Source organism: Vibrio gallicus, assembly GCF_024346875.1.
Classification (GTDB): Bacteria; Pseudomonadota; Gammaproteobacteria; order Enterobacterales; family Vibrionaceae; genus Vibrio; species Vibrio gallicus.
The window spans coordinates 575230-690572 of sequence record NZ_AP024872.1 but is presented as its reverse complement, the minus strand read 5'-3'; the positions used below and the strand labels follow the sequence as shown (position 1 = coordinate 690572).

General features: G+C 43.2%; 95 protein-coding genes, 4 pseudogenes and 2 CRISPR repeat arrays (2 of these 101 only partly in view). Of the genes and pseudogenes, 51 read left to right on the top strand and 48 right to left on the bottom strand.

What is annotated here, in order from left to right; all coding sequences use genetic code 11:
• Both OCU28_RS14795 and OCU28_RS14790 read right to left on the bottom strand, forming a co-directional pair.
• Window positions 1-398, bottom strand: partial view of a TRAP transporter large permease gene (locus tag OCU28_RS14795; RefSeq protein WP_261818280.1) — the 5' end (the start) only. Its footprint begins 904 nt before the window's first position; 398 of the gene's 1302 nt are visible here — the first part of the coding sequence; the start codon lies at window positions 396-398; its stop codon lies beyond the left edge, outside the window.
• 56 nt (window positions 399-454) lie between these two features.
• Window positions 455-973, bottom strand: coding sequence for a TRAP transporter small permease (locus OCU28_RS14790; protein ID WP_261817658.1), 519 nt, complete (start codon window positions 971-973; stop codon window positions 455-457).
• A 359-nt stretch (window positions 974-1332) separates the two neighbouring features.
• Between OCU28_RS14790 and OCU28_RS14785 the strand changes: the two genes are divergently transcribed.
• From OCU28_RS14785 to edd, 3 genes are all read left to right on the top strand, one after another.
• Window positions 1333-2334 (top strand): substrate-binding domain-containing protein, encoded by a 1002-nt coding sequence (locus OCU28_RS14785; protein ID WP_261817657.1) that lies wholly within the window; start codon window positions 1333-1335, stop codon window positions 2332-2334.
• A 343-nt stretch (window positions 2335-2677) separates the two neighbouring features.
• Complete coding sequence (locus OCU28_RS14780; protein ID WP_261817656.1) at window positions 2678-3199, top strand: gluconokinase; 522 nt, start codon at window positions 2678-2680, stop codon at window positions 3197-3199.
• A gap of 3 nt (window positions 3200-3202) precedes the next feature.
• Window positions 3203-4996, top strand: coding sequence for a phosphogluconate dehydratase (gene edd, locus OCU28_RS14775; RefSeq protein ID WP_261817655.1), 1794 nt, complete (start codon window positions 3203-3205; stop codon window positions 4994-4996).
• Window positions 4997-5083: 87 nt separating this feature from the next.
• On the opposite strand, the gene OCU28_RS14770 is transcribed toward edd, so the two are convergent.
• Entirely contained in the window at window positions 5084-5671 is a 588-nt protein-coding gene (locus tag OCU28_RS14770) for an acetate uptake transporter (RefSeq protein WP_261817654.1), read from the bottom strand.
• Between the two features lie 277 nt (window positions 5672-5948).
• A complete protein-coding gene (locus tag OCU28_RS14765; protein ID WP_261817653.1) occupies window positions 5949-7307 on the bottom strand; it encodes an APC family permease in 1359 nt (452 codons plus the stop codon).
• A gap of 509 nt (window positions 7308-7816) precedes the next feature.
• On the opposite strand from OCU28_RS14765, the gene dsrO reads away from it, so the two are divergent.
• The 5 genes from dsrO to OCU28_RS14740 all read left to right on the top strand — a co-directional run bounded on the left by dsrO (window position 7817) and on the right by OCU28_RS14740 (window position 13380).
• Complete coding sequence (dsrO, locus tag OCU28_RS14760) at window positions 7817-8596, top strand: sulfate reduction electron transfer complex DsrMKJOP subunit DsrO (protein WP_261817652.1); 780 nt, start codon at window positions 7817-7819, stop codon at window positions 8594-8596.
• Window positions 8589-9554, top strand: coding sequence for a hypothetical protein (locus OCU28_RS14755; RefSeq protein WP_261817651.1), 966 nt, complete (start codon window positions 8589-8591; stop codon window positions 9552-9554). Before dsrO ends, OCU28_RS14755 begins: the two co-directional genes overlap by 8 nt.
• Window positions 9555-9557: 3 nt before the next feature.
• Window positions 9558-12536: a molybdopterin-dependent oxidoreductase gene (locus OCU28_RS14750; RefSeq protein ID WP_261817650.1), complete on the top strand. Its 2979-nt coding sequence runs from the start codon at window positions 9558-9560 to the stop codon at window positions 12534-12536.
• A gap of 257 nt (window positions 12537-12793) precedes the next feature.
• Window positions 12794-13087, top strand: coding sequence for a hypothetical protein (locus OCU28_RS14745; RefSeq protein WP_261817649.1), 294 nt, complete (start codon window positions 12794-12796; stop codon window positions 13085-13087).
• Entirely contained in the window at window positions 13087-13380 is a 294-nt protein-coding gene (locus tag OCU28_RS14740) for a hypothetical protein (protein WP_261817648.1), read from the top strand. The genes OCU28_RS14745 and OCU28_RS14740 overlap by 1 nt, the downstream gene beginning before the upstream one ends.
• Window positions 13381-13598: 218 nt before the next feature.
• On the opposite strand, the gene OCU28_RS14735 is transcribed toward OCU28_RS14740, so the two are convergent.
• Complete coding sequence (locus OCU28_RS14735) at window positions 13599-13943, bottom strand: YajD family HNH nuclease (RefSeq protein ID WP_261817647.1); 345 nt, start codon at window positions 13941-13943, stop codon at window positions 13599-13601.
• A 383-nt stretch (window positions 13944-14326) separates the two neighbouring features.
• Between OCU28_RS14735 and OCU28_RS14730 the strand changes: the two genes are divergently transcribed.
• From OCU28_RS14730 to OCU28_RS14720, 3 genes are all read left to right on the top strand, one after another.
• Complete coding sequence (locus OCU28_RS14730; protein WP_261817646.1) at window positions 14327-15316, top strand: ABC transporter substrate-binding protein; 990 nt, start codon at window positions 14327-14329, stop codon at window positions 15314-15316.
• Window positions 15317-15392: 76 nt separating this feature from the next.
• On the top strand, window positions 15393-16292 hold the full coding sequence (locus OCU28_RS14725) for an ABC transporter permease (protein WP_261817645.1): 900 nt from the start codon (window positions 15393-15395) through the stop codon (window positions 16290-16292).
• Window positions 16285-17484 carry a quaternary amine ABC transporter ATP-binding protein gene (locus tag OCU28_RS14720; protein WP_261817644.1) on the top strand — a complete coding sequence of 400 codons (1200 nt, stop codon included), beginning with the start codon at window positions 16285-16287 and terminating at the stop codon, window positions 17482-17484. Before OCU28_RS14725 ends, OCU28_RS14720 begins: the two co-directional genes overlap by 8 nt.
• Before the next feature lie 88 nt (window positions 17485-17572).
• On the opposite strand, the gene OCU28_RS14715 is transcribed toward OCU28_RS14720, so the two are convergent.
• The 4 genes from OCU28_RS14715 to OCU28_RS14700 all read right to left on the bottom strand — a co-directional run bounded on the left by OCU28_RS14715 (window position 17573) and on the right by OCU28_RS14700 (window position 20653).
• On the bottom strand, window positions 17573-17698 hold the full coding sequence (locus OCU28_RS14715; protein ID WP_261817643.1) for a hypothetical protein: 126 nt from the start codon (window positions 17696-17698) through the stop codon (window positions 17573-17575).
• A 148-nt stretch (window positions 17699-17846) separates the two neighbouring features.
• Window positions 17847-18140 (bottom strand): hypothetical protein, encoded by a 294-nt coding sequence (locus OCU28_RS14710; protein ID WP_261817642.1) that lies wholly within the window; start codon window positions 18138-18140, stop codon window positions 17847-17849.
• Window positions 18141-18179: 39 nt separating this feature from the next.
• Window positions 18180-19364 (bottom strand): MFS transporter, encoded by a 1185-nt coding sequence (locus OCU28_RS14705; protein WP_261817641.1) that lies wholly within the window; start codon window positions 19362-19364, stop codon window positions 18180-18182.
• A gap of 101 nt (window positions 19365-19465) precedes the next feature.
• A complete protein-coding gene (locus tag OCU28_RS14700; protein WP_261817640.1) occupies window positions 19466-20653 on the bottom strand; it encodes an MFS transporter in 1188 nt (395 codons plus the stop codon).
• A 529-nt stretch (window positions 20654-21182) separates the two neighbouring features.
• Between OCU28_RS14700 and OCU28_RS14695 the strand changes: the two genes are divergently transcribed.
• From OCU28_RS14695 to OCU28_RS14675, 5 genes are all read left to right on the top strand, one after another.
• A complete protein-coding gene (locus OCU28_RS14695) occupies window positions 21183-23630 on the top strand; it encodes a DmsA/YnfE/YnfF family dimethyl sulfoxide reductase (RefSeq protein WP_261817639.1) in 2448 nt (815 codons plus the stop codon).
• The gene (locus OCU28_RS14690; protein WP_261817638.1) at window positions 23630-24259 is read left to right on the top strand and encodes a DMSO/selenate family reductase complex B subunit; all 630 of its coding nucleotides are present in this window, start codon (window positions 23630-23632) and stop codon (window positions 24257-24259) included. The genes OCU28_RS14695 and OCU28_RS14690 overlap by 1 nt, the downstream gene beginning before the upstream one ends.
• Window positions 24259-25104, top strand: a complete 846-nt coding sequence (locus OCU28_RS14685) for a dimethyl sulfoxide reductase anchor subunit family protein (protein ID WP_261817637.1) — start codon at window positions 24259-24261, stop codon at window positions 25102-25104. Before OCU28_RS14690 ends, OCU28_RS14685 begins: the two co-directional genes overlap by 1 nt.
• A gap of 77 nt (window positions 25105-25181) precedes the next feature.
• Window positions 25182-25763 (top strand): TorD/DmsD family molecular chaperone, encoded by a 582-nt coding sequence (locus OCU28_RS14680; RefSeq protein ID WP_261817636.1) that lies wholly within the window; start codon window positions 25182-25184, stop codon window positions 25761-25763.
• A gap of 34 nt (window positions 25764-25797) precedes the next feature.
• Window positions 25798-26271 carry a 4Fe-4S binding protein gene (locus OCU28_RS14675; protein WP_390623837.1) on the top strand — a complete coding sequence of 158 codons (474 nt, stop codon included), beginning with the start codon at window positions 25798-25800 and terminating at the stop codon, window positions 26269-26271.
• Window positions 26272-26281: 10 nt separating this feature from the next.
• Here OCU28_RS14675 and OCU28_RS14670 read toward each other — a convergent pair whose 3' ends face one another.
• Window positions 26282-26698, bottom strand: a complete 417-nt coding sequence (locus OCU28_RS14670) for a VOC family protein (protein WP_261817634.1) — start codon at window positions 26696-26698, stop codon at window positions 26282-26284.
• Between the two features lie 137 nt (window positions 26699-26835).
• On the opposite strand from OCU28_RS14670, the gene OCU28_RS14665 reads away from it, so the two are divergent.
• Both OCU28_RS14665 and OCU28_RS14660 read left to right on the top strand, forming a co-directional pair.
• Window positions 26836-27909 carry a threonine aldolase family protein gene (locus OCU28_RS14665; RefSeq protein ID WP_261817633.1) on the top strand — a complete coding sequence of 358 codons (1074 nt, stop codon included), beginning with the start codon at window positions 26836-26838 and terminating at the stop codon, window positions 27907-27909.
• Between the two features lie 9 nt (window positions 27910-27918).
• Window positions 27919-28398, top strand: coding sequence for an NYN domain-containing protein (locus tag OCU28_RS14660; protein ID WP_261817632.1), 480 nt, complete (start codon window positions 27919-27921; stop codon window positions 28396-28398).
• An 81-nt stretch (window positions 28399-28479) separates the two neighbouring features.
• Here the strand turns inward: OCU28_RS14660 and OCU28_RS14655 are convergent, their stop codons facing one another.
• Window positions 28480-29199: an SDR family oxidoreductase gene (locus OCU28_RS14655; protein WP_261817631.1), complete on the bottom strand. Its 720-nt coding sequence runs from the start codon at window positions 29197-29199 to the stop codon at window positions 28480-28482.
• 135 nt (window positions 29200-29334) lie between these two features.
• Here OCU28_RS14655 and OCU28_RS14650 point away from each other — a divergent pair, with 135 nt between their 5' ends.
• Window positions 29335-30240 (top strand): LysR family transcriptional regulator, encoded by a 906-nt coding sequence (locus OCU28_RS14650; RefSeq protein WP_261817630.1) that lies wholly within the window; start codon window positions 29335-29337, stop codon window positions 30238-30240.
• On the opposite strand, the gene OCU28_RS14645 is transcribed toward OCU28_RS14650, so the two are convergent.
• Both OCU28_RS14645 and OCU28_RS14640 read right to left on the bottom strand, forming a co-directional pair.
• Complete coding sequence (locus tag OCU28_RS14645) at window positions 30229-31257, bottom strand: acyltransferase (RefSeq protein ID WP_261817629.1); 1029 nt, start codon at window positions 31255-31257, stop codon at window positions 30229-30231. The genes OCU28_RS14650 and OCU28_RS14645 overlap by 12 nt on opposite strands.
• A 143-nt stretch (window positions 31258-31400) precedes the next feature.
• On the bottom strand, window positions 31401-32633 hold the full coding sequence (locus tag OCU28_RS14640) for an L-lactate MFS transporter (protein ID WP_261817628.1): 1233 nt from the start codon (window positions 32631-32633) through the stop codon (window positions 31401-31403).
• Window positions 32634-33134: 501 nt separating this feature from the next.
• Here OCU28_RS14640 and OCU28_RS14635 point away from each other — a divergent pair.
• The 3 genes from OCU28_RS14635 (at window position 33135) to OCU28_RS14625 (ending at window position 36392) form a co-directional block, all read left to right on the top strand.
• On the top strand, window positions 33135-33491 hold the full coding sequence (locus OCU28_RS14635) for an NADH:ubiquinone oxidoreductase (protein ID WP_261817627.1): 357 nt from the start codon (window positions 33135-33137) through the stop codon (window positions 33489-33491).
• Window positions 33492-33596: 105 nt separating this feature from the next.
• Entirely contained in the window at window positions 33597-35084 is a 1488-nt protein-coding gene (locus OCU28_RS14630; protein WP_261817626.1) for an NAD(P)H-hydrate dehydratase, read from the top strand.
• Window positions 35085-35348: 264 nt separating this feature from the next.
• Entirely contained in the window at window positions 35349-36392 is a 1044-nt protein-coding gene (locus tag OCU28_RS14625) for a GMP reductase (RefSeq protein WP_261817625.1), read from the top strand.
• Window positions 36393-36559: 167 nt separating this feature from the next.
• Here the strand turns inward: OCU28_RS14625 and OCU28_RS14620 are convergent, their stop codons facing one another.
• Together OCU28_RS14620 and OCU28_RS14615 are read right to left on the bottom strand one after the other, a co-directional pair.
• Window positions 36560-36739 (bottom strand): hypothetical protein, encoded by a 180-nt coding sequence (locus OCU28_RS14620; RefSeq protein ID WP_261817624.1) that lies wholly within the window; start codon window positions 36737-36739, stop codon window positions 36560-36562.
• A 90-nt stretch (window positions 36740-36829) separates the two neighbouring features.
• A pseudogene (locus OCU28_RS14615) lies at window positions 36830-37750 on the bottom strand (IS5 family transposase).
• Window positions 37751-38032: 282 nt separating this feature from the next.
• Here OCU28_RS14615 and OCU28_RS14610 point away from each other — a divergent pair.
• The 7 genes from OCU28_RS14610 to OCU28_RS14580 all read left to right on the top strand — a co-directional run bounded on the left by OCU28_RS14610 (window position 38033) and on the right by OCU28_RS14580 (window position 48810).
• Window positions 38033-38269 carry an HTH-like domain-containing protein gene (locus OCU28_RS14610; RefSeq protein WP_261817623.1) on the top strand — a complete coding sequence of 79 codons (237 nt, stop codon included), beginning with the start codon at window positions 38033-38035 and terminating at the stop codon, window positions 38267-38269.
• A gap of 8 nt (window positions 38270-38277) precedes the next feature.
• Window positions 38278-41547 (top strand): helicase-related protein, encoded by a 3270-nt coding sequence (locus OCU28_RS14605; RefSeq protein WP_261817622.1) that lies wholly within the window; start codon window positions 38278-38280, stop codon window positions 41545-41547.
• A gap of 14 nt (window positions 41548-41561) precedes the next feature.
• Window positions 41562-42326 (top strand): DUF4391 domain-containing protein, encoded by a 765-nt coding sequence (locus tag OCU28_RS14600; RefSeq protein WP_261817621.1) that lies wholly within the window; start codon window positions 41562-41564, stop codon window positions 42324-42326.
• Between the two features lie 93 nt (window positions 42327-42419).
• The gene (locus OCU28_RS14595; protein WP_261817620.1) at window positions 42420-44405 is read left to right on the top strand and encodes a site-specific DNA-methyltransferase; all 1986 of its coding nucleotides are present in this window, start codon (window positions 42420-42422) and stop codon (window positions 44403-44405) included.
• Between the two features lie 10 nt (window positions 44406-44415).
• A complete protein-coding gene (locus tag OCU28_RS14590; RefSeq protein WP_261817619.1) occupies window positions 44416-47604 on the top strand; it encodes a type III restriction-modification system endonuclease in 3189 nt (1062 codons plus the stop codon).
• Window positions 47605-47655: 51 nt separating this feature from the next.
• Window positions 47656-48096 carry a hypothetical protein gene (locus OCU28_RS14585; RefSeq protein WP_261817618.1) on the top strand — a complete coding sequence of 147 codons (441 nt, stop codon included), beginning with the start codon at window positions 47656-47658 and terminating at the stop codon, window positions 48094-48096.
• 276 nt (window positions 48097-48372) lie between these two features.
• On the top strand, window positions 48373-48810 hold the full coding sequence (locus tag OCU28_RS14580; protein WP_261817617.1) for a hypothetical protein: 438 nt from the start codon (window positions 48373-48375) through the stop codon (window positions 48808-48810).
• 3 nt (window positions 48811-48813) lie between these two features.
• Here OCU28_RS14580 and OCU28_RS14575 read toward each other — a convergent pair whose 3' ends face one another.
• Both OCU28_RS14575 and OCU28_RS14570 read right to left on the bottom strand, forming a co-directional pair.
• The gene (locus OCU28_RS14575; RefSeq protein ID WP_261817616.1) at window positions 48814-49722 is read right to left on the bottom strand and encodes a hypothetical protein; all 909 of its coding nucleotides are present in this window, start codon (window positions 49720-49722) and stop codon (window positions 48814-48816) included.
• 72 nt (window positions 49723-49794) lie between these two features.
• Window positions 49795-50493, bottom strand: a complete 699-nt coding sequence (locus OCU28_RS14570) for a DUF4403 family protein (protein WP_261817615.1) — start codon at window positions 50491-50493, stop codon at window positions 49795-49797.
• A 109-nt stretch (window positions 50494-50602) separates the two neighbouring features.
• On the opposite strand from OCU28_RS14570, the pseudogene OCU28_RS16170 reads away from it, so the two are divergent.
• From OCU28_RS16170 to OCU28_RS14530, 7 genes and pseudogenes are all read left to right on the top strand, one after another.
• A pseudogene (locus tag OCU28_RS16170) lies at window positions 50603-51717 on the top strand (transposase); the annotation flags it as partial.
• A gap of 73 nt (window positions 51718-51790) precedes the next feature.
• Complete coding sequence (gene tnpA / locus OCU28_RS14555) at window positions 51791-52090, top strand: IS66 family insertion sequence element accessory protein TnpA (protein ID WP_261816970.1); 300 nt, start codon at window positions 51791-51793, stop codon at window positions 52088-52090.
• The gene (gene tnpB, locus OCU28_RS14550; RefSeq protein ID WP_261816971.1) at window positions 52087-52431 is read left to right on the top strand and encodes an IS66 family insertion sequence element accessory protein TnpB; all 345 of its coding nucleotides are present in this window, start codon (window positions 52087-52089) and stop codon (window positions 52429-52431) included. Before tnpA ends, tnpB begins: the two co-directional genes overlap by 4 nt.
• Window positions 52432-52518: 87 nt before the next feature.
• Window positions 52519-54048 carry an IS66 family transposase gene (gene tnpC / locus OCU28_RS14545; protein WP_261817421.1) on the top strand — a complete coding sequence of 510 codons (1530 nt, stop codon included), beginning with the start codon at window positions 52519-52521 and terminating at the stop codon, window positions 54046-54048.
• A gap of 15 nt (window positions 54049-54063) precedes the next feature.
• Complete coding sequence (locus tag OCU28_RS14540; RefSeq protein ID WP_261817613.1) at window positions 54064-54435, top strand: integrase core domain-containing protein; 372 nt, start codon at window positions 54064-54066, stop codon at window positions 54433-54435.
• A gap of 10 nt (window positions 54436-54445) precedes the next feature.
• Window positions 54446-54829, top strand: a pseudogene (locus OCU28_RS14535) (class II aldolase/adducin family protein); the annotation flags it as partial.
• Window positions 54830-54961: 132 nt separating this feature from the next.
• A pseudogene (locus tag OCU28_RS14530) lies at window positions 54962-55111 on the top strand (transposase domain-containing protein); the annotation flags it as partial.
• A gap of 113 nt (window positions 55112-55224) precedes the next feature.
• Here OCU28_RS14530 and OCU28_RS14525 read toward each other — a convergent pair.
• Entirely contained in the window at window positions 55225-55761 is a 537-nt protein-coding gene (locus OCU28_RS14525; protein ID WP_261817612.1) for a DUF1440 domain-containing protein, read from the bottom strand.
• A gap of 637 nt (window positions 55762-56398) precedes the next feature.
• On the opposite strand from OCU28_RS14525, the gene OCU28_RS14520 reads away from it, so the two are divergent.
• Both OCU28_RS14520 and OCU28_RS14515 read left to right on the top strand, forming a co-directional pair.
• A complete protein-coding gene (locus tag OCU28_RS14520) occupies window positions 56399-57403 on the top strand; it encodes a S66 family peptidase (protein ID WP_261817611.1) in 1005 nt (334 codons plus the stop codon).
• A gap of 103 nt (window positions 57404-57506) precedes the next feature.
• On the top strand, window positions 57507-58025 hold the full coding sequence (locus OCU28_RS14515; protein ID WP_261818279.1) for a GNAT family N-acetyltransferase: 519 nt from the start codon (window positions 57507-57509) through the stop codon (window positions 58023-58025).
• A gap of 92 nt (window positions 58026-58117) precedes the next feature.
• Window positions 58118-58805: direct repeats of the CRISPR family, unit length 28 nt; unit sequence TTTCTAAGCTGCCTGTGCGGCAGTGAAG.
• Window positions 58806-58940: 135 nt separating this feature from the next.
• Here OCU28_RS14515 and cas6f read toward each other — a convergent pair.
• From cas6f to OCU28_RS14480, 7 genes are all read right to left on the bottom strand, one after another.
• Window positions 58941-59498 (bottom strand): type I-F CRISPR-associated endoribonuclease Cas6/Csy4, encoded by a 558-nt coding sequence (gene cas6f / locus OCU28_RS14510; RefSeq protein ID WP_261817610.1) that lies wholly within the window; start codon window positions 59496-59498, stop codon window positions 58941-58943.
• Window positions 59498-60484 carry a type I-F CRISPR-associated protein Csy3 gene (gene csy3, locus OCU28_RS14505; RefSeq protein ID WP_261817609.1) on the bottom strand — a complete coding sequence of 329 codons (987 nt, stop codon included), beginning with the start codon at window positions 60482-60484 and terminating at the stop codon, window positions 59498-59500. The genes cas6f and csy3 overlap by 1 nt, the downstream gene beginning before the upstream one ends.
• Window positions 60485-60501: 17 nt before the next feature.
• Complete coding sequence (csy2, locus tag OCU28_RS14500) at window positions 60502-61434, bottom strand: type I-F CRISPR-associated protein Csy2 (protein WP_261817608.1); 933 nt, start codon at window positions 61432-61434, stop codon at window positions 60502-60504.
• A complete protein-coding gene (gene csy1 / locus OCU28_RS14495; RefSeq protein WP_261817607.1) occupies window positions 61434-62717 on the bottom strand; it encodes a type I-F CRISPR-associated protein Csy1 in 1284 nt (427 codons plus the stop codon). Before csy1 ends, csy2 begins: the two co-directional genes overlap by 1 nt.
• Before the next feature lie 226 nt (window positions 62718-62943).
• Window positions 62944-66255, bottom strand: a complete 3312-nt coding sequence (gene cas3f, locus OCU28_RS14490) for a type I-F CRISPR-associated helicase Cas3f (protein WP_261817606.1) — start codon at window positions 66253-66255, stop codon at window positions 62944-62946.
• Window positions 66252-67223 carry a type I-F CRISPR-associated endonuclease Cas1f gene (cas1f, locus tag OCU28_RS14485; RefSeq protein WP_261817605.1) on the bottom strand — a complete coding sequence of 324 codons (972 nt, stop codon included), beginning with the start codon at window positions 67221-67223 and terminating at the stop codon, window positions 66252-66254. Before cas1f ends, cas3f begins: the two co-directional genes overlap by 4 nt.
• A gap of 365 nt (window positions 67224-67588) precedes the next feature.
• A CRISPR array of direct repeats spans window positions 67589-69476; the repeat unit is 28 nt; unit sequence TTTCTAAGCTGCCTGTGCGGCAGTGAAG.
• A 315-nt stretch (window positions 69477-69791) separates the two neighbouring features.
• Window positions 69792-70742: a LysR family transcriptional regulator gene (locus OCU28_RS14480; RefSeq protein WP_261817604.1), complete on the bottom strand. Its 951-nt coding sequence runs from the start codon at window positions 70740-70742 to the stop codon at window positions 69792-69794.
• A 98-nt stretch (window positions 70743-70840) separates the two neighbouring features.
• Here OCU28_RS14480 and OCU28_RS14475 point away from each other — a divergent pair, with 98 nt between their 5' ends.
• Window positions 70841-72187, top strand: coding sequence for an MATE family efflux transporter (locus OCU28_RS14475; RefSeq protein WP_261817603.1), 1347 nt, complete (start codon window positions 70841-70843; stop codon window positions 72185-72187).
• Window positions 72188-72276: 89 nt separating this feature from the next.
• Here OCU28_RS14475 and OCU28_RS14470 read toward each other — a convergent pair whose 3' ends face one another.
• On the bottom strand, window positions 72277-72870 hold the full coding sequence (locus OCU28_RS14470) for a TetR/AcrR family transcriptional regulator (protein WP_261817602.1): 594 nt from the start codon (window positions 72868-72870) through the stop codon (window positions 72277-72279).
• Window positions 72871-73207: 337 nt separating this feature from the next.
• Between OCU28_RS14470 and OCU28_RS14465 the strand changes: the two genes are divergently transcribed.
• The 4 genes from OCU28_RS14465 to OCU28_RS14450 all read left to right on the top strand — a co-directional run bounded on the left by OCU28_RS14465 (window position 73208) and on the right by OCU28_RS14450 (window position 78662).
• Entirely contained in the window at window positions 73208-74437 is a 1230-nt protein-coding gene (locus tag OCU28_RS14465) for a DUF3179 domain-containing protein (RefSeq protein WP_261817601.1), read from the top strand.
• A gap of 138 nt (window positions 74438-74575) precedes the next feature.
• Window positions 74576-75295: a sulfite exporter TauE/SafE family protein gene (locus OCU28_RS14460; RefSeq protein WP_261817600.1), complete on the top strand. Its 720-nt coding sequence runs from the start codon at window positions 74576-74578 to the stop codon at window positions 75293-75295.
• A gap of 105 nt (window positions 75296-75400) precedes the next feature.
• A complete protein-coding gene (locus tag OCU28_RS14455; protein WP_261817599.1) occupies window positions 75401-75661 on the top strand; it encodes a DUF5062 family protein in 261 nt (86 codons plus the stop codon).
• 1120 nt (window positions 75662-76781) lie between these two features.
• The gene (locus OCU28_RS14450) at window positions 76782-78662 is read left to right on the top strand and encodes a hypothetical protein (protein WP_261817598.1); all 1881 of its coding nucleotides are present in this window, start codon (window positions 76782-76784) and stop codon (window positions 78660-78662) included.
• 61 nt (window positions 78663-78723) lie between these two features.
• Here the strand turns inward: OCU28_RS14450 and OCU28_RS14445 are convergent, their stop codons facing one another.
• From OCU28_RS14445 to OCU28_RS14420, 6 genes are all read right to left on the bottom strand, one after another.
• Complete coding sequence (locus OCU28_RS14445) at window positions 78724-79917, bottom strand: ISL3 family transposase (protein ID WP_261817219.1); 1194 nt, start codon at window positions 79915-79917, stop codon at window positions 78724-78726.
• A gap of 171 nt (window positions 79918-80088) precedes the next feature.
• Entirely contained in the window at window positions 80089-82047 is a 1959-nt protein-coding gene (locus OCU28_RS14440) for an alpha-amylase family glycosyl hydrolase (protein ID WP_261817597.1), read from the bottom strand.
• 26 nt (window positions 82048-82073) lie between these two features.
• Window positions 82074-83213, bottom strand: coding sequence for an ABC transporter ATP-binding protein (locus tag OCU28_RS14435; protein WP_261817596.1), 1140 nt, complete (start codon window positions 83211-83213; stop codon window positions 82074-82076).
• Between the two features lie 102 nt (window positions 83214-83315).
• The gene (locus tag OCU28_RS14430; protein ID WP_261817595.1) at window positions 83316-83801 is read right to left on the bottom strand and encodes a glycosidase; all 486 of its coding nucleotides are present in this window, start codon (window positions 83799-83801) and stop codon (window positions 83316-83318) included.
• Between the two features lie 18 nt (window positions 83802-83819).
• On the bottom strand, window positions 83820-84845 hold the full coding sequence (gene lpxD / locus OCU28_RS14425) for a UDP-3-O-(3-hydroxymyristoyl)glucosamine N-acyltransferase (RefSeq protein WP_261817594.1): 1026 nt from the start codon (window positions 84843-84845) through the stop codon (window positions 83820-83822).
• A 28-nt stretch (window positions 84846-84873) separates the two neighbouring features.
• Window positions 84874-85911: a porin gene (locus OCU28_RS14420; protein WP_261817593.1), complete on the bottom strand. Its 1038-nt coding sequence runs from the start codon at window positions 85909-85911 to the stop codon at window positions 84874-84876.
• A 391-nt stretch (window positions 85912-86302) separates the two neighbouring features.
• Here OCU28_RS14420 and OCU28_RS14415 point away from each other — a divergent pair, with 391 nt between their 5' ends.
• The 6 genes from OCU28_RS14415 (at window position 86303) to OCU28_RS14390 (ending at window position 93212) form a co-directional block, all read left to right on the top strand.
• Window positions 86303-87529 carry a sugar ABC transporter substrate-binding protein gene (locus tag OCU28_RS14415; protein WP_261817592.1) on the top strand — a complete coding sequence of 409 codons (1227 nt, stop codon included), beginning with the start codon at window positions 86303-86305 and terminating at the stop codon, window positions 87527-87529.
• 3 nt (window positions 87530-87532) lie between these two features.
• The gene (locus OCU28_RS14410; protein ID WP_261817591.1) at window positions 87533-88819 is read left to right on the top strand and encodes a carbohydrate ABC transporter permease; all 1287 of its coding nucleotides are present in this window, start codon (window positions 87533-87535) and stop codon (window positions 88817-88819) included.
• Entirely contained in the window at window positions 88819-89652 is an 834-nt protein-coding gene (locus tag OCU28_RS14405) for a sugar ABC transporter permease (protein WP_261817590.1), read from the top strand. The genes OCU28_RS14410 and OCU28_RS14405 overlap by 1 nt, the downstream gene beginning before the upstream one ends.
• 16 nt (window positions 89653-89668) lie before the next feature.
• Entirely contained in the window at window positions 89669-91438 is a 1770-nt protein-coding gene (locus OCU28_RS14400; protein WP_261817589.1) for a glycoside hydrolase family 13 protein, read from the top strand.
• A 13-nt stretch (window positions 91439-91451) separates the two neighbouring features.
• Window positions 91452-92333 (top strand): ROK family protein, encoded by an 882-nt coding sequence (locus OCU28_RS14395; protein ID WP_261817588.1) that lies wholly within the window; start codon window positions 91452-91454, stop codon window positions 92331-92333.
• Window positions 92334-92408: 75 nt separating this feature from the next.
• Window positions 92409-93212, top strand: coding sequence for a TrmB family transcriptional regulator (locus tag OCU28_RS14390; protein WP_261818278.1), 804 nt, complete (start codon window positions 92409-92411; stop codon window positions 93210-93212).
• Window positions 93213-93467: 255 nt separating this feature from the next.
• Here OCU28_RS14390 and OCU28_RS14385 read toward each other — a convergent pair whose 3' ends face one another.
• The 8 genes from OCU28_RS14385 to OCU28_RS14350 form a co-directional block, all read right to left on the bottom strand.
• Window positions 93468-93872, bottom strand: coding sequence for a hypothetical protein (locus OCU28_RS14385; RefSeq protein WP_041156848.1), 405 nt, complete (start codon window positions 93870-93872; stop codon window positions 93468-93470).
• Complete coding sequence (locus tag OCU28_RS14380; RefSeq protein WP_261817587.1) at window positions 93865-95670, bottom strand: site-specific integrase; 1806 nt, start codon at window positions 95668-95670, stop codon at window positions 93865-93867. Before OCU28_RS14380 ends, OCU28_RS14385 begins: the two co-directional genes overlap by 8 nt.
• Window positions 95667-97319 carry a phage integrase SAM-like domain-containing protein gene (locus tag OCU28_RS14375; RefSeq protein ID WP_261817586.1) on the bottom strand — a complete coding sequence of 551 codons (1653 nt, stop codon included), beginning with the start codon at window positions 97317-97319 and terminating at the stop codon, window positions 95667-95669. The genes OCU28_RS14380 and OCU28_RS14375 overlap by 4 nt, the downstream gene beginning before the upstream one ends.
• Before the next feature lie 7 nt (window positions 97320-97326).
• Complete coding sequence (locus OCU28_RS14370) at window positions 97327-98460, bottom strand: tyrosine-type recombinase/integrase (RefSeq protein ID WP_261817585.1); 1134 nt, start codon at window positions 98458-98460, stop codon at window positions 97327-97329.
• A gap of 340 nt (window positions 98461-98800) precedes the next feature.
• The gene (locus OCU28_RS14365) at window positions 98801-99979 is read right to left on the bottom strand and encodes a toll/interleukin-1 receptor domain-containing protein (protein WP_261817584.1); all 1179 of its coding nucleotides are present in this window, start codon (window positions 99977-99979) and stop codon (window positions 98801-98803) included.
• Between the two features lie 63 nt (window positions 99980-100042).
• The gene (locus OCU28_RS14360; protein WP_261817583.1) at window positions 100043-101485 is read right to left on the bottom strand and encodes an SIR2 family protein; all 1443 of its coding nucleotides are present in this window, start codon (window positions 101483-101485) and stop codon (window positions 100043-100045) included.
• Between the two features lie 125 nt (window positions 101486-101610).
• Entirely contained in the window at window positions 101611-102096 is a 486-nt protein-coding gene (locus OCU28_RS14355) for a TIR domain-containing protein (RefSeq protein WP_261817582.1), read from the bottom strand.
• A gap of 232 nt (window positions 102097-102328) precedes the next feature.
• Complete coding sequence (locus tag OCU28_RS14350) at window positions 102329-103243, bottom strand: toll/interleukin-1 receptor domain-containing protein (protein ID WP_261817581.1); 915 nt, start codon at window positions 103241-103243, stop codon at window positions 102329-102331.
• A 696-nt stretch (window positions 103244-103939) separates the two neighbouring features.
• On the opposite strand from OCU28_RS14350, the gene ltrA reads away from it, so the two are divergent.
• On the top strand, window positions 103940-105412 hold the full coding sequence (gene ltrA / locus OCU28_RS14345) for a group II intron reverse transcriptase/maturase (RefSeq protein WP_261817580.1): 1473 nt from the start codon (window positions 103940-103942) through the stop codon (window positions 105410-105412).
• Between the two features lie 335 nt (window positions 105413-105747).
• On the opposite strand, the gene OCU28_RS14340 is transcribed toward ltrA, so the two are convergent.
• Window positions 105748-106047, bottom strand: coding sequence for a hypothetical protein (locus OCU28_RS14340; RefSeq protein ID WP_261817579.1), 300 nt, complete (start codon window positions 106045-106047; stop codon window positions 105748-105750).
• 277 nt (window positions 106048-106324) lie between these two features.
• Between OCU28_RS14340 and OCU28_RS14335 the strand changes: the two genes are divergently transcribed.
• Window positions 106325-106474: a hypothetical protein gene (locus tag OCU28_RS14335; RefSeq protein WP_261817578.1), complete on the top strand. Its 150-nt coding sequence runs from the start codon at window positions 106325-106327 to the stop codon at window positions 106472-106474.
• A gap of 202 nt (window positions 106475-106676) precedes the next feature.
• Here the strand turns inward: OCU28_RS14335 and OCU28_RS14330 are convergent, their stop codons facing one another.
• From OCU28_RS14330 to OCU28_RS14300, 7 genes are all read right to left on the bottom strand, one after another.
• On the bottom strand, window positions 106677-109139 hold the full coding sequence (locus OCU28_RS14330) for a DEAD/DEAH box helicase family protein (protein WP_261817577.1): 2463 nt from the start codon (window positions 109137-109139) through the stop codon (window positions 106677-106679).
• A 3-nt stretch (window positions 109140-109142) separates the two neighbouring features.
• Entirely contained in the window at window positions 109143-109733 is a 591-nt protein-coding gene (locus OCU28_RS14325) for a class I SAM-dependent methyltransferase (protein WP_261817576.1), read from the bottom strand.
• A 146-nt stretch (window positions 109734-109879) separates the two neighbouring features.
• A complete protein-coding gene (locus tag OCU28_RS14320) occupies window positions 109880-110143 on the bottom strand; it encodes a hypothetical protein (RefSeq protein WP_261817575.1) in 264 nt (87 codons plus the stop codon).
• 367 nt (window positions 110144-110510) lie between these two features.
• Window positions 110511-111548, bottom strand: coding sequence for an acyltransferase (locus tag OCU28_RS14315; RefSeq protein WP_261817574.1), 1038 nt, complete (start codon window positions 111546-111548; stop codon window positions 110511-110513).
• A 134-nt stretch (window positions 111549-111682) separates the two neighbouring features.
• Window positions 111683-113296: a BatD family protein gene (locus OCU28_RS14310; protein WP_261817573.1), complete on the bottom strand. Its 1614-nt coding sequence runs from the start codon at window positions 113294-113296 to the stop codon at window positions 111683-111685.
• Between the two features lie 5 nt (window positions 113297-113301).
• Complete coding sequence (locus tag OCU28_RS14305; RefSeq protein ID WP_261817572.1) at window positions 113302-115248, bottom strand: VWA domain-containing protein; 1947 nt, start codon at window positions 115246-115248, stop codon at window positions 113302-113304.
• Window positions 115238-115343, bottom strand: partial view of a vWA domain-containing protein gene (locus tag OCU28_RS14300; RefSeq protein ID WP_390623818.1) — the final stretch only. It continues 863 nt past the right edge of the window; only the last 106 of its 969 coding nucleotides appear in the window; the start codon falls outside the window, past its right edge; it ends in the stop codon at window positions 115238-115240. Before OCU28_RS14300 ends, OCU28_RS14305 begins: the two co-directional genes overlap by 11 nt.

The window sequence follows — 115343 nt, the reverse complement described above, 5'->3', positions numbered from 1 at the left end:
TCTTGCATCGGGCCCATTAAACCGCCAACCGCGGCAGCTGAAGCTGTTGCAGAGCCTGATAGTGAACCAAACATCATATTAGCAATTACGTTGACGTGACACAGAGCACCAGTCATACGTCCGCCAATTAACATAGCGAAATTAATTAACCGTTTTGCTATACCTCCTGAGTTCATTAAATTACCCGCAAATATAAAGAACGGAAGCGCTAGCAAACCAAAGTTATCAAGACCACCAAGTAGTTTTTGTGTTGTTAGTACCGCAGCTTTATCAATTGGAAAATTTAAGAATATGGTTAATAGTGACGAGAATCCTATAGCAAACGCAATAGGCAATCCTATTATTAGAAACACAAATAATGCTCCGAATAACACCAATACAGGCAATAGGTCGTACATAAAGTCTGGCATATTAGCCAGATAGTGTCCGGTAAAGATTAAGTCCATTAAAGTCATTATAGATTACCACTCTTTTTTACCATTTTGTGGAAAGACTGAATAATGTCATTCACTGAGCAAAGTGAAATTATCATTCCTGAAATAGGAGCGGATAAATAAACGTATCCCATTGGTAGGTTTGTTCCAAATAAGGATAAGCTTGGTGAGACTTGATTGAATTCTAAGGTTGTTTGAACGGTAGAAAATCCGCCATATATAAGAACAATTGAGCAGAAAATCAAAACTATTGAGCTGATTATTATCGATAGAATATGTTTTCTTTTCTCAGATAGTTTTTCGATTAGGACTTCAATAGCTAAGTGGCGCTTTAGAGCATAAACATATGCGCCACCTAAAATACCAACCCATTGCATTAGGTACCGGCTTAATTCATCGGTAAATGTTGAAGGAGAATTAATGACAAACCGAGTGAATACTTGCCATATAACTGCAGATACCATTATCCACATAATGAATATTAGTAGTTTCTCTAATACTTTTGTGATGAATATCACGGCATTATTGAAGACATCCATAAGAACCTCTAAGTTTAAGTAATGTTACCTTAAATGTTATCGGTAACGTATGGGGCGAGTTTATAATCTAGTAAGGAAATATAAAATGGGTATTGACTAAAAATGTGTGTCACTTCAAATAAAAACCACAACGTATGAATAAATATGCCTATGTTGATTTGGTGTAAATCATTGTTTTTATTCAACTTTGGTTTTTTATGGTATTTGGGTCGTGACTTTGAGTTTGTGAGGTTATTGAATATTTCTATTCATTGTTTCAACTACTAAGCTAACTGATTATATTGGATGTGATGGCTTATCTTTTTAAGTCGTAAATGTTATAGTAACAGTCATGATGTCCTGGATTAGGAAGTAACGGAATGGCGACAAGTAAAGGGCGACCTTCTCTTCAAGATATTGCTGACGAAGTTGGTGTGACGAAGATGACGGTAAGTAGGTGTTTGCGGAACCCAGCAACTGTATCTGAAGTAACAAGAGAAAAAATAGCAAAGGCTATTGAAAAGATTGGGTATATACAAAATCGGGCCCCGGCAATGCTTTCTAAAGCATCGAGTAGATCTATAGGTGTGTTAATACCTTCGTTATCAAATCAAGTGTTTTCTCATTTTGTACAAGGTATTGAAGCAGTTACGAACAAACGAGGTTACGAGGTATTACTATCACATTATGGATATAATGAAGAGATAGAAGAGAGAAAGATTGACACATTACTTTCGTATCATGTCGATGGAGTGATCCTAACAAGTACATCTCACTCTGAACGAACTTTGAAAATGCTTAAAACTGCTGGGATACCAGTTATTGAAGCAATGGAGTTGACTGACAATCCAATTGACATTGTTGTTGGATTAGATCATAAGGCTGCCGCGTATGCTGCTACCCAGAAAATGATTGATAGTGGTAAGAAGCGAATCGCCTATTTTGGTGCGAGACTCGACAATCGCACTAAGTATCGTATGGAAGGTTATGATATGGCAATTAATGATGCTGGTTATCAGAAATACCATTTTCTTACATCAAATCATTCAAGTTTCACTCTTGGTCGAGAGCTATTGGATCGAGCTATGTCTGAATATTCTGATTTTGATGGTGTTTTTTGTACCAATGATGATATTGCAATCGGGGTGATTTTAGCTGCTCGAGAAAAGGGGATTCTAATTCCCCAGCAGTTAGCTGTAATTGGTTACAACGCCCTTGATATTGGACAAGCAATTACACCCAGCCTTACCAGTGTTTATACTCCCAGGTACGAAATTGGCGAGAGGAGTGCTAAATTGTTACTTGACCGAATCGAAGGATTAACTATTGACAATCAAATGCACAATCTCGGGTTCACAATTACTCAGGGTGCAAGCTCGTAATTAGTTTGATTGAAACGTCATGATATTACAAACGGTAAGGTATGAACGTTGTTTTATTTCTTCCAACTAGGCTTGTTGCCCTCAACTAAGTTCGCTTTTTCCTAGCACCCTCTCATGTAAACTCCTTGGATATATGCTAGGAAAATTTATAGATAAATTATCAAGTACGTCATTGTTCCGTGAAACGTTTTTAGAATATTTACCACATCAAGGTGCATAACATTTGAGGTTATAACTAGATATATATTGTGATTTAAGTCACGATTATATAGGTTACGGGTAACATTGGCGTATTACGAAGTGCTAAGGTGTTTTCCAGATATTTTGTGTTAGGAAAAACGACATGGAAACAGATACTGCAGTTTTTATAATAATGGGTGTATCAAGTACTGGGAAATCTACAGTTGGAAGCATGCTGGCTACTCAAGGGGGGTTTAAGTTTATCGATGGTGATGACCTACATCCGAGGGAAAATGTCCTTAAAATGTCTGGTGGCGAGGCTCTCAATGATGAAGATCGTGCTCCATGGCTAGAGCGTATTCGTGATGCTGCTTTTAGTATGCAGATGAAAAATGAGAATGGTGTCATTGTATGTTCAGCCTTGAAGAAGGCATATCGCGATAAAATTCGGGAAGGGAATGACAATGTGGTATTCCTTCATTTGCATGCAAATAAAGAGATTATCGCGGAACGAATGGAAAACCGAGAAGGGCACTTTATGCCTACAGACTTGCTACACAATCAATTCGCAACTTTAGAAATCCCAACAATTGAAGAAGCGAAAACTCATCAGATTGACGTTGCAAATGACATTGAACAAGTTGTCTTGGATTGTATAACCGCAAGCCAACAGTATTTAGGTTAAGCTATGGATACTATCATCACCCAAGTTACTAGCAACATTGCTAAAAGGAGCATGGCAAGACGCCAAGCGTATTTGAAGCGTGTAGAAAAACAGCTTCAACAGGGGCCAAACCGTTCTTCATTAGCTTGTAGTAATCTTGCTCATACAGTGTCGGTTTGTGCCGCATCTAAAAAGGATACGGTTTTGGACCTTACCAAAATTAGTATGGGAATTATCACTGCATACAACGACATGTTGAGTGCTCATCAACCGTATGAACGTTACCCTGATATGATCCGTAACGAAATGAGTAAGCTCGGGCATAGTGCTATGGTTGCAGGTGCAGTTCCAGCAATGTGTGACGGTGTGACTCAAGGTCAAGATGGTATGGATATTTCCATGTACTCACGTGATCTGATTGCGCAAGCGACTGCTGTAGGATTGAGCCACAATACATTTGACTGTGTGGCATTACTTGGTATTTGCGATAAGATTGCCCCAGGACAGATTATGGGAGCTCTTTCATTTGGCCATCTGCCAGCTTGCTTTTTACCGTCAGGTCCTATGCCGACAGGTATTTCAAATGAAGAAAAAGTGAAAATTCGCCAACAACATGTTGCTGGTGAAGTTGATGACAAGGCACTATTAAATATGGAGTGTGGTGCTTATCATTCGCCAGGTACGTGTACATTCTTTGGTACTGCCAATACCAACCAACTGGTGTTTGAGGCTATGGGATTGATGTTGCCGGGTTCAGCGTTTGTACCTGTTACTAGTGAACTTCGCCATCAATTAAACTTGCTAGCGATTCAAAATATGGTTGCAGTCTCAGGTTCTTCGGCTTCATCTCGCCCACTAGCAAAAGTAGTGGATGAAAAAGCGATAGTGAATTCTTTGGTGGCATTGATTGCCTCTGGTGGCAGTACTAACCATACGATTCATATGATTGCAGTTGCCCGAGCCGCTGGCTTCATAGTAACGTGGGATGACTTCGATGCCCTATCTAATGTAGTACCACAATTAGCTAAGGTTTATCCAAACGGTCCTGCAGATATCAATTGTTTCCAACAAGCCGGTGGCGTACCTACATTAATGAAAATGCTTGCAGACCGCGACTTAATTCATATGGACGCAACGCCAATTTATGGCACTATGCAAGATTACTTATCAATTCCGCAGCTTGATGATGGTGATGTGATTTTCCAACCCGTAATCAATAGCAATGATCCTGAGGTTATTGCACCTAACGGTTGTGAATTTAACATTCGCGGCGGTTTGAAGGTTCTTTCAGGAAACCTTGGCCGTGGTGTCATGAAGGTAAGTGCGGTTGCGAAAGAAAACCAAGTGATTACTGCACCGGCAGTGGTATTTGATTCACAATATGATGTAACTCGTGCCTATGAAAACGGTGAATTATATAAAGATTCAGTGGTTGTGGTTCGTCATAATGGTCCTGCCGCAAATGGTATGCCAGAGCTCCATAAATTAATGCCAGTATTGGGAAATGTTATGAAGAGAGGATTTAAAACTGCGCTTTTAACAGATGGTCGCTTATCTGGAGCGTCGGGTAAGGTTCCGGCTTTGATTCACTTAACTCCTGAAGCTGAACATGGTGGACCAATATCTAAGATCCAAGATGGTGATATTATCACTATTAATGGTCTTACGGGAGAAGTTAGCGTCGATGCTGATTTAGATTGTCGTAAACAGTCTAATGTTGACCAAACGGATCTTCATTACGGATCGGGTCGTGAGTTGTTTAATATTTTTCGTCGTAACATATCTAGTGCAGAGATGGGGGCGACTATCTTAGATTGAAGATACTATTGGTGTACTAAGTAACCAAAAGCCCCTACTCAATAAAGTAGGGGCTTTTGGTTTCGAAACACAGTTGTGGAGCGCTTATTATGCGGCTGCAGTTTCTACTTTTGGATATTTGGCACTGCCTACAGGTAGGATTACTCGGCCATATTCTGCATTTAGAATTTGTGCAAAAGCAAAATACATTGCTGAAGCACCGCAGAAGATACCTTCGATACCAGCGATAAAACCGAGAGTGCTGTTCTCAGTAAATTCATGTGCCGCTAGTAAGAAGAATAGGATTGTTAGAGAAGCAAATACAACTTGCTTAGCAAATGGGTAACGTAGAGAGCCAATATATAGGAAACCAGTAAAGATACCCCAAAGAGCGAAGAAGCAACCCATGAAGCCAGCGGGGCTAGCTGGGAAACCCATCTTAGGCAATGCAATAAGGCCAACTACGGTTAGCCAGAAAAGACCATATGATGTAAAAGCAGTTGTACCGAACGTATCACCACGTTTAAAGCACATCATACCAACCAATACTTGACCTAGACCACCATAGAAGATGCCCATTGCTAGGATCATAGAATCAAGTGGAAATAGACCTGCGTTATGGATGTTAAGTAATACGGTAGTCATACCGAATCCCATTAGACCTAGTGGTGCTGGATTGGCTAATTGCTTAGACATTAGTCGCCCTTCAAAAAAGTTTATAAAAAGTAAGCGCGGAGTTTAATGAAGTTCATCACAAATAGGAAAAACTCTGAGTGGAATCTATGATTACCCAAATGAATGCATCGGGATGAATATCATTTAATTCAAATAGATGGGGAAATTTTGGGGTAGGGCGTATGTATTTAGAGAAGGTGGTGGGTTATTCATATAGCGCTTAAATAACTTTGCTTTGTATATAAAAAAGGCAAAGCTAGAGTCAGCTTTGCCTTAATATTAGGAGTCTCTGTTAAGCTTACTTACGTGGCTTAGAGGTTGCAAATACGACTAGACCAATTGCTGCGACAGCACTTGATAGAGCAAATGACGTCAGATGCCCAGGAATAAAGCCATATAAAGCATAAGCAGTACCTGCAATCGCTAGTAACACAAATAGTGGTAACGCAGGAACGCGAATTAGACGCTTGGCATCAGGTTGTGTTTTACGTAGGCGCAGTACCCCTAAGAACAGTAATGCGTAAATGATCCACATCAGTGCTACCGGTAGATCGCCATACAGGTCAAAGATATTGCTGCTGACTTTAGTTGCGGCCAGAGTAAACCCAACCACCATATAGAAAGCAACCAATACCAACATAGTCACACCAGAGCGAACCGGTAGGTTGGTTTTTTCAGATACGCTTAGCAGTGCAGTTGAGCCTTTAAAGTTGCGGCGTAGTGCCAGCGAATAAGGCATACGCATGCCAAGTAGCATCAAACCATTGAAGCCACCTAGTGCTGAAATAACAATAAATAGCAATAGTGCACTACTTAGTGTGTCACCGAATAATAGGTTTGCTACCTGAGACACACCCATTTCACCTGACGCGTAGGCAGTACCATCTGCAACTGATAATAAACCAGCAGTAAATAGAACGTACACCACACCGATGATAGCCAGTCCACCTACCATAGCCAGTGGTAGGTTGCGTTGTGGCTTTTTAATTTCATGGGCGATAGTTGTTACGTAGATCCAACCATCAAATGCAAATAATACAGGGATAAGTGCAGCAGCAATTGCAGCGCCAAAGCCAACATGAGTGACTGACTCAACGGCTTGAGCGGAGGCTGTAACGCCATCACCTTTATATAGTAAGCCAAAGATCGCGATACCCAGTAGCGGGATCAGCTTAATAATGGTTGCTGCACGTTGCAGGAAGCCACCTAATGATTCTGCTAGCAAGTTTGCTGCGGCAAAAACCACAAAATACAGCGCACATAAACCAGCAAGGACTGGTAAGGTCGTGTCTATTTGTAAGAATGCGCAGGTAAAAACGGCAGAGTAATATAGGATAACGGAAAGGATAAGCGGGATATAAAGTACCGTTTGTACCCATCCTACAAAAAAGCCAAAGCGCTCACCCCAAGCCGTTTCTGAAAAAGACATCAGACCGCCAGTTTTTGACCCCATTGATGCTATTTCAGAGATAACAACACCGGCGATGGTGGTTAGCAGTGCCGCCAATATCCAAGCTGCGATAGCATATGTGCCATTGCCGCCAGTTGCTTGAAGAACTGGACCCGCTTTAAAAAAGATACCAATGCCGACTACGATACCGACGACTAAAGAAACGGCTGTGCCCAACCCGTATTTAGGCTGTAGTTTTTCTTCCACTTTCTTTTCCTTTAAGTGTTTAATTTTAACCTAGTCATAGATTGCATATAGGCAGTTGAACTGGCATGGCAAATGTAGGTTAAACAAGTTACAGATGGCGGGCAGTATAATCGAAATAGCAGTGATTTGTATCAAAATATTACAGGCAAGGGAGAAGGGATAAAGGGAATCCTCCTCGCTTTAATATCTGCTTTGTTGTGCATGTAGTTTATCCTTCGCCATGATTGGTTTGATAAAAAGGAGCGTACTACAAAGGTTTGAAACACTTTATTTAATCCTAATATGGCGCTCTCCTTTCTATAGTTATCACCCTACTGTGAATAAGCGACAATATGTGTCTTTTGTCGCTTATTTATGGTTTTGGTTGTGATTTACGTAGTTGAAGTTGGGTGAAGTAACGTGGAATCTTATTTCTCAATCGTATTTCGACGATTACCGTTTTAGATCATTGAATAAAAACAGAATGAGGTTAAATTACTTTTCAGTGATCAAAGTCTCAGGAACAGAACATGACTGAAAAAAAATTAACGCGGCGACAGATCTTAAGAGGGTCTTTTGCGACAGCAGCAACAACCGTTGCCGTGTCGGCACTCGCTTCTACTCCAAAGCTTAGCAAAGATGTTAAGTCAGTGGATTCAAGTAAGCGCTGGGGAATGGTAGTAGACCTTAGACGCTGTGTTGGCTGTCAAGCCTGTACCGTGGCATGTAAGTTTGAAAACAATGCCCCTGTTGGTCAATTTAGAACCTGGGTTAGCGATGTTGAGGTTAAAACCTATCCTGAAACCAAACGTTCGTTTGTGCCAAGACTTTGCAACCATTGTGAACACCCAAGCTGTTTATCAGTATGTCCAACTGGCGCTACCTTTAAGCGTGAAGATGGCATTGTACTGGTAGATTCAGATAAATGCTGGGGTTGTGGCTCTTGTGTTACGGCTTGCCCTTATGGCGCACGCTTTATTAACTCTGAAACCAAAATCGCTGATAAATGTACTTTCTGTGCACACCGCTTAGAAGAAGGTCTATTACCAGCATGTGCTGAGACCTGTGTAGGTGGCGCGCGTGTATTCGGTGACCTTAACGACCCTCAAAGCAATGTAAGCAAACTAATTGCTGAACATGATGTATCCGTATTAAAACCAAGTGCTGGCACCAAACCAAGTGTGTTTTATATTGACTTAACCCATTCTGAAATTGCTGACGGTGAAGTTGCACCTAATACATGGCTACTAGACCTAGAAAATAGCAGCGATGACCTCGAGCTTGGCTTTAAGGGAGTTCAAAATGATTAATATCATCAATGTCTCAAATCAGATGCCATTTGGACTTCTATTTGTAAACTATTCACTGCTAGCAGGGCTTGCGGGCGGTTTAGGCGTAACTTGGGCTATCTGCAACCAGAAACCGACTAAAAATAGCCTACCACAGTTGGTTGCCATCGCTTTGGCGTTGTGTGCAACCTTCAATGTATTAGCTGAAGTACAGCAGCAAGGCCGTTTGATCTATGGCTTGACCTCTGGTTGGGAAAACTGGAATGGCTCAATCATCAAATATGGTGTGCCTGCGATCCCTACTTTTATGGGGTTATTACTCTTAACGGTATTTGCTCCTTATAGCGCCGTTGTCGAGAAGCTATATAACCCTCTGCGCGCTGCAATTGTGATTCTTGGTCTGTTCTTGCCTGCTTATTCAGGTATTTGGATGATGAACGAACATGGTGTTGCTCTGTGGAACTCGCCTTTAACGGTTATCTTGACTTCATTGACCGGCGTGAGTGCAGGGGCTGTGTTATACAACTGCCTTGATTTCAATGCAGATGCAACGCGTAACAATGTTCTACGCACACTATTGCTAACCAGCTTAGCGATGGTGCTACTTGCAAGCTGGTGGGCAAGTCACTTTGCGGGCACTGAAGTTCATCTATCTTCTATGCTGCTAGCGACTCATTTCTCTGGCCTTGAATTAAGCGTTGTGGCTGGCTTTATTGTTGCGTTAGCTCTGCTAACAGTTCGCAATACGAAACGCAGCACCATATTAGCCTTTGTTTTCTCAGCAATCGCTGCTTATTCAGTACGTTACTGCCTATTAGTTGGCGGTGAAGGTGTGAGCCGTAGTGGTGGTGGTTTATCAATATTTGTTCCTGATCTGCATGAGTTATTTTTCACAGGCGCTTCACTATTGCTAAGCGGTGGTCTATTTGCCGCGTTACTACTAATTGTTCCTGCAACACTGCAAAGATTCGAGGACTAAGAGATGGATAGACGTAAATTTCTAAAAGGTGCGGCAGGCGTTGGTATTGTTACTGGCGGTGCGGCGTACTCTGGTATCTTCGCGCGTGCGGTTACTATGAGTAAAAATGGTATTCCAGTTAACTACAAAACCTACGGCAATTCAGATAACGTAGAGTGGCGTTTAAATAATCTTGGTCAGCATGAGATTGCACCAGACTATTGTGTTAAGCATACCACTTGTTTGCAGTGCCATTCAGAATGTGGCCTGCGTGTAAAAGTGAACAATAAAAGCGACAAGATTGAGCGCATTATTGGTAACCCATATCACCCAAATACCTTAATTGAATACACCAATATTGAGACGCCAATCAGTGCAACAGCAGCCGCTGTTGGTACAGTATGTGCGCGTGGTAATGCTGGTATCGAAACCGTTTATGATGAATACCGTATTCATCAGCCACTAAAGCGTGCTGGTAAACGTGGTGAAGGTAAGTGGAAAACGATCTCTTGGGAACAGTTGATCGCAGAAACCGTACACGGCGGTAAGATCTTTGACGATACCACCGATGAACAGAATCATGGTTTAGATGTTCGTGGTTTTAAAGCGCTTTATGCTGGTCGCGATACGCTAATTGACCCAAAAAACCCAGAGTATGGCTTTAAGAGCAACCAGTTTGTACTGCAAGCGGGACGTATTGTTAAAAGTCGTAAAGACTTCCAAACACGTTTTTGTAACTCATTTGGTACGGTCAATAACTTCGAACACACTAACATTTGTGAGCTTTCTCACCATATTGCAACCGCTGAGGTTTATGCTGGTAAGAGTAATGCGAAAGCAGACATTACTGAGTCAGAATTTATGGTGTTCTTTGGTACTGCGCCGGGTGAAGCCAACTTCCCAATGCAGACCATGGGCAAATACAGCGCTGAAGCGCGCGTAAAAGGCGCACAGATCACGGTTGTCGATCCTGTATTGCCGCGTACCGTACAGACTTCTCCAAACACTCATTGGATCTGTCCAAACGTGGGTAGTGATGGTGCAATTGCAGCGGCGATTCTGCGTAGCCTTCTCGAAACACAAAGCCACAACCAGAGCTACCTATCTCATCCAACGTTTGACGCAGCTAAGCGCAATGGTGAGCTTTCTTATAGCAACGCTTCATACCTTATTGAAGTGGAAAGCGGTAAGTTTGCGAAGCACGGCGATAAATTCCTCGTTGCTGATCAGCACGGTAATATTGTTCCGTTTGATACCGTTGATAGCGCAAATATCGAATTTAAGGGCGAGTTACACGGCAAGCAAATGGTGACTTCATTTAGCATGCTGCGTGACTCTGTATTTAGCCAAACCATGGCTCAATACAGTGAGATGTCTGGCGTTCCTGTTGAAAAATTAGAATGGCTAGCCAAAGGCATTGCTAAAGCAGGTCGTAAATCTGCTGTAGAATTCTACCGTGGTATCGCACAGCACCCGAATGGTTATTACACTGGCTTCTTGATTAACCAGATCAACGTAATGATGGGTAACATGAACTGGACTGGTGGTTTGTCTGTTGGTGGCGGTGGTTATGACTACAATAGCGGCGCATACAACTTAACTGATATTCCAGGCCTAGCCTCTAAGCCACAAGGCTTACATATCTCACGTGAGAAAATGGCTTACGAAGACTCAAGCGAGTTTAAGCGTAAAGTGGCAGCAGGGCAGAACCCTTACCCAGCACCACGTCCATGGTTCCCAATTACCAAAGATGTGTTTAGTGAGATCATTCCATCGTTGATTGAAGGCTACCCATACAAAGCTGACATTCTAATGTGGCACATGTGTACGCCGTTATACTCAACGCCAGCGACGGGCCGTGATGAGATCATCGCTAAGATTTCTGATCCAAAACAAGTACCATTGCTACTTGCATCAGATATCGTAGTGGGTGATAGCTCAGCATATGCTGACTACATCATTCCTGATCTGACTTATCTTGAGCAGTTTGTTCACCATCCAATGATGGAAGCAACCATGGTTAAAGGTACTGCAGTACGTACTCCTGTGATTGAGCCAACGACAGCCAAAACCGCTAAAGGCTTCCATATGAGCTACGAGCAGTTCTTGATTGATGTGGCAATTGAACTGCAAATGCCTGGCTTTGGTGAAAAAGCGATCCCAGATAGCTTTGGTAAATTGTGGCCGCTAAATACAATGTCGGATTACTACATCAAAGGTATCGCCAACCTAGCGCATAACTTTGGTTCTGTGCCGGAAGTAACAGATGAAGAGTTGCGTATTACTGGGCTAGATACTTTCTACAGTAAACACAAAGATACCTTGAAGGCGAACGAGTGGCTGGACGTGTTGTTTGCCATTAGTCGTGGTGGTCTGTTTGACTCAGCTGATACGCGTCGTAAAGGCGATCAATTGACCCATCAATTCAATGGCTGCATCTCTCTATATTCAGAGAAAGTTGCGCAAACTTTTGATAGTATGACGGGCAAACGCTTTAAAGGACAGGCACATAATGCGCCTTCTGTCACTGCGCTTGATAAGCCAATCTCAGAGCTAGATAAAGGCTTTGATATGACTATCTTGACTCGCAAGTCAGCACTTCAGAGTCACTCTCGTCTCTCTGGTGCCAGCTCGATTCGTCAAATTACGCCAACTAACTACGCTGAAATCAATAAGCGTACTGGTGAAGCAAAAGGCCTAAAATCGGGTGACATGATCTGGATTGAGAGCGTTAACGGTAAGCGTAAGGCAGAAGTGAAGCTGCGTGAAGGTATTGCTGAAAATGCAATCAGCTTTATTGTAGGTTTTGGTCACAATGGCTACGGCGCATCTGATTACTTAGTTGATAACAAGCTGGTTAAAGGCAGTAAACAGCGTAAAGCTGGCTTCAACTTAAACCCAATTATGCGTACCGACCCTGATGTTGAAAATATGGGATTAATGGACAAAGTAGGTGGTTCTACTGTGTTTTATGATACTAAGGCTCGTATCGTAAAAGCTTAATTTCACAGTACTTTATATAGAATGAATAATGCTCGACGTAAGTCGGGCATTATTTTTATGTGCGGTAGTTATATCAACTATAATTTCTCTTATTAATGATATTTTATGAGTATTCACGCTATCAATTGTTTGCATATTAACTAATTAGTAACCTAAATGTAGGCGATATTTCTTTTAACTAACTCACATTGTTTGATGCTTAAATTTGGTAACTATGATTTCATTTGTATAATGGGTCTCCCTAATAGAGGCTTATTATGAAAACTATTAACCGTAAAACGTTAGTAGAAAGGAAGCTACGAAATATACTTAAACACAACCCAGATCTTAAGTTTCAGGTTGAACAACATAGTGCAGGAAGCCTTAAAGTCGTCATTTATGAAGGTTGGTGCGCACAAAGTACCCCTCTAATTTTATCTCGCTCAGATGTAATTTTTCTACTGTTTGAAGACCCTAAAACAGCGGATAAATTAATTGATTTTTGTCTGCATTTTGAGGCCCAAATTGAAGAGGGTGACTGGCCTATGGGACTTGCAGGAGGGACTGCATAGTGCCAATTGCCAGAGTAACGATGCTAGAAACTGCATTAGAAAATATGTTTGATCCTGCGTTTGGTCTTACATTTAGTGTCACAGATATCGGGGCGGGGAAAATAAAGGTAATTTTCAAGTATAGAGAATACAACTGCAGCCAACCTATGATTCTGATGCGAGACGAGGTACGGGCGTTTCTATATGCTGAAGAAGCAATTAGGGCGGATGTGTATAATGTGGGGATTCAATTTAAACTGCATTCACAAACCAGTCAAAATCGAGTACCTGCTGCAGAGCTAGAATTTATTTAGACCTATATAAGTTAAAAAGGCGATCGTAATGATCGCCTTTTTAGTTGCTTATCCCAACTGACGAGGTTCTTCGATAAGCCTAAATATAATAAGGTGTAACATGTATTGTTAATACATTTATATTGAATAATGAGATCCCATATTTTATAGGCTTAATTATCAACAGTTGCGTCACATGTCATTAATATATGTACAGCAATTAAATGTTCAGTTACTCGTTATTTTTTCATCATTTTTGCAAGGTCAGCAAATGGATTGTGAGTCGCTGACTGGTGATCATCAGCTCTCGCGGTGGCTTCAACACCATAGCGTTCATGATCAACATACTTTGAATGCTCATGATCATGGCAATATAAACATAGTAATTCCCAGTTACTGCCGTCTTCTGGGTTATTGGTATGGTCATGGTCAATATGGTGTACAGTAAGTTCGCGAAGGTTTGAATAAACAAACTCTCTTGCGCATTTTCCACAAACCCAAGGATAAAGCTTTAGGGCTTTATCTCTATATCCCTTTTCCAAGCGCGCATATGCTGAACTTGATCCGTTGTAGTCTGATGACATAGTGATTTACCGATAATGAAAGTTAATTAATGTTATCACACTCATCATTTACAAGGGGAGCATATCAGCAAAGCCTAGCGACTTTAGTTACGAAAATTTAGCGTATGTGGTTTGTAGAACATTCCCCGTTACCACAATCTAGATTAATAATGCGGTTATTCATCCGCATCACGTTTGGCGTAGTAACTTGGCTTATAATCGTGATCTATGTCTAACTAATTGAATCTAATTTGATTTATTCATAAATAAATCGAATAATTGTCGTTATGCAATCGGTTGATTGTGCGCAGGGGGACTATCTGGTCTCCCGAGGTCGTGTTTTGAACACGACCGCATTTTGGCGCATTGATTGCTAGATTGTGAATGTATAACAAGGACATATCATGAAATGGAAATTCGCGTCATTGACGCTAGTTACGGCTTTTTCTGCTCAGGTTTCTGCAAACGAATGTGGCACGGTAACTATTGCGGATATGAACTGGAACTCTGCCAGTGTTATTGCCAATGTAGATCGCTTTATTCTCGAACATGGCTATGGATGTGACGCTGAGCTTATCCCTGGCGACACTATGCCAACGGCTACCTCAATGATTGAAAAAGGCCAGCCAGATATCGCACCTGAACTGTGGACTAACTCAGTAAAAGAAGCGGTTGATGAGGGCGTGAAAGAAGGACGCCTTGCTTACGCCGGCAAAGCACTCGTTGATGGTGGTGAAGAAGGCTTTTGGGTTCCTGCCTATATGGTTAAACAGTATCCTGAACTTAAGACTATTGAAGGCGTGAAGAAACACGCTAAATTATTTGACCACCCAGAGGTTTCTGATGCCGCTGGATTCTATGGCTGTCCAGCAGGCTGGGGATGCCAGATCTCTGGTGGTAACTTATTTGAGGCTCTGAATCTTAAAGAAGCCGGCTTTGAACTTATTGATCCAGGCTCAAGCGCAGGGCTTTCAGGCTCTATTGCCAAAGCTTATGAGCGCAAGCAAGGTTGGTTCGGTTACTACTGGGCTCCTACTGCGGTTCTTGGTAAGTATGAAATGGTTAAGGTAGATTTTGGAAGTGGCGTGAACGAGGAAGAGTTCCTAAATTGTACCACTCAAGATTCATGTGAAAATCCGAAAGTAACCATGTATCCACCATCACCAGTTAACACTGTTGTTGTGACCAGCTTCTCAAATGATAATCCTGCTGCCATGGAATACCTCGGCAAGCGAGGCTTTAAAAACTCAGATATGAATAAGCTATTGGCTTGGATGGAAGACGAGCAAGCTGATTCTGAAGATGCTATGTACCACTTCTTTGAAACCTCTCCAGAAATTTGGAAGCAATGGGTTCCTGCGGATGTCGCGAAAAAAGTTGCAGCTAAGCTTTAATCTATCTTAAGGGCCAATAGGCCTAATAAATATATGGGTAACCTTAGGTTACCCATTGTCGTTAAAGGAATTAATGATGTCCGGTAGTAGTTGGTTAACCGAGTTTCCTGAGATGGACCGCAGCTCTTTGCGCGATATTCGTAAAACCCTAGATGGTGCCTATAAAGAGTTTTCTCGCGAGTATGGCGACCTAATAGAATCCCTTTTTGATCCCCTTCTTTCATTTTTAGTTTGGTTCGAAAGATTGTTACTCGCCACACCGTGGTGGATTGTTCTTATTGTTATTACTGCGCTGGTTTACGTAGCGAGTCGCTCGATTAAACTCACAGTTGCAGGCGTGGTAGCATTATTGCTAATTGGGTATTTTGGCATGTGGGAAGATACCATGCGTACCCTGAGTATTATTACAGTGTGTACCTTATTAGCCATTGTGCTTGGGATTCCGATAGGCATTGCGATGGCGCGCTCTAATCGTATCCAAAGCGTGGTTACGCCTATCTTAGATGTGATGCAAACCATGCCGGCCTTTGTCTACTTGATCCCTGTGGTTATGTTGCTTGGCATTGGCAAGATCCCAGGCTTAATTGCGGTGGTGATATACGCTATTCCGCCAGTGATTCGACTCACCAATCTAGGCATTCGCCTGGTGGATCGAGAAGTTATGGAAGCGGCAACCGCCTTTGGTGCTAGCGCGAAGCAACGTCTATTTGGAGTGCAATTACCCCTAGCTATGCCAACTATCATGGCGGGTATCAACCAAACCGTAATGATGGCGTTATCTATGGTCGTTATTGCCTCTATGATTGGGGTTAAGGGATTGGGACAGCCGGTATTGAAATCTATTACCAATCAATACTTTACCTTGGGCCTTCTCAATGGATTCGCCATTGTAGCATTAGCCATTTTAATTGACCGAGCCTCGCAAGCCTATGCGAAGAGAACTCAAGCGCACTTGGGAGATCTAAAGCATGACTAAAACACTGATAAAAATTGAAGGCCTATACAAGATCTTTGGACCTAAACCAGAATCTATTTTGCCGATGGTTAAACAAGGGGCAACGAAAGATGATGTGCTGGCTAAAACCGGCCACACCGTAGGCCTTAAGGATATTAACCTAGAGATAGGGCAAGGTGAAATCTTCGTCATCATGGGCCTCTCGGGTTCAGGAAAGTCGACCTTGATTCGCCACTTTAACCGCTTGATAGACCCAACGGCGGGGCGTATAGATGTGCAGGGTGAAGATGTGATGTCATTTTCAGCTAAAGATCTAGAAGCATTTCGACGCCATAAAATGTCGATGGTATTTCAGCGCTTTGGTTTATTCCCCCATCGCAAGGTGATTGACAATGTTGGCTATGGCCTTGAGGTGCAAGGGATAGAAAAGTCACAACGCCTAGCAAAAGCCAGTGAATGGCTTGAGACAGTTGGACTGCAAGGCTATCGCGACCAATATCCATCTCAATTATCTGGTGGTCAGCAGCAACGCGTCGGTTTGGCACGGGCATTGTGTACCGATGCTGAAATCTTACTGATGGACGAGGCTTTCTCGGCGTTAGATCCTTTGATTCGAAGCGAGATGCAAGATCAGTTAATCGAGCTTCAGGATAAGCTGCATAAGACAATCGTGTTTATTACCCATGATCTCGATGAAGCGCTTAGGATTGGAGACAAGATTGCGATCCTAAAAGATGGTGAGCTGGTACAGCAGGGGACACCTGACGATATCTTGCTAAATCCGGCAACGGATTATGTGGAAGCATTTGTTAAAGACGTAAATAGAGCTAGAGCGCTTACGGTAGAAACCGTGATGCAAAAACCTGCTTTACGTATTACCACGAACACCATCGACGAAGCACTTAAACAGATGCGCAGATCTAACTCTGAGTACGGCTATCACGTTACCGATGATGTCTACCAAGGCGTATTGACTGAAGAGACCTTACAAGAAGCCGCTGATGGTGATGAGTTTGAGTCTATTGAGCCATGTTTGTATGAGGAGGTTCCGACGGTATCTTCTGATGACGCAATTGAAACCGTACTTACTGATTCGATCTCATCTGATTACTCTTTACCAGTAATCAATGAAGATGGTGAATTAGAAGGGGCGCTAGAGAGGGAGAAGGTCGCGGATATCTTCTCTGAAAAAGAGAAAGAAACAACGCCTTAGGGTTAATTGCTATTTAGGTATAGAAGGTAAAAATTAGGCTATAAAAAGGAAAAAGCCGAAGACAATGTCTTCGGCTTTTTAAAATCTGCTATTTACCAGCAACCTGTGCAGTTTGTTGGCTTTGTGGCATATGGTTCATCTGATCGACTACATCGTAAGTAATAACGTAAGTAACCAATAAGATTAAAGGAATAAATCTCAACCAAGATTTCATTGTGAGTGCTCCTACAATTTAACTGCGATAAAGGTAGCATCGCTGTGGTTTATTCAACAGCTCTAATAGCGCAATGTTATGTCTCACTTTACGTTGTATAGGGTCACATCATCATAATATTTTTGTATATGATTGATTATATTAAGACTTATGTTGCAGGGGCTTGGTAGACAATACCATTGCGCCCAAGCCCACGTTTGACATTGGTACACAGTTTGCCAAAGCGTCGGATATCATCAAAATTTGGTGTGTGTCCTCTATCGAGATAGCTTTCCCAATAGCTGAGCTCAGTGTCTACCAATTCCATCAGCTTTTTAGGGCAACCGACACAATTGGTGCCATCTCCACATACAAAGGTTTCTTCCTCGTATAGTGGGAATTGTTGTTTGGCTTGGGCAATGATATTACGCATTGCGGTCGTTCTATCAGGCTTCTTTGTCATAGGTGGCACAGGTTACACAATAATCAATAGCATGTCACTTTAGTCAGGGTAGCGCTGTTTAAATGAATGAAGATTGAGTATCAGGTTGCCAATAAACAATAAGGCTATCGATGCAATTAATATCTGAGTGGGAGGCAGTTGCAGCTTAGCAGTTAAAGCGGGGGTGACGCCTGCAACAAATGCAGAGATTGAGCCTACCAGTGAGCTAGCCGTACCAGCCTTTGTTGAAACAATGGAAAAGGCATACACAAAGGTATGAATATAGGTAATTGATGCACAAAAGAAGCAGATAGCGGGAAATAGGATGAACATCCAGATCTGTGCACCGATAGTAATATAAAAAATCGCAAGTACGATACCACTGCCAATCCCTGCAATATAGACTCGATAGAGCCACTGCTTGGTCCACAGTTTGCGGTTTAAAAGCCAGCGATAAAACATCTGCCCTGTAAACCAACATAGCCCCATGAATAGACTGACATGGCCATAGAAATCCGCACTTTTATTAAAGCCATCTTGAAAAATATAAGTAGCGAATACGTTAAACGATGCAATGATGGCATAGGTCATTCCTGCGCCTATACAAAGTTTAATAAACTGATCTTTGGTCAATACATATGAGTAAGCGTCGACTAAAGAGCTCATATTAAAGTGAATTTTATTGCGCACTGTTTCAGATAAAAACAGTGTAATCCAGATTGCGATAACGCCACTTAACCCTGCCAAGGCAAAGAAAACCGCCTGCCACCCAAACCATGTTTGCAGATATCCACCAATAAAAGGCGCGATGATAGGCCCCATAGCCCATACCAAACCCATACTGGCGAAGTGTTTACTTAGTTCGTCGCCTTCAAATACATCCGCTAAGATTGCTCTAGCAATAACCCCAAAAAATCCGGCACAGATCCCCTGTACAACACGCAATACAATCAGCTGGTTTAAGCTTGTGACATAGGCACACAAAAAAAGGCTAATGCTAAACAATAACGCACTGGTACAACACAGCCATTTGCGGCCAACGACATCGGAAATATATCCAGAAACAATCTGAGTCATAGCGTAAGCCATTAAATATGACGATACGATAAGGCTCCCAGAATGGGCATTTTCACCAAAATGACGGGTGATCGCTGGCAGTGAAGGAACCATAATATCCACTGCAAACCCTAAAACAAGGGTAAGTGAAAATACGCAGATAAAGCAGTTGGTTTGGGTTTTATTCATTATTATGCGTCGATTGTATAGTGACCATCAGTATAGGTGACAATAGAAACAGTGGAATACAACAAAACCGCCCATCAATGATGGGCGGTTTTAGGCTGGTATTATGCCAGTGATTTCGTTTGAGTCACGCGGTTGTCAAGGTATCCGCTCCAGCGGGTTAGACCAAGAGCGATGATTACCACAACGGCTCCCACCCAAGGGGTATCCATTAATCCCATCTCAGGATTGGCTACGATAGCACCGCCACCCCAAGAACCTAATGCAATACCGACGTTGAAAGCAGCGATATTCATACCAGAGGCTACGTTGACTGAATTAGGAACGTGTTTCTCAGCAAGGTTTACCACATAAACTTGAAGACCAGGAACATTACCAAAGGCAAAGGCACCCCAAACCAAGATTGTTAGTACAGCCGTGATAGGGTTGAACGCAGCCACGTTGAATACCAATAGCGTAGCGGCAAGGCCAATAAAGATAATAGTTAACGCATTAACCGGGCCTTTTTTATCGGCTAGTTTGCCACCCCAGATATTACCAACTGCAACTGACGCGCCATATACAAGCATGATGATACCAATTGCGCTGTCTGCAAAACCGGTAATTTGTTGCAAGATTGGAGCTAGGAAAGTAAAGGCGGTAAACGTACCACCATAACCTAGAGCAGTAATTGCAAACACAAGTAGTAGGCGCGGTTCAGCTAATACTTTAACTTGTTCACTTAGCTTGGCAACAGGAGGCTGTTTTAGGTTACTTGGTATTAAGAAGAAGCTGCCAATCAATGCGATAACGCCAAGGATAGCTACTATCAAGAACGTGGTCTGCCAACCAAAAGTTTGCCCAACGTAAGTTCCTAGAGGTACACCTGTCACTAAAGCTACGGTAAGTCCGGTGAACATGATTGCTATGGCACTGGCTTCTTTTTCCTTGGCTACCAAGCTGGTGGCGATGGTGGCACCAATACTAAAGAAAACGCCATGGGCAAGGCCAGTCAAAATGCGCGCAATAATTAGCGTTTCATAGCTTGGTGCTTGCCATGCTAATACATTGCCTAATACAAACAGGCCCATCACAGAAAGCAGTACAGTTTTACGTTTCCAGTGGCCGGTTAGAGCAGTAAGTACCGGAGCGCCTACGGCAACGCCAAGGGCATAGAGGCTAACCAGTAGCCCAGCTGAAGGCAGTGAAACATTTAAGTCTGCTGCCATGGTTGGGATCAATCCGACAATAACAAATTCGGTTGTTCCAATTGCAAATGCGCTTAAGGTAAGCGCGAACAGTGCTAAAGGCATAATTAAGTTCTCGTGTTGTTCGTTTCGTTGGGCGCATTATTCATGAAAACCAATTTGTTAAAAACAGCGGTTATAGCAAATTACTTTTGTAATAATTGAAATAATTGAAGCGAAGAACCCTTAAGCCATGTAAAAGGCATGAATTAATACAGGTGCATTGGTGAATTCAGATAGAGAACCTGGATTAATCGAACAAACCAGAGGCCACCTGTTGGAGTTATAATCGTTGGGACTAAGAATCAGTTACATGGAGTGTATTAAAAACAACCACTTATATTGATTGGAAAGTTAGGTTGCATCACGTTCTAACAATTTCATGACATGGCAATGACCATTAACCTTAGTTTGTGTGAGGTTAATCACGGTTATATTTTGCCGTGATTAATCAACCACATTTTTGTGGAGCATTAATTCTTTAACAACCTTCTTTTGCCATTTTTTGTTTTAGGAATCATCGATTGTGATTCCGCTATTGATTGCAGAAGGTTTGTAAAAACTCACTTTAGACAATATAAGCTAGGGAACAACCATGAGTTCAGATGGTAAATTTACGATCAGTCGGCGCGATGCGTTAAAAGGGGGGACTGCGCTGGGGGCTTTGGCACTTGCAGGCAACGCTTTATCATTGCCATTCTCAACTAAAGCAGTGGCAAAAGAGACACCAGCAAAACCAGATGAAAAAATTGTGTGGTCAGCATGTACTGTAAACTGTGGCTCTCGTTGTCCATTACGTATGCATGTAGTTGATGGTGAGATAACTTGGGTTGAAACCGATAATACCGGTGATGACAAATTTAATGACTACCATCAGGTTCGCGCATGTTTACGCGGTCGCTCAATGCGTCGCCGTGTCTATTCCCCTGATCGTCTAAAGTACCCACTAAAGCGTGTTGGTAAGCGTGGTGAAGGTAAATTTAAGCGTATCACTTGGGATGAAGCCTTTGATGCGATTGGCGATAACTTACAACGCATCATCAAAGAGCACGGCAATGAAGCTGTTTACCTAAACTATGGCACTGGTACCCTTGGCGGGACAGTGACCAAAAGCTGGGCGCCTGGCAAGACTCTAATTGCACGTATGATGAATCTATGTGGTGGTTATCTGAATCACTATGGAGATTACTCCGCTGCAAACATCGAATGGATGTCGAAATACTTTTATGGTCAATGGGTTGATAACAACTCTATTGATGATATTCAAAATGCTGATCTGTGTTTGATGTTTGGTAATAACCCCGCTGAAACACGCATGTCGGGTGGTGGCCAAGTTCATAGCTATGTTGATGGTAAAAACATCAATCATACCCGTACTATCTGTATTGACCCTCGTTATACTGATACTGCGGCAGGTCGTGAAGATCAGTGGGTGCCAATTAAACATGGTACCGATGCAGCATTAGTTGCCGCGCTTGCACACGTATTGATTACTGAAGATAAGGTTGACCAACCTTTCCTCGATAAGTACTGCGTCGGTTACGACAGCAAAACCCTACCAAGCAGCGCACCTAACAACGGCAGCTACAAGGATTATATCTTAGGCTCAGGACCTGATGGTGTAGCCAAAACTCCGCAATGGGCACAGCCAATTACAGGTATTCCTGCTGATGTGATAATCAAGCTTGCGCGTGAAATTGGTGATGCTAAACGCATCTACATCAACCAAGGTTGGGGTATACAGCGTTCCGCTAACGGTGAACAGGCGTGTAAGGCAATCATGATGCTGTCGCTGTTACGTGGTCAAGTTGGTCTGCAAGGCGGTGGTACTGGCGCCCGTGAAGGGAATCACAGTTACCCATTTGTTCGTTTCCCGACACTGAGCAACCCAATTAAGGCATCTATTCCGATGTTCTTATGGACTGATGCTATTGTGCGTGGCACGGAAATGACCGATCTAACCGATGGCATTCAGGGTGTGAACAAGCTTGATACTAACATCAAGTTTATTTGGAACTATGCAGGAAACTGTATTATTAACCAGCACTCCGATATCAACCGTACTCACGAAATCCTACAAGATGAAAAAGCGTGTGAGATGATTGTGGTGATTGATAACCACATGACGGCATCAGCTAAGTATGCAGATATCGTTCTACCAGATTGCACCATGTCTGAACAATCTGATTTCTGTATGGATGGTGCTGCGGCATCAATGCCGTACTTCATCTTTGCTAGCCAAGCAATTGAGCCTCGCTTTGAATGTAAACCAATCTACGACATCATGTCTGGCGTTGCCAAGCGAATGGGCGTTTTGGATGAGTTTACCGAAGGGCGTACCCAAGAGCAGTGGTTACAGCATCTGTATGCACTGACTCAGCAGAGCAACCAAGATCCAAACCTTCCTAGCTATAAAGATATGCGTGTCCAAGGCATCTATAAGAAGCAATTTGATCGTCCGCACGTAGCATTTGAAGAGTTCCGTCGCGATCCTGTGGCGAATCCACTAGCATCACCATCAGGTAAAATCGAGATCTACTCTGAGCGTCTTGCCCATATCGCTCAGACTTGGGAACTGGATGAAGATGAGCACGTTACTGCTCTGCCAGAGTACCACTCGACCTTTAATGGTTGGGATTCAGAGGAGCGTAAGGAGTTTCCTTTACAGTTAACAGGCTTCCACTACAAGGCTCGTGCGCACTCAACCTATGCCAACGTTGATGTTTTAAAAGCCGCTGCACCACAAGAGTTGTGGATCAACCCTATGGATGCGCAAAAGCGTGGCCTTGAAAATGGCGACCTTGCGAATGTGCGTAGTAAACATGGTGAGTTGAATGTGCGCGTAAAAGTGACGCCACGCATTATGCCAGGAATGACAGGTCTCGGAGAGGGGGCATGGTATTCACCGAATAAGAAAGGTGTCGACCAAGCGGGCTCAATTAATGTATTGACCACTCAGCGTCCAAGCCCACTTGCAAAATCCAATCCAAGCCACACTAACCTTGTGGAAGTGACTCTAATTAAGAAAATGGGGGCGAAATAATGACTCCTGAAAAACAGTACGGTTTTTTCATCGATTCAAGTAAATGTACTGGCTGTAAAACCTGCCAGATGTCATGCAAAGACAACAAAGATCTAGGTATTGATCGTAATTTCCGTCGCGTATACGAATATGTAGGTGGTAACTGGTCTGAGCAAGATGGCGCTTATCGTCAGAATGTATTTGCTTACTACTTATCAATCTCTTGCAACCATTGCAGCCAACCAGCTTGTACTAAAGTTTGCCCATCAGGTGCGATGCATAAACGTAAAGAAGATGGCCTTGTGGTTGTTGATGAGTCGGTTTGCATTGGCTGTAAATCTTGTCATTTGGCGTGCCCGTATGGTGCGCCGCAATACAGCGAAGAAAAAGGTCATATGACCAAGTGTGACGGCTGTTTTGAGCGTGTTGGTGAAGGCCTTAATCCTGTATGTGTGGATAGCTGTCCACTGCGTGCGATTGAGTTTGGCCCAATAGATGAATTGCGTGAGAAGTACGGCACCAATGCTGATGTAGCACCGCTTCCTTCTTCAGCATTAACCCATCCTAACCTTATTGTGAAGCTGAATCCAAATGGTAAGCCAACTAACGATCAGAGCGGCTTTCTACAAAACCCAAGGGAGGTTAAGTAATGATCTATGAATTACCTTTAGTTGGGTTTACGGTACTGGCGCAAACAGCAGTAGGTGCGCAGATTGTACTAAGTCTTCAGCAGCTAAATAATAACCAACCCGCAACTCGTAATCTGCATATTGCTCGCTTTCTAGTGCTTGCGGTTATGGCGATTGGATTTATGTGTTCGACGACTCACCTAGGCTCACCATTACGAGCGTTCAACGCATTTAATCGTGTAGGTCCGTCGGCTCTTTCCAATGAGATCTTAACGGGTTCAAGCTTTCTAGCTATTGCAGGCTTGGCGTGGTTGAGTGCGCTATTGAACATCGGTGGCAGAGTAGTTCAAAAAGGACTTAGTCTGCTTTCGATTGTGGTGGGTGTGGTATTTATGTTCGCTATGGCGAAGGTTTATCTTATCCCAACTGTACCAGCATGGTTTACCAGCAACACCGTGATCCAGTTTTGGTTTACAGTAGCGACCCTAGGTTTATTATTTGCAGCAACTCTTGTCCAAGTATTTGGTCTTGGACAAGAGTGTGTCCTAAAAACGCTAGCCGTAATAGGGATTGCGTTCTTATCGCTCCATCTTGCAAGTGAATCATTGCAAGTGATGCTGTTTGGTAACATCGATACTGCGATCCATCATGGAATGACTCAGATAGCCGTGCTATCTGGCTATGTTACTGTGCATGTCCTATTGATGGCGCTGGCGTTGCTATTGTGGTTAGTGTCAGCGTTTGTGATTGAGGGCAAGTCTTCTCGTTCACTGCTGATGTGTATTACCTTGGTGGTACTACTGGTGGCTGAACTTGCAGGGCGTAATGTGTTTTACGGTATGCACTTTACCGCTGGTTTATACTAACGGTTGACGGGTAATAATAGAGTGGGGTTATTTCCCACTCTATTTTTTGATATTTGCCGCTTTAAGGTAATGTATATATGAATCAATTAGATAACGGCGATCTTAGCGTATTGGCTAAGCTATTCGGTGCGTTGTTTTACTATCCGCCGAAGGACTACGCAGCGGCAAACTTGAGTGAATTGCTAAGCAGTGTAGATACCTCGCTTCCTCAGCTTAATGTAATGCTTGAGAGCTTTACCACGGCTAATGAACAAGAACTTCAGCTAGAACATGACCGTCTATTCTCAGGCATTGGTGAGATGCCAGCAGCACCGTGGGGCTCAGTCTATCTGGATAAGGAGCAAGTTGTTTTTGGTACATCGACCATCAATTATCGTGATTTTTTAACTCGTTGCGGATTTGAGTTGCAGTCACAGCAAAAAGAGCCAGAAGATCAGGTGGGCTTAATGCTGATGGTACTTGGCATGTTGATCGAGTCGCAGCAAGATGAACTAGCAACTGAGTTACTAGAGGTGCATCTAATGACTTGGTTTAACAACTTTAATCAACGCTTTAAAATTGAAGCAAAGATGAAGCCATATTTGCTGTTGTCAGATCTAAGTGACGTTTTGTTGCAAACACTTTGCCAGCAGTACCAGATCGTTAGTACGAACAAGTAGGTTTAGTTACGTGTCAGATCTTGAGCAGATAGATATGGGTAAGCGAAAAATGTTTACCTTTGGTGGTAGCCCAGTTCCACAACCACAAAAGACAGTACCGAAAGCTCCTAGGCCACCTTATGCGTTAGAAGAGTCGATGTTTGCACGTTTATGTGACGGTTGTGGAGATTGTGTCAGCGCTTGTCCAAGCCAAATTATTGAATTGGTCAATGGCGTTGCAACTTTAGATATCAGCTATTCTGCCTGTGACTTGTGTGGCAAGTGTCAATCTGCTTGCCACACCCTCGCTCTCGCCAATTCTTCACCTAGAACAGGATTGATTGCCACTATTTCTAACAGCTGTGACAACCTGTATGGCTATTGCGCTAATTGTGAAGAGAGTTGTGATTTTGGTGCATTGCAATGGCACGATGATCTTAAACCGAATATCAATGCCGATAAATGTATCGGTTGCGGGCAATGTGCGCAAAGTTGTTATACCAGTATGATAAGTTTTGCTTTGCGGTAATTGAGCACTATTATGAATTTGCTGAGCTACTGAGTTGTAGCAAATCCCACTTATTGCCGCACAAATCTTCAAATACTGCCACAATGCCATATTCTTCGGTGCGTGGCTGTTCATGGAAAATCACCCCATTTTCTAACATAGAATGATAGTCTCGCCAAAAATCATTGGTCTGTAAAAATAAGAAAACCCGTCCGCCGCTTTGATTGCCAACGGCTTGTTTCTGTTGGGCATTGCTTGCTTGAGCAAGCAACAGGTTGGTGCCATTTGAGTTGGGCGGGGAGACCTGAACCCAGCGTTTACCGCCACCTAAATCTGTATCTTCAACCAGTGAAAACGACAGCTTTTGAGTATAAAATGCGATGGCGTCATCGTAGTCTTCCACAACTAGCGCTATGTTGCCTATGCTTTGTTGGATTGAATGGGGCATTTATTAACCTCAGATTGATGAATTTCGGTTACTTTAATAACAAAGTAAGCTTAACTAGGTTTTTGAATAGTGACATCTATTTACTAAAGTAAAAAGGCGATGTAGTTTGATGGAATCTCTAGGTCAAGGAAAGCGCAATGAGCAATAAATTAAGACAGCAATGTGAGTTTGTTATCCCGGGTAACAAAGACCAAACGCCAGCAGAGCACTTTGCTGAGATGGCAAAGTGGTGTGAGCAAAATCAGGTAGCCTATGATGTGTATGGCGAAGGACAAGTCGTGCAAGACCTAGAGCAAAAGGTGGCCGACCTTTTAGATTATGAAGCCGGCTTGTTTGTGATGACTGGGACTATGACTCAGACCACTGCATTACAACTTGTTGCACGACAAAAGCGAAACCCTTTAGTCGCAATGCATTCCTCAAGCCATGTCTATCTGCGTGAACGTCAAGGCTATCAATTGCAGCAGCGTTTTAATGTATTACCCCTGGGCAATGCCTACCAGCCGTGGAAGGTTGAAGATTTACAGGCGTGGCCTGATGAAATCGCAGCCGCACTGTATGAGCTTCCAATGCGAGAAATCGGTGGCCAATTACCGAGTTGGGAAGAGCTCGATAAGATTAAACAATACTGCGCTGAGCAAGATATCCATCTTCACCTTGATGGTGCGCGCTTATGGGAAACCGCGGCGTATTATCAAAAAGAGTATTCTGAGATCTGCAACGGCTTTGGTAGCGCCTATGTCTCACTGTATAAGGGCGTTGGTGGCCTTGGTGGCGCAATCTTGTTAGGCTCGAAGCAATTCATCGACCTTGCTGCGATGTGGATGAAGCGTCAAGGCGGTGATATCTATCATCGAACCCCATATGTGGTATCTGCGGCAATGCAATTTGACCAAAGATTGGCAGTAATGCCTGCGCTCTTTGAGCGAACCAAACAGGTTTACGAGTTGTTAAAGGCGTTTCCAAAGCTGGCGGCAAATCCAAGCTCACCACAAGCTAATATGCTGCACTTGATCTTGCCATTCAATCAACAAAAGGCGTTTGAGGTGCAGAAGTATCTCGCCACCGAGAAGGGCATTTGGATAGGTAATCCTCAGGTTTCGTATCACCCGAATCAATCCCATATCGAATGGTATATAGGTGATAACCTACTTAATCTCGACGATGAACAACTTAAGCAAGTGTTTAGCGTTTTTGAATCTTACGCTTAAGGAACTTTCATGCCCAATGTTGCCGTATTTGTTGATGTGCAAAATGTTTATTACACCACTCGCGATGCCTTTGGTAAGCACTTTGATTACAATGCTTTCTGGCGCACAGTGTCACAGCAGGGTGATATAACTGTTGCCAACGCGTATGCGATTGCAAGTAGCAACCCTAAACAGCGTCAGTTTCATCATATCCTGCGAGGAATTGGGTTTTACGTAAAGCTAAAGCCCTTTACTCAACGCTCTGATGGCAGCGCAAAAGGGGATTGGGATGTAGGAATCACGATAGATATCATTGAAACAGCGATGCGTGATGATATCGACAAGGTAGTGCTGGTTTCCGGAGATGGCGACTTTGATGTATTAGCTTCACGGGTTATAGAAGGCTATGGCAAACAGTTTGAGGTCTTTTCAGTGAAGTCATTAACTGCCAATTCGTTGATTGAGGCGGCATCGAGTCACTATTCAATAGAAAGTAACCTACTGCTGTAATGAATAAGGGCGACTTAAGGTCGCCCTTATTGTTTAAACTGTTTAGTTTTGTTTAGTTTAGTTTTGTTTGAGCAACGGCGCTTATGGTTGCTGCTTAGTAGGTGCTAAAGCAATTTCTCGGATACACACATTCTGCGGCTGTGAGATAGCAAACTCTACTGCGCGAGCGACATCATCGGCGGCGAGTACGCCACCCATATCTTGCTTCCAATCGTCATATCCCTTCTTTATCTCATCTGAGGTTGTATGTGATAACAGCTCAGTTTCAACCGCACCCGGTGCGATAGTTGTAACGCGCACATTGTGCTCTGCTACTTCTTCTCGCACATTTTCAGAGATGGCGTGCACCGCAAATTTGGTGCCGCAATACGCAGCGTGATTAGGAAAGGTTTTCTTGCCTGCAATTGAGCTGATGTTAACGATAGTACCACTATTGTTTTGCTTCATTGGCGCAAGAACGGCGTGCATGCCGTTTAGAAGGCCGAGCACGTTCACGTCAAACATACGCTTCCATTGTTGCGGATCTTGGGTGTCTATCTGACCTAGCAACATATTACCTGCATTGTTAATCAATACTTCAGCACGACCATACTGTGCCTGCGCGTCTTGAATTGCAGATTCAAATGAGCTGATATCAGTGACATCGACCTTAGCGCACACAGTGTTGGGTAGGTTCATTTGTTCAAGACGCTCCACGCGACGCGCCAATAAAAGCAGTGGGTGGCCTTGCTGGCTTAAACGAAGTGCAATGGCTTTACCTATGCCTGAACTTGCGCCTGTGATAACTACGAGCTTTTTCATTTGATATTCTCCGCATGTGGGTAGGGGCTTGTTTCAATGGCTGCATTCTAGACTGGCGTGCTTTGTTGATATATATCCCTTTACTCAAATAACTGTTGCTATACTGCAACAATGTAGCGAGCTAGGAGCAAGCAAATGTTAGACAAGGTGAACCTGAGTGATGTGCGCTCTTTTGTATTGGTAGCTGAACTAGAAAGCTTCACCCGCTGCGCGGATGCGTTAGGCGTGTCTCGCTCACATGTCTCTCGGCAAATCACTCGATTGGAAAGAGACCTCGGCGTAACCCTATTAGTCAGAACCACACGTAGCCTAAAGCTGACCCCTGAGGGCAGAGGCCTGTATCAGCGTTGTCATGGAGCATTGGGGAATATCAATCAAGCGTTAATGATATCAATAGAAGATACTCAGCAATTGCGCGGCCATCTGGCGATAAATTGCGTAGGTGGGGTACTCGGTGAAGATATTTTAGTGCCAATTGTGAACCAATTTATGAAGCAGCACCCGCAGGTATCCATCAATCTTGATTTTAGTAGTAATCGGGTTGATTTGATCAGTGATGAGTTCGATATCGCGTTTAGAATGGGGGAGCTAGAAGATGCTGGGTTTATTGCACGAAAGCTATTTGATGTCGAGATGCTGACTTTAGCCAGCCCAGAATATTTGCAGCAATACTCACAACCAACGCACCCTCGACAGCTTGACGCGCATCGCTGTCTGATTGGCTCGGTGAATCGCTGGAGCTTTGTTGAAAATCACACTGGCGAGCGCATTGAAACCGTGGTGAATGGCTATTTACAGTGTAAAAATGGCAGGGCGCTAATTAATGGGGCGTTACAGGGTAATGGAATTGTGCGGGTACCTAAACTGTATTGCGAGCAAGCCATAACTAAGGGGCGATTGATTAATGTATTTCAAGATTGGCATATCCCGAGTGTCAGCTTTTCTATGATTTACCACAAAGATAGATTTCGACCCGCACGCTTAACTAGCTTGATTGAGTTTATCTACCGTGAGTTTGAATCACGCTCATTATCTAAGTAATGCTCTTCGCACGGGGCTTTTCATAACCAGATAACTAAATAGCAAGGAAGCTATGATTGTTCCAAGCCAAACCAACAGATCTTTTTTCCACATATCTAACCCTAAAAACCCTGCCAAATTAGATAGATAAATGACAAATAAAAGGTGGGATACGTAGATCCCTAGCGTCAGGTTAGCGATAGGTTGAAGGTATTTATTAGCTCCCAAGTTTGGGTTAGCGAGTAACAACATGAAAAAGCCTAAAGCCCAAATGGGTGTGCCAAATAGATAGTCATGGATACGGAAATCTACGCTCCAATGGAGAAGGTAGTAAGCTTCAATAAAATGAATGGTCATGCCTAAAACTAGCATTAATAGCGCACGGTTTGAGCTAATCGATATATTTAAGCGGCGGATTTCCAGCCCCAAACTTATCATCAGTAAGCTAAAGAATGGCCCATTTCTTGTGTAAAAAGGCGATGGGATATCTGTCGCATTAAAGTAGCTGCCGGCTAAGACCCCATATATAAACAGTATCAAGCCTAATGGCAGTAGCATTGCTTGAATATTTAACCGAATGACAACCGCGATTATACCCACACCAACGACAAGTGCAGGTAGGTACCATAGGTGAACCAAGCCGCCTTCTAGTAGAGAGTTAATTGGTGTTTGGGCTAGGAAATTCCAGTATTGCGAGCGTTCAGCTACGTAGCCTTGGGTGATTACTGTCGTTAAATTAAACGGAATCGGCAGATAAATAACACTCCAAACTAGCCAAATTAAGGTTAGGGGTTTGATATAACCCAGCGCGGTGCCAATAGGGTTTTGAGTGAGTTTAGGTTGCAGTAAATATCCAGTTAATAGGAAGAAATAGGGCACGGCAAAACGGCTAGCTTGATTGATGAAGTCTCCAAGCCAAGGTGTTTCATTATATAGAGGATACGTAACCAATAGTTGGCTATGTATTGTAATAACAGCGAGTATCGCGATGATGCGACCCAGCTCTAAGCTTGGAATGCGTTGATTATTGGTGTGCATAAACACTACAGCTCGCCGAGATGGATAATGATGCGCCAATCATAACTATTATCCGCTTTCTAAAGCTAGGCAGGTTTTACAAAGAGTTGTAACCAAACAAAACAGGCCCGCCAAAGCGAGCCTGTAGGGAGCTATCGAGTTAATCAAGCAGCGGCAAGCTGAGCTGATTTTTCCTCATTGATTGGACGAGTCACAAGGGCTAACACTACACACACGCCCATCATAACCGCAGAGATAGTGTAGGCTAGGTTGTAGCCTTCGCCATGGGTCATTGAGAAACCGACAACGGCTGCGCCGATTGCGCCACCAATACCCCAAGCGGTGTAAAGTACACCATAGTTGGTGCCATAGTTTTTAAGGCCATAGAACTCAGCGGTGATCGATGGGAATACCGCTAGCAGTGTGCCGTATCCTACGGCGGCAATTGCAGTGCCCACAATCAGAGTGGCTTCTGATTTGAAGGTCGCAAATAACACCATATTCACACCTTGCAGTGCAAATGCGATGAACAACGTCTGTAGACCACCGATCTTGTCAGATAATATACCTGCGCCAATACGACCACCTGAGTTAAAGACGGCCAAGATAGAGGCTAGATAGACAGCATTCGGCAAATTGGCTTGAACACTGGCGATAGTGGTGATGTTACCGATGATCATAAGGCCAGTTGCAGAAGCAAATGCGTACATAACCCACAGCGAATAGAATTGTGGTGTTTTTAGCATCACCTTCCATGAGATATCGTTGCTTTCCTTAACCGCTACCGGTGCTTCACCTGCTTTTACCTTAGGCGCTTCAGGGACGTAATCCGCTGGTGGGTTGTTGATTGTGGTCGCTAGTGGTACGGCAATAACAAGTACCCCAATACCTAAAATAAGGAAGCTTTGATCAATACCATAGTTATTGATAAGCGCAGCGGTAAGAGGGGCAAGATATACCGCAGCAAGGCCAAACCCTGCCGCAATCAAACCATTAACCATTCCCTTTTTAGAAGGGTGAAACCATTTCATTGCCGCGGGTGATAAACACGCGTATCCAAAGCCAATACCCGCTCCGGCAACAAAGCCAAATGTGATACTTAGCATCGCCGGTGTAGTGGCAAAGCTTGATGCTATCATTCCAACGCCGGTTAAGGTTGCGCCGAGGATCAAGATATTACGAGGCCCCATACGGTCTTGTAAAATACCAGCTACTAGAAGAGCGATAGAGAAGGTGATAGTGGCAATAGCATACGGTTGAGAGGCATCCGCAGGGTTCCATCCAAGATCGGTAACCAGTGCTTTATTGAAGATGCTCCACGCATATAAAATGCCTAAACATAGATTAATGCAGAATCCCGCGACTAGGATTTGCATTGCTTTATTAAACTTTTTCATTCTGTTCTCAGCGCTTTCGGGTTGGTTCGATGGATTAATTTGTATTATTAATAAATAACAACAGGCTAGGGCGCGGATTCTACCTAAATTTTGTATGAATGGAATTAATTTCTACTATTTTTTGTAAGTAAGTTTTCATAAATGGTGTAGCGGTTGGTTTTACCCAAAAAGTGATCTAAGTAACTGTTTTGAAACGGCCACCTATCAAGTCATTCAATACTAAATTGATCGAGTTAACAAATTCAAATGTTACATTTATTTAACACCTTAGGCTCGCTTTTGTATCTTTATATGCATTATCGTTAATAATGCATTTAAAAACAGAGGTTAGCCCAGAGCCTTGATGTTAATAACATGTAAAACAATCACTTCCGTGAATGTCTGCGCAAAAAATAATCAATAAACTGCTTCACATACCGCATTTATTCGTTCAAAATACTTTTAAAACTTAGTTTTCAAATATGAAGGGATGCTTTGCTAACATTTAGTGGGGTTTTAGGAATGAAAATATTTTTGCTTTTATTGGTTTCCGTTTCTGCCGGTGCAGCTTCAGCTGAACATTTAAACTCTTTCCTTTACGGGCTGAGCACTGCATCTTTAGCGGTAGGGACATGTTTTTGGTTTGCATTTCGTTCGTCACGCTGGCCACAACTTGCGGTCTTTATGCTTCTGGTTGGGATGCTATCCAAGCTTTTGATAACCGTAATTGCAACAATGATGGGGGTTAAATCGGGTATTATCACCTCTCCATTGGTGTTCTCTCTTTCTTATCTATTCTTTGCACTGGCAGTAAGCTATGTCTATTTCTACTTTAAAGATAGGGCGACAAATCGCCGATTGGGCTTAAACAAAGCTTAATACGCATCACTACCTTGATTAAAGCATCCATATTTGGATGCTTTTTTGTTTGTTTTGGCGCCACTGATATATCCTTTGAATGATACGTTACTAGGAGTTATGTCAGTGGTCAGTCTCTATCTTTCCCAACAAGTTAAAATCGGCGAAGTGGAAGCCGCTCAGCGAGCGGGTGTTCCCATGTATGAATTGATGGAGCGAGCTGGCGCGGCTGCCTTTGAGCGCCTTGAAAGTCTCTGTTTACCGCAGCACAAGCTATTGGTATGTTGCGGCTCAGGCAATAATGGTGGTGATGGCTTTGTGGTAGCAAGGCTTGCAAAACAGCAAGGCTATGAGGTCACATTGTATCAGCCTGATTTTTGTGACAGCTCCACTGCTGATTCGATAATTGCTAAGCAGGCGTGGTTAGATATTGGAGGAGAAATCACCTCAGCGTTCCCTACTCAACCCCATGCCATTATCGTAGATGGCCTGTTAGGTACTGGACTGGTTGGTAACATACGAGCCAATATGTTGCAGGTCATAGCTAAAGTTAACGCATCAGATGCCAAAGTACTGGCGCTAGATATTCCTTCTGGGCTTAATGCTGATAACGGCACGATTATTGGCGACTGCGTGCAGGCCGATGCGACGGTGTCGTTTATCGGCCTAAAGTCAGGCTTAGTTACAGGTAAAGCAAGCTCAGTCGTTGGGGCGTTATTTACAGCAGATCTCGATATAAATCACTACTTTACGCAGGCCCAGAAACCTTATGCCCAGATATTTGATCGTGCACAGGCGATGAACATCCTGCCCCATAGGGATAATTGCTCCCACAAAGGCGATAGTGGCCGGGTGAGCTTAGTTGGCGGTGCAACGGGTTACTGCGGAGCGATAGTATTATCAGCGCAAGGGTGCGTGAGAAGTGGCGCGGGCTTGGTGAGTGTTTTGACAAGCCAAGATGCCATCAATGCGCTTTTATGCCGTCAGCCAGAGGTGATGGCGCAACTATATAGTCAACACGGCTTAGATAAGCAGCAACGCCAGCAGTTATCGCGCAGTGATGTGATAGCCATTGGTCCTGGGCTAGGCCAGCAAGAGTGGGGCAAAGAGGCATTGCGCGAGGTGCTAGAACTCAAGCAAATTGCGCGTGTATTTGATGCCGATGCCTTGAACCTTATCGCAAACATTAGCCCTGCACCCGACTTATCAAATGCAATCATTACCCCTCATCCGGGCGAAGCGGCGCGTCTACTAAATCTATCAATTGCCGAGATAGAGCAAGACAGATACCACGCGGCAGAACGCTTGTATGAAAAATACGCGGCGGTAGTCGTGCTAAAAGGGCCGGGAACCATTGTTTATGACGGCAAGCACCGAGCTGTTATCTGCGCTGGAAACTCTGGTATGGCAAGTGGTGGCATGGGGGATGTATTAACTGGTGCGATAAGCGCTTTGATAGCCCAAGGGCTATCTATAACGCACGCGGCTATGTTAGGTGCTTGGTTACACTCCACCGCGGCCGATAACGCGGCCAAAACAGCGGGCAAAATAGGTATAGTTGCCAGTGATTTACTTTATGAGCTGCGCAGCCTGCTAAATGCACATAGTGAGTGAGTTCACAAATATAAGATCAAAGGCAAAATCAATAAAAATATAAGATATTGATATATATTAGGTTGTATTTTTTGTGCACAGGAAGTGAGGGGCGTTAGCGCAAATATCTATTGCGACTAAAATATTACGACCTATAATGCTGAAAACCGGAGCGTCTGCCAACGCTCCGGTTTTTTTGTGTCCGTAGAATGGTCATCGCTTCTGCCAAAGCTAAGACCTGCATTGTAATAGGCACATCATCTATTGAAGTAAGGAAATGCAACAATGCGTATCGAACAAGAACTTAAGTTAGGCTTTAAAGATGTACTGTTTCGCCCGAAGCGTTCAACACTAAAAAGTCGTTCTCAAGTAAATTTAACCCGCGATTTTACATTCAAGCATAGCGGTCGTCAATGGTCTGGTGTCCCTGTAATTGCTGCAAATATGGATTCAGTAGCAACCTTCGAAATGGCGGCAGCTCTTGCCGAGCACGACGTAATGACAGCGGTACACAAACATTACACTGTTGAGCAGTGGGCTGAGTTTGTACAAAACGCAGATGCGAAAACACTAAATAATGTGTTTGTTTCTACCGGCACATCAGAAGCAGAGTTTGAAAAAACCAAGCAGATCATGGCACTTTCAGAAGAGCTGATCTTTATCTGTGTTGATATCGCTAACGGCTACTCAGAACACCTAGTAGAGTATGTAGAAAAGGTGCGCGCACAATTCCCAACCAAGGTTATCTCAGCAGGTAACGTGGTAACAGGTGACATGTGTGAAGAGCTTATTCTAGCCGGCGCTGATATCGTGAAAGTGGGCATTGGCCCAGGCTCTGTATGTACAACTCGCGTTAAAACCGGCGTTGGCTACCCACAACTATCAGCAATCATCGAGTGCGGCGATGCTGCGCACGGCCTAGGCGGCGTAATCATCGGCGACGGCGGCTGTTCATGTGCAGGGGATGTATCAAAAGCATTCGGCGGCGGCGCAGACTTCGTTATGCTAGGTGGCATGCTAGCAGGCCACGAAGAATCAGGCGGTGAAGCAATCGAACAAGACGGCAAAAAGTTCATGAAGTTCTACGGCATGTCTTCAGAAAGCGCAATGGACAAGCACTCAGGCGGAGTAGCTAAATACCGTGCAGCCGAAGGAAAAACCGTGTTATTACCATTCCGCGGCAGCGTTCATAACACCATCTCTGACATCCTTGGCGGTGTACGCTCAACCTGCACCTACGTAGGCGCAGCCAAGCTTAAAGAGCTGACCAAGCGTACCACCTTCATCCGCGTACAAGAGCAAGAGAACAACGTGTTCGGTAAAGAGTAAGTCGAGAACAGCTCGGAAATACCGAAATGAAAAGAGCCGCTAAAAGCGGCTCTTTTTTTCTGGGAAATGACAAATGGCGGTAAAATGGCCTGCGATATGTAGACAGGTCATATGCTTTTTAGTATTGGAAGTTATCCAAAAATCAGAATGTCCCGAGTGTCGTAAGCCTACCCAAACAGATTCTTCGCTATTTCTTCTTTCTCTTTTGCGGTACGCGCTAGGTGACTTTCAAGAAAACGAGACGCTTTTCCAAGGTCTCCCTCTTCAATAAAGCTAATCAGTTGAAGGTGCTCTTCGCATTCTTTTCTTGGAATAGGGCGCTTGCCGTTGACATTGTATTCGATCAAACGCCTTAACCGGTTAACTCGTTTTAGAGCGTCAAGTAGGCTTTGTTTCCTAATTGGATCTCAGATAGAAACGGCCAGTATGGGTGATTATTAGGCTATTTCTATCGTTTTAGGCATACCTAACCCTGTGAGCTTATTCAACGCTTTAATCATGGCGTAGGTTTCACCAACCTGAGCATTATAGTTTCTTAAACTTAATCGCCCACCAAATAGTGTCTTTACACGGAACATGGCCGTCTCTGAAAGTGACCGTTTATGGTAACCGTACTTCTTTTTCTAATATTTATTTGAGCCGTATAATTTCTGGCAAGCTACCGCCAGATTACGAGGGTGACCTCGCACCCAAAAAGCAGCACCTTCTCTCGGTGGAATAAGTGGAACAGCTTGTTTAATACGTATGGCTTCGTAGCATTGTCTTGTGTCGTAAGCTCCATCACCAGATATCTCATTGATTCTACGACGAGTTTGATTCAGTAAATTAGGAAGAACTTCACCGTCAGTGACATTCGATAAACTTAACTCAGCCGCAATGATTTCATGAGTGCCAGTGTCTACTGCTAAATGGAGCTTACGCCAAACCCTACGCTTCCCGTCAGTACCATGTTTTTTTACTTTCCACTCACCTTCACCGTAGACCTTCAGCCCTGTTGCATCAATAGCTAAATGCTGTATAGCGCCTTGGGTCTTTGTCTTGAATGACACATTAACCGTTTTGGCTCGTTTACTGATGCATGAATAATGAGGACATGACAACGGGAGTTGAGCGAGTTTGAAAACAGAATCGATGAATCCTTGTAACGCTCTCAACGGCATCGCAAATACTCGTTTAACCATGAGGGCGGTCGTAATGGCTAAGTCACTAAACAATCGAGGTCGACCTCGTTTACCTTGCTTGAGTTGCTTCCACTGTTGAATCGCTTCTTCATCAATCCAGAATGTCAGTGAACCACGATTGATTAGGGCTTGGTTATATTGTTTCCAGTTAGTTGTTCTGTAGCGAGGCTTTGGCATTGATCTAAGTATGTGAGTGAACTTAGATGATCTGATCGTAGCTTTAAGCATTAGTTCCCTGATTTAGGAAACAAAGCCCCTTTGTTGTATAGATACTGAGGAGTCATAGTTGTTAGCGAGTTATTGGTCGAATATAGGTTTTATTTCTAGGTTACTTTATGAACATTCCTAGAAGAATTGTCAGAGGTTTGTCAATGCAAGAGGTGGTTGGCGTCAATTAGCAAGCCTTCTTGTTGGGTGTTTTGCTATATTTGCTAAATTAGCTAACAAATATGAATTAGTATGAATGATAAAATTTTCTTCAGGATAAAAGAGGCGTTAGAGCAAGCTCCTCGCAACCAGCGAATGGCTGAACTGCAAATTCAATGCTTGAAGTATGCAGATGATTTACCTTCGATTACTGCTAGAGAGTTCTGCGAAACATTGAATCTAAAGCCGAGCTATGGCACTGAATTTAGTAAAATGCGAAACCTTACCTCTCGCCTCAAATCTGCTGGTTTAGACGTCACAAAGCTTTAGAGAACAATATGTTAATTGATAACACTACAAATAAAGTTACAGATGTACTCACTGAGAGCCTAAAGGAAGATGATAAGCTATCTATCATGACGGGTTTGTTTTCTATCTATGCATTCGATGCTCTAAAAGAAGAACTATTGGGCTTAAATTCAGTAAGAGTACTCTTCTCGCAGTTTAAAGGTTTTGGCAATCTCGATGAGGTCAATAGTCCTTTCGGTTCACTGCTTGGGGGGGGACATGAGACTCGCTTTAGAAATCAGCTAAATCAAAAGGCAATAGCGAGAGAATTTGCTGGCTGGATAGAATCAAAAGCAAACGTTCGATTGGTCTCTCAAGCTGGCACAGTAGGGCGTCACATTATCGCTAGTGAAGGTAAAGAAGTAACGGCGATAGATGGTGCACAGTTTAATGGTGCTGGCCTAGGGCTTTCGGAGTCTGCATCTTTTGACATGATTACTAACGTTCCTTCGCCACAATCGAAAGACTTACTTTCATATTTTAATATGGTATGGAACGCTAAAGGTCAGGTTAAAGATGCTAAAAAGGAATTGCTTAGTCAGTTAGAGCAGCTAACAAAAGACCAGCCAGCAAATTTTATCTATTTTGTAACCTTATACAATTTATTCAAAGACTTTATTGGTGAGCTTCAAGAAGAAAATATCATCAATACTCGAACAGGTTTTAAAGACACCATTGTTTGGAATAAATTATATAAATTTCAGAGGGATGGGGTGCTTGGTGCCATTGATAAACTTTCCAAATACAATGGCTGTATCATCGCTGATAGTGTCGGTTTGGGTAAAACCTTTGAAGCATTAGCCGTGATTAAGTACTTCGAACTGCGTAACGACAAAGTGCTCGTTCTATGTCCGAAAAAACTTCGCGATAACTGGCTCGTTTACACTCAAAACGACAAACGTAACCTGCTCGCCAATGACCGCTTCAATTATGACGTACTCAATCACACAGACATGAGTCGTTTTAAAGGTTACTCAGGAGCTATCAATCTCGAAACTATTAACTGGGGTAATTACGATCTCGTTGTCATCGATGAAAGTCATAACTTCCGTAATAACAATCCTAAAAAAGATGGCAAAAACCGCTACCAAAGATTGCTTGATGACATAATAAAAGCGGGCGTTAAGACAAAAGTGTTAATGCTCTCTGCGACACCTGTTAACAACCGTTTGAATGATATGAAGAATCAGGTCGCGTTTATTACGGAGGCTAACGATTCGGCGTTACACGAGCATGGCATCAACAGTATTGAAGGTACATTAAGAACCGCTCAGCAGCACTTTAACGCTTGGTCTAAACGACCAACGGATGAGCGAACCTCTCAAGAGCTTTTGGATACCATAAATTTCGATTACTTTAAGCTACTCGATATTTACACAATTGCGCGCTCCCGAAAACATATAGAGAAATACTATGGTACCGAGGATGTGGGTAAATTCCCTACGCGCTTGCTACCTAAAAACATCAAGTCAGAGATTGACCTACAGAACACTTTTCCACCATTAAAAGATGTAAACGACACTATTCGTCGCTTAACTCTGGCATGCTATTCGCCAATGAAGTATGTGAGAGTGGACAAACGAGAAGAATATGCGAGACGTTATGACCAAAAGGTAAAAGGTGGTTCAACGTTCAAGCAGGTAGACCGTGAAGCAAGTCTCGTGCATTTAATGCGTATAAACCTACTCAAGCGCATGGAAAGCTCCATTTTCTCGTTCAAGCTAACATCAGAGAAGCTACTAGGGCAGGTAGAAGCGATTCTAAGGCAGATTGAGCACTTTAATCAGCACATAGCCCCAAATATCACTTCGTCTATGACCGAAGAGTTTGTGGCGCCACCAATTGAGGATATCAACGACTTTGAGTTAGAGAGCCCAGAACTCGCTCCGTTTATGGTGGGAAAGAAAACTAAAGTTCGAATCCAAGACATGGACTTAATTCGCTATGCTCAAGACCTTGATGCGGATTGTGCTTTTTTGCGGGAAATTGTTCGTGAATCTTGTGAGGTCGACCTGCCAAGAGATGCAAAGCTAAAGGCGCTAAAACAAGCAATTAAAGAAAAAATTGCTCAGCCTATAAATGGTGAAAATAAAAAGGTCATCATATTCTCCGCGTTTGCAGACACAGCTGAGTATTTGTATAGAGATCTTTCAAGCTGGGCATTACGTGAGTTTGATATCAATACGGCTTTGATTACAGGTCAAAGAACAGAGACTACGCTACTTGACCCAACTGGAAAGAAAGTAAAGGCTGACTTAAATAGCATGCTCACGCATTTTTCACCTATTTCTAAAGAGCGAGAGAAAGTGTTTCCTGAGTTCTCAAAGGAAATTGAGATCTTAATTGCGACAGACTGTATTTCCGAAGGCCAGAACTTGCAGGATTGTGATTACCTCGTTAACTACGATATTCACTGGAACCCTGTTCGAATAATACAACGTTTTGGTCGAATAGATCGTTTAGGCTCGGTAAATGAACGTATTCAACTTGTAAACTTTTGGCCAAATATGGAGTTAGATGAATACATCAACCTTGAAGCTCGAGTGAGTGGAAGAATGGTACTACTCGACATTTCAGCTACGGGTGAAGAGAACGTGATTGAGCAAAATTCAGCAGAAATGAATGACCTTGACTATCGCCGCAAACAATTGGAACAGCTTCAAGGCCAAGTCGTTGATTTGGAAGAAATATCAGGTGGCGTTTCTATCACTGATTTAACTCTCAATGACTTCAGAATGGATTTATCTGAGTTCTTAAAGGAGCATTTGGAAGTACTAGAAAATGCGCCGACGGGTTTGTTTGCACCAGTGCGTATTGATAGCAACGATGTAGAGATGGCAGCGGTGTCTGATGAGTTAGAGCCTGGTGTTATCTTTTGCCTGAAAGACAAGGCGGGTTCAGTACAAGTTGATGATAGTTATGCCCTTGCGCCTTATTACTTAGTCTATGTTTCGGAAGATGAAGACGTGGTGTACTCGTTTACGCAAGCAAAGCATATTCTCGATATCATAAAGAAACTGTCCAGTGGCCGTTCAGAGCCCGATCCTGCGGCTTATGCTCAGGTTATAAGAGATAGCCGAAATTATGAAAATATGGATGAATACCTTCACCTATTGAGTATCGCAGTGGAAGACATTGCAGGTAAGAGTGAAGAAAAAGGCGCAGCAAGTTTGTTTAATCCTGGCGGAACAACGTTAACGGGTAATTCAACTCAACAGATTAATGATTTTGAAGTCATTAGTTATTTGATTGTCGTGTAACTAGGTATCGAATAGTGCAGATAGAATCTACCAAAGCAGAGCAAGTTTTTAGCCACTTCGCATTTCCCAAATCAACAGAGCTGGGAGTAAAAGTACCTAAGAAGACCATTGCAGATAACGCGTCTCTTTCAAGTGGTGACAAGCCACTAATAAAAGAGGTGCTTAAATCGTTAGTATGGCGATATACCATGAAGCCAGAAACTGTGAATATTCCAGTATTTGAAGATGGTTTACATGAGTACAAAGAAATCGCGATACTGCATGTAATAGTAAAGAGTACAAACAAGACGAAGCAACTCTGTAAGCTACTGCATCATCAAATTCCTTACCCAACGATGTTGGTCGTTGAGTATGAAGATAGTGTCGCTCTTAGCTTGGCGGACAAACGAATAAATCAAGTTGACCACAGCAAGTTAACTATCGAACATCAGTACGATACTGGGTGGATAGGAAGTGAAGTAACAGATACTTTTGTTCTAGACTTTTTTTCTGATTTTCGCTTTGACCATTGTTCAACCTTAAGTCTTTATGACTTCTATTCTGGCTTGATTCAAAAGCTGAATTTTCTTGAAGCGGCTAAGACTACGGGAAAGTATGGCAACTCTAATGAAAAGGACTTAACACCACTCATAACAGAGTTAGCCATGTTAGAAGGGCAATTGCAAACTATCAGAAACAAAATAATAAAAGAGACGCAAATGAACACTAAAATGCGTCTCAATGTTGAAGCAAGGAAAGTAAAGCAAGCAATCTCAGCGATTACCTCTCAGTTGACCTAGTAGGTTGACTTGGTTAGTTGATTAGAAACGGTTTTAAATACAGTTGGTCAGAAGTTGCTGACTTCTACAACAAAATTAATAGGTAAATAATAAATGGAAAAAATCACGGGTAATAGCCCAGAAGCCAAAAGCCTTAACATTGAAAGCCAAAATATCGAGCAGTTAAAGCAACTTTTTCCTGATGTGTTTTCTGAAGGGAAAATTGACTTTGAAGCACTGAAAGCTGTGCTAGGTGAAGAGATTGACGATTCGGAAGAACGATACAACTTTACTTGGAATGGAAAAACAAAAGCTCGACAAATTGCTCAAACGCCATCGACTGGCACGCTTCGTCCTTGCAAAGAGGAAAGCATCAATTGGGATACGACTGAGAACTTGTTTATTGAGGGCGATAATCTTGAAGTGCTTAAGTTGCTTCAAAAGTCATATCATAAAAAAGTAAAGATGATCTACATCGATCCTCCATACAACACGGGTAAAGACTTCGTATATAAAGATAATTTTCACGATAACATCAAGAATTATCTTGAAGTTTCAGGTCAAGTTGACTCTTCGGGTAATAAAATTAGTACTAATTCTAGTAGTTCGGGAAGATACCATTCTTCTTGGCTAAATATGATTTATCCAAGAATTAAACTTGCGAGAAATCTTCTAACTGATGATGGCGTTTTAGTCATGTCTATTGATGAAAATGAAGTCAACAGCCTAAGAAGTTTGACTAATGAAATTTTCGGTGAAGAAAATTTTTGTGGCGAAATCATCTGGAAGAATAGCTCGAAAAACGATCAGGACTATGTATCTATTCAGCATGAATACTTTTTAGTTTATGCAAAAAATAAAGCACAAAATGGTGGTCAGTGGATTGAGAGGAAAGAGGGTTTAACGGAAATTTATAACTTTTTTGAAAAAGCCTCTAAGCAATATCCTAGCAACTGGAAACAAATACATGAAGAAGCGTTAAAATTTTATCGCAACTTAGCTAAAGACCACCCATCAAAAAGTCATAAACACTATAGCTGGATTGATGAACAAGGGATATATTTTCCATCTGATATATCAGGGCCAAATCACGGTCAATACGTCTACGATGTAATACATCCTGTTACGGAAAAGATATGTGCAGCCCCAGGTAGTGGATGGAGATATCCTCAGTCAACAATGGATCAAAGGATCAACGATGGATTAGTTCATTTTGGTGACGACCACACAACTGTCCCTAAAAATAAGACTTACTTGAAAAATACAGAATACCAAAGTTTGACAAGTTTAAGAGTACTTGATGGAAGAGCTGCGTCTAGAAGACTTGAAGACCTTTTTGGACTAAAAGTTTTTACAAACCCAAAAGATGAACTTTTATTAAAAGATTTTTTTAAAGCTTTTGGTTTAAAAGGCAATGACCTAATACTAGATTTTTTTGCGGGTTCTGGCAGTACTTATCATGCAGCTATGAAGCTAAATGAAGAACAAGATTCCTGCTGTAAAGTTATACTGGTGCAACTGCCTGAATGCTTGAATCAAGCTTTAGCAACTTCCACAGGTTCGGCTAAGAAAGTTAACCAAAATGCGATTAAGTTTCTAACTGATATTAACAAGCCACTACTATTAAGCGAAATTACAAAAGAAAGATTGAAGAGAGTAAGTGGTTTAATTAACGAACAATATGCAGGTTTCAAACATTTCAAACTTGACGAGACTAACATTCGCCCTTGGGACGCTGATTTCGAAAACCTAGAACTTGTTCTTCAACAAGCTGAGAAATCAATCAAGGCTGATCGTTCAAGCGAAGATGTGTTGTATGAGCTTTTCCTAAAATATGGATATGACCTAACTACACCTGTTGAAACAGAAGTCGTTAATGGGAAGACCGTATTTGTTGTCGGTGCAGGTGCATTATTTGTTTGTTTAGATGATGAAATTACAACCGACACCGTTGAAGGTATCGCCAAGCTAAAAGAAGAGTATGATCCAGAAACTACACAAGTCGTTTTCAAAGATGAAGGCTTTGCCGATGACCGCGTTAAGACCAATGCGATTCAAATCTTGAAGCAAGCTGGCATCGACGATGTTAAGAGCATTTAAGGGGGAAGTTATGTCTGAAATGAAGATAAAATTTAACCCAAATCTCGACCATCAAAAAGACGCGATTAATGCTGTTGTTGGCGTTTTTGAGGGGCAAGAAACCTTTCAATCTAATTTCTCTGTGTCGAATGCTGTTCAAGCGGACATGTTTGAGAAAAATGATGGTATTGGTGTCGCCAATGCTCTGACTCTTTTGCCTGAAGAGTTGTATGAAAATACGCGAAATGTCCAACTGGTTAATGGTTTACCGCAAACTGAAACAACAAAGCAAGCTCTACCTAGTCTCGATTTTACTGTTGAGATGGAAACAGGTACGGGTAAAACATATGTATATTTGCGCAGTGCTTTTGAGCTGAACCAACGCTATGGCCTTACTAAGTTCATTATCGTTGTACCTTCTGTTGCGATCAAAGAAGGTGTATATAAATCTCTGCAAATCACTGAAGAGCATTTCAGGAAAGAGTATAAAAACGTTCAGTATGACTACTTTGTCTATGATTCTTCAAAGCGAGAGCAAGTAAGAAACTTTGCTACAAATGATTATATCCAGATTATGGTTATCAACATTGACGCTTTTAGTAAGTCTTTTACTGACCCGTCTAAAGAAACAAAAGCAAACTTAATACACCGTACAGATGACCGCTTGAATGGTATGAAGCCAATTGATTTCATTCAAGCTACCCATCCTGTGGTTTTAATTGATGAACCTCAATCAGTTGCGTCTACTACGAATCGTAAGAAAGCAATAGCGAGCTTAAATCCTCTATGTACGTTCCGCTATTCTGCAACACTGACCGAAAGCTTCAATATGCTCTATAAGCTCGATTCAATAGATGCGTATGAGCGTAAGCTGGTTAAACAGATTGAAGTTGCTTCATTGGAAGTGCAAGCCAACCATAATCAAGCCTATATAAAGTTATTAAGTGTCGATAATAAAAAATCACCGATAACGGCCAAGGTCGAAATCGATGCGCAAACTAAAGCTGGTAAAATACAGTCTCGCAAAACCATTACCGTTAGAAGCGGTCTTGATTTGTTTGAAGCGTCTGGTGGGCGTTCGGTGTATGAAGGCTACGTGATCAATGACATTTATTGTGAAGTAGGTAATGAGTATATCGATTTTACCAGCCGAGATGACATCATTGAGCTTAAACAAGCTATTGGTGAAGTTGACCAAGATACTTATAAGCGATTACAAGTGTCTAAAACTGTTGAAGAACATCTCGAAAAAGAGCTGAAATTTTATAGAAAAATCACCACTGGCGTTGATGTTATGGATCACTCAAAAGTGATCAGCCAGAAAGGCATCAAAGTTCTTAGTTTGTTCTTTATTGATAAAGTAGCCAATTACAGAGGGTACACCACTGACGGAATACCTACGCAAGGCAAGTTTTCTATTTGGTTTGAAGAAGAGTTTATCAAACAGCTTAGAAAGCCAAAGTATCGTGTTTTATACCCGTCAATTTGGGACAAGAATGATGCTGGTAAACATACGTTAAATGAACTTGCCCTAAAGGAACTAGCAAGCTCAGTTCACAATGGCTACTTTGCACAAGATAAGAAAAAAGATGCATCGGGCAACCCTCTTTTTGCTGAATCAAAACTTTCAGCAAAAGGTGAAGGCGGTAAAACAGCCGCTGATGAATCAGCCTATAACTTGATAATGAAAGACAAAGAAAAGCTTTTATCTATGGATGAAAAGCTTCGATTTATCTTCTCTCACTCTGCATTGAAAGAAGGTTGGGATAACCCAAACGTCTTCCAAATTTGTACCTTAAATGAAACTAACTCCGTGATGAAAAAACGTCAGGAGATTGGTCGTGGATTACGTCTGGCAGTCGATCAGTCGGGAGAGCGCGTTCCATATGGGTTTGAAGTCAATACGCTTACTGTTATGGCTAATGAATCCTATGAGCAGTTCGTTGAAGAGCTTCAAAAAGAGATAGAACAAGAAGAAGGGATAAAATTTGGTGCTGTTGAAAAGCATCAATTTGCCAATATCGTCATCTCTGGTGAGCATGATACAAAAGAGTTTCTTGGTGCTAAAAAATCTGAAGAAATCTATCAACATCTTACCGATGAAGGTTACATCGACAAGAAAGGGAAGATACAAGATTCTTTGAAGATTGATTTAGCCGAAAACAAAGTGAGCTTACCTGAAAGCGTTAAGGAGTATGCTGGTTCAATCTTGGCGACGCTAGAAAAAGTGTCTAAAGGATTGAGCATCAAGAGGCACGAAGAGAAGAAAACCGCAGCGCTTCGTGAAGATAACGGTAAACAGGTAGTCCTTGGGAGCGATTTTAAGGCTCTTTGGGATCGCATTAAGTACAAAACTACTTATAGAGTCAATTTCAGCGTAGATAAGCTTGTAGATACATGTATTAGTGAGATTCGAGCCTCAGTTGTGGTTGCTGATATTAAGTATGAATCCAAAAAACGTCGAGTCGAAGTATTAGAGTCTGGATTACAAACTTCGGATAGAGATGCTGACGGTAATAAAATCCAAGATAAAAGAGGGTTGTTTGAGGTTAACTTTAAACTCCCTGATATCGTGACTTATCTAGAGTCTCAGACCAATCTAACCAGAGCTACGATTGTTCAAATATTACTTGGTCTAGGGGATAAACTTGAAGCATTCAAGAAAAACCCTCAGTTGTTTATTCAGCAATGTGCCGATGTAATCCTCAAACAAATGCGCTTAGCTATCGTTGATGGAATTTCGTATCAACGTATAGGTGATGATGAATATTACGCTCAAGAGCTATTTCAAGAAGAAGAGCTTACAGGCTATCTGAAGAACATGGTGGCTGCTGAAAAGTCTGTTTACGACTACATCATCTGTGACTCAAACACTGAATTTGAATTTGCAGAGAGACTAGAGAGCGCCGCGGAAGTGAAGCTCTACTCTAAACTTCCAGCCTGGTTCAAAATAGATACGCCATTAGGTAGCTATAACCCTGACTGGGCAGTTCTTATTGATAAAGATGACGGTACTGGTGATCAGCTTTACTTTGTGGTGGAAACTAAGTCGAGCATCTTCTCTGATGATTTGAGAGCAGCAGAGCAAGCCAAAATCAACTGTGGTATTGAGCACTTTAAGGCACTATCGAAAGATGGTGCTGGGACAAGTTTAGATAATCCAGCAAGATTGGTTAAAGCCGACTCGTTTGATACTTTTTCAAACCAATTGGATAAATAAACGCAAAGAGGAAGGCGGCTATGAGCTGCTTTCCTCGATACTGAGGTAATCATGAAATATTCAGATTGGTTAGAGAAATACTACGCGGAAAATCCATCGACTTATAAAGATACCGATTTGGAGATTAAGCGGGTTCGCTTTGTTGAATCGGTTATCGGAGATGAGCATAAATATTCATATTATCGTGAATTAGTTGATGGGCTTGAGCTATTTAATTGGGACTCTAATGACTGGGAAAAAGCTATGTCTGATGAGGATGAGAAAGTAGCTGTTGAAGGACACATAAATGAATGGTTCTCGAATATTAAACAACGAACAAAAAGAGCTGAAGAGTTGATTGAGTCTACATTTAGCAGCTATTTTATCGAGGAAATGGAAGACGCAGATGAAGTTATAAAAGAAGAGCTGGTTGAATATTTCGAGTCCATACTCAAGAAACAAGAACAAGCTGAAGCTGTTTTCAGTAGTCAAAAAATCATTGATGCTTTTTGAAGCCGATGAAAATTGCTATGAATCTTAATGCCAAAACTACAATTTTAGGGCTGCCTATCACGCTTTGATAATGTGCTAGTAACTTGAGATAACTTCGCTTCAAAGCTTTAGGCATAAACTTGAAGTGCAATGGCTCGAATTTCACCCAACTTTCTTAGAAATATCCCTAGGTTAATGATCGGTGGTCACTTTTTGAACGTTACGAAAAAATCTTTATTCATATCAGCAGTTCTGGCAATTAGTGTCTCAATCTACCTGACATGGTTACCTTTCAAGATGGTAGTTAACTCGATCATTACAACGGATTATTTGACTCAAAGCATCAACAATGACATCAGAGAAGAGCTACTAAACCAGCCAAGTTTTGTTGAGAAGGTGCAGAACAAAGGCCCTGCCAAGAGATACCTGCACAGAACACCACTTACAGCGTTCACCACGATAGATACCGGTATGTATGATGTCTATGCGACCTATATCAACGACAAAGGAGAGTGGGTAGTGCGGATGGGGATCTACCCTGATAAAAATGCAGAAGTGTTCTTTCCTAAACAAGTTGGCGGCGTTACTGGAGAGGTATTGGCGTTTTTATTGGCTGCGCTTAATAACTTGATTGAGTGGGGGGTGTTCAAGCCTATGCTGTATCACGTTACTAATAGTGCTGCTACCAGCTTTGCTAGTAGCAGCTACGAAGCTATACCCGGATTGATTAAATGAGACCTAAACGAGCTTGTTTTGGTTTAGTAGAGAGAGATATTGCTCAGTTTCCAAAGCTAGTACTTCTGTGAGCTTAGCTTTAGCTTCGGGATCATATTTATCAGAAAACCAAGTTTGAACTTTGTACCATTTGAATTTATATGATGCCATTTGAGTAATGTCATTAAGAATCTGTACTGCCACCATCTCATACCTAGACGATATTTCATCAATGTAAGCCGCGCATTCCTTTGCTTTGTCTAATTCTGATTTTGCTATTGGTAACATGGCTTTTAGCTTGGCTATTTCCGCGTCGAGCTTCTCTGCTTCTTCAGAGATCTTTTGCGCTTTCTTGTAAGCGCCTCTCGAAGCAAAATACAGCATAGGAACTGCTACAATGCCGCCCAGCACAGCCATTCCACCTGTCATACCCGCACCTCCTGCAGCTAAAGAACCGCCACCAAACCAAGCTAAAGTTGCATTTGAAGCAGCCACACCGGACAAACCAGCAATACTAGCGCCTGTAGAGGCACTTCCAACGGTTGAAACCAATGCCCAAGCTCCTACAGCTGTAGAGCCACCAACTACACCGCCAAAACCAGCAGTAGAAGCTGCATTAAAAGATGTATTGAAGGTCTGGATACTTTTGATACTGCTCGAAAGAGTCGATGTACTAAAACCGTTTTCAATCTTGCACTCTCTATCAAGCGTTGTTTGAACTTGACTTAAGATGATGTTGATTGACTTAATCCTAACGCCAACTTGGTTTAATACACTTTCAGTTTGCTTCTTTATGGCATCAGCTTTCTTAAACAATGGGTCATACTGTTCAAATACTAAATCATATTCTTGTTTGGCTGTTTTGACTTTACTAGAACCACCGAAGGTGAAGACATTTGATGTGAAACTTAATGTGTTATTTAACCAAGACATAATTTGTGCTCAAAGGGAAAGGCTGCGGACAAAGGAGTGTACATTTATTAAACATTTCAATTGGAATAATCATTATTCTAAGAAGCTATACGTAAGAGGTTTCAGCTTAGGAATAGCAATTGGTACTTGAGTTTTTGGTGTATCTTCGGTTATGAAAATGGCCAGACTACAATCCATCTGAGTTATTAACTCTAGTGACTCACTATTGTATTTGATTCCGGAGAATTTGAAGGCTGTAGGTTGTGTTACAAGCCAAGTCGACGGTTTGTCTACTATCAGTTTAGGTTTATGCGTTTCTAGCCAGACTTTTTCTAGCTTACTTTTTAGGTCTAGTTTTTCTAAGAGTTTCTCAACGCGAGGTTGAACAGACTTCAGCGCTTTTCCAATTTCAGGTTCAATGATACTTGTGAGTCTGACTTTGATTGTATTAAAGAGTTTGATCTCTGGTTTACTTGCCCACTGGTATTTAATCTCCGTCTGAATATTGGGTTCCCATTCTTCACTGACGGAAAGGGATGCAGTAATGCTTACCAATAAACTTGAACTAAGAGTGGTTCGAACATTCCCAAGTTTCGAACAAGTTACTCGTACTTTTATATCCAGTGGAAGCACAATACACAGAGCATCATTAACCGTTTGTATCTGAATTCGGTCGGTCAGATTTGCGTTGATCTCGAGAGCGTACTTTACGCTAGTCTTGAGTCCCATTTTTTTGATCTTAGCTTTTTTATCAATAGCTTTTGAAAAGCTATTGGGGACTTCGGCATTCAATAGTCTTTCAATGTAAGCTAGGTCTATGAAAGTAGAAACAGTTAAGCCCTATCTGGCAGGGTAGTTGTCACTGTTAAAATTTAACCAGTTTGGGCGATAAAGAGTAATTGTGTCTCGTATCTCAGTAGAAAGAAAAGAAGCTATATTGAAGAAGCTGTTGCCTCCCTATTCGATGTCAGTGAAAGAAGTGTCGGAAGAGGAAGGAATTAGCACTGCGACCCTGTATCATTGGCGCCAGCAACTCAGACGTTCAGGAGCCGCCGTGCCAAATAGCAACACTTCATCAGAGCAGTGGTCTGCTCAAACTAAACTCGCCATTGTTGCCGAGACTTACTCGATGACCGAAAGTGAACTCAGCCAATATTGTCGTGAAAAAGGTCTTTTCCCTGAACAAATCCAAAGTTGGCGCAGCGAATGTATGCAAGGGTTTAAGTCGAGTAAAGAGCAGGAAGCTGAAGCAAAGAAGCAGGCTAAAGCTGACAAACTTGAAATCAAAGAGTTGAAGAAAGATTTACGACTCAAAGAAAAAGCGCTCGCTGAAACAGCCGCCCTCTTGGTACTAAGAAAAAAGCTGAGAGCCTTTTACGGGGAAGAGCCAGAGGACGACTAACCTCAACCGATGAAAGGCAGACCATAGTGGAGCTTATCCTTAAGGCAAAGCAAGGCGGGTGCCGTTTAGAGCCTGCTTGCAATGAAGTTCAAATTGACTTGAGAACATATCGTCGTTGGTATCAGCAAAGTGAAGTTCAAGCTGACAAAAGGCCGAAATGCAACAGACCTGAGCCTGCTAATAAGCTATCTCAGCAAGAGCGTGATGCGATTATTGAGGTGTGTAACCGCTCTGAGTCGAGTTACTATCGGGTACTGAGTGCACAGGGGCAACTCCACAAACGAGGTCGTCAAAGGAGTAGACAGAAGCAAGCGAAGCCAACAAGTTACACAGCGACAGATTCGAACCAAGTCTATACATGGGATATCACTTACTTACCTTCAAAAGTTCGAGGCCAACACTATTACCTGTATGTCATCGAGGACATCTACAGTCGAAAAATCGTGGGTTATGAGGTGTATGAGCATGAATGCGGTGAGCTGGCGTCACAACTTCTGCAACGAACGTTGATGCGAGAGCAGTGCTTCAATCAAGCTCTGGTTCTTCACTCAGATAATGGTGCGCCGATGAAGTCGTTGACGTTCAAAGCAAAAATGGAAGAGTTAGGTATTACGTAAGCGCGCAATTAACCCCACATTCTAATATCAGCAAGCCTTTGTCATAGTTTCCCAAACAAATGGAGGAACTATGACTCAATCAGAAAAGCACCAACATTGGACGGCCATCATCTCCAAGCAGCAAGAAGGTGGACTTTCTATTCCAGACTTTTGTAAAAAGCACGATATTAATTACGCCACTTTTCACTATTGGCTAAAAAAGCTCAAGAACACTGACAATGAACAGGTCGCGCACCAAATGGTCATTAATAGCCAACCGTCTTTTTGTGGCGAAATGGTCGTTGTACATTTGCCTAATGGCGTGCGCGCCGAGCTGCCGACATCACTTTCATTTTCTCAAATTCAAACTTGGCTGAAGGCGCTGCAATGATCCCAAGTGGCGCGGTTTATCTCGTCTCGGGGGTTACCGATATGAGAAAGTCGATTGACGGCCTCTCTCTCATTGTCGCTGATGTGCTAGAAATGGATCCATTGAGCAGTGCGTGGTTCATCTTTTGTAATCGTGGCCGAGATAAAATCAAAATTCTCTTTTGGGACACTAACGGCTTTTGGCTCTACTATCGCCGACTCGAAAAAGGCCGCTTTAAGTGGCCAAAGCCTACAGCCGCGGGCCATATCCACATATCTACTCAACAGCTTAACTGGCTATTATCTGGGTTGAATCTTGAAAACCCAAAGGCTCATCAGCCCCTTTATGGCCGAGAAGTGTGAGCGATGATACTGATCACCTCATTGGACTTGAGCGATCCTTTTTCACTGTCAAACTAAGGGGAAATGACAGATGACGAGCCCCAAAAAATGACCGAACTTCCTGATGATGTAGAACAACTCAAAGCGATGCTACTCAAGCTTCAGGAAGAGAACTATGAACTGAAAAAAACAGTTGATACCCAATCAGAAGAAGTGGTTGAGTTAGAGAATAAAATGCGGCTGCTTCTTGAGGAACTTAACTTAAGTAAGTCCAAGCGCTTCTCCGCTAAAAGTGAAAAAGCCCCGAAAGGGACGTTTAACGAAGCTGAGCAGCAAAATGCCTTACCTAAAGCCAGTCCAAAGCATCACAAGAAAGGCCGAAAACCATTACCAGTAGAGCTTGATCGTGAAGTTCATCAGCACACACTCAATGCCCCTTACTGTGAATGCTGCAATGAACCGCTACATCCATGCGGTACTGAAGTCTCGGAAGAGCTAAAAATCATCCCTCAGAAGGTCAGCGTCGTGCGGCATGAGCGCACGAAATACGCCTGCCGTCAGTGTGAAAAGACACAAACCAGCAGCAAAATCGTCACCGCCCCTCGACCTGCCAACATGATCCCGAAAAGCATCGGCAGCCCTGAAGCATTCGCTGCGGTAGTTACGGCCAAATATGTTGACGCCTTGCCGCTTTATCGCCAGGTTGAAATCTTAAAGCGCTCAGATATCGAGTTAAGCCGAGGCACGCTTGCAAACTGGTGTGTTCAACTGGGCAGTAAAGTGACCGTTATCGTTGAAGCAATGAAAGCTCATTTACTGAATGAAAAACTCATCTGCGCGGATGAAACGACCGTTCAAGTGTTGCGAGAGCAAGAGCGCTCAGCACAAAGCAAATCTTATATGTGGGTTTATCGTAGCGGTGAGTTCGCCAAACAACCTGTGGTCATTTACGACTATCAACCAAGTCGTGCAGGGCAATGTGTTAAAGACTTCCTTGGTGGCTACTCGGGTTACCTACTCACCGATGGTTATCAAGCTTATAACGGCCTCGATAATGTTAGCCAAGCGGGGTGCTTAGCACACGTAAGACGCAAATTTACCGATGCACAAAAAGCGCAACCGAAGAAGAAATCGGGCCGTATAGAGAAAGCCATCAGCTTTATCGCAAAGCTTTATGGTATTGAACAGGAAGCTAAAGGCTTGAGCACTGTCGAGCGGCAACATCTACGACAACGAAAATCGAAACCCATCTTAGGCACGTTCCATAAGTGGTTGCTGGAAAGCCAAGGAAAAGTACTGCCGAAAAGTCAAATCGGCCTCGCCATAAATTATACGATTAACCAATGGCCGAAGTTGCTCACTTATCTAGAAGATGGTGACATAAGCATTGATAACAATGTGACAGAGCGAGATATCCGTCCGTTTACAACGGGTCGAAAAAATTGGATGTTCTCAACATCAGTTGAAGGTGCGACTGCGAGCGCTAACTTGTATAGCTTGGTGATGACTTGTCGTGCAAATAACATCAATCCATATTACTACTTCGTGCACTTATTCAAAGTGCTGCCGATGCGATCGCCACAAGATGATCTGACCGATCTTATGCCGTGGGCGCTGGAAATCGATGAGGCTGAATAAGGCCTTACTGCTTAATTGCGCGCTTACGGTATTACTTCATCGTATAGTCGCCCAAGAGTCAGTGATGATAACCCGTATGTTGAGTCATTGTTCCGCACGGTAAAGTACATGCCAAGCTGGCCAACAAAGGGCTTTGAAACAATCGACAGTAGTCGAAGTTGGATTGAAGCCTTTGTACGCTGGTACAACACCGAGCACAAGCACAGTAAGCTGAATTACGTCACGCCTTCAGAGCGTCACAATGGAAAAGATAAAGAGATCTTGAAGCGCCGAGCGGAGGTATTAGTCGCTGCAAAAGAGCTAAATCCTGAACGCTGGCCAGGTGATATCAGAAACTGTGAACCTGTTGGTGACGTTCACTTAAATCCAGAAAGAGAAGCAGCTTAATAAGTAAGCAAATGATGACAACTGCCTTGAAAAACACCGCTTGCACTCTACCTACCTAACGGCGTTGTCGTGTTTGAAGGGTTTAGATAAGTCCAATGCTATTAAAGCGTTCACACCTTACTATGTGATGAGAGTTGGTAAGTTGCCAGTGGTGGATTATTACAACCCAGGCGATCCCCAGATTGGCGTTGAATTAGCGGCGCTAGCTAGTCAGCACAGGGCTTACTTATTAGCGAATCATGGCCCTGTAGTTACAGGCACAGACCTAGTCGATGCCGTCGACAACGCTGAAGAGTTGGAAGAAACAGCTCGCTTAGCGCTGTTGCTAGAGGGAAAGGACGTCTCTTACCTGTCTGAAATAAACGTCGATATTTTGTCTAAGAAAGGTAAGTAAACAACGGGTTTATTTACCTAAATTACCAGCAGAATGAAAGAGATTAGTCGTGATTTAGGCTTGCCTATATCACGATCCTCTCAATCAAACTTTGCGACATAACCAAAACAGGCCAACATTTCTGTTGACCTGATATATAGCTTAGTGATGACGTGTCAGGCAAATAATATCAACGCGTATTATTACTTCGCGCACTTGTTCAAAGTGCTGCTGACTCAATCTCCTCAAGACGATCTGACCGATCTTATGCCTTGGAACATGGAAATCGATGAGGCCGAATAAGGCCTCACTGCTTAATTAGACGCTTACCGTCGATAAGTATTTTCTCGATATGGTCATTGAGTGAAAATATTAAACTTGGGGTCATGCCTTCGGTAAGAGAGATTTTCGATGTATTATCGGTAAGTTGCAAGAGAAGCTAATGGGGCTCCCATTACTCGATAACGAATCGCACACATCATTTCATGTAAAGTGTAATAAGTAAGTATGTGGCTGAATATTTCACTAAATGATGCTTTCCAGCTCATATCCCATAGCCATGGTGTAAAACCAAACAATGGAACTTGAAAACCGTGAAAAAATAAGAAGATAAACATACCATAACCTATACCTTTTGCATAAGTTATACGGGGAAAATATTCAGCAGCAACTACGTAGAAAACACCAAAAGCAATAGCTAACGCGCCATGAACTATCATACCAGATACTTGAGGGTGCCCTAACCATGTATATAATACCTTATCGAAGCCTAACCAATTAACAGCAATCTGTACTGGTGGAGCAATCATACCTACTTCAAAAGGTGGGAACGGATGACCATAGCCCCATTTTGTAAACGTAGAAAGAAAACCAAGAAATAAACCTGATAAAATTGCTAATTTAATATTTCTAGACTCTACTGTTGATTTGTGTAGAAAATACATATTAATCATGAACTCTTTAAATGAAATAATGAAATAATGAAATAATGAAATAATGAAATAATGAAATAATGAAATAATGAAATAATGAAATAATGAAATAATGAAATAATGAAATAATGAAATAATGAAATAATGAAATAATGAAATAATGAAATAATGAAATAATGATACTACTTTTAAGTGGTATCCATTCATAGAGGAAAACGATTTATAATTTCACAAACTATGATTTAGAAAAAATAGGTAGAACTACTAATTCTTTCACTAACTCTTACATTTGGAATGACTACGTCTGAAGCAGAGCCCAACAACAACTCCGATAAGATTGATATAGCCGCTTATTGTGCGAAGAATCCGAACGATCAATCTACCAAGTGCAACAAGATACGTCGCAACTAAGCTAGATTAGTGCTGCTTTAGAAACTGCTGATAATAATGCTTTTTACCAACAACAATTTGGACATGAAAACTAAGGAATACCAAAAATATCGTGAAGCGGTCAAATGCATACTGATGGCTCTAACCCGAGCGTGTCGAGAGACTCAAAAGCTTGCTGGATTCTCTTCGCCCTACCGAGTGGCAAGCGTGTATCATACCTAAACGTGGCGTTATTTTTGTTTTATCAAATTATGGAGGATTGAATTAAGTGTTATACCCAAAAGCGTTGAATGTTGGCGACAAAATTGGCTTTTTCTCACCGTCATCACCAGCAACAGTATTTGCTCAAAAACGTTTTAATCGTGCTAAATCATATCTTGAAGCTAAAGGCTTTGAGCTTGTTGCAGGCTCTTTGACAGGAAAATCGGATGCTTACCGTGCAGGCTCAATTCAAGAGCGAGCAGAAGAGCTTAATCAACTTATTCGAGACCCAGATGTCCGCTGTATTATGTCTACAATCGGTGGTAGCAACAGTAATGCTTTACTGCCTTATATAGACTATGAAGCGTTAAGAAAAGACCCGAAAATAATCGTCGGCTATTCCGACGTGACAGCGTTACTAATGGGTATCTATGCTCAAACGGGTTTAGTGACTTTTTATGGCCCAGCATTAGTTGCTTCGTTTGGTGAGTTCTCTCCATTAGTTGATGAAACATTTAACTCTTTCTTCGAAATTCTATCTTCAGAGTCTGCTCTTTATTCCTATACAATGCCTCGAGAGTGGACTGACATTAAGCATGATTGGGAAACTCAAGACCGTGCGAAACCTACGTATCAGAATGAATGGAAATTTTGGGGTAAAGGCAGGATCCGTGGTCGTATTATTGGTGGTAACCTAAATACCATGGCGGGTATTTGGGGCAGTCCGTATATGCCCGAGATACAAGATGGTGATATTTTACTTATTGAAGATTCTTTAAAGGGAATTGAAACCGTAGAGCGGTCTTTTGCTCATCTGTTTGCTTGTGGTGTCTTTGATAAAGTTAGTGCTATTGTTTTGGGTAAACACGAGTTGTTTGATGATAAGGGAACAGGTCGTAGTCCGCTGGACGTTCTTTTAGAAGTTCTCAATGGCAAAACTGTACCAATAATGTATGGTTTTGATAGTTGCCATACTCATCCAATGCTAGTGACTCCATTAGGTATTTTGGGTGAGATAGACTTTGATAATCATACGTTTAGTATAGAAAGTCAGTGGGTTACAGAAAAATAATAAGTTGATCAAAAGGGCTTAAATGCCCGATATTCTCATTTTGAAAGTGAATTTTATGCCATGTATTTTCGCAGGGCGTTATACCTTATCAGAGGATAATTACATGGAATTAGTTGTACCATCACAAGAGTTTAAATCCGCTTTTAAATATTTTTATGCGGACTTTGCCCAAAACGATGTCGAAAATGCAGAGTACTACCTTGAAGGTAAAACTGATTTTTCGAAATATGTTCAGCGTTTGAGTGACGAAGCCGCGGGTATAAATCTACGTGAGGGTTATGTGCCATGTAGTCATTTTTGGTTGATAGATAGTTCAAGAGCAATTCTTGGGGTCATTCGGGTTCGGCATAATATCGACAATGACTTCCTCTCTCTAGAGGCTGGGCATATTGGCTACGATATTGCGCCCTCATATCGTGGAAAGGGTAACGGTAAATTAATGCTAAAATTGGCGCTTTCCAAGGCTGCAACTCTTGGTATCGAACGAGCGCTACTGACCGCCAATGAAGATAATTTTGCATCGAGGGGTGTCATCGAAGCTAACGGCGGTGAGTTTGAAAAAATCGTAATAGGTAATGTTTTCCCAAACGCTTTGGCTCGATATTGGATCAACTGTACGTAACAGTATAACCGGCTTAAAAGGACTCATAACGTTTGGCGGTTTCCCTGTGCGGCAGTGAAGCTTTTGATTTAGCTACTGCAAAGGTAAGACTATTTCTAAGCTGCCTGTGCGGCAGTGAAGGATTAGATCTTTGTCCCTGTTGTAGTAATGCTTTTCTAAGCTGCCTGTGCGGCAGTGAAGTTCGTAATTATCGTCAGCCAGCTGGCTTTAAATTTCTAAGCTGCCTGTGCGGCAGTGAAGCTTTTGATTTAGCTACTGCAAAGGTAAGACTATTTCTAAGCTGCCTGTGCGGCAGTGAAGGATTAGATCTTTGTCCCTGTTGTAGTAATGCTTTTCTAAGCTGCCTGTGCGGCAGTGAAGGTGAATTTGTTGAGCCTGTCGCCACTTCCATTTTTCTAAGCTGCCTGTGCGGCAGTGAAGCTGTCAAGATTTCTGGTGAAGATATTTTCTCTTTTCTAAGCTGCCTGTGCGGCAGTGAAGTATTTAATAAGCTCTTGGCATTTAGCTTCTATTTTCTAAGCTGCCTGTGCGGCAGTGAAGTGGCGAGCGTCTGCCGCTTCGTGGTGGCAACTTTTCTAAGCTGCCTGTGCGGCAGTGAAGGATGTCACGCTATCGCACGAAATTACAGTGATTTTCTAAGCTGCCTGTGCGGCAGTGAAGGCTCCCTGACGATTCTCGCCCAGAATATGCTTTTTCTAAGCTGCCTGTGCGGCAGTGAAGTTTGTGTGGGTACAAAACTTCCCATACGCGTTTTTCTAAGCTGCCTGTGCGGCAGTGAAGTGGAGATAATATCGTCTAATAGCTTGTTGTTAAAGAACTTATGGGTATTTTTATAGAAAAACCCTTTTTTCTGGCTCTGTTCATAATGATTAAAAATCAAAGAGTTACAACAGCCTTGAAAAAAGGGTTCATGGACTAGAACCAAGGTACTGTCGCGGTGCGGCTTAGACCATAGCTGTTAACGTCGCCGATGGTTGGCTCCGAAGCCAACTCGCCTAATGCGACAAAGATGCGCATAGTTTGTCCAGTAGATAGGCTCTTAAATTGCAAAAATGGCAATTTCAAGATTTGTTGCGAGGTATCAGGGATTCGCTGTAACGCTTCCTCAGCAGATAACCAACCTTTTGCTATCGAGCGCTTCCTTCGGTTGTTCGCTGATTTTTTCTGAACCCTATACATAGTCCGATAACCCTTCACATCTGTAGGTACAGCGCGGATATCTGTTACCTCAGTGTAATCACGTAGCCCTTTCAACCAAGGCTGAGCCATTAGTTTGTTTAGGCTAGTTTCACTGCCATGAAAGCGAATTATATCACCTAACGATTGTTGGTATTTCGGGAAGCTTATAGCCACTTCACCGGGGACGGTTTGCGGCATAGTACGGTGAAACTTTGCAAATAGGTTATTCATTAACACCGCTCCCGACACTTCGGGGTCGGGTTGCACCTGAATATCGAGGTAATAGTCCATCATTATTCTCCGAAAACGCCACCACGGATCAGCATCGCCATCACATAGTGTTGCTGCTCAGATGCCGGCGCTTTTTCTTTCAATAGCCAATTGTCCAATAAGTTATAAAAATCCGTTTTCTCTTTTGGTTTCCGGTAGGCAACACCACGGTTGGTCACACTGCCATAGGGTTCGATAGCAATTGGGCCAAACTCATCGGCTTGTGGGTACCATGTATCAATGGTGCGCAGTGCATTCCCGATTTTTTGTGAGTGCATCGCCGCTTGACCATTTAGCTGATAAAGATATTTACTTTTATTGCCACTGCCCGTATTCATTACCAGCTCTTGGGAAGGGAAAACAGTTTGTCCGTCACCTAGTTGACTAAACGCTTCGACTTTCAATAGTGTCGCCTTTTCACCGTTCAGCCCTTGCTCGATAAGCGAAGCAATTTCCGATAAATCTTGATTGTTGTCTCCGAAGTTTTTAAAGCTGAGCGTATGAGCATCAAATATCCATTGCTTTTTCGCATAAGAAATACGAACTTCTACAGACTCTGCCCCAACACGGTTACGCCACAAGAAACGACCGTTAGCTAAGTTAGTGGCATACCGATGAGCCACCTCTTTAAAACCATTCTCTTCAACGTATTGCTGGATAACCGTCGCTAGCGCGGTTTGATATTCTGGATTGTTACAGGTAGATGGAGTGGAGAGATCACCAAGCACACGTAGAGTGAATTGCAGTTTGAGTGTGTCGGCATCAAACGGTAATGCAGCATTGTCTACGGTTTGAAGATTTGCTTTTTCTACTTCAGCATCAATTTTGCTCGCCTTAGCGCCTTTTACACGGTTTGAGATGGTACCACGTACTGATTTTTCAATCACATGAACGGCTTGCCATGTATCAGTGTTATCACGCTGACTCCAATTGCCTGCGAACATCAATGCATCTGAGCAAGCTAACTTAGATTCAAAGGCTAATACAGAAGGTGTAGTTAATTTAGTCATAATAGTATCTCTTAATCTTAAAAATCGAATTCGATGTCGTCATCAGACACAAGCTCTGCTTCTACCACCGTTGCGGTATGACAAACATAAAACGGGTCGTTGTAGTCGTATTTCCAAATAATGTCAGTAAGGCTATCAATGCGGCTTGGACTGCCAATCCATTCTGCTACGCTGTAAACCGACTCCACAAAACTGACAGGGGATTGTGTATCCCTGACGTTTGCGACTTCGCCAGGTGCTAGGGTGGGGGCGATTTTTTTATAGCCGATTTGTACAGGAACAAGATAGCCACCAAAGGGGTTGGTGACACGTTGCCAATCAATTGTTTCTTCACCTTCATCATCTCGGCTTACTTCGCAGGCGTGTTTTAGCGCAGAAAAATCAAGCCAATGTTGCAGGGCGTTATTTGGGTCACCCGCATTTAACTCTGATAAGCAATGGCTTGCATCAGCCAGCACAAAACCCGGTAACAGTTTGCGTAATGCCCGTTTATGATTGGCTTCATCGAACAGGTAGCAATCTGAAATATCCGTTATCATGCCACCCGCCAGTTTGTGTTGTAGTGCGAGTTGCTTAATGTCGTCGAGTTGTGCCTGTTGGGTTTCTTCGCATGCGGTGTTCAACCCTTCGCACTCAATGATCAACGACACGCTAAGGTGCATACGACCTTCTTCCACAATCGGTGCGGTTTTGCCCTCTTTGGTTAATGGATTGCGTGTTAACGCGAAGCCATACGGGTCGTAGGGGGTATCGCGGTAGCAATGCACTTGATGTTGATGGCAAACGATGCCACAACCGTGCAAAGTGAGTGGATAATCGCGCTGTTGCGCTTTTCGCGATAGTGCATGGGTAAAACCAAGAAAGTGACTAACCGCAGGAAATCCCCATGTCATGCCGGAAATGGCATTGGCATTGGCAACCTCTATGTGCTTGAGTACTAAATAAGCCATCAACGTACCTCCCAAAGCAGTTGTTTAAATTGCTGTCGCCATTCATCACTCTCACCTGCACTCAGCACAAACTCACGTTTAGCCGCATTGACAATGCTGTCTTTTAGCCATAAACCAAATTCGGCACTCAATGGCTCACGCCAGTCGAGGTTGTCTTGCTGCCATTTAGTGTGGTTCGGATCAAGCCATCGAGCTGCATAAACTGAAAGCTGTGGGTGGGCGTCACTCCAGCCAGTAGTTTGAGCCTGCCAAGGTGCTGCAACATTGAACATTGCTTCTGCAATCTCATCGACCTTTTGGGTTAGTTTTTCACGGTGAGCCAATGTGCTTTTTTCGTCTAAATTGTTTTTAATGAACAGTGCAAGCCGATAGATCATTGGGCGTACTGCACTTCTAAACGCATACTGCTCGAAAATCACTGAGGTGTTGCTTAGTTTTGGTCGCTGCGTTTTCCATTGGGGTGCTCGGGCATCGAGTAAGTAGGTTAAACCGCCTCGGCCAGAGTTAAGCTGCGAGATATTCTGCGGTTTGGATCCACCTGCTATCGTCACTGCGACATTCGGGTAGGCTACCAATACCTCACCAGACGCTTGTTTTTCTCTACGCGCAGTACGTATCGCCTTCATCTCTTGACTAAAACGACTATGTTGAATTTTCTGGTAGACAGCTTGAGACAAAGAAGATGAGTACATCGGTGCTAACAAGTGATAGCCCGAAGGGTCACTTTCAACAGGGAAATAAACTTGCTTGCTGAGTGCATGGCTGCTTGGCGCGCTATCTTGCAAGGCAGCAGATAAGCCTTCCTGCCAACTAGTGAGTTGTTGTTCATTAATGGTCAGTGTACGAAGTGGTGTTGTATCACCTTGTTTTAGGTACTCCAATAACGTTTTGTTGTCACTATCTACCAATTGCAATAGGCGAGCCACATCTAACGCTGCTGCATTTCCTACCGCATCAACAGCAGGTTGACTCAAGCAAAAAGTATCTAAGTAGCGATCATCCCTGCCCATTTGTTCCGCTAGTACATTGCTCCCTTTTGCCGCACTGTGAGTGAACTTCACAGCGTGAGTCGCCATGCTGATTTGTCCTGCCCGCTTTGCCGCACCGTCAAGCCATGCACTAATGTCAAAATCAGAATTTAGTTTGATTTGTTTCTCAGACAGCTGGGCAAGTAACGTATTGTCGTCGCTCGCCTTACTGATCTCTTTATCGAGCGCTTCCTGCTTTATTGCCTTGCGCTCGGCAATATAGGCAACAATTCGCTCGGTTAATAATGATGGCATGCCACCTCCTATACTGGTTAAGTCGTAAACAATATACAGAAAAGCAAATTCCAGTTCAACCTATACATGATAAACGTTTATAGTAATCAAGAGTAGAGAAGTAGTACGCTTGTTTACTCCCTTCTTCTGTTCTAAAATTCAGCCAACTACTGAACAAGTAGCTAAGAAATATACTTGAAACACGTTTAAGTTTACTACCGAACAGGTAGTTGCAGGCTGGGTAGATCTAGCCTGCAATCTTTCCTTCAAATACTCCCAACAGTGGTGAATAACGCCATTTTTTGCCGTTACCTAGGTCGCGCAATTGAATTGTGCTGTAACGACGTTGCGCCACTTCAAATTCGATATCTCGTTGTTCTGCCAAGTTTTGTACTTGTTCAGTGAGATTTCCGTGACCGAAAGCATTGATTCCTTCGGCGAGCGAGAGTGGTGGGGCAAGTTCGATCTTGTCTTGATCTAACAGTTGTTTGCCGAGATCGTCCCATACCAACAACTTCACCTCGGTGCCTTGAACGTCTACATCCAGCACATACTCAACACTTGGGGCACTTTGACGGAATTTAGTTTGCCGTTGAATTTCACCAAAAAGATGTGAGTAAGAGGACGTCCACCACACGCGGCCTTTATCACGCAAGTTGAGATTTAACGCTAGGTGTTCTAATTCAATAAACCCTGCTGCTGTTTTCGTGCTTGGGTTAACTAGTCGCTGTGGCTGCTTAACGCGTGGCGCTGCGCTGATCACACCAAATGCATCCTGTGCAAGCAATGATGGTTCGGCGAGGTCATGGCTTCGTAAGAGCAGCCATGACCTCTTATTACTTGGCTCGCTAAGCTTTGCGCAGTACTCTTCAGTGGATTCGAATCCCGGCTGACAAAAAGCGGGTGTCACGCCTTGGCAAGTTTTGAAATTTTTATTAAAAATTAGGATATTGGGTAAAGAAGGGGCTAGGCGACGATGTCGCTGCACCCGTCCTGATAATTGAATGATCGAGCGAGTAGAACTTGGTTCTGCGATGGCCCAGTCATAGTCATGATCGCGCCCGACTTCCGCAACAGGCGTTGCTAACACCACGAATATATGATGTTTTTCAGGGTAGTCTGCTAGCATTTCTTGCACCGTTGGGTGCGCCATGATCGAGGTGCTGGGATCGCGTTTGAGTAAGCTATCTAATGCGTTTTCTATGCTTGAGCGTACCACTAAAGGCTGTTGGCTGTGGTAAACACAATAGTGAATACGGGTATCGGGATCAGGTGAGCGCGTAAACAATTGATTGGCAACCGCAAGCATGGGTTCGATATTGGCCATACGCACTAGTCCCGCCGAGAAGGTTTTTGTCCCTTCTACTGTGCAATGTTGATGGGATAAAGCTTGAGCATGCTGCAATATTGCGGTCGCAAAGGCATCGACGGGGTTAATGTCTTCTTCTTTTAGTTGAACCAACGCGCCTCGATGCAGAGGTTCACTTGCTTTAGCAAGTTGGTCAACACGAGCATCAATGAAGTTGTTGTGCTTAGCCTCAAAGTCCTTTTTATCGGTAACTAAATGGCTCATCGCAGAAAATTCATCAATCCATGCAGTCACCACCGCGTCCGTTGTAGGATGGGCGTTGGCGGCATTGAATTGCTTACGCCCATGTTGGTAGGCGTCGAACAACTCACTAACCAATGCCGGTGGCAATGTAGCCGAAGAGAGGATTACCCGCGATCCCAACAAACCAGCCCAATACACTAAGCGGCACAATGCAGGCAGGTCGGTCACATCAAAATCATCCGGTTCATCAAGGATCAAATCGCTGGTCATTAGACGTAGCATAGGGCCAATTTGACGTCCGCCTCGTACACCTTCAGTCGCGGGGATAAGGTGATCAATAGTACTTACGGAAATGGGGGCACTGATTAATTTGTGCAGGTTTGCGCGACTTTTGTCTTGAAGCCAACGATTTAAATAGGTGTTATCCAACTCACCGTCGTATTTGACATAGTCCTCGTCAAACATCTGTTGCGACTCACTGCCTGTAAAAGTATGTTCAGACGTTTTGTTCTCGTCAGCGCCTTGCTTGTTTTGCTCATATAGATCTTTAACCGCTTGTGAGCCAATGGTCACAGCAATGTCATCGTCGTCCAAGTGTAGTGCCTCTTGTAGGGCATCACCTGTTTGCAAAGTTAAAGTGCGCAAACCTAGCGCGACACTAAAGCGGCAACCCTGATGTTGATCGCCTAACGCATACGCCATCTTCGCACCAGCAATGGTTTTGCCTGTACCTGTAGAGCTTGCGAGTACCGCAAATAACCCTTGTTCCTGTGCACGGTTTTTCTCTCCGGCTAACACCTCATACGCACGATTTTGCCAACGAAATTTAGGGTCAATCACTCGTTTTTTGAGTATCGGATGGCGAATTAACGTGGGCAATGCACTGCGCAGGCTTGGCAGTACTTTGGCAAGCAGGTAGGCATTGTGTGCGACACCAACGCAGTGTTCATCCAGTTTCTGTTTGAGGTGGCGTGTCTTTCTATCTGTGTTGGCGTAGGCATTATATTCTCGGTCTTGCCAATGCTCATGGGCGTTATCGGATGAGTAAGCGTGATCGGAAAGCATGAGTACCATACGGGCTACATGCATTGGATAAGCACACTCAAGGCGAGCGTATTCAGCTAAATTCGGGAGTTGTAAGGCGCGTGTTGCTAAAGCGGTTGCTTTTGCTCGCCAAGTGCGACTTTGCATGGGTAATCCAAAGGGGAACTCACTGCATTGTTGGGTTGTTGTTTCGGAAAATTTGCCACTTTTATGGTTAATGGCATTCCATTCCACGCCGATACCTTGGTCTATCCAAGTATCTGCCTTATTCAAATCTCCTTTGGGTGCGTTGGGCGCTTGCTGTTGAGGTAAACGGTGATGGGACACAATCAGCCATGCAATAGCCGCCGCAAGTGGGCTGTGAGTGGCAATGTCAGCAAATTTCACACTCTTAGTTAGCGTATAGCTCGACAAGACGGTCTGATCACAACCCGCTTTTAGATCGCATAAAGCTTGAAGCCAGGTTTTATCATCGCGCTCTGCAACGAAGGTGATAAAAAGCTGCATGGAGATCCATTCGTGGCGGTATGGTTCAAACCCTTCACCTTTACCACGTAGCTTTTCCTGAAATAAGGCATTGGCTTTACCAAAATCATGAAATAACCCTGCAATACCTGCCATTAGCGCAATAGCCTGATTGCTGTGCATGTTACTTTCGTCACCTGCCCGAAGGATATTGCGTTGAGTTCGATTTGTAGGCACTGTGCCTTCTAGGTTGAACTTGCTGCGTTTACCCACTACCCACATTAGTTCGGTGTGGTTTTTGCCGTAGATTCGATAGCATGCCACAGCGGTATTTTTCCGTGCACGCTTTTTCAATAGCATGCGTAAGGTTTTCATGCCTTCGTAAGTGATTGGGGTCTGCCATGTACGTTGCCCCTTTCGCTCACCAAATTGGTCCAGTACTCGACGAGTTTCTACTAACGCTTGTTTACTGCATTCGGAGATAAGCAAAATATTCATTGTGTCATATCCGCGCAGTCTTCGGCCGTAGACTGCAAGGTATCGATCATCACATCTAACGCATTACCAGAGCGCAGTTGGTTGAGACAGCGTTGGCGAAACTCCTGCTCATCATCCCCAGCCATTGCCGCGATAAAAGCTTGTGGCAGTACCAGTGCGTCTTTCACTATGTCAGCGACATCGAACACCAAGCCTCCTCGGCGTGTTTTCCCGTGTAAAATAGCTAAACCGTGTGGTAAGCCAATTACCCAACATGCCGTTGCGCCTAATCCATAAGCTAAGTAATTCCCGTGATCGAGAAATTGATTTGCTGTGTCGAGACTGTTGCCACGCTCTGAACGAGTAAAGTCACCATAGCCGACCGCTTGGCAAGCGAGTTTATAGAGGGTTTTGGTGGTTGTTGCTTCAAGCAACAAGACGTCTTGTGCGGTTTTGCAATCAGACAATAAACATTCAAAGCGGGATAAGACAGGGGTTAACTGAGCTTCAGTTACAGGGAACTCTTTTTGTACGCTAGTAGATAGCCAATGCTTCTTTATCATGGCGAGCCGAACTAGCTGAAACTGTTTTGCAGCGGCCAAACGTTTATCATCATCAAACCAAAAACTTACCCACTTTTGTAGATATTCCGTTGCACGGTACTCCGATTGCGGTGTCAACCAAGCGATATCAACCTCAACATCGTTGCCAGAAAAGAGCGGTGTACCACCGCCGCCACAAAAGCCAACCAAGACACCTGCTTTCGCAAACTCGCGCATCGCGGATTGCGTTACCGACGTGCCCGTGCCCAATAAAATGCTGGTTGTGTTAGCAATCGGGATATTCCAATACAGGCTCTCTTTGCCTTGGTCTGTCACATATTCGACACGCCCCCCATTCACCAGCACGCGGCAGTGTTGCAGATAATACAAATTCGCACGTTTTGAGTGCAAAATGGTTTTCATATCACTGGGTGAAAAGTCTTTCATGCTCGTGTTTCTCTGGATGTTTTATGTCACTAATAGTCAGATGCTAAATATACAACTGAGTATCACAATTCATCCATAATACCTTAATTATTGTGTGGTTTTTATTAAGTCTGCCCTGTTTTTCAATCTCAAATCTGCTTAATGGGTTAGAAAAAGTGAATAATTAGCGGCGCGTTATATGACTGAATAAAAATCATAACTAGATTTTCAGGAAGAAAATAGGGGGGAGTTAAGGTGTGATGCATGGTCAAATTTTGGAAATGGAAATTAAAAGTGTATTTCTGTAGCAGATCGCTAGACATGAGAAATGACCAACAATAATGACCGTGAAGATGGTTTATGAGTAATGAACGACAGTATTTAGGTTTTTAAGCTGCCTGTGCGGCAGTGAAGGCTCCGAGACATCGACACCCGAAATTTCTTGATTTCTAAGCTGCCTGTGCGGCAGTGAAGGGGTATACGAATTTCCGCTCGTGAACGTTATCTTTCTAAGCTGCCTGTGCGGCAGTGAAGGAGCAGGCACGGATGGGAAGTGATGTTCGCGTTTTCTAAGCTGCCTGTGCGGCAGTGAAGAAAGATCCTAATGAGGATGCTGATATTTTATTTTTCTAAGCTGCCTGTGCGGCAGTGAAGCTGACACCGCATTGACTTGTTGATCAATCATTTTTCTAAGCTGCCTGTGCGGCAGTGAAGGTACTTTCGCGCCGCTGATCAATTGGACCTGCTTTCTAAGCTGCCTGTGCGGCAGTGAAGACACGATCCCACATGCCGACGTGACCGGTTTATTTCTAAGCTGCCTGTGCGGCAGTGAAGGCGACAGCGCCGGCACAGGACGAAGTGATTGTTTTCTAAGCTGCCTGTGCGGCAGTGAAGTGGCCATTGCTGTGGAGACAATCGAAGCTGGTTTTCTAAGCTGCCTGTGCGGCAGTGAAGTCAGCAAACGTACCCGCAGTACCCGCATCAACTTTCTAAGCTGCCTGTGCGGCAGTGAAGTGCGATATTACCAGCGATAATGTCTATCATTGTTTCTAAGCTGCCTGTGCGGCAGTGAAGGCGTTAAGTTATACATTGACCTAGGTGAATTATTTCTAAGCTGCCTGTGCGGCAGTGAAGGCACCGGCCTACATCCCGCATTCAAAGTCGGCTTTCTAAGCTGCCTGTGCGGCAGTGAAGTCACTGTAATTGTCGTGCGCTCGACCGTGGTTTTTCTAAGCTGCCTGTGCGGCAGTGAAGACCGCTTGCCCTGCGGCCATTTCCACCGGAGCTTTCTAAGCTGCCTGTGCGGCAGTGAAGTTATCTGTCGCTCTATTGGGTCGCTTTCCATTTTTCTAAGCTGCCTGTGCGGCAGTGAAGCCATCCCACGCAACGAGATCATCAGCTTTCACTTTCTAAGCTGCCTGTGCGGCAGTGAAGCCAGTATCAGTGAAAAAGCCACAGCTTATTATTTTCTAAGCTGCCTGTGCGGCAGTGAAGTTTGGTCGCTGCTTTTTGTACGGAAGCGGCGATTTCTAAGCTGCCTGTGCGGCAGTGAAGGATACGAGCGCATTAAGTAATGCGCGCCTCGATTTCTAAGCTGCCTGTGCGGCAGTGAAGCTTACAAGAAGCCTTCAGACTAGCATCACTTATTTCTAAGCTGCCTGTGCGGCAGTGAAGCTTTTGATGTAGGTTCTTTTGACCCAAATGCGTTTCTAAGCTGCCTGTGCGGCAGTGAAGCTCTTCTTGGTCGTTCTACTCAGTGGTTTAGTTTTCTAAGCTGCCTGTGCGGCAGTGAAGGTTATCATAATGATGCTTTTACTCGTCGTTTGTTTCTAAGCTGCCTGTGCGGCAGTGAAGGTAACACTTCCGCTATGGATGGCTCTTCTATTTTTCTAAGCTGCCTGTGCGGCAGTGAAGTATGATTTTACTGTTTGTGATCCTGCTATAGTTTTCTAAGCTGCCTGTGCGGCAGTGAAGTTGCTAAGTTGATTAACTTCAATTTTCTAGGATTTCTAAGCTGCCTGTGCGGCAGTGAAGATTCTGCTATTCGTGATTATGTTCGCCGCATTTTTCTAAGCTGCCTGTGCGGCAGTGAAGCTGATTGATGATGCCAACATGCGGCATTTATGTTTCTAAGCTGCCTGTGCGGCAGTGAAGTCCTTTACTTCAAGATGCTTGCACCCAAAACATTTCTAAGCTGCCTGTGCGGCAGTGAAGTCTTGTAATTTGCGTGACACAGTTCTTCCTTTTTTCTAAGCTGCCTGTGCGGCAGTGAAGTGGAGATAATATCGTCTAATTGCTTGTTGTTAAAGAACTTATGGGTATTTTTATAGAAAAACCCTTTTTTCTTATCCTGTTTATAATGACTAAAAATCAAAGAGTTACAATGGCTTTGAAAAAAGGGTTTACGGACTAGAACTAAGGAATTGACGTATAGTGACTTTAACCATAACTGTTAATGTTACCGATTATCGGCTCTGAAACCAACTGATCTAACGCAACAAAGACTCGTATAGTTTGCGCAATGGGTAGGCTTTTATGTTGTACAACTGGTAATTTCAATTTTTGCTGTGCGCATTGGGAATTCGCTACCTATGTTCGCGCGTTAACACTGCTCCAGCCAAATTCTCTGCTTAGCTTCTCTAATGTCTCCAATTCCTTTGCTGTTTCTCTTTGAATCCATTGATGGATCTCCTTAACAATGTCGGAACTGCCTCGGCAATGGCAGAAATATTGCCATGCACTAGGCTGGATTTGTGCATTGCTAGGGCAAACTAAATAGCCGTGTTCCAGTTCGGGTAAGATCAACAGCAGGTCACTTACTGTGACTCCTTGACCAGATAGACAGGCGCTCAGTGCCAAATCTAGAGTAAAGAAGGTGGTGTTGCGTATCTTTGCGCTGTCTTTATGTCCGACACTGGCCAACCAGGTTTTCCAGTCATGATGATCAAGGGTTGGGTGCAATCGTGGCATCGTGAGTAGAGATTGCAGGTTTCCTTCTTTTGAATACAGCTCTTGAGAGCATACTGGCGCCATGTACTCATCTCTTAAAAACACCACATCGGAGCGCTTCTGGTATTGGTGTGGAACTCGAGTGTTAAGGATCAGTAAGTCATAGTCTGTGGATTTAAGCGCTTCGTCTTCATCAATAGTGGGGATCACCACGATTTCATGTTCGGGGTAGCGCTCTTGCAGCTGTTGTATCTTTGGGAGCAAGGAGCGAGTAGCATAACTGAGCACGGCCTTAATTACGATCCGCTGCTGATTGGGTTTCCAAGACTGGATTAAGGTTTGTACGCTCTGGTAGTTGCGCTGAAGTACAGCAAACAGCTCTGAGCCTTGCAGCGTTAAGTCGATGCTTCGATGCCCTCGCACAATTAACTCAACCCCCAGCCCTTCTTCGAGCTGTTTTACCTGACGACTGACGGCACTTTGGGTGACGTTTAACTCATCTGCCGCCTCAGTAAAACTCAGGTGGCGGGCAACAGCCTCAAAGGTTTTCAAGCTGTTATGGGAGTAGGGGATATCGGGATAAGATGTCATAGTTCTTCACATGATCTCAGGTAATGCCAACTGACATAAATGTTAATTGAATCCTAGCTCAATTAGCAGTACTTTGAGCCCAAATTATAGAGGGCTGTATGAAAAACATTCTTAAACTGGCATTGCCACTGACATTATCCCAACTCATCGCTATGGCATTGGTACTCACCGATGTTTGGATGATGTCGCAAATCAGTGTTGCCGATCTCGCCGCTGGTGGATTGGGCGCCTCTGTGTATTCGTTTGTTTTTCTTATGGCAGGCAGCATCGTGGGTTGTGTGGCTAACTTGATTGCCATTGCTTACGGGCAGAGTATTGCGCGCCCTGAATTTGGTGAGCAGCAGATCCGTTTTGCGGTCAAAGGCGCAGTGATGCTCTCTATTTTGTTAGCGATAACACTGAGTTTTAGCTTCTTATATGCACCTCAACTGCTAGCTAAAGCTCAGCAGTCACCAGAAGTTATAGATATCGCGATGCTGTATTTAAGCGCGCTGAAGTGGGCAATGTTGCCAATGCTGCTTTTGCTTGTTTTGCGCGGCCTTACTAGCACCTTTGGTGATGTGCGCTCAGTGATGATAATGTCGATTCTGACGGTGTTCATCAATGTGCCAATCAGCTACTTCCTTGCCTTTACGCTAGATTGGGGTATTGCAGGGCTTGGCTACGGCACTGCAATCGCCGCGTGGATTATATTGCTAGGTTATGGCACTTGGGTGTTCTGTCAAAGCAAATATCAGCGCTTTGCACCTTGGCAAAATATGCACGAGTACACCCCAAGACTGATGGGGCCGCTTTTGTCTATGGGTATGCCAATTGCGTTAGCGGGCATGCTGGAACACGGCCTTATTTATGGAGGCACCTTGATGGCAGGCATGATTAGCGTGGCATCTTTAGCATTACACCAAATCTTACTGCAGTGTTTATCCTTTACTTGGAATATCAACTTTGGCTTTGCACAAGCTTCTGCCATCTTGGTGGGTAAAGAGTACGGTGCGAACAATTACGATGGCATCAAAAGCATCGCTAAGAAGAGCTTTGTGGCGGTTACTGCGCTGAGTTTTGTGATCGCCTTTGGCTTTATAGCGTGGCCAGAAGCTATTGCTAACCTATTTCAGTTGGACGCGAAGGGCAGTCATGAACTGACTGCGTTGTTGACGTCGATGATCTGGGTGGTGGCGTTGTGCTTTGTGGTGGATGCATGGCAGTTACTGGCCATTAACCTGCTGCGCGGCATGAAGATAGTGATGGTGCCAACCATAATGACGGCAATCGGTTACTGGGCATTTGGCTTGCCAGCTGCATGGTATTTGATGAAGGCTTACGGCCTAGCGGGTATTTGGGGCGGGATTGGTGTGGGCCTTGGCGTTACCGGTGTGCTTCTACTCGCGCAGGTTATCTATGAGACAAGGCGGCAAAATAACAGCACCTTAATGCAGCCGGTTTGATCTTGTGATCTGACAGTATTGCGCCTAAAACAAAAATGCCTAAAGTCATAATGAGCTTTAGGCATTTTTTTATTCGAGTTTTGGCTAGCTTAAACCGTTACAAAAGAGACAATGTGCTTAACAAATGACTTTTGCGTCTCTTCATCAACGCCTTCTAGGATCATTTTGTTTAGGTATATGGAAGAACCCAAGATGATCCTCGCGCAATCTTTATGGTGTTGATCTGGCTTGGCATCGTCGGAACCGGAGGCAATAATAGCGCTTAACCCGTCAATGATTTGCGACTCATAATGCTTATATTGAGCCTCAATCTCTGGGCTAAATCGAGTCCCAAACATCAGCCACACCTTTACATAATTCGGCTTTTGTTTAAGAAGGTCTAGTGTCAGCATCGCACTTTGATATAGGCGTTTCTTAAGATCGTTCTCATCCGGTGCCACATCCACAACGGTGCTGACAATAAAGCGACCCACCTCATCCAAAACCTCAGTGGTTAACTGCTCTCGCGATGAAAAATATGAGAATACAGTAGGGGGAGCAACACCCGCAGCTTTTGCCACGTCAGCATGTTTAGCGCCAATACCCTCAGTAACAAACACATCAATCGCTGTTGAGATTAATAGCTGTTTTCTCTCTTCCGGTCGTAACTTAGTTGCCCGCGTATGCTTTGTTTTAGTGTTCATTACTCTGCCTTCCAGTTTTATTCTTCATACTGCTATCAATAGTGACTTTGCTATCTGTACTTGTTGCCAAAGCTGCGTTGCATTGATGAATTTACCTAACATCACCTATTTATCAACAGATAACCCATTGTAAGACAAAACCTAATTGCGTGGAATACGACAGCCAAAGATAATGACCAAAACATTAATGACGATTTAGTCATTGACAATATAGTCACTATAAAAGATACTAGCTCCAGAGTTGAGGATTTGAATGTTTTAGAGGGAAGAGTACGGAAGCTTACAAACGCAATTAGCTCAACAGTTTTTATAATTTATTGCTATTTGGAGTTACATTATGCTTACAGAAATTTTGTTTTGGGTCGCACTGATCCCCGCAACGATTACTGCTTTTATCTATTTCCGAGACCTTGGAGATATCACTCAGAGCTTTTTGCCCGTAAAGCGAAAAGACATGATGTTTGCGATACGCAACGAAAAGAAAATGATTCTGATCGGAATTATTGGCACCTTGGTCGCGCTGTACTTGTACCTAACTCAAGGTGTAGGAAGTAAATGGGTTATTTACATTCTTACTCCTATCAACCTGTTTTGTTCTTGCTTCCCATACATCTGGTTGTACGGCGGATTGCGCAACCAACAAAGCCGCGCGAAGTACTACAGCATTTCCGAGGCGAGAAACTATGTTCGCCCTGATGAGAGCGTGATTGTTCTAGAAAATAATGGCCATGCTCGTGCACACTCGGATTACCATATTAAGCGTCCTCACTTAGCGGGCAACGATGAAGGTTTAGGTGGCGAAAACGTTATCATCACGTACTGCTGCATGACTCACCTAGGTCACGGCTTTAAACCAGAAATCGATGGTGAAGTATTGGACCTTGAGATTGTGGCGCAGCACGGTAACAACCTAATCATGCGTGATAAGAACACCGGTGAACCAGTACAGCAAATGTACGGTACTCGTGAGCGTGATGGTCGCTGGAGCGAGAACAAAATGGAAGAATGGCCAACATTTAGAATGCCGTTCAAAGAGTTTGCTAAAGCGTACCCAGAAGGTGAAGTGTTCCTAAATAAGATCACTCCGTTTACCAAAAACCCAGTGATGTTCTTGTGGGATTGGATTGTAGAAATCGTATTCCTATGGGCAACAGTTGCACACCACCGTACACAAAGCCTGCTATGTAAAACGATGGATGTTATTGATGACCGTTTGTATCGTAAAGAGCTGGTTTGGGGCTTTACCATCAACAAAGAATCAATGGCGTACACAGAAGACTACATCATTGAAAACGGTAATGTTGTGAATGCAACAGTAGGTGGGAAAGACATCGTTGCCGCGTATGATCCTGAGTACAAGTCAGTGAACATTTGGTACAACACCAGCGGCAAGCCAGTCACAGAAGTGGACTTCTTTGGTAAGTCAGACCAAGGTGAGCTTAAGCGAGTAGAAACAGTGAAAGCGGGCATGTACTGGTTCGTATGGATCAACTACTACCCAGAGAGCCAACTAAACGACGACGGCGTAGCAAGCCAAGAACATGCGCACCTATTTGGGCCTGCATAATCAAGCTGCGAAGAATCGCTAGAACAACCAAGCCCTATTTATTGAATGCTCAGTAGATAGGGTTTCTTTGTGTAGAGACATCCATGTAGAAATGCGATGGCTTCCTTCCAGCTTTAAAATCAAAAAGAATAATTACCCATGGAAACCTACTTTGTTATTACCTTGCTGTTAGTGTTTTTAGGCGCTTTCATTCAAACAGCGACGGGGTTTGGTATGGCTGTTGTGGCAGCGCCAGTCCTCATCATTATCTACCCTGAGTTAATACCGGGTCCGTTGATTGTTGTGGGTCTTGTACTTGCCTTAATTAATGCGTTTAAGTACAGAGAATATATCTGTTGGGCGAGTCTGCAATCTGCGATTATTGGTCTTGTTCCAGGGACGCTCGCAGGGGCAATGCTTCTTTATCTGTTTGATGTGGCCCAGTTCTCTATCTTTGTCGGAATGGTGGTCTTGCTTGCGGTTATGATCAGCCTGTTACCCATCAAGATTGATGAAACGCCAAATCGCTTACTCGTGGCAGGTTTTATCTCGGGGTTCTTGGGCACCAGTTCAGGTATTGGCGGCCCGCCGTTAGCCCTATTATGGCAACATAAAAAAGCCCAGCTAGTGCGCGCGAACCTAGCCGTATTTATGGTGGTGAGCTGTTTGATGTCTTTACTGATACAGATACCCATTGGCTATATGAGCATGCAGCATGTCTATCTGGCGCTGCCATTGTTGCCAGCGAGCTATCTTGGCTATCGAAGCGCGGTGTTCTTTGTCGAGTATCTATCACAAAAAGTGGTACGTAGCCTGTCCCTATTGCTATGCAGTTTGGCGGGGTTTGGCACTATCTACTCAAGCTTGGTCAGTGTCTAAAGAGCGTATTCAAACGCGAATATGACCTAACCTGAGATCAATGTAACTGTTCAGACATCAGTTTTTGATATACTGTTTTAAATCAACGCAAAGGATGAGCTCGATATGGCAAAAACCGCAAAGATTCACAATGAAGACAAGCTAGTAAAGAAAGCAATAGAAGTCGGTTTGAAGATGGCAAAGATGCAAGGCGTTGATTTACCAAGCTCGACAGGGCCATTAAAGACGCAAGGTGTGTACTTGTTTCTAGTAGGCGTAAATCAAATCACGCCATTGCCAGACAACAAACTAGATGGCCCCAACATCAAGCACCGCTTGGCGCTTTGGATGCACAGTGTGTTACCGGATAATGATCCGCTGAAGTAGCTTTGAATTAGCATTTAAAGCCTCTGTTTGTAATTATACATGCAGAGGCTTTTGTTTTTCAGCTGAGCTAAATTTCCCTTTTATGAGCCAAGTTTCTAAAGAAAATAGGACGTTATTTGCTTGAAAAAGGGGATTTGTTTTGGATGTGGTAACTTGATGCTATCAACATTATCTTAAAAGCATTGAACTAGTATCCTGAAACGGCTATAAAGCGGTCACTTCTGTTGTATAATGTTCTGCTATAAAAGAAGAGGCAATACGGCATAACCTCAACGTGTTCTTCAACTACAACGAAGATATCCGTAGAGTTATTTAAACTACTAATGCTAATGAATCTCTCACCTAGGTAATACGTAGGACACTAAAGAAACGGATTGTTTTCTCTAGCGGTGAGGTGGTAACTAAAATGGTGTACCTAGCGATCAAAGACGCCTGCAACAAGTGGGCGATGCCCATTCGAAACTGGCGCCAGGCTATGAGTCGGTTTACTATCTATTTCGAGGAATGTCTCGAAAAGCACATTAATTAAATGTCGATTACACCGAATCTATTACAGCCTCTTAGGGATCACGTAAAATTCGGTTGTTAGACAGAAGTGCTTTTACAATAAGAAGTGATTTACTGCGCTTTCAGAGACTGTCCTAAATTCTGTGTAACCTGTCTTTGTCGGGCGGACGACACTTGTAACCAAGTGCCGTCTCCTAAGAACCATATGGATTAGCCTGAACTCAATCTGTCAGTTGTAACACTACGATTTAATTTAATCAGTTATGACAGATTGATCTATCGAATCTCTGCGCCACTCCGAGTATCTCACTCGATATTCCGATGCTTTGAGGTCAAAAATGCCTCTGTGTTTTTCATTAGTATTGGCCTGAGGTGTTGCTTTGAAGGTTCGACAATAATTGTTTGATAAGCTTGAACCTTTGCTGCGAGCTCTCTTCTTATCAGTGACATAAACTAGTACTTCGAAATACTGTCAATCACCACATCCAAACCGTGGTTCATGTATAGAAAACAGCCAAAACCCTCATATATCGTAATGTCAAACCCGATAAGCTGTAGTATATTGCTTTCTATACAATTTTCAGCTATCGCTTTACCCTTGGTATCAGTATTTATGAATTCAGTTGAACTTCGCCAACTTCAGACCGAAAAACAAAATCAGTTTTTAGAAAAAATCTTCTTAATCAAAGAGGAACTACCTTCAGAGTGTTTAACTCAACACTGCCGATTAGACGAATACAAAGAAGACTTTTCTCACGCTATTAACTACTTTAACCAACCTAAGCGAGTAGCTTTCATTGGTGACATCGGCAAAGGAAAAACAACTGCGATCTGTAAATCATTTGGCTTGTACCGAGATTCAGAAACAGCAAAACCTGATCTACTGCTGAGCAGCTCATCTGGTCGAACTACGATCTGTGAGGTCGAAATAGTATTTGACCAAAAACATACAGCAATTGAAATTGAAGCTCACGACGACACTGAGGTGCTAGAACTACTCTCTGACTACTCAAAGTCCCTATTCGAAAAGGCTAAGCCCAAAGGCGATGAAGAAGCAGTCGTGCAAAGCATAAACTCCAGTTTCTCTCTCAGTGTAGAAATAGAAAGAGCACTGAAAAACATGCTCAAGCTCACTGGTGCCATAAAAAGTGAAAGTGGTAGACGAATTCAAAAAGATGTTGTCTTTGCCAAAGATTTTTCTCGCGAAGTCGACCTTTACAATGAATTTATAGAAAGAATCCTGCTACAGGAAAGAACCCAAGTCCAACTACTACCAAGTAGTAGCGATGACGAATTTGAATGGGTTCAATCCACTTTCAAGAACCTGAATGTTGGTAAAATTGACTCTGTAGGTCTTCCTAAGAAGATCACTGTCTACATTAGTAAAGGGTTAAGCCTAAACTACAACGTTGTAGATACCAAAGGTCTTGACGGCACAGTTAAACGTGCTGACATTAGTAGATGTATTGAGAACCATGCCACATTGAGCATTATTTGTTCAAGCTTCAACGATGCGCCTAATCAGTCCATGCGTTCCATTATCGAAGCTATGATTGAGACTGGGCAGTCAGACAAAATTTACGACGAAACCATTCTCCTTGTTTTAGAACAAGCAACAGAAGCAGAGAACGTTCTTGATGAAGAAGGTGAGCCAATAGGCTGCAAAATCGAAGGTCGTAACATAAGATGTGACCACATATTAAACGACCTTGAACAAAAGTACGGCTTAGATGCTGATAGAATCTCTGTAGTCTTTTATGACTCTTATACAGACAATCCAGAAGCGCTTCACGATGCTATTAAAAGAAAGCTTGAATCACTAGATGCCAAGTATAGTGACAGGATACAACAAATCCAAAACGGGGTATCTGACTTAGTTGAAGAGCTCAACTCAAAATCTTTTGATGAAGCCAAAGAACAACTACTAAACATCTTTAAGGCATGGTTTAAAGATGCTGAAAATTTTACTTCATCGGTAAGCCCAATTTTCCCTTACTTAAAAACTGAAATAAATGGTGCTAAGTCTGTTCAATACATTCGCGCAAGTGTTAATAGAGATGGTCGATACTACAACTTAAACATGTATGAGATCCTTAGCCATCACGCAAAATCTGAAATAAACAGAAATAAAAAGAAACTATATAACGATTTTGATGCACTGATTAAAAGCTGTATGGCTAACCCTGAGCTTAAACCTGTGCACAATGTCGTCAAACAAATGTCACAAATTGCCAATCGTACACGTGACTTTGAACTGGCCTATGTGGGTGAACTGGCGAGTGATCACTACAATGAACACCTTCGTGGTGCAACTAGTATGTGGAGCAATGCAGCCTCACAGTGGGGAAAAGGTAGTGGTTATAAAGGGCGCGTTATAAACATCATCGCTGACTGGTTTAACAACCAACATTATGGTGTATTTGAAATCAAATTGAAAAAGGCTTCAGATAAACGTTGGAGTAAGTTCTTGTCTAGCCTAAAAGGCATTCTCTAGCAGCGAGGGTCGGTAGCAAAACGACGCCAAGTGTAGTGGGAGAGGGCTTAATAAAAAAGGTTCATCGCGGCTTTCCGGGGAAGGCCGCTTTTATCTTCATAAAGAAGTAATCCGTATCTCGGTACCCATAGCCCATTCTTTTGATTAGCTTGATCTTGTTATTAATCCCTTCCAAGGTGCATGTATTTAAATGATACAAAGCTGAAGACACTATCCCATGAAGGTACGGTTTCAGCTTTTTAGCGAAGTTTATGAGCGGTTTTACTCCGCTTTCATGGACTTGCTGCCACCATATTTCCCAAAGGTCTTTGGCTTGTTTTTCCGAGTCGCAGTACCAGAGCTCCTTGAGCTGAGCACCAAGTAAATGGGTCACCATTAAGTCACGGTTAACCGCAAGTATTTCATCCAGGTAACTTTGTTGCTTAGTATTTAAGTTCTCTCTATTTTTCAGTAATACCCAACGTGAGCGCTTGACCCAACGCCGTGCACTTTTGTCATCTTTAAGTTGGTTGGCTTGATCTACTCGAACTCTATCCATAACTTCTCGACCAAACTTAGCGACGACATGAAAAAGGTCATAGACAATACAAGCCTTTGGACAATGAGCTTGAACCTCTAGGTCAAAAGCGGTGTTCATATCCATTGCCACAACTTCGATATTTTGAGCATGCTCTCCAAGCATTTCAAAGAACGGACGTATATCTTTACGACTTCTACCTAGACCAATCCAAAGTACTTGATGCGTTTGTGCATCGGCGATAACAGTGGCGTAACGATGCCCCTTGAATATGGCAAACTCATCCATGACCAGTTGACGCAAACAACCCCAAGGAACCTCAGGTACGACACGCTTCAGACGTTGCTTATCTATTTCTTTGATGGTGTGCCAGTGCACCCCAGTAAGCTCTGAAATGTGTTTGATGGGTAGCAATGGTAATAGATTCTCAATGTAATCAATCAGCCGATTGGTAAGGCGAGAATATGGCTTAACCCAAGAAATAGACTCAGTCTTGATACCACAATTTGAACACCTGATGCGCCGAGTTTGAACGAGTAATTCGACGGGTGTGCCTAGCATCATCGCATCCTTAAGCGTTCGCCACTGAGTGTCATGAATAGAGTCAGAAACTTGACCACAAGAACAGTATGCAGGGGTATCAGGAATTAAGGTGATAGAGATGAATGAATCAGTTTTATAAGACTTTACGATCTGAAAGCCTTCCCAGAACGACGATAGGAAAGTATTATTCGGCATGAAAACGGTAGTTTGTAAAAGGTTGTGTTTGGCGATGTAACCTTACCACTAACTACCGTTTTTGTTTTCAGTTCCCACTAATCCGCGATGAACCATAAAAAAGGCCTTAGGTAATGAACTAAGGCCTTAAGGTGGCACGTATCACTGCCTTATAGAGTCCCTAGAAATGAATCAAAATGAGCCACTCGTTTGAATTTGAGTTTTGGTATTAACCGTATTGTTGCCACCAGATTGCCACTCAATCAGAGCATTACTATTGCTTTCTGAACGTTTCAGACATTTCCACTCTAAGGATTCACCACTTGGAACCGGAATGATTGCTTGCCATGTAGGGTAAGCCGTAGGATCCAGTTTTACTGCTTGCGCAGGCGCCCAACTACCTAACTGGCTGGTACTGCCGACGGCATAAACGCTTTGTCCCCCCTGGGTGTAGCCGTTATTACAAGTGAAAGTCACGTCGGTAAGCTCTGTATTACCACCTGTTGCCTTACCATGCAGGACAATCGCTTCATTCTGATCAAGGTTCAGCGTCGCAGTAGACTGAGATACCGTCACTTCATCACTGCCAACCAGACTTGTGTAGTAGTTATCCGCTAGAGACAATGCAGAGATTTTAATCGAGGTTGCTGCACCTCGGTTTAGTGCTACTAACACAGCATCGTCTTCAAACTTTCGCTCGTAAACCAGAATGTCATCGCTGAGCCACTTCTGGCTGTAGCTACCTTGCTGAATCGCAGGACTAGTTTTTCTTAACTCAGTCAAAGCTTGAATGATCTTAAATGCTTCACTGTCCTGAGAGAAGCTTGGCATTACTTCGCGGTTGTATGGGTCGCTACCAACCTGACCAAACGCATTGGTAGTGAAGTTTGCGCTGTAATGTTCCGTGCCGTAGTAGATAGCTGGAATACCACGTACCGTCATAGTAGCAACAAGGCCAAGGTCGACACGTTTTTTCGCAAACGTTTCGGACTGACCGCCCCCTGTTTCATTGTTGCCGGGTCCGAACGTATTGGCTGTCGAACGCAAAGCAGTCGAGATACGAGCCATATCATGGTTATCCATAAATACGACCTGCCAGTCATCGCTGGTGAACACAGTGCTGCGAGTTTCTAAATAGTTGTTTAAAGTCCGCATGGTATTACCTGTGCGGCCAACCAGCACACGTTCTAAGGTGTCACGGAAGCCAAAGTCGAGCAGTGCCGAGCCTGAAGTGTTGGCATAATCGATCGCATAACCATCAATTCCTGTGGTCGTCGTCGCGCTGGCACCAAACCACTCGCCGAAGAAGTAAAAACCATCGCGGCCAATTGTCGATGCGTAGTTGTAGATGTCGCCTGTCCATTGCTGGATAAACTCTTTATCCATGTGCTTAATTGCATCAATACGAATGGCATCTGCGCCAGCATCAATCCAGAATTTAGCGCCATCTAACAGGTAGCTGTAAACCTGATCATTAGATTGGTTGAAATCAGAAAGGTTAAATAGATTGTGGTTACGAACCTGATACCAGTTATCCCAGTCGGTCACACCGCCATTGTGGTGATACCAGTTGGTACCAGCAGCAATGTCAGTGTTGTAATCGGTAATATACATACCGTCACGGTACAACGCGCCATACTCATTTTCATCGTTACCATTAGAGTGGTTTGGCGCGTAGTCTAGCACCAGCTTCATGTTGTATTCCGGGCTGTGCATCAGCTGGCTCAACTCTTTAAAGTCGTCTATGGTACCTAAGTGCTCATCAACGCGAAAAAAGTCTTTACCCCAGTAGCCGTGGTAGCCCGCACCACCATTAACATCAACGTTGTCGGCATTATCCACTGGCGGAGTAATCCATATCGCAGTGATACCGAGAGATTTGAGATACGGCAGTTTGTTGATCAAACCTCTAATGTCACCACCTACGTATTTCTTGAGGTCGTTGGGGTCGTACGTCAATGGGTTGTTGCCATTGTTATTCGTTGGATCGCCATCACTAAATCGGTCTAAGAAGACAAAATAAATAGTCTCCTTCCTGAAATCGTAGGTGCTGTCAGCCGGAGTTTCTGCACTTATTGCTGGTGCCGAAAACCAGCCTCCTATAGCCAGTGTCGTAAGTAGAACGTTGCAAATCAGTGTCCGTTTTTTCATTGGAAGTTCCTTGTTATTGTGATTAACTAAGCCGAGTTGGGTCTGCTGTGAATTAGATTGTCTTCATTGTGAAAATTGAAGAGATGACAGAATTCATTGTTGAGATTGAAACGGAAAGTTCGGCCAATATCTGCTGTAGTGATCGATTGATCTTGCACTCGAGCAATCATCTCTTTGTCACCAACAGTGAAGTAGAGGTACTTTTCGTTGCCTAGGTTTTCAACGACTGAGAGCTTACCTTCGAAGGTATGCAATGTTTCACCCTCTTGGGCCAGTGAGATATGCTCCGGACGGATACCAAAGCAGACCGGGCTATCGACGTACTGCTCAAGTTGCGCTTGCATTGCTTTCGGGATCAGAATGCGGGCAGACGGTGCGATTTCGACGATCAGGTTTTCGCCATCACGGCGAAGCGTGGTATCGACCAAGTTCATTGCAGGAGAGCCGATAAAGCTGGCGACAAAACGATTAGCAGGGTAGTTGTAAAGGTTCGCCGGTGTATCGACCTGCATTATCTTGCCCTGATTCAGAACACAAATACGGTCACCGAGCGTCAAAGCTTCGGTCTGATCGTGGGTCACATAAATCATGGTTGCTGGATTGCCTTCATCCTTGAGATACTGATGAAGCTGGGCGATTTTCACCCGCATAGAGACACGCAACTTGGCATCCAGATTCGATAAGGGTTCATCGAACAGAAATACATCAGGTTTGCGAACAATAGCGCGACCCACCGCCACTCGCTGACGCTGACCACCAGACATCTCTTTTGGTTTTCGGTAGAGGAGATCGGTGATTTCCAATTTCTCTGCCGCTTCTTCAACCCTTACCTTAATCTCATCTTTGGGCCTCTTCGCCATCTTGAGACCAAAAGCCATATTGTCGAAAACCGTCTTGTGCGGGTAAAGAGCGTAGTTTTGAAACACCATTGCGATTCCGCGGTCCTTAGGTGGTAAGTCGTTGACTCTGCGATTACCAATATGAACATCACCAGATGAAATCGATTCAAGACCAGCAATCATTCTTAATGTGGTCGATTTAGCGCAGCCTGATGGGCCGACAAACACCATGAACTCGCCTTCATTGATTTCGAGGTCAATTCCGTGTACTGCCTTGAAGCCATTATCATACTGTTTTTCTACTTGTCTTAGGCTAACTGTTGCCATGAGAGCTCCAAATAAATCTTTATAAATTAATGACTTACCGCACTTTCTTTATGCGTTAAGCTATGAACTTAACGCCGCCAGAGTAACTCTGGCGGCACGGCATTACTGACAAGTGGCAATCATTGCACGAATTGGCTTTTTATCTTCGCCAATCTGAATTGACCAAACATACTCGCCATCAGCAGGGATTTCGACTCGGGTGTTTTTAGCAAAACCACCGCGCTTCAGAGCAATTTCCTGATTGACGTCCATTTTTCGTCCTGACACAGTGAATTGCGGGTTCCAGTTCATGGTTGCAAACTGGACATTAACCACGCCGGCTTTCTCTTTATGAACGACCTGATAGATGCCGTCGCCCTTATGGCTCATTTTGCGGTCTTCTAGGTGAATCCAGTGACCTTCATCAAAGGTTCCGGCAACAAACAGTGACGGACGAATCGGACCGCGATCCTCAACCGTTGGCAAATCACATTTAGCGAGCAGGCTATCCGTATTGGCTGGGGTAACTTGGTTTGTGTTTTCGCTGGTGTTGGAGCAGCCAACAGCAAGAGTACTTAGTAACAGAGGTAGAATGACTTTTTTCATCATAAATCCTTAACGATTGAATTAGGCCTTACAGCCAGTGAATAAGCGTGTAAGCCAGTGGTGAGTCTTGTCAGAATTAGGGGCAGTTTTAGACTGTTTTTTGTTATCAAACTGACGGGTAAGCTTGTTCAGCACCGCCAGATTTTTGTAATATGCACGAGCATCTTTGGCCGGATAGCCAAATAGATCGCTATGAGCAGGAAATGACTGACTGACGCCTGATTTAGCTTTGATGACTGAGTGATCACCAATAGTGATATGGCCAGCGGTACCTGCCTGTCCGTGGACAATGACATGATTCCCAAGAACGGTGTGTCCAGCCAAGCCTACTTGAGAAACCAACAGACAATGTTGGCCCACTTTGCAGTCGTGACCAATCTGGACTAGGTTATCTATCTTGGTCCCTTTACCGATCACTGTACTTCCCAGAGTGCCGCGGTCTATGGTGTTGTTACAGCCGATCTCAACATCGTCCTCAATGATAACTCGTCCGACACTTTCAACTCGTTCGAACTCGCCATGTTGGCCATTCATATATTCGAAGCTGAAATTACCGATGGCGTTGTTGGAGTCAATAGTGACGTTATTACCAATCACCGTGCCCTCTTTAATTACCGTATTGGCATGAATAGCCACATTGTCGCCAATGGTCACGCCATTCATGATCTTAACTCCTGGCATGAAGTGGCAGTTCGCGCCAATAGTGCAATGTTTGCCTATATAGACGTCGGGATTGTCAGAAGTATTACCCTGCTCAAACAGTTGATACTTATGTACTTTGTAATAACGTAACAAAGCATTCAGTGATTGCACTTTAAGCGACTCAATCACTATCTTACATTTAGCGTTGCTGGTTAAAATGCTTGCGGGACCTATGATCACGTCCGCTTTTGAGTGTTCAATCAATTTGAGTTCAGCTTTAGAAAATACGATAGCTAATCCCCCTTCATCAGGGCTATTCAGCGGGCCAATCGTATCCACAGTTAAACGCGGGTCACCATCTATCTGGCCGCCAATTAACTGGGCAATTTCTGAAACAGTGATCATAGGATTTCCTTAAACAAATAAACGATTTTTATAGACGGTAGATAGCCTGTAGAAAGAAGGTGTTCTGCTCCACAACCTTCTCTTCTCCAGCAAGCTGAGTGAACGTTTCGGTATCTTTGGCCCACTCGTACTCACCTTTAAGCAACCAGTTATCGCCGACAGACTGCTCGTAACCCAGAGTTGCTTTACGAATATCTTTAAAGTACTGCTCTCCTGCAGCCCAACCTTGTGTATGTTTGGTTTCGTTGTCACCGTAACGAGCACGAACGTATAAGGTACCAGCATCTTCAAAGCTGTACTGCACGATTGGCTCAACATACTTTTCAGTAAAGTCACTAATTTCGTTAATTGAGCCATCGCTGTTATGCGCTTTGTTATCTTTAACCTGGTAATAGAACTCTACGCCCAGCTCCAAATTACCAAAACGCTTATAGGGTTTAACTAACACCGCGTAACCTTCTTCAACGCGAGTTCCCCACGCCGATTTATCTTCGTCGTTGTAAAGGTATTCAAGGTTGGATTGGAAGCCCGCATCGTACGCATTGCTGTAAAAGTTGAAATAAGGGCGAATGCTGTGTTCTGCATTGGTCGTACGCAAGTTGCTTACGCCAGCAGTGGTCGCGATAGTACCTAGTGAGTATTCAAGGTCGTAGATCACTCCAGTTTCAAAGCCGTTCGGTAGTGAGAACTTTTTATTTAACGAGATTAGGTGCTTATAGCCATCTTCCGTTTCTGTGTACGAGCGATCTTCACTGCGTTTAACACGGTCAGTCAGCTTAAAAGCGTACAAAGAGGAGAAGTTCCAGTGGGCGTTTTTATAAAACAGTCCAAGTACTTCATGGGTGGTCGTGCGTTCATTTTCAGTTTGTCCCCCCCAGGTTTTGTAGTTGGTAATGTCTTTGTCTTCAATTTCAATCGATGTTCCAACGTGTCCGCCAAAATCTAAGGCTTGGGTTAGAATGTTGCCGCCCATTTCTTGGGGAGCTGGTCCTTTTTCAACAGCATAAGCAGCAGGAGCAAAGTTCAGAGCGCAAGCAATACTGAGCGAGAGTACAGTCCTGTTCACAGTGGTTCCTTAACCTCATAGAGAGGTGAATTTAATTAGTATTAATTACATTAAAAAGTAGTAGTTCAACCTGAACGCCTACGGAGTATTCTACAATTGAATCTTATTTGCTCGCTGAATGAGGTTTAAATGAGAACTTGGTCACTGCAAGTTGGACGGTAGTTTGATGAAGGTCACTAAAATAGGGGGGTAACTTAAGGTTGATGTCTCGTGGTCATAAATGCCAAATAATATTATAAGCAAAACAAACCTCATTCTTTTCTTTTAGAAGACAAGTACTTAAGTTGATTTGGTTCACATTTAGGCGCTGTTTTAATCAGTTTCAATTGACTAAAATCGCTCCCTAGCTCATTTTAGTCGTATATCGTGAACTACTAAAATGGATGCGGCAATGAAAACCAAATTATTGACCAGTCAAATACTGCTCACCACTCTTGTTAGCGCCACTGCCATGGCACAGCTGATTGAACCGGAACCAGGTGCAAATCTGTTAATCTGGACCGATCACACTACCGTCAATTACATGAAGTACGCCGCCAACCAGTTCAATCAGGATTCGGGCTATGAAGTGGAGTTCACTTTCCGTGGACTAGCACCGATTGATGCGGCGTCACGATTAATTCAGGATGGTGGCTCAACTCGAGTAGCCGATGTGGCTGAAATTGAGCATGACCTCCTTGGTCGCTTAGTTGTTGCCGGTGGTGCGATGGAAAACCTAGTGTCTGCTGAACACATCAACTCTCACTTCTTGCAAAGTGCTGTCAACGCAGCAAGCTCTGAGGGTAAAAGCTATGGTTTCCCCGTTAGTTTTGCCACTACAGCTCTTTTCTACAACAAGGATCTTCTGCCACAAGCTCCGGAATCATTTGAACAAATCATTGAGTTCTCTAAGTCATTTAATGACAACAAAGCACATAAATATGCCTTGCTTTGGGACGTGCAGAACTACTATGAATCACGCATGTTCCTGACCCTGTACGGTGCTTACGAATTTGGTGATAACGGTACCAACGCCAAAGATATCGGTATCGCTTCTGAGCAAGCACAGCGAGGCTTACTCGCGATGAAAAAACTACAGACTGCAAACAGCGCTAACCCAATGGATATGCGTAACCCTCAAGTAAGACGAGGTTTATTCAGTGAAGGTAAGGTCGCAGCAATCATCGACGGTCCTTGGGCTATTCAGGGCTACGAAGCTTCTGGAGTGAACTATGGCGTCATTCCAATGCCAACTCTCGATGGCAAACAGCCGCGAACCTTCTCTACAGTCCGTCTGGCGGTCGTTTCTTCTTTTAGCAACTATCCTAAAGCCGCTCAGCTGTTTACCAGCTACCTAAGTAGCGACAAGATGCTTAAAAAACGGTACGAGATGACGAAATCGATCCCGCCAGTTCAGACTATCATGGAGGAGATCATCGTTGATGCTGATGAAGCTACCTATGCGATCATCGGTCAGGGGTACTTCGCCGATGCTATGCCCTCAATTCCTGAAATGGGTTACTTGTGGTCACCAATGGCGAGTGCAATGACCTCATTATGGGTCAATGACGAGTCACCAGAGAAGGCGTTAAAGCGTGCAGTGTCAGTGATCAAAGAACAGATCAGTTTTCAGGAGTAAAAGATGTTGGTTTATCAACTTCGAATGCAACCTACGATCAACGCTTCTGTTTTTATCATGGGGCTGACGCAAATGCGTCAGGGCCATTGGGTAAAAGGTTTGGTCTGGTTGTTCATTCAGCTACTTTTTATCTTTAACATTCCAGAGCTTAGTCTGGCGTTAAAGCAACTCATTACTCTCGGCGATGTGGCTCAGACTCGCGAAGGCTTCACCATCATTCAGGGCGACCACTCTGTATTCCTGTTGGTCGAAGGTGTGATAGCTCTGATCGCCGTGTTTGCTTTTTTGTGCCTTTACGCACTCAACATAAATGATGCCAAGTCCTGCCAGCCGTGTCAGCTGTCAGCGTCCGAGCAGATCAAAGCGATATACGACAGGCAGTTTGCTTTGCTGGTTCTTTCTCCGGCAATGTTAACCTGTGTCGCCTTTATCATTATGCCGATTGTCATCACGGTACTAGTCTCGTTTACCAATTACTCAGCGCCTCATCACATTCCGCCAAGGAACTTGGTTGACTGGGTCGGGTTTAAGAACTTTATCGCCCTGTTTGAACTGAGAATTTGGTCAAATACCTTTATAGGTGTAGCGACCTGGACGGTGATGTGGGCCATTCTGGCGACTATTTGCACCTGTGGTTTTGGCTTTGTACTGGCACTGGCGTTATCCAATAAGAACATTAAGGCGAAAAAAGCGTGGCGCTTCATTTTTATCTTGCCTTATGCGATTCCCGCTTTCGTTACGCTACTGATGTTCCGATTGCTGTTAAATGGTATCGGCCCGGTCAACGCGACCTTAAATAGCTGGGGATTTGACTCAGTTGCTTTTCTATCAGATCCATGGATGGCGAAAGTCACTGTTATCGCCGTCAGCGTTTGGGTCGGTGCTCCCTATTTTATGCTGCTTATTTCAGGAGCATTAACCAATATCCCTCAAGACCTTTACGAAGCAAGTGAGGTCGATGGGGCCAACAAGTTCCAGCAGTTCAGAGAAATTACCTTACCAATGGTGTTACATCAGGTAGCCCCTTCCCTAGTGATGACATTTGCCCATAACTTCAATAATTTTGGCGCAATCTACCTGTTAACCGAAGGCGGACCTATCAATCCAGGGTATCGATTTGCAGGTCATACCGACATCTTAATTACCTGGATTTACAAACTCACTCTCGACTTCCAGCAGTACCAAATTGCCTCTGTGATTTCGATAATTATTTTCTTGTTCTTGTCAGTGATTGCAATCTGGCAGTTCCGACGGATGTCTTCGTTTAACGACGATGTGGGGATGAAGTAATGAAGTTTTTGTTGCAAAAATTAGCCACAGGTTTGGTTTATCTTTTCCTATTCACCAACGCGTTACTGGTATTAGGCCCCGTTATCTGGACTGTATTGGTGTCATTCAAACCGGGCAGCAATATGTTCAGCTCCTCGTTTTCGGGCTGGAGCTTCTCGCTAGAGCATTATGTGGCGCTGTTTCAGGATACCCCTTACCTGCAGTGGTATCTCAACACCTTCGCTCTGGCGACGGCGAACATGCTGATTTCGTTGGTGGTTGTCACCATCACCGCTTACGTGTTTTCACGCTATCGATTTAGGGGTAAACGCAATGTCTTGATGGGTGTGCTGGTATTGCAGATGTTCCCTGCTTTCTTATCGATGACAGCGATCTATATCCTGCTATCGAAACTCAACATGATCGATACTTACGCCGGTTTGTTGTTTGTTTACGTTGCTGGCTCGCTCCCGTTTATGACTTGGTTAGTGAAGGGCTATTTTGATGCGATTCCGACTTCGCTCGATGAGGCCGCTAAGATCGACGGTGCAGGGCATATGACTATTTTTATCGAGATCATTTTGCCTCTGGCGAGGCCGATCTTGGTATTTGTCGCTCTGGTGTCATTTACTGGACCGTGGATGGACTTCATTCTGCCAACGCTGATCTTACGCAGTGAAGAGAAAATGACTTTGGCTATTGGCATATTCAGTTGGATCAGCTCTAACTCGGCAGAAAACTTCACTTTGTTTGCCGCTGGCTCTTTGCTGGTCGCAATACCCATCACTCTGCTTTTTGTTGCAACTCAAAAACACATCACTACAGGCTTAGTGAGTGGTGCAGTAAAAGAATAATAACAGGATCTAATTTATGATTACCCGAAGCTCACTAATACACACTGTGAAAAGTGCTGACAGCTACGCCTACAATGAGCAGACCCTACACCTGCGACTTAAATGTGCCAAAGACGAAGTCGAGCGCGTTTGCTTATGGATAGGTGACCCTTACCGTTGGGCAGAGGGGGGCTTAGACGGTGGTAACCTGGGTGGCAGCGATGCTCATGGCTGGGTCGGAGGCAACGAAGTTCCAATGGAACGAGAAGGTGTCACTGAACATCACGACCACTGGTTTGCGGAATTTACACCGCCTAAACGGCGCAGTCGTTACGGATTTATTCTATACAGCAAAGATGGTGAAAAAATACTGTTTGGCGAGAAACGCAGCGTTGACTTAGACAGCAAGGCAACGGAAGAAATAGAACTGAGCAATCTGAGTAATTTCTTCTGCTTCCCTTATATCAACCCAAAAGATGTTCTTGTCACTCCAGAATGGACCAAGTCGACCGTTTGGTATCAGATCTTCCCAGAACGATTTGCCAACGGTAGACCAGAACTAAACCCGGAAGGTGCTGAGCCTTGGGGAAGCATACCTACCTCAAGTAACTTTATGGGGGGTGACTTATGGGGCGTAATCGAACATCTCGATTACCTTAAGGATTTGGGGATCAACGGGCTCTATCTGTGCCCTATTTTTACGGCCAATACCAGCCACAAGTACGACACGATTGATTACTTCAATGTCGACCCTCACTTTGGCGGCAATGAAGCATTCAGAGCTCTGATTAAAGAGGCTCATAATCGAGGAATGAAAGTCATGCTCGATGCGGTGTTCAATCACGTAGGTGATCAACACCCGTTCTGGTTAGACGTGGTTAACAACGGCGAAAAATCGCAATACGCTGACTGGTTTTGGATCAATAAGTTTCCCGTTTACCCCGACACAGTCAAATCGGAGTGGGACAGCTGGAACTTCAACTACGAAACGTTTGGTAACGTACTTGAGATGCCAAAACTCAACACAGAGCATCAGCCATGTCGTGATTACCTGTTAGATGTCGCTCGCTACTGGGTGGAAGAGTTCGATATCGACGGCTGGAGACTGGATGTCGCTAATGAAGTTGACCACCAGTTCTGGCGCGAGTTTCGTTGCGTGGTTAAGCAGGTAAAACCAGACTGCTACATTCTGGGGGAGATCTGGCACGAAGGTATGCCATGGTTGTGTGGTGATCAGTACGATTCGTTAATGAATTATCCTATGACTCAGGCTATTACCGATTACTTTGCCCTTGATGCCCATAGCAAACAGCGGTTTATAGAGACTGTCACCAGCGCTTATCTGGCCTATCCTCGCAACGTGAATGAAGCGATGTTTAACTTGCTAGAAAGTCACGATACTACTCGATTGATTAGTCTTTGCTGTAACGATCTTCGTCGGGCGAAACTCGCGTATCTGTTTATGTTCACTCAAGCAGGTGCTCCCTGTATTTACTATGGCGGCGAAGTTGCGATGGATGGGAGAAAAGGCATGGGACTTGAAGATAACCGTCGTTGTATGACGTGGTCTCCAAATCAAACTGCACTCGATTTCAAAGCCTTCATTGAGCAAATGATCGAGCTAAGAAAGGGCGATGACAGCTTTAACCAACCGTACATTGATTGGATAGAGACTCATCATCCTACCGTTGTCGGCTATCAACGCGGGTCTAGACGCTTCTTGCTCAACAACAGCGACTCTCAGGCTAGCGTAGCGCTAGATAATCGTGACATCAGTTTGCAGGCTTACGGTTACTGGTACGACTAAGCGAGGAGAAAGTATGCACCTGGGGATCTCGATAGACAAAGTTCAACTCAAAGCGACGGTGCTTGATGATCAGTTCAATACCGTGTATTCGAGTCAGCAAAGTCTCAAGCAGACTACACAGGAAGTTAAACAGCAGGTGTTTCAGTTGGTAGACAATTTCCAATGGGCTTACGGTACATTCTGTTCGATTGGATTAGCTATAACTGAAGAAGTTTTAGCCTGGTTTGACTGTCATCATTTGGCGTTACACGTCTTGATTGAACAGCACTATCGAGTCCGTTGCAGTAAGAGTAACTTTGTCGAAGCTGGTTTACAAAGTTCGCCTGATACCCTGTCGCAAATAAAGCTCGGAAAAGTGCTGTGCGTTGTACTCGATAACGAGTGCGAACTTTACTCTTGTAATAAAACGCGTCGAGGTATTTCTCAACGCACCATTCGATCGATACCATGGGCACATGTCGCTCTTCCGGACTACGACTTTGCCTTTGATGGCCTCGTCACTACCTGCAGTTGTGCGAGTGAAGCGTGTACTGAACAGTTTGTCTCTGTTTCAGGGTTGGAACGACAGTATGAGCAGATCTTGCTTAAGTGCTCCAATGTAAAAGAGATACTTTGCGCATTGGAATCTGGAGACTCTATTGCCGCGCGTACCTATCGACGCTACATCGATCAACTTGCTCGCGCGCTAAAGCCACATATAAGAAATAACGAGCCAAGAACCTTACTAATACTTGGTAGCGTGTCGCGCTATGCTCACATTTCAAGTGACCTCAAATTTGCTCTAAGTCGTTATTGGGACGCCTCCCCGCTGCCTGTAATGTTGGCTCTGCCCTATGAGGATTTTTCTATTAGTCGTGGAGCAACTCAAACAAAAGCGCAACGACTTGTGCGCTAAGTTAGGCTTCGAGCTTAACTAGTGATAACCTAACTAAAGTGGAACAAAATATTGAATAATTTTAGAGGACAAACCGTGCCAGACTTGGTTATTAAGTTGATGAATTTTGGTTTTACGAAAACGGATTCCTTGGTATACATCAACCTTCTCAAAAACGGTCGTGCCAGTGGCTACAAAATCGCGAAAGATATCTCTCTGTCGCGTTCTTCTGTCTACTCCTCTATCGATAACTTATACAAAAATGGCTATATCTTTATGTCCGATGGAGACACTAAAGAGTACGAAGCCAAGTCTCCAGAGCTTATCTTTGACCAGATCGAAAAGAGTACAGTAGAAAACATCCATATCCTTAAGAAAGAGTTGTCACGAATGATGCTCATTGAGGAAAAAGAGTTTGTTTACAGCGTTACTGGTATCGACAACTTGGTCCAAAAAGCCAAAGAGGTGATCGAGTTAGCACAGGTTGAAATCTACCTCAACACTGACTTCCAACTTGACCCAAGATTCTCGACAGAATTGATTGAAGCGGCCGAGCGTGGGGTGCGAATTATCGCCTTCTCGTTTAATCGCATTACGGTACCTCATCCAAAAATTGAGCTTTATGCTCGTTCAGATAATGAAGAGACCGAGTATCCTTCCCACCGCTTTATGATTGTTGCCGATATGAAGCAGGGCTTGATGTTCTCACACCGTGAAGAGACGGTAGGCTTATATACTAACAATCACTTATTGGTGAAAATGATTGCCGAGCACATTCACAGCGATATCTATCTCATTGAATACGAAAAGTTGGTGCCGGAAAAACGTGTACGTATTGGTACAATTCATGAACTGGATAATAAGATGGTCCATGATGATATGAAGCGTCAATCCAAGTAAATCACTCAGTATCTAACCGTAATCCTCCGAAAGATAAACGCATGCAAGCGTAGAGTTTTCAGTTCGGGTGCCCCTTAAGACGGACATCTGATATCGTGTTTTTTGTCGGAGGACAATAATTATAAATAGTTCGTTACATGTAACTGTAGCTAACCTTCTGTTTTATATAACTTTGTTTAAGGTTACACTTTTGGATGTTTTTAACCATCTCAAAAGTAACCTTAATTTGAAATTATTACCATTAAATTCAGGCAATTAGCTGTATATTAGTTGCGTTACATTGCTATTGTCCGCACGAGCATTGCTCAGAGCCATGTTTTTTCGTATTAACGTAGCATTTTGTGATTGAACTTTAGCGAGCATAGCTTTCAATTCTGCCACCTCAGACCGCAACTCTCGATTGCGGTCTTTGTATTTATTAAGTTCAGTTTGTTTGGCATCACGTTGCTGTCGAATGTCTTTGTTTACACCGCCTTTAATACGCTCTAATAGTTCAGGGCAATCACGGTGAATCAATGCTCGACTTACACCTGCTTCTTCGGCAACGGCAGCGACACTCATTTTACGTTTATGAGAAACAGTATTTGGACGACCTTTTTCGATTCGAACAATGGCAAGTCGAACCGCTTTATGTGTCGCTTTTTCTTTCTGGTTAGACATTTATCACCTCGATATCCTTTCTCTCGTTAATCTCTTGCTTCATAGCTTCAACATCAATACCCAATGCCACTAGAACCTTTTCACAGCGTTCCATGCCTTTTTTTACCGCCGCTCTACCAGCTTCACCAATATCATCCAATTGCATCAGTTTCATTTGCTGCACTAGCATTCCCTCCCAATAAGGCAGGTGTCGCTTATCTACAATGCCGCTTTCACAGCTATCAGGCTTACCACACTTACACTCATCATCATTGGTACACCACCCAATACCTGTTGAGCGAATTGGTATGGAGCTAGAGTATGCCTTTGCCATAGCACTAAGAGAGCTAAAAGATTTAATTAACTCTTTATCCTCACGGACCTTCATGATGTTTTGAGCTATGTCGCCACCAGTGATAGGCATGTCTAGTTCAAACCAATCTTGCTTAATTTCTTCTTCAACCAGGTATTTCTCTCGAAGCATTTCTTCAAACAATTCAGCATCCAAAGCATCATTAAAGGCATACAAAGTGGTCATGGTAATTGACCAATGTTTAAAGTGGTCTTTTAATGCTCTCAAGTCACCTAATTCAGAGTGAACCGCATAATTAGCAAAGGTACGTCTGAATTGGTGCGCTGATAGGTTCCAATTACTCCCTATCTGTTCACATAAGTTTGGCAACCTAGTGTTAGTCATTGCCACCCCTGACAATAGGTAAATTGCGTTTCCTTTTCCCAGGTTTTTCGATAGGCAGATGTGGTTTGAGATTTCCTCAAGTCGATGTGCTTCCACATGATCGTTGCTTGCTTTCGCTTTTAGTAAATCACACTCAAGTTGATCTTGAAGTGGAGCGCTCAAACGGCCAAGAATATCAATCGCTTCCGTGGCTATCCTTGGCGCAATCCACTCAGCTAACCCTGTATGTGTTTTCTCAGAGACAGTTTCGATGTGGTAGTAAGTGGTGTCACCTTTCGTTTCAGAGCGATACGCATCACGCTTAATGCCTAATATTTCATGGATACGCATACCCGTTGTGAGTAACAGCCAGAAGATACAGCTATCTCGCAGTAGCAATGTTTCTCTCTTTTTCGACGATTTCAGGATTTCATCAGCTTTATCTAGGTATGATTTAGTAAACTGGCACAGCGGAATTAGCACTTTATTTGGAATAATGGGGGTCTTACCTTTGGTAATGGCTTCCCGATACGCTTCACCAACATACCCTGCTTGCTCATTAGCGGTTGATTGAGGCCAAGGATGCTCTTTTACAAAATCAAACTCTTTGCAGTGGTAATAAAGGTCTTCTAGAATACGGAATCTATCCACCTTGGTGACTGCTGTCAGTGGTTTAGTCTCGCCTTTTCGTTTTGAGTGCAGGGTATTTACATGCCTAACGTAGGCATTTGAGGTAAAAGCTGTCAGCCCATGTGTAACTGTAGTATCTGAACTTAAAACCCACTGAAAATAACTTTTCAACTTGTCCAATGTTTTCACAAGAGTATTAAGAGCTAACCCCTTTTTGAATTTGCTCCAGATTACCCACTTTGCCATGCGCTTCATTTGAGTATCATCAATCGTAGAAAAAGTAAGGTTTAATGCACTTGCTATAGTTGCTTTCGTACCTTTACTAGCAGGAAACACCCATACATCTTCCTCAAATCGAGATAGCGTTTGGTATTCACCATTGGCGAGTTTAATGTAGGTCACGATACCCGTTAGAGAGCCATCAATGACTTGCTCAAGCGCACTGGTGCTTGGCTTTGGACATTGCTGAATTGCAAACTCAGCTTGCGTGAGTATTAACTCAATTGAACTCATTGCGTCACCTTCAACATATCAAGGTTTTGCCAGTACGGATGTGGATTAGATCTTGCCCGTTCTTTTTCAGCCTCTACACGCTGTACCTGGCCAAGCTTAGCAAATTCAGGGACAACTTCTTCATCTACGATTCTTAGAACATTTTTTAAATGACGCTTCCAGTCTTTACGACCAAACTCGTCACGGCTTCGAATAATCGCCCAATAAAAACTAAAGAGTTTATACAAATCATCACCTGTAATAACGAAGCTTTTACAGCGGAAGCAGCCTAAAAAGTCATTACAGAACGAGCCATTTTTCGGTGCTTTATCGCCATTCTTAGGGTCTTTACAATGCCCTACAGGGACGCTTGGCTCTGCGCACGTTAGCTCTTTAACTCGTATCTCACCCATTAAGCCCAAGTTGCGCTTTGATTGCTCAGGAGCTTGCAGGTAGTGGTCAAGCGTTCCTGTCCCACTGTGTTTGGCTTGCCGCGCAGCAATTAACAAACTCTCACCACTCAGCTCATAAATACCATTGATGAACGTCTTGCGAAAACGGCTTACATTAAGTTTCATCGTTCGACCATCTTCATCTCTTAAGTCGTACTCTTTGATGAATTTTTTGATGTTATATCGAAGCAGCCTTTCTGCTAGAGAGGAGGCCGTACCTCTCTCTGCACCTATGTGGGCAACTCTAGACTCATAGACAAATACCAAGTCGGAATCGATAGACTTTCTCACTTGGCTATTACGCTCAATGATAGCCTCAATAAGATAAGCCACATCAAGCTTTATTCCTTGCACTACTTCAAGTTCCTGTGATTTTCGTAAATTGTGCAATTGCGTGGCGTTGCCTCTTTTTTTGAATACGGTTAAGAGCTTGCGGCAATCTTTAAGTGGGTGGTCGGTCAATGAGTCGGTAGTCATATTGAGAAGCGGAGATGTGTTGATGCCTGTCTGAATCGCCACAGCTAACAAACACAGTGTTAACTGATAACCTGTTAGTGGTTCGGTCTTTTGATAAATCGGCTTAATTGCTTGTTTTAGCGCAACTACCACCTGCCTTTTTTCATGGGGAGTCAGTGGTTTCTCGCCCTTTGCACGTTTACTTGAATTTGGAAATGGGCTCTTCGGAAAGAAATCACTGTTTAGGTTGATGTCACCAATGACTGACCAATAGCCCTTGTCCCTCATGTGTATCAGCATTGACTTGAGATGAGTGTAGTAACCTTTTTGGGTGTTATACCCAATATCACTACCTTTAAGGTGCAGTAAATACTGCTCGATCAACTCTGGTGTAATATCTGCTTTTGTTAAGTCCTCACTCGCAGAATACCTAAATAATGTAAGGTATTCTGCGAAATGGAAAAAACCATTTTTAAAATAACCTTTTTGAGTTTCCTCGCTAAGAGCATCGGTATTTTTCAGCAGAGCTTTTGCGGTGTAGTACACTCGATTTGTAATGTCGTCATAACCTTTGCCATAGAAACGAGTAAAATTAACGTTAGAACCATTACCACCTTTTGAGCCAATATTGGGGTAGTTCACAACAGGGTTGATTGGACGGATAATCTCTTGGCTCTGAGTTGCGTCAATTGTTTGTTCAACTACAGATGTTTTCTTGAGTTTATCTTTGTTAACTGTCAGATTTTTTCGGTGTTTCGCCATGCTTCACCTACACAATCGCATCAATTTGTTGCTGATACTCAATTGACAGGTCATCGACTAAATCATTAACCAAGTGCAAATATTTCATCGTGGTTGTGATACTCGAATGTCCAAGCCTAGCTTGTAGGTACATCAAGGGTTCAAACTTACTGCTTTTATGCTCTAACATTCCTTTCAGCATGTGCGTTGCGTAAGTATGCCTTAGCATGTGCGGTGATACGTGAAAGGGTAAGTTAAGCGACTTGAGAGCCTTACCAAAAGCAGAGCCTTGAGAAGTCCACTCTTGACCATCAGACGTTAAAAACAAGCAATCTGATACCACTCCTGACTCTTGCTGCTTCTGAAAACGAGCCTCATTTACATAATGCCACAAGTCCTCCATCAATCGTGTCGGGATGTGTATCTTGCGCTCTTTCTCACCTTTGGTTCGTGAAATGTTGACCTCATAGTAAGCTCTGTTTCCAGTAGGCTTTCTTATTACATGTAAGGGAAACAGCAACAGTTCTTTTCGTCTAATTCCTGTCTGTAGACATAAGCGAACTATCAGCTTTAAGGTTGGATTTTCAATTGCAGATAAAAGCTCTCGCACTTCAATTACCGATAAAAACTGAGCTTTCTTCTCAAAGGTTTTCATCATCAAATCAGAACTGTACTTCTTACCACCGTTTCTTTCTGTATGAGCCAAAAACTGCTGGCCTTTATTCACTGAAACGGATTCTAGAGAGTAAGGTAATGACTTAAACCACTTACCGACGCCATAAGAATAGAAACGCACTATCGTTCTTAAATGCTGATTGGTTGAATTTACCGACATGCCAAACTCACCAACACAAAGGTCACGATAAGCACTGACTAACATTTCATCTTCGCTGCTTTCTGAAATGTCTCGCCAATCCAAACTGTTCTGCTCACAGAATGTCAGGAATTGACCTAGGTGATTGCCATACGTCCACCAAGTGTTCTCACTATTCACTCGGCCTCGTTTTAAGCACTCATATACCAAGAACTGCAACGCCTCTACACAAAGCATTCCTGATTCAATCCCTAGAACTGAATTATCAGTCTCCCAAGTTAGCAAAGGGAAGTTAGGGTATTTGACGCTTTCTATCTCAAAGTCAGATGTGGATTTAATGCAAAGCATAACGGCTCACTTAAACTGTACATACATACAGGCTAAGTGCTAAGGTTATACTTCGCAAGAGATTAGGGTGATTTTTATGCATACGTTGACTTGTAACACGTTATGGGACAAAAGTGATTTAGGGAAATGAACTTGCGAGAGAGTTGGTGGATTAGAAAAAATAATGGAGGTGGAAATAGTGACTTTTTATGAAAACCGAATACCAAGAAAGCCAAGAGGGAAGAGGAAAAATTCTTATTGACTAACCCCCTTCCAATCGACCGTCTGTTGACAAGGTTTATTTGATTCACAGAGTTTAGTGTAAGTTGTTCTTATGGTAATAAGTACGTTTAGACGAAAGTTATTTATTCAGGTGAGAATAAATATCTTTAATGCTTTCTTTCTGTATATCAATATTATCATCATTTAAGACCGTTGAAATTTCCTCAAACGGACTATTTCCTTCAGACAAATTAACACAAAAGATTTTCTTGTTTATTTCCTTGGCAAAGGATAGCTCCATTTCAACCCAAAGTGACTTTATCTTAAAATCCGAGGATGTTGAATTTTCTGATTTCAAGAAAATTATAACACCAGACTGCTTTATTCTTTCCATTAGAACCAGTTTAGTATAGTCACTAGCTATTTCACGCCTTAAAAAATCATTGTCGCTTGTCCAGTCTATATAAACTGACAAATTGAGGTTGTTTAGAGCATCCTTTAACTTTAATGCTTCATTGTTATCATTAAAACTGTGTGAGATGAAAATATCAAATGACTTTTTAGTTTGCATTGAGTTAGATTCTAGTCTTTTGATTAGGTCTCTTGGTGTTACCATGAAACTGTCACGCTCTACGTGATACTGCTTCTGCTTTCCTTTGAAATTTTTACGAAGCTTTACATATATTCCTGATTTCTGAAGATGATTAAACGCCTCTCTTCTTACTTGATTGTTTCTCTCACTATCATTTAATTTCTGTAAGAATCTTATTGACTTCTTACAGTTGAATTTTTTAATTTCATTTACAATCTCTAATTTTTCTTGAATGGAAATGCCTTTTCTATGGTATTGAAATATAAATAAGTCTATATATAATGGCTCCACGTTTTGTGCTAGTTTGTTGTTTTCTGAAATCTTTTTTTGGTAAATGTTGTTTTCTATTTTTCTTTTTTCCTTAAATTTCTCATACTCATGGTCTCTGACTGATTTATTAAAGTGTTTTTTATGCTCTTCTTTGAATCTATGAGATATGATCTGTTTGGTCTTAGCTAAGCCAAATAAGAAATCTTCTGGCCTTTCATGATGGAAACGAGTCTTCTTTCCATTCTTTTGAAGGTTTTTGTCTTTATCGGTATAGTATTGGTACCGACTAATAAGTTCATTCCACTGTCTGGGATAAAACTCTTTAAATATATTTGGTATTGTAATCTTGTTATATTCAACAGGGAGGATCTTTGATATCGACTTAAGTGGTTGTGTGAATGACTTAATATATAAGCCAGTTTCTTTATTATACTTTCTCTTTACAATTCCCGCCATGGCAATTCTTTTTCTATGTTGAAAGCCATGACAATGCCATGGCTTATGTTTTTAATGTTTATATTATTGACTTTTCTCGTTTAGCTCGAGTATTTCTATTATGATGTCAATCAGATTCTCAGACTCAATTTCTAACTCACATAGTTTTAGATAAAGTTCCTTCATTTTATTTGAAATGCTAGGATTATCTTGGATTTGAGTGTTTAGCTCTAACCATAACTCTTTTGACATATACCCTGTCGCACCAATAGGCAATAGGAACAGCTCATTTTGTTTTGCAATTTCAAACTCTTCTCGCATGCCATTGGAGGATATAATGTCTTCTCCATTTGATTTATTTCCAAATAGAAACAATGCTATTCCTGCATAATTTATCATATCTTCTCGATATTTCGTCCAAAGCCCAGATAACGGGGTGTCTCCCGCGGTAGATTGTGGGAATGGCCGTAATATAAGCTTGTCTTCAAGTTTTGCTTTTGGATTTTTAAATGTTTGTTCTAGTGCGCCAGAAATGACGGAACTGCCAACGCCTAAGCCGAAACCTGAGACAATTCGCATATTTTTCGAAACTAATTTCTTACTTAAATCATATACAAACTTTAAAGCTTGATGCTCTTCCATATTTCCGTATTCATGAGCCGCACCTGAAATAAATACGGTTTTAGATTTGAATTTCTTCTCAAGCCTTTTTAGTAAATCAGTAATCTCTCGGAAATCATCAACCAATATTGTTTTGATGTTGAATCTTGCGAGGTCTTTTACAAAATATTCTTGTTTTCTAACGCGATACTTGAAATCTACATCGTCTTCATCTTTTTGCTTTTCTACATTTTTTATAAAACAGTAGTGTCGTCTTTGGTTCTTTTCATAAGCTACACGAACTCTGCTAAGAATATAGTCTAAGTTTGGATCGGTAAAACTAAAGCCGATGAAAATGAATGTCTTAGAAATTAGGTCGCCTTTTAAGTTAGCTAAGTATTGTTCCATTTTGACATGATATTTTTCATAATCATCTTTGGTTAGAACAGCTTGACTTGGGTGTTCAACATCGCCGTGCATCTTGTAAACAACAGCATCACGTTTTGGTTTTGTCGTAGCCAAGTGATCTTTAGTATGCTTTGTATCGGCAATTTTCCCAGCCTTGTCTAGAGCTAATTCTATAACTCTGTCATAGTTGGTAGTCCAGTAAGTGCGGATCGGAAGTCTAGCCAGTATTCTGTGATTCTCAGTTTCTTCGGCTTCTCTTGAAAACTCTTCAATTAATCTTTGGTTTAACTGGCTACGGTTGGCTTCATTATCATTACAGTGATATTGAGCGAGAGCGACCAGATCGTTTTCTCTATCAACATCAAGACCTAGTTCATCAGCTATGGGGCGGAGTAACTCTACCCAGTTTACGAATCCAGATCCTGCCGACATTCCAGCCCCCGCAAAAATTGCTACGTTTTCTTCGGCAAGCTCTTTTCCTATATCTTGTAGAAATGACTGTTTTATGCGGTCTCTCATTATTAGTATCTCTATTGACTCATTTTTATGGCGTTATAAGTGGTAGCAATGAAAAAAGCTGCACTTTGGTAAGTAATGCATCTTTTCGTATAGCAAAGTACGCTCTTTAGTTTGGGATATCGCGGCTATTTTTTTCTTTGAGCTATGGCTTTGTTAACCCAAGACTCCATTTTTTCAGCTATGTCCTTGTAAGTCTCTTTTGGGTTAGGATCGTAGCAGCTCACGATCGATGACAGTTTTGTTCCGTCCTTAAATGTGAACTGCTCAAATGGATTCTTACCTTTTAGGCTTTTTCCGTTGCGAGGGCAGGCTAAGTTGTGAATATGAATGCCAAAAATTGGTTTTCCATCATTCCAAGCCTTTTCAATTTCGTATTTAACCCAAGGACGAGCGTGAGTCTCTTTCCCCACAAGAACGATAACGCATTGCTTGTACTTAAAATTATCATCGATCCAGCGTTTGATAGATGCATCACCGCCACGTTTTACTGTTTCCCAGTCGTTAGCTGAAACTGGGGTGTTGCCTTCAAGCGCACCTATGTTCCGAACTTGCTGCACGCGCATTACATCATTTCCGTAATGGAAACTAAAAAAAACTGGTTTTCTGGCCATAATTCCACCTTTCTGAGTCAATAGGTTTCAAGGTTGCTCATATGCAACTTCTCTTGTATTTAGATTTGGGGTTGTAACTTAAAATTCAACCCATTGACCTGAATTTATTGAAAATATGGCAAACTTGGATAGAAGTTAGCTCAATATTTTGAGCTAACTTACTTTGGAACAGAGATGAGTCAGCGTAAGTCTCACTGAATCTGTAATCATGATCGCTGACTCGGGTGTCTCATCAATAGTTTTTCAGAACTTGATAAGTGAACGTGACATGCTCGGGGATGTACTCTTTTTCATTAACTTCGGATTGCACCTCATCAATTGTTAAAACACAGAGAGCTCCGCCTGTGTTCAAAAGGATTGCTCTCTGCCCAACCTTTGGGGTGATAGTCCTTCCTTGCGTTAAAAATGATTCTACAGTATTGGGGTCGACCTCTTGACTTGTAATTAACCCGACGGCTTTGAGGCCACCATCTGTATAGAGATAAACACTATCATTAGAACGCCCACTGAACTTTATTTTAAACTGGTATTCACCATTACCAACTGTGTAGTGCGAATGCTCTTTATAGTAAAAAGTCACACGACCATCGAGGGCTGGATTAACGTAATTACCCGGATCGGCCAGAACATCTATTCGTTCAAGTCGCGCAGCACGTTTATGAACAACAGATAATGGAACTGCGTGTGTTTTGTCCGCGGGTAGATCCTCAATCCAACGCCAGATCGCATCAATCTGAACTGCCCCAGGAAACTCATTCTTGTTAGGGAGGGAATTAAAGTCAAAACCCTTAGGGTTATACTCCTTAAGCCACTCTGGCAATCTCCAATCAGGATTTCGCACAAAGAGAACTGACAACCATGTAGCAGGCTTGCTAGTAAAAGCTTCACTTATCCATGTGCTCTCGATACCAACGCCTGAATATGGTTGATTGTTTGCTCGTTCGACATAGTTTTCGTCAACAATCAAAAGCACATGTTTGGCTTCAGTAACCTCTCTCATGAAGCCACTTAGGCTTGACCCATAATCAACAACTTCATCAATTTTTATGGTGTATCCAATGAGGTGAAGTTGGTTTGCTAATAGACGAACCCACTCTCGATGAACTTCTGATGTCCACGCGTACGAAATAAATAGGTCAGTCTTCATATTATTGCTTCCTGTTTATGCTTATAAGCTCCCAATACTACTGGTACTTTACTTACATAAGAAAAAGTATGTCAAATTACATTTCGGCGAAGTGAACAGTCTAACTCTCAAACTAACTTTGGGGCGTGCGACGTGAGGTCGTATGAAGCGCTGTTCACCGCTCAATGTGTGAACCATCTGTATCACCAGATGAACCTAGGAGCCTGAATAAAGTAGCGGCTCTGACAATGTAACGAAGATTGGCATTTGCCAATCGGGATCTAAATCGTGAGAGGACGATCCTCCTGATAACCACAATTGGGTGAGTGCTAGGTAGTCAGTATGATGAACATAAGTGAATCCGCGTAAGGTGCGTTATGTGATGAAACAGCGGAAGTGGTTAATACGCTGTAGCCAAAAGGCACGAGAGTCGGAAAGAGATTGCCCCATGCTCTTTCGTGATCATTGAACTCTTCGCACCATAGCGGGCATCTACCCTGACATTGCGCGACATACGGAACACGGTAAGCCAGTATCACTCCCTTTGGGAAAGCCTATGTGGCCGATAGTGATGCAGGTATAGGAGGTTGGAAAAAGCGAAGGCTGCATTGTAACGATGCAGATACAGACTTGTGTCTGGTCACGAAAGTGAGCCCACTTCCGACTGGTCTCCCGTTGCGAGAGAATTTGAAGAACTTTATTAAAGGAGAAATGCAAATGATGATTTCAACAGAGATTAGTGCCTCTCCTGACAGCGTTCAATGGCAGTCAATAGACTGGAAATCCGTTGAGGCACATGTATTAAAGCTTCAGATGCGTATCGCAAAGGCAACTAGAGAAGGTAAACACGGCAAGTTGAAAGCCTTGCAATGGATACTAACTCACTCTCGCTCAGCAAAACTTCTTGCTGTTAAGCGAGTGTCTCAAAATAAAGGCAGTAAAACGTCTGGAATAGATGGTGTTATCTGGAATACAGATACACGCCGCATGAAAGCAGTGAATCAATTGAGTCGAAAGGCATACAAAGCCCAACCGCTCAAGCGTATCTACATCCCCAAAAAGAATGGCAAACTTAGGCCACTGGGCATTCCATGCATGATAGACAGAGCGCAACAAGCACTTCACCTATTAGCATTAGAGCCTGTGTCAGAAAGTCTTGCCGACCCTAACAGCTACGGTTTTAGACCAAGGCGAAGCACTGCTGACGCAATCGGCCAGTGTTTTATCTGCTTGGGTCAGAAACGGTCAGCGCAATGGGTTCTTGAAGGGGACATAAAAGCCTGTTTCGACAAAATAGGGCATCAATGGCTTATGGACAATGTTGCTGTTGATAAACGTATGTTGGAGCAATGGCTAAAGTCTGGTTTTGTAGACAAAGGGCTATTTTACGACACCGATGAAGGCACTCCTCAAGGCGGGATTATATCCCCAACCTTGATGTTAATGACACTCTCTGGTCTCGAACAGCACATTAAGTCTACTGCACTCAAAAAGGGTGCAAGAGCTAACTTCATTGGATACGCCGACGACTTCGTCGTCACTTGCGCTTCAAAGGAAGTGCTGGAGAACGATATCAAACCGTTGATTGCTGATTTCTTAGCGGAAAGAGGCTTAACATTATCCGAAGATAAAACGCATATTACTCATATCAACGATGGCTTTGACTTTCTTGGGTTCAACCATAGAAAGTACAAAGGGAAACTGCTCATTAAGCCGAGTAAATCCAATACGTTGATGTTCTTAAGTAACCTGCGTGAACTCATCAAAAAGCACGTAACCCTTCCAGTGAATGATCTTATCAAACTGATAAATCCGAAGCTCAGGGGATGGTCGAACTATTATCGACACTGCGTGGCCAAACAGGTATTCGGATATATAGGTCACAAGCTATTCCATTCGTTATGGCACTGGGCTAAAAGGCGTCATCCAACAAAGTCTAAAACTTGGATTGCCCTAAAATACTTCATCAACCGAAAAGGCCAGTGGCAGTTTCACGGTTGGCAGAAGATCATGGATATGGATTGCCAGTTCAATCTGTTCCAAATAGCTAAAGTGCCGATAGAAAGACATGTGAAAATCCGAAGTGCAGCGACACCCTTTGACCCTCTTTACCAAGAATACTTGGCTAAAAGGAAGTCAAAAAGGTTAGCTCGTAACTCTTGGAACGAACCTGCTCCGACTGCTTTATAAGTTGCTGGGTATCATCTGATGCCTTTGTGGAGGCTTGAGCCTAGTGCAGTGAAAGTTGCACGCTGGGTTCTTAGGGAGACGGCACTTGGTAACAAGTGTCGTCCACCCGACATAAATGAGTTTGCCAATACCACTTCAACACAATACCACTTCAACTAAACCTCAACCTATAAAGAAGATACGAATCCTACAAGAATTAAGTTTTGGTTTCGTTTAGCTACACAACCGTAGATATCAATCACTAAAACTAACGTTACACTTATAGGGATTCATAACAATAAAGTTTGATCATTTACAATAAAGATTAATCGTATCTAGTCAGGCGGGCAAGTCAGCTAAAATACTTTTGTCCCGACATAGTTTAGACGATTTGCTCTGCTCAACTCTCTAATACGACCTGGTTTTTTAACGATTGAGTTCAGATTTAAACTTGATGAACTTGAGTCGATTACAATAACTATTGGTCTGGTGGTACACAATATACAATTGAACGCGAAACTCAGCAGAACAAAAACCGCTTCGATAGCAGCCAAAATAAACTTGAAAAAGCCAACCACTAGAAAGAAGATCCCAAAGCCAACCAAGATATCTCCAATAATACTGCCACACTCTTCTTCATGGTCTTCGTCAAACATAATTACATCTCTCTTATTATCCACTTGCAGTATCTACGGCGTATCTACCTAGTACCTGCGTAGTATAAAGCTGATAGTTATCCGTTCTTATCAATTGACGACACCAACAAAGGTTACTGACACCGTGTTAGGACAAGATAACTAGATTAGCGACTACAAGTGTCCTTAATAGTGAGAAATTAGTGGACACCCATAAATATCACGCCTCTCCATCCCACCACTAGAATTTGATTAATCCACAATGCATCTTACAGTTAGCCTATGACTAGGCTAATTAGTGAACTGCGCATACCTTGTAGAAGGTACACCGCCATTTACTACCAAAGAAGGCAGTAAAGATTTCGCAGGCCAATTGTTATCGCACTTGATTGACCTTAGCCAAGGCAATGATTCAGAAGGTATCTGGACTAGAGCGGAAGAGTTCTAATATTCTGCTGAGAGGCTAGTGTTGGTGGGAGTGTAAGATCGTAGTTGCAGCTTGATTGATTAGTGACATCGCTAATGGAAAAAGAGGTAGGTGCTGATCTGCCCCACAAGTTTTGGGCACTAAGTTAAGTGTATACAACGGTTATTGCCCAATAGGATATGGATACAGTGTGCGATATCAGCACCACGTTCTAGCCTATGCATCATGAGTGGCTAGGGTATTTAGTTTTAATGTACTTAGCTAGGCGATAATCTAGAAGCTCTTTTACTAAATCATGCAGAATCCTTATATCAGAATCTGCAACTGTTAGATTGGCTTTGAATAGATTGTTCTCCACCGTAAATGGAGCTGAAGCTTCTCTCTTTCCTTTAGTTGTGAAGGCTTTAATTGGGTTTCCCTTCCAATAATTAATCCAACTAACATCAGAGGGTGACAGCAGTTTATTTTTTTCCGAGAGCTCGTTAGTAAATAGTGCAGGGTAGGACTTCAATATATACCAACTTCTTTCAGCCAACGTTTCTAAAGCCGGCGGTTTGTTGAATCCATCTAGCTCAATGAATGCTTCGAGTAAGATGGGTTTGAAGCATTTTGTCATGCTTGTCATCTGCACTGCATTTAATAGAAATGTATTAAATTTGTGGATGATATCAATAACGTGTTGCTCTTCGATGTGCAGTGCAACGAGGCCGAACCAACTTTCATGTTGTTTTCTTACTTTGTTGTGGTCGTAATTTGCATGGAAAAATTCGGTCGCAGTTGGTCTGTGTCCCAGTCGGGATTCGAGTAATTGGAATTCTTCATTAGAGGTATGTTTGAATCGACTATTGAGTTCGCTCCAAAAGCTAATGACTTCAGGGTCAAAATTCACATAGCAACCCTTGGCTATTGAAGGCTTACTATCGTATCTGCCTTTATTCTCTCGAACTTGATCTTCCACATTACCTTCTGGGGTTTTGAAAAGATCCATACGAGATAAGAATGATTGGTGGTTACCAAGGAAATCAAGCACAACTACATGAGATTTGTTTGGGGCAAGTCTCAGTCCGCGTCCTAGTTGTTGTAAGAAAATGATGTTGGATTGAGTTGGTCTAATCATCAATATCGTATCTATGGAGGGTAAATCAGTGCCTTCATTAAATAGATCGACTGAAAACAGTACTTGTATATCTCCATCTGATAATTGTTGCAGGGCTTCATTACGCCTAACTTTGGACTTGCTGTGTACAGAGAGGGCTTTGTAACCTTGATTTGAGTACTTAGCATTAAATTGCTCTGCCATGTAATCGGCATGAGAAACAGAGGTGCAAAATGCTAGTGTCCTGCTCTGTTGGTGCTTTTCCCAGTGTGTGAAAATATGTTGGGCGCGTTTGTTGGTTGCGAAGGCAGCATCTAATGAGCTAGGGTCAAATTTACCATTTCGCCAAGGGATTTCTTGATAATCAAGGGTATCGTCCCAGATCCCAAAGTAGTGAAAAGGCACTAGAATTCCGCTATCGATACCATGAACTAGGTTTTTCTCGAATACCAAGTTGTTATTACATAAGGAGAGGATATCAGCTTGGTCGGTTCTATCTGGCGTGGCGGTGAGGCCCAATAAAAACTTTGGTTGGAAGTAATTTAATACGTTGAGATAGGTACTTGCACTGGCATGATGAAACTCATCAATGACAATATAGTCAAAATGGTCTTGAGTGAACGAACTTAGGTGTTTCTCTTTACCTAGCGTCTGCACTGAGGCAAAGACCATTTGTTTATCAACGGATTTTTCAATGCTATTGAAATAGCCGCAAGATTTTTTAGGCCATAGTTTGGTATAGGTATTTAGAGCTTGGGTTAATATTTCTTCTCTATGTGCGACAAACAAAACTCTTTGAGCTTTGCACTGCATCGCATCAAAGGCGGATAACCATGTTTTCCCCATACCTGTACCGAGCACCACCAAGCCTTTCTTATTTCCTAGTTGCCGTGTTGTAGATAGGGCATCCAAGGCTTCGATTTGTACTGAGTTTGGGGCATAAGTTTCTTCAACTTCATTATCAAACGGGCTGATCAAGCTAAGTGTGGGAGCGTTTTCCCTGCGAGTGATGTAGTGATCAATCCACTCATCGCTTAAGCTAATGCCGTTAGAGTGACTGAAAATCTTGTCATACTCACTTCTAATATTTCTAAACTGTCTAGCCTCGAATGATTGTGCTGGCGCTTTGTAATCAAACCTTAAACACCACTCGTGGGCATTAGTTAAGGCGGCTTTACTTATGTTATTTGAGCCAATGAAAGCCGAACCACGATAATAGGTAGACTCGGAATCGGAGCGCACAAAAATGTAGGACTTCATATGGAAGCTATGTTTCTTGGTTTCGAAGACCTTAACTTCCACTTTGGGAGAAACCAGCGCCATTAGGGCACGAAGGGCAACCGGATCGGTAATACCCAAGTAGTCGGAAGTCAGGATTCGGATCTTGAGAAAGGTAGCATTATTGTGTGAACGCTCTATCGCTTCTTGAAGTGCGGGAAGCAACAGTCTTAACCCAGAGTCTCGAATAAATGAAACAGCAATATCTATTTCATTGGCGTGGTTAATAGCGTGAAGCAGCTGTTCGAGTAATGGGTCGTCTCCACCTGTGGTGAGGAGATTTTCTTTGAGTATTAGGGTTTGCTTAGACATTGACTAGTACTTCTCCAATACCGCGTTCAGCCACTTTTCATTTTCACGACCAGATCTGAGATCAGATGTTTCCCACCACTGCTTCACTTTTAAAGCCCCAGTAGTTTTCAGAATATTCTCTAATTGTTCCAAATTAAGGTCACGAAAGAAGCGACCGTTGCGATCGAGCTCCGAATCTCCAAGCTTAAAAGAACAATACATAACCCCATTGGGCTTTAGGTAGTTACTAAGGTGGCGAAATGTCGGTGCAAGCTCTTCTTCCGGCACATGCAACAATGAAGCACATGCCCAAATTCCATCATAAGTTGTTGCCTCAGATTGAAATTCGAGAAAGGTAGTCTGCGTGACTTCGAGTCCAGTGAGTTCAGTGGCAAGCTTTGTGAGTTCGGCGCTGGCATCAAATGCGTCGACTTGGAAACCCTTATCTAGAAAAGCCTTGCTGTCACGACCCGAACCACATCCTGCATCTAGGATTCTTCCGCCAGTTGGAATCAGTGGTAGAAACTTCTCGTACAGAGACTGCATTTCAACATCTATGGTAGAGTCGAAAAACTGTTGGGCGTTTTGGTTGTAGTATTGGGTGGTAGCGTTCATTGGCATTCCTTCATTGCGTGCTCTAATGGTAGCAAAATACTGAGAGGGAAGGGTGAGATAACTCTCTGTTATTTGGAAGATTAATTACCAGAAACTAAAAAGCCAAGGCATTTTACACCTTGGCTTAATCAATACTTAATGAGCACTTATGCCTCTAGCACTTCAAACTCAACAGGGCTGTCCATATTGTCCAGGAATTCTTCAATCACTACGCGGTTGTTGGCGTTGATAGTGATGCCCCATTGAGCTTTTTGGGTATCAGAAATGAAGATGATTTGTTCTTCATTAGACTCCCAAAGCTTTACATTAGAAGCATCGAAGTAGTCGTGTAGCTTTTTAATAAGAGTGTGTTTTAGGTTTGAACACAGGTGAGAGCTGTAATCTATTGGTAATAACGTTACTGAAAACATAGTGAACCTCTCTAAAAATCTGAAAGCATGACTCTGCGAGTTCGCAGGCGTGTTTATTTGAGAGATATAATAACCAACAGCTTTATTCTGTATTTACCATTACGCGCCACTTTTAGACAAAACTAGTATTCTCTTGCCATGTTTGCGTATTTGGTGATGTTTAATATAGCGGCGGTATTTGCTTTGAAGTAGGTATAAAAATAGTTCAGGTTACCAAGATCATCCCCCGCAATGATTGTTCCGATTCCAACAATACCTCGCCTAAATACGGTTTAGTATTATCCAAAATCACGTTAACCATTGTCGGATTGCTGTTGCTATCTGCAAAGGGCGGCGCTGATAAGAAAAGCCAGTAAATAGCATAGGGTTAGATACACAGTTTTAAATAGCGAATCTTACTCATCCCTAACGCGGTTAAATATGACAGGGCAAAAGTGAAGCACGCCACGATAGGGATATACAGATAGATATCGAACAATTGCCGTAGCCACGTATCGCAATAGGTTGAAATTAGCTTAATGAACAGCGGGTGGATTAGGTAGATCCCAAAGCTTAAATTGGCAAACCGATGCAGTTTAATGTCGATGTTGGCGTGTTTTTTTAGGATGAAAAATAGGCATATAGATAGCGCGATGATGTTGAGGCTAAGATATGAGTAAAAATATAAGTGAGTGAGGTAGTAACTACCAAATAGGGTGATGATAAACGTGCTAGCAATGATAACTGCGCACCATTTATCATGCGTTTTGACCCCATATCTCGCCACATATCCCCCTAAGCAGAAATACCCGAGATAGCTCAAGAAATCATTGGTAAACAGGCTCACCTTAGCGCTTAGCTCAAAATATAGCAGTATGACATTGGTCAGGGCTGATAGGGCCGCAAGTGCGAAGCACACCGAGGTAAACAGTGCCAACTCAGTTTGGGTTATGGATCTTACTATTACCCTTAGAAGCGGCGTAACCAGATATAAAAATGGGATCATGAATAGATACCATAGATGGTAATAGGGCTCTCCCAGTGCCCAGCCTTTGGCAACGGTGAAATAAGCGCTACTCAAATCGCCCCTTAAGTGGTGCTTTAGTAACAGCCACAGCGAATAAAACAGCGACCAAAAGATGAGTGGGATCAGTATTTTGCGCAGTCGTTTTTTGAAGAACTCGGTATTAGATTCGCGCTTGTTTAGCAATAAATAGCCACTGAGTATGATGAATAGGGGAATGCACCATAGGGTCAAAGAGGCGTACAGGTTTCCTGCCCACCATTCACGAGCGCCATAAGTTGAGCTATTGATATCTATATCGCTAATAAAATCCGACGCGACATGCAGGGTAATTACCGCTAATACCGCCAATACTCGAAGGTTATCGGCCCATAATAGGCGGGTTTGGTTAGACTTGTTCAATAGGAGCCGTGGGTGGGTGATTATTAATATGGCTTCTAATCTAACCGACATCGGTGTTGATAGTAACCACCGCTTCGCGAAATTGAGATAACAAAAGACCAGTAGTTCACAAGCTACTGGCCTTGGCTTTTGATCTAGAGCTTTGCAAGTTGTGTTGTTTGTGGCTCAGCTTGGGTTCGAGCTTGTTTGATTAAGTCGATAAGCTTATTGCTCTCCCACTTGCAGGGCTGTTTACCCATTAGTTGTTGGCTCATTAGGCTCATTTCAGCGCGGATGGCTTTGGCGTGCTCATGCTCAATATTTTTATGGATTAGCCAGCGCTCTAGTAGTGATTGCGCCTTGATAGGCTCGGCTTGTTTTATGGCGTCTATCAGCTGTGATTGTAAAGGCGTTGTTTTACACTTGCTTGCTGGAGAAACCGCTTTTGGAGCTTGTGTTCTACAGCGCAGCCACATCAGGGTTGAGAATATCCACAAACCGGCGAAGAACGCGGTCAGTAGTGGCCAGTAGCCGCTGTCTTTGACTACTGTAGTTTGGGGTGCTGGTGGTTGCGAAGTAACGGGCGCGCTGTTTGATGCCGAGGTTGCATTTACGGTGACGGTTAGCCCTTTTACTTTACTGGTTTGCGCCTTTTTATTGACTGAATCCCACCACTGTACTGGCACACTTGGCAAAGAGTATTGACCACTTGTTTTGGCTATGAGTACTTGCTTGGTAGTCATGGTGACTGAGCCATCATCATTGGTGCGAAACGCCGGTTTCTCACTGTATACGCGAAACGCATCAGGGTTGTTTATGCTGAGGTCTGGCAGTTGCGAAGCGCTGGTGCCAGAGGCTGTTAGCGTGATAGTGCGGGTTAGCGAATCACCTTCATCTATGGTCACGGCATCGCCACTTAACTGCTTGTTATTATCTAATTGCCAACTTTGCGATAGCGTTAAGTTTGAGGTTGGTAGCCAGGCTCCGTGATAACTTTCCGGTACAGGCAGTACTTTTACCGCGACGTGCTCGGTTTTTCCATCAAGGTTAATGATGCGCGTGCCACTGCGGTTATTTCCCATAACCACCGCGCCAGTTAGTGTAGGTAGCTGTATTGAAAAATCACCGCTGGCGTTAGCTGTCACTCGGTATTTTTGGTCAATGATGAGTACTTCAACCCCATTAAGCACTGCTTGAGACTGTTTAGGGTCTGCTAGCGGTTCAATCTGTAAACCCTCTGCGTGTGGCTGGGTAAGGTTGGGGTTTTGCAAGCGACGCGGGTCTACTTTGACAATGATACGTGCATCTAAGGTGGTGCTTTGGTTGGGGTAGAGTTGGTGCTTGTCAATTTTTGAGCGCACCTCGATGATATCGTCACTGGTTGGGGCTTTTTGGCCCATGGTGACGTTAAGGGTAATCGGCTGCGTTGTTGCACCATCTATTTTAAAGCTGGGAATGATTATGGTGCCGGTTTTTTGTGGCGCAATTGATACATTCCACACACTGCTATCGCTGCGGCTACCGTTAATGATATTGACCGATGAACCAAAACTAGGTCGACTAACATAGAAGTCTTTTGAGAGTGCATCAAGGTTAAGTTTATCGCTGTCTAGCTTTTCATCGGCGGCGATTTTTAGCTGGATAATCTCATCTTTGCTGACGTTGGTTCTGTCAACGCTGGCTGTGATATTCAGAGCCCATGACGAGAAGCTGCACGCTAGGCCCGTAACTAGGGTCATTGTGGTAATTAGGGGTTTAAATCTTGTCATTGCGGTTACCAATCTTTCCCTGTTGATGAAGGGGCTGCTTTATGTTTTGCCTGAAGAAGCATCTGTGCACGAAGTAAATAGCTTGGGTCTCTAACGCTTTCGACCTGATCTAATTTTCTAATATCTGGGTCTACTTTATGTTGCTGTGAAGGTGATGCCGTATGTGTTTTCTTTTTGTCTTGCGGCTTACTATCTGATTTGCCTTTACTTTCCTCAGCCTGCGATTTGCTTGATGGCAGGTGTTGAGACGACATGGCGTTTGATTTTTGTTGTTGCGCGTTTTTTTTCTGTGTAGCGGGGTCTTGCCCTTGATCGGCTTGTGCCTGTTGGCTATTTTGAGACTGCTGAGACTGCTGAGACTGCTGAGACTGCTGAGACTGCTGAGACTGCTGAGACTGCTGAGACTGCTGAGACTGCTGAGACTGCTGAGACTGCTGAGACTGCTGAGACTGCTGAGACTGCTGAGTTTTATTAGGGTCTGATGGATTACTGTTATTTTTTTGGGATTGTTGTGATTTCTCCTGTTGACCCTGTTTTGAGTCGCTATCAGAATCCTGCTGTTGCTGTTGCTGTTGCTGTTGCTGTTGCTGTTGCTGTTGCTGTTGCTGTTGCTGTTGCTGTTTCACAATATCGAGATTGTATTTGGCATCGGCGTTTGTAGGCTGTTGCTGTAGCACCTTTTTGTAGCTGGCAATCGCTTGGTCTAGATCGCCATGTTGCGCATAGGCATTGCCTAGGTTGTACAAGGAGTCAGGGTCAGAGTAGCCTTTAAGATTGCTGATAGCCGCCTCATAATCACCACCCTCATATTGCGCCGCCGCGCGCCACTTGGTATCGGTAAATTGCTGGCTTGCTCGCTGATAGTCTTTATCTTGATAGGCTAAAAACCCTCTTTGGTTGGCGTTGGAGAACGCGCTATCTAGCACTGACGCTTGGGCATGATTTGGCACAAAGCCAAAGCTCAGCATGATTGTCGCGCACCCAAAAATGACGCCTTTACGAAATAGGGGAAGGGCGCATAGTAGTGCCAATGGCAGTAGCCAAAAGCCGTTGTTGAGTTTGGTTTCCACTTGCTTGCCTTTCAGTTTTGTATTTACGCTAGTAAATGGCGATTTAGAAACAAGGCTTGCGATATCTTGGTTATCATGGCGGTAGTTAGCAAATTGCCCATTACCTTGATTTGCCGCGGCGCGAAGGTTGCCTAGCTGAGTTTTAGCAATAATTGTTTTGCCATCAGCGGTGGTCATCAATGATCCATCGGATAGCTGGATCGGCGCGCCAGCTGCGGTGCCAAATGCAAGTACCGATAGCGTCCAGTTGCCATCGCTTAATTGCTCTTTGATGTGCTGTAACTCTTGGGCGTCGAGATCATCGGCAAATAATAAGATCTGCCCCTGATTGAGTCCGGCTTGTTTCATGATAGAAATGGCCTGTTTTACCCCCAAATCCGCTCTTGAGCCTTGGATTGGCATGATGTCGGGCGATAGATTGTGCACTAGGTTAGATAGGGTGGCAGAATCTGTGGTGAGTGGGCTAAGGGTGTACGCGTCACCTGCATAGGCGACCAAGCCAGTTTGCCCCTGTTTTAGCAGTGGCAAGAGGTCTTGCGCCTTATATTTTATCTGAGCTAGGCGGCTTGGTTTGATATCGTTGGCATACACCGAGCGGGTCATATCCAACACCAAAACTCTTGCTTGCTCTGATTGCGATACGGGGACGGCTTGTTTTTCAAAGCTAGGCCCAGCTACTGCGACAACCACAATCATCACCAGGGCTATCAGCCACCCATAACGGTGATTGCTGCGTGATGATTTACCGGCCATGGCGGCGGTTAGATGTGAAGCAATCACCTGTGATTTATTAGACGAGCGTGTTAGCCAGACAATGATTGCCGCCAGTGGTAACAGCAACCAAAATGCCTGCGGATAAAGAAATTCAAAATTAGACATCATGTCTCCTTATCATTACCGTAATTACAATGAGCAACAGCCCCATCAATGCGGGCCACATAAACCATTCGGTTGTTGGTCTCCAAGATTGAGTCGCT

What these genes read in the sequence shown, in the direction of transcription:
- csy3 (WP_261817609.1), bottom strand. Translation starts at nt 60,484, where the DNA reads ATGACTAAATTAACTACACCTTCTGTATTAGCCTTTGAATCTAAGTTA.
- OCU28_RS14635 (WP_261817627.1), top strand. Translation starts at nt 33,135, where the DNA reads ATGAAAATATTTTTGCTTTTATTGGTTTCCGTTTCTGCCGGTGCAGCT.
- OCU28_RS14480 (WP_261817604.1), bottom strand. Translation starts at nt 70,742, where the DNA reads ATGACATCTTATCCCGATATCCCCTACTCCCATAACAGCTTGAAAACC.
- OCU28_RS14735 (WP_261817647.1), bottom strand. Translation starts at nt 13,943, where the DNA reads ATGTCATCAGACTACAACGGATCAAGTTCAGCATATGCGCGCTTGGAA.
- OCU28_RS14705 (WP_261817641.1), bottom strand. Translation starts at nt 19,364, where the DNA reads ATGAATAAAACCCAAACCAACTGCTTTATCTGCGTATTTTCACTTACC.
- OCU28_RS14370 (WP_261817585.1), bottom strand. Translation starts at nt 98,460, where the DNA reads ATGCTTTGCATTAAATCCACATCTGACTTTGAGATAGAAAGCGTCAAA.
- OCU28_RS14730 (WP_261817646.1), top strand. Translation starts at nt 14,327, where the DNA reads ATGAAATGGAAATTCGCGTCATTGACGCTAGTTACGGCTTTTTCTGCT.
- OCU28_RS14700 (WP_261817640.1), bottom strand. Translation starts at nt 20,653, where the DNA reads ATGCCTTTAGCACTGTTCGCGCTTACCTTAAGCGCATTTGCAATTGGA.
- OCU28_RS14515 (WP_261818279.1), top strand. Translation starts at nt 57,507, where the DNA reads ATGGAATTAGTTGTACCATCACAAGAGTTTAAATCCGCTTTTAAATAT.
- OCU28_RS14445 (WP_261817219.1), bottom strand. Translation starts at nt 79,917, where the DNA reads ATGCCGAATAATACTTTCCTATCGTCGTTCTGGGAAGGCTTTCAGATC.
- OCU28_RS14640 (WP_261817628.1), bottom strand. Translation starts at nt 32,633, where the DNA reads ATGAAAAAGTTTAATAAAGCAATGCAAATCCTAGTCGCGGGATTCTGC.
- OCU28_RS14645 (WP_261817629.1), bottom strand. Translation starts at nt 31,257, where the DNA reads ATGCACACCAATAATCAACGCATTCCAAGCTTAGAGCTGGGTCGCATC.
- OCU28_RS14400 (WP_261817589.1), top strand. Translation starts at nt 89,669, where the DNA reads ATGATTACCCGAAGCTCACTAATACACACTGTGAAAAGTGCTGACAGC.
- OCU28_RS14575 (WP_261817616.1), bottom strand. Translation starts at nt 49,722, where the DNA reads ATGTCTTGGTTAAATAACACATTAAGTTTCACATCAAATGTCTTCACC.
- OCU28_RS14355 (WP_261817582.1), bottom strand. Translation starts at nt 102,096, where the DNA reads ATGGCCAGAAAACCAGTTTTTTTTAGTTTCCATTACGGAAATGATGTA.
- csy2 (WP_261817608.1), bottom strand. Translation starts at nt 61,434, where the DNA reads ATGGCTTATTTAGTACTCAAGCACATAGAGGTTGCCAATGCCAATGCC.
- OCU28_RS14340 (WP_261817579.1), bottom strand. Translation starts at nt 106,047, where the DNA reads ATGTTTGACGAAGACCATGAAGAAGAGTGTGGCAGTATTATTGGAGAT.
- OCU28_RS14655 (WP_261817631.1), bottom strand. Translation starts at nt 29,199, where the DNA reads ATGAAAAAGCTCGTAGTTATCACAGGCGCAAGTTCAGGCATAGGTAAA.
- OCU28_RS14440 (WP_261817597.1), bottom strand. Translation starts at nt 82,047, where the DNA reads ATGAAAAAACGGACACTGATTTGCAACGTTCTACTTACGACACTGGCT.
- OCU28_RS14670 (WP_261817634.1), bottom strand. Translation starts at nt 26,698, where the DNA reads ATGCCCCATTCAATCCAACAAAGCATAGGCAACATAGCGCTAGTTGTG.
- OCU28_RS14470 (WP_261817602.1), bottom strand. Translation starts at nt 72,870, where the DNA reads ATGAACACTAAAACAAAGCATACGCGGGCAACTAAGTTACGACCGGAA.
- OCU28_RS14375 (WP_261817586.1), bottom strand. Translation starts at nt 97,319, where the DNA reads ATGGCGAAACACCGAAAAAATCTGACAGTTAACAAAGATAAACTCAAG.
- OCU28_RS14435 (WP_261817596.1), bottom strand. Translation starts at nt 83,213, where the DNA reads ATGGCAACAGTTAGCCTAAGACAAGTAGAAAAACAGTATGATAATGGC.
- OCU28_RS14690 (WP_261817638.1), top strand. Translation starts at nt 23,630, where the DNA reads ATGACTCCTGAAAAACAGTACGGTTTTTTCATCGATTCAAGTAAATGT.
- OCU28_RS14430 (WP_261817595.1), bottom strand. Translation starts at nt 83,801, where the DNA reads ATGATGAAAAAAGTCATTCTACCTCTGTTACTAAGTACTCTTGCTGTT.
- OCU28_RS14360 (WP_261817583.1), bottom strand. Translation starts at nt 101,485, where the DNA reads ATGAGAGACCGCATAAAACAGTCATTTCTACAAGATATAGGAAAAGAG.
- OCU28_RS14770 (WP_261817654.1), bottom strand. Translation starts at nt 5,671, where the DNA reads ATGTCTAAGCAATTAGCCAATCCAGCACCACTAGGTCTAATGGGATTC.
- OCU28_RS14745 (WP_261817649.1), top strand. Translation starts at nt 12,794, where the DNA reads ATGAAAACTATTAACCGTAAAACGTTAGTAGAAAGGAAGCTACGAAAT.
- OCU28_RS14410 (WP_261817591.1), top strand. Translation starts at nt 87,533, where the DNA reads ATGTTGGTTTATCAACTTCGAATGCAACCTACGATCAACGCTTCTGTT.
- OCU28_RS14465 (WP_261817601.1), top strand. Translation starts at nt 73,208, where the DNA reads ATGCTTACAGAAATTTTGTTTTGGGTCGCACTGATCCCCGCAACGATT.
- OCU28_RS14305 (WP_261817572.1), bottom strand. Translation starts at nt 115,248, where the DNA reads ATGATGTCTAATTTTGAATTTCTTTATCCGCAGGCATTTTGGTTGCTG.
- OCU28_RS14395 (WP_261817588.1), top strand. Translation starts at nt 91,452, where the DNA reads ATGCACCTGGGGATCTCGATAGACAAAGTTCAACTCAAAGCGACGGTG.
- OCU28_RS14325 (WP_261817576.1), bottom strand. Translation starts at nt 109,733, where the DNA reads ATGAACGCTACCACCCAATACTACAACCAAAACGCCCAACAGTTTTTC.
- OCU28_RS14405 (WP_261817590.1), top strand. Translation starts at nt 88,819, where the DNA reads ATGAAGTTTTTGTTGCAAAAATTAGCCACAGGTTTGGTTTATCTTTTC.
- ltrA (WP_261817580.1), top strand. Translation starts at nt 103,940, where the DNA reads ATGATGATTTCAACAGAGATTAGTGCCTCTCCTGACAGCGTTCAATGG.
- cas3f (WP_261817606.1), bottom strand. Translation starts at nt 66,255, where the DNA reads ATGAATATTTTGCTTATCTCCGAATGCAGTAAACAAGCGTTAGTAGAA.
- OCU28_RS14660 (WP_261817632.1), top strand. Translation starts at nt 27,919, where the DNA reads ATGCCCAATGTTGCCGTATTTGTTGATGTGCAAAATGTTTATTACACC.
- OCU28_RS14455 (WP_261817599.1), top strand. Translation starts at nt 75,401, where the DNA reads ATGGCAAAAACCGCAAAGATTCACAATGAAGACAAGCTAGTAAAGAAA.
- OCU28_RS14350 (WP_261817581.1), bottom strand. Translation starts at nt 103,243, where the DNA reads ATGAAGACTGACCTATTTATTTCGTACGCGTGGACATCAGAAGTTCAT.
- OCU28_RS14415 (WP_261817592.1), top strand. Translation starts at nt 86,303, where the DNA reads ATGAAAACCAAATTATTGACCAGTCAAATACTGCTCACCACTCTTGTT.
- OCU28_RS14750 (WP_261817650.1), top strand. Translation starts at nt 9,558, where the DNA reads ATGGATAGACGTAAATTTCTAAAAGGTGCGGCAGGCGTTGGTATTGTT.
- OCU28_RS14595 (WP_261817620.1), top strand. Translation starts at nt 42,420, where the DNA reads ATGGAAAAAATCACGGGTAATAGCCCAGAAGCCAAAAGCCTTAACATT.
- OCU28_RS14590 (WP_261817619.1), top strand. Translation starts at nt 44,416, where the DNA reads ATGTCTGAAATGAAGATAAAATTTAACCCAAATCTCGACCATCAAAAA.
- dsrO (WP_261817652.1), top strand. Translation starts at nt 7,817, where the DNA reads ATGACTGAAAAAAAATTAACGCGGCGACAGATCTTAAGAGGGTCTTTT.
- OCU28_RS14580 (WP_261817617.1), top strand. Translation starts at nt 48,373, where the DNA reads ATGGTAGTTAACTCGATCATTACAACGGATTATTTGACTCAAAGCATC.
- OCU28_RS14665 (WP_261817633.1), top strand. Translation starts at nt 26,836, where the DNA reads ATGAGCAATAAATTAAGACAGCAATGTGAGTTTGTTATCCCGGGTAAC.
- OCU28_RS14625 (WP_261817625.1), top strand. Translation starts at nt 35,349, where the DNA reads ATGCGTATCGAACAAGAACTTAAGTTAGGCTTTAAAGATGTACTGTTT.
- OCU28_RS14685 (WP_261817637.1), top strand. Translation starts at nt 24,259, where the DNA reads ATGATCTATGAATTACCTTTAGTTGGGTTTACGGTACTGGCGCAAACA.
- OCU28_RS14525 (WP_261817612.1), bottom strand. Translation starts at nt 55,761, where the DNA reads ATGATTAATATGTATTTTCTACACAAATCAACAGTAGAGTCTAGAAAT.
- cas1f (WP_261817605.1), bottom strand. Translation starts at nt 67,223, where the DNA reads ATGAAAGACTTTTCACCCAGTGATATGAAAACCATTTTGCACTCAAAA.
- tnpA (WP_261816970.1), top strand. Translation starts at nt 51,791, where the DNA reads ATGACTCAATCAGAAAAGCACCAACATTGGACGGCCATCATCTCCAAG.
- OCU28_RS14605 (WP_261817622.1), top strand. Translation starts at nt 38,278, where the DNA reads ATGTTAATTGATAACACTACAAATAAAGTTACAGATGTACTCACTGAG.
- tnpB (WP_261816971.1), top strand. Translation starts at nt 52,087, where the DNA reads ATGATCCCAAGTGGCGCGGTTTATCTCGTCTCGGGGGTTACCGATATG.
- OCU28_RS14610 (WP_261817623.1), top strand. Translation starts at nt 38,033, where the DNA reads ATGAATGATAAAATTTTCTTCAGGATAAAAGAGGCGTTAGAGCAAGCT.
- OCU28_RS14790 (WP_261817658.1), bottom strand. Translation starts at nt 973, where the DNA reads ATGGATGTCTTCAATAATGCCGTGATATTCATCACAAAAGTATTAGAG.
- OCU28_RS14385 (WP_041156848.1), bottom strand. Translation starts at nt 93,872, where the DNA reads ATGTCTAACCAGAAAGAAAAAGCGACACATAAAGCGGTTCGACTTGCC.
- OCU28_RS14715 (WP_261817643.1), bottom strand. Translation starts at nt 17,698, where the DNA reads ATGAAATCTTGGTTGAGATTTATTCCTTTAATCTTATTGGTTACTTAC.
- OCU28_RS14785 (WP_261817657.1), top strand. Translation starts at nt 1,333, where the DNA reads ATGGCGACAAGTAAAGGGCGACCTTCTCTTCAAGATATTGCTGACGAA.
- tnpC (WP_261817421.1), top strand. Translation starts at nt 52,519, where the DNA reads ATGACCGAACTTCCTGATGATGTAGAACAACTCAAAGCGATGCTACTC.
- OCU28_RS14460 (WP_261817600.1), top strand. Translation starts at nt 74,576, where the DNA reads ATGGAAACCTACTTTGTTATTACCTTGCTGTTAGTGTTTTTAGGCGCT.
- OCU28_RS14450 (WP_261817598.1), top strand. Translation starts at nt 76,782, where the DNA reads ATGAATTCAGTTGAACTTCGCCAACTTCAGACCGAAAAACAAAATCAG.
- OCU28_RS14585 (WP_261817618.1), top strand. Translation starts at nt 47,656, where the DNA reads ATGAAATATTCAGATTGGTTAGAGAAATACTACGCGGAAAATCCATCG.
- csy1 (WP_261817607.1), bottom strand. Translation starts at nt 62,717, where the DNA reads ATGCCATCATTATTAACCGAGCGAATTGTTGCCTATATTGCCGAGCGC.
- edd (WP_261817655.1), top strand. Translation starts at nt 3,203, where the DNA reads ATGGATACTATCATCACCCAAGTTACTAGCAACATTGCTAAAAGGAGC.
- OCU28_RS14380 (WP_261817587.1), bottom strand. Translation starts at nt 95,670, where the DNA reads ATGAGTTCAATTGAGTTAATACTCACGCAAGCTGAGTTTGCAATTCAG.
- OCU28_RS14650 (WP_261817630.1), top strand. Translation starts at nt 29,335, where the DNA reads ATGTTAGACAAGGTGAACCTGAGTGATGTGCGCTCTTTTGTATTGGTA.
- OCU28_RS14330 (WP_261817577.1), bottom strand. Translation starts at nt 109,139, where the DNA reads ATGTCTAAGCAAACCCTAATACTCAAAGAAAATCTCCTCACCACAGGT.
- OCU28_RS14475 (WP_261817603.1), top strand. Translation starts at nt 70,841, where the DNA reads ATGAAAAACATTCTTAAACTGGCATTGCCACTGACATTATCCCAACTC.
- cas6f (WP_261817610.1), bottom strand. Translation starts at nt 59,498, where the DNA reads ATGATGGACTATTACCTCGATATTCAGGTGCAACCCGACCCCGAAGTG.
- OCU28_RS14675 (WP_390623837.1), top strand. Translation starts at nt 25,798, where the DNA reads ATGGGTAAGCGAAAAATGTTTACCTTTGGTGGTAGCCCAGTTCCACAA.
- OCU28_RS14695 (WP_261817639.1), top strand. Translation starts at nt 21,183, where the DNA reads ATGAGTTCAGATGGTAAATTTACGATCAGTCGGCGCGATGCGTTAAAA.
- OCU28_RS14755 (WP_261817651.1), top strand. Translation starts at nt 8,589, where the DNA reads ATGATTAATATCATCAATGTCTCAAATCAGATGCCATTTGGACTTCTA.
- OCU28_RS14320 (WP_261817575.1), bottom strand. Translation starts at nt 110,143, where the DNA reads ATGTTTTCAGTAACGTTATTACCAATAGATTACAGCTCTCACCTGTGT.
- OCU28_RS14365 (WP_261817584.1), bottom strand. Translation starts at nt 99,979, where the DNA reads ATGGCGGGAATTGTAAAGAGAAAGTATAATAAAGAAACTGGCTTATAT.
- OCU28_RS14680 (WP_261817636.1), top strand. Translation starts at nt 25,182, where the DNA reads ATGAATCAATTAGATAACGGCGATCTTAGCGTATTGGCTAAGCTATTC.
- OCU28_RS14725 (WP_261817645.1), top strand. Translation starts at nt 15,393, where the DNA reads ATGTCCGGTAGTAGTTGGTTAACCGAGTTTCCTGAGATGGACCGCAGC.
- OCU28_RS14780 (WP_261817656.1), top strand. Translation starts at nt 2,678, where the DNA reads ATGGAAACAGATACTGCAGTTTTTATAATAATGGGTGTATCAAGTACT.
- OCU28_RS14720 (WP_261817644.1), top strand. Translation starts at nt 16,285, where the DNA reads ATGACTAAAACACTGATAAAAATTGAAGGCCTATACAAGATCTTTGGA.
- OCU28_RS14710 (WP_261817642.1), bottom strand. Translation starts at nt 18,140, where the DNA reads ATGACAAAGAAGCCTGATAGAACGACCGCAATGCGTAATATCATTGCC.
- OCU28_RS14310 (WP_261817573.1), bottom strand. Translation starts at nt 113,296, where the DNA reads ATGACAAGATTTAAACCCCTAATTACCACAATGACCCTAGTTACGGGC.
- lpxD (WP_261817594.1), bottom strand. Translation starts at nt 84,845, where the DNA reads ATGATCACTGTTTCAGAAATTGCCCAGTTAATTGGCGGCCAGATAGAT.